Source organism: Vreelandella vilamensis (assembly GCF_031451755.1).
Taxonomy (GTDB): Bacteria; Pseudomonadota; Gammaproteobacteria; order Pseudomonadales; family Halomonadaceae; genus Vreelandella; species Vreelandella vilamensis.
In genome coordinates this window covers 57,672-170,746 of sequence record NZ_JARWAN010000006.1, presented here as the reverse complement: position 1 = coordinate 170,746, position 113,075 = coordinate 57,672, and the positions used below count along the sequence as shown (strand labels likewise).

The 113,075-nt window shown below is 55.8% G+C and carries 92 protein-coding genes and 1 pseudogene (1 of these 93 only partly in view); 44 read left to right on the top strand and 49 right to left on the bottom strand.

Translation table 11 applies throughout. From position 1 onward, the window contains the following. Together QC823_RS05880 and relB are read right to left on the bottom strand one after the other, a co-directional pair. Positions 1-1,267: sensor domain-containing diguanylate cyclase (locus QC823_RS05880; RefSeq protein ID WP_309655422.1), on the bottom strand; the 1,267-nt coding region annotated here is incomplete at its 3' end. A 277-nt stretch (positions 1,268-1,544) separates the two neighbouring features. Then, the gene (gene relB / locus QC823_RS05875) at positions 1,545-1,715 is read right to left on the bottom strand and encodes a type II toxin-antitoxin system RelB family antitoxin (RefSeq protein WP_309655421.1); all 171 of its coding nucleotides are present in this window, start codon (positions 1,713-1,715) and stop codon (positions 1,545-1,547) included. Between the two features lie 91 nt (positions 1,716-1,806). Here relB and QC823_RS05870 point away from each other — a divergent pair, with 91 nt between their 5' ends. Then, positions 1,807-2,424 (top strand): class I SAM-dependent methyltransferase, encoded by a 618-nt coding sequence (locus QC823_RS05870; RefSeq protein WP_309655420.1) that lies wholly within the window; start codon positions 1,807-1,809, stop codon positions 2,422-2,424. 78 nt (positions 2,425-2,502) lie between these two features. Here the strand turns inward: QC823_RS05870 and QC823_RS05865 are convergent, their stop codons facing one another. Beyond that, on the bottom strand, positions 2,503-3,816 hold the full coding sequence (locus QC823_RS05865) for a serine hydrolase (RefSeq protein ID WP_309655428.1): 1,314 nt from the start codon (positions 3,814-3,816) through the stop codon (positions 2,503-2,505). 782 nt (positions 3,817-4,598) lie between these two features. Between QC823_RS05865 and QC823_RS05860 the strand changes: the two genes are divergently transcribed. The 5 genes from QC823_RS05860 to QC823_RS05840 all read left to right on the top strand — a co-directional run bounded on the left by QC823_RS05860 (position 4,599) and on the right by QC823_RS05840 (position 8,198). Then, complete coding sequence (locus QC823_RS05860) at positions 4,599-5,093, top strand: arsenate reductase ArsC (RefSeq protein ID WP_309655419.1); 495 nt, start codon at positions 4,599-4,601, stop codon at positions 5,091-5,093. A gap of 20 nt (positions 5,094-5,113) precedes the next feature. After that, positions 5,114-5,815, top strand: a complete 702-nt coding sequence (gene arsH / locus QC823_RS05855; protein WP_309655427.1) for an arsenical resistance protein ArsH — start codon at positions 5,114-5,116, stop codon at positions 5,813-5,815. Positions 5,816-5,828: 13 nt separating this feature from the next. Continuing rightward, the gene (gene arsB / locus QC823_RS05850; RefSeq protein WP_309655418.1) at positions 5,829-6,929 is read left to right on the top strand and encodes an ACR3 family arsenite efflux transporter; all 1,101 of its coding nucleotides are present in this window, start codon (positions 5,829-5,831) and stop codon (positions 6,927-6,929) included. Between the two features lie 130 nt (positions 6,930-7,059). Continuing rightward, positions 7,060-7,866: a universal stress protein gene (locus QC823_RS05845; RefSeq protein WP_309655417.1), complete on the top strand. Its 807-nt coding sequence runs from the start codon at positions 7,060-7,062 to the stop codon at positions 7,864-7,866. Positions 7,867-7,940: 74 nt separating this feature from the next. Beyond that, positions 7,941-8,198: an SHOCT domain-containing protein gene (locus tag QC823_RS05840; protein ID WP_309655416.1), complete on the top strand. Its 258-nt coding sequence runs from the start codon at positions 7,941-7,943 to the stop codon at positions 8,196-8,198. A 225-nt stretch (positions 8,199-8,423) separates the two neighbouring features. Here the strand turns inward: QC823_RS05840 and QC823_RS05835 are convergent, their stop codons facing one another. From QC823_RS05835 to QC823_RS05825, 3 genes and pseudogenes are all read right to left on the bottom strand, one after another. Next, positions 8,424-8,894, bottom strand: a complete 471-nt coding sequence (locus tag QC823_RS05835) for a TspO/MBR family protein (protein WP_309655415.1) — start codon at positions 8,892-8,894, stop codon at positions 8,424-8,426. A gap of 252 nt (positions 8,895-9,146) precedes the next feature. Next, positions 9,147-11,093, bottom strand: coding sequence for a methyl-accepting chemotaxis protein (locus tag QC823_RS05830; protein WP_309655414.1), 1,947 nt, complete (start codon positions 11,091-11,093; stop codon positions 9,147-9,149). Positions 11,094-11,232: 139 nt separating this feature from the next. Further along, positions 11,233-11,349: pseudogene (locus tag QC823_RS05825) on the bottom strand (IS5/IS1182 family transposase); the annotation flags it as partial. A gap of 483 nt (positions 11,350-11,832) precedes the next feature. On the opposite strand from QC823_RS05825, the gene QC823_RS05820 reads away from it, so the two are divergent. Beyond that, positions 11,833-14,358 carry a sensor domain-containing protein gene (locus tag QC823_RS05820; protein WP_309655413.1) on the top strand — a complete coding sequence of 842 codons (2,526 nt, stop codon included), beginning with the start codon at positions 11,833-11,835 and terminating at the stop codon, positions 14,356-14,358. 591 nt (positions 14,359-14,949) lie between these two features. Here the strand turns inward: QC823_RS05820 and QC823_RS05815 are convergent. From QC823_RS05815 to QC823_RS05805, 3 genes are read right to left on the bottom strand one after another with little or no spacing between them, the layout of a single operon-like run. Next, complete coding sequence (locus QC823_RS05815; protein ID WP_309655412.1) at positions 14,950-17,310, bottom strand: putative inorganic carbon transporter subunit DabA; 2,361 nt, start codon at positions 17,308-17,310, stop codon at positions 14,950-14,952. After that, positions 17,307-17,618: a hypothetical protein gene (locus tag QC823_RS05810; RefSeq protein ID WP_309655411.1), complete on the bottom strand. Its 312-nt coding sequence runs from the start codon at positions 17,616-17,618 to the stop codon at positions 17,307-17,309. Before QC823_RS05810 ends, QC823_RS05815 begins: the two co-directional genes overlap by 4 nt. Beyond that, a complete protein-coding gene (locus QC823_RS05805) occupies positions 17,578-18,903 on the bottom strand; it encodes a proton-conducting transporter transmembrane domain-containing protein (protein WP_309655410.1) in 1,326 nt (441 codons plus the stop codon). Before QC823_RS05805 ends, QC823_RS05810 begins: the two co-directional genes overlap by 41 nt. Before the next feature lie 130 nt (positions 18,904-19,033). On the opposite strand from QC823_RS05805, the gene QC823_RS05800 reads away from it, so the two are divergent. Beyond that, entirely contained in the window at positions 19,034-19,921 is an 888-nt protein-coding gene (locus QC823_RS05800; protein WP_309655409.1) for a LysR family transcriptional regulator, read from the top strand. Positions 19,922-19,978: 57 nt separating this feature from the next. Here the strand turns inward: QC823_RS05800 and QC823_RS05795 are convergent, their stop codons facing one another. The 11 genes from QC823_RS05795 to iscB (QC823_RS05745) all read right to left on the bottom strand — a co-directional run bounded on the left by QC823_RS05795 (position 19,979) and on the right by iscB (QC823_RS05745) (position 35,434). Then, the gene (locus QC823_RS05795; RefSeq protein WP_309655408.1) at positions 19,979-23,026 is read right to left on the bottom strand and encodes an efflux RND transporter permease subunit; all 3,048 of its coding nucleotides are present in this window, start codon (positions 23,024-23,026) and stop codon (positions 19,979-19,981) included. Then, positions 23,023-24,081: an efflux RND transporter periplasmic adaptor subunit gene (locus tag QC823_RS05790; protein WP_309655407.1), complete on the bottom strand. Its 1,059-nt coding sequence runs from the start codon at positions 24,079-24,081 to the stop codon at positions 23,023-23,025. The genes QC823_RS05795 and QC823_RS05790 overlap by 4 nt, the downstream gene beginning before the upstream one ends. Positions 24,082-24,348: 267 nt before the next feature. Further along, positions 24,349-24,696: a hypothetical protein gene (locus QC823_RS05785; protein WP_309655406.1), complete on the bottom strand. Its 348-nt coding sequence runs from the start codon at positions 24,694-24,696 to the stop codon at positions 24,349-24,351. Then, complete coding sequence (locus QC823_RS05780; protein WP_309655405.1) at positions 24,693-25,208, bottom strand: chemotaxis protein CheW; 516 nt, start codon at positions 25,206-25,208, stop codon at positions 24,693-24,695. The genes QC823_RS05785 and QC823_RS05780 overlap by 4 nt, the downstream gene beginning before the upstream one ends. Then, positions 25,205-26,896 (bottom strand): diguanylate cyclase, encoded by a 1,692-nt coding sequence (locus QC823_RS05775; protein ID WP_309655404.1) that lies wholly within the window; start codon positions 26,894-26,896, stop codon positions 25,205-25,207. The genes QC823_RS05780 and QC823_RS05775 overlap by 4 nt, the downstream gene beginning before the upstream one ends. Positions 26,897-26,922: 26 nt before the next feature. Continuing rightward, positions 26,923-27,282 (bottom strand): response regulator, encoded by a 360-nt coding sequence (locus tag QC823_RS05770; protein WP_309655403.1) that lies wholly within the window; start codon positions 27,280-27,282, stop codon positions 26,923-26,925. Between the two features lie 33 nt (positions 27,283-27,315). Further along, a complete protein-coding gene (locus QC823_RS05765; protein ID WP_309655402.1) occupies positions 27,316-29,415 on the bottom strand; it encodes a hybrid sensor histidine kinase/response regulator in 2,100 nt (699 codons plus the stop codon). 30 nt (positions 29,416-29,445) lie between these two features. Then, positions 29,446-30,936, bottom strand: coding sequence for a CheR family methyltransferase (locus tag QC823_RS05760; RefSeq protein ID WP_309655401.1), 1,491 nt, complete (start codon positions 30,934-30,936; stop codon positions 29,446-29,448). After that, a complete protein-coding gene (cheB, locus tag QC823_RS05755) occupies positions 30,933-32,024 on the bottom strand; it encodes a chemotaxis-specific protein-glutamate methyltransferase CheB (protein ID WP_309655400.1) in 1,092 nt (363 codons plus the stop codon). Before cheB ends, QC823_RS05760 begins: the two co-directional genes overlap by 4 nt. Continuing rightward, positions 32,024-33,994 carry a methyl-accepting chemotaxis protein gene (locus QC823_RS05750; protein ID WP_309655399.1) on the bottom strand — a complete coding sequence of 657 codons (1,971 nt, stop codon included), beginning with the start codon at positions 33,992-33,994 and terminating at the stop codon, positions 32,024-32,026. The genes cheB and QC823_RS05750 overlap by 1 nt, the downstream gene beginning before the upstream one ends. 72 nt (positions 33,995-34,066) lie before the next feature. Continuing rightward, positions 34,067-35,434, bottom strand: coding sequence for an RNA-guided endonuclease IscB (iscB, locus tag QC823_RS05745; protein ID WP_309655398.1), 1,368 nt, complete (start codon positions 35,432-35,434; stop codon positions 34,067-34,069). A gap of 804 nt (positions 35,435-36,238) precedes the next feature. Here iscB (QC823_RS05745) and ovoA point away from each other — a divergent pair. Beyond that, positions 36,239-38,380, top strand: a complete 2,142-nt coding sequence (gene ovoA / locus QC823_RS05740; protein ID WP_309655397.1) for a 5-histidylcysteine sulfoxide synthase — start codon at positions 36,239-36,241, stop codon at positions 38,378-38,380. On the opposite strand, the gene QC823_RS05735 is transcribed toward ovoA, so the two are convergent. The 9 genes from QC823_RS05735 to QC823_RS05695 form a co-directional block, all read right to left on the bottom strand. After that, the gene (locus QC823_RS05735) at positions 38,355-39,455 is read right to left on the bottom strand and encodes an ADP-ribosylglycohydrolase family protein (protein WP_309655396.1); all 1,101 of its coding nucleotides are present in this window, start codon (positions 39,453-39,455) and stop codon (positions 38,355-38,357) included. The genes ovoA and QC823_RS05735 overlap by 26 nt on opposite strands. A 43-nt stretch (positions 39,456-39,498) precedes the next feature. Next, positions 39,499-41,526, bottom strand: a complete 2,028-nt coding sequence (locus tag QC823_RS05730; RefSeq protein ID WP_309655395.1) for a M1 family metallopeptidase — start codon at positions 41,524-41,526, stop codon at positions 39,499-39,501. A gap of 66 nt (positions 41,527-41,592) precedes the next feature. Then, positions 41,593-42,765, bottom strand: coding sequence for a glutathionylspermidine synthase family protein (locus QC823_RS05725; RefSeq protein WP_309655394.1), 1,173 nt, complete (start codon positions 42,763-42,765; stop codon positions 41,593-41,595). A gap of 95 nt (positions 42,766-42,860) precedes the next feature. Then, positions 42,861-43,499 carry a DUF1190 domain-containing protein gene (locus tag QC823_RS05720; protein WP_309655393.1) on the bottom strand — a complete coding sequence of 213 codons (639 nt, stop codon included), beginning with the start codon at positions 43,497-43,499 and terminating at the stop codon, positions 42,861-42,863. Between the two features lie 9 nt (positions 43,500-43,508). Beyond that, the gene (locus QC823_RS05715; RefSeq protein WP_309655392.1) at positions 43,509-43,931 is read right to left on the bottom strand and encodes a DUF350 domain-containing protein; all 423 of its coding nucleotides are present in this window, start codon (positions 43,929-43,931) and stop codon (positions 43,509-43,511) included. 34 nt (positions 43,932-43,965) lie between these two features. Next, on the bottom strand, positions 43,966-44,712 hold the full coding sequence (locus tag QC823_RS05710; RefSeq protein WP_309655391.1) for a DUF2491 family protein: 747 nt from the start codon (positions 44,710-44,712) through the stop codon (positions 43,966-43,968). Between the two features lie 10 nt (positions 44,713-44,722). Then, entirely contained in the window at positions 44,723-45,778 is a 1,056-nt protein-coding gene (locus tag QC823_RS05705) for an ion channel (RefSeq protein WP_309655390.1), read from the bottom strand. A gap of 56 nt (positions 45,779-45,834) precedes the next feature. Continuing rightward, positions 45,835-46,539 (bottom strand): PspA/IM30 family protein, encoded by a 705-nt coding sequence (locus tag QC823_RS05700; protein ID WP_309655389.1) that lies wholly within the window; start codon positions 46,537-46,539, stop codon positions 45,835-45,837. A 359-nt stretch (positions 46,540-46,898) separates the two neighbouring features. After that, positions 46,899-47,312 carry a DUF2170 family protein gene (locus QC823_RS05695; RefSeq protein ID WP_309655388.1) on the bottom strand — a complete coding sequence of 138 codons (414 nt, stop codon included), beginning with the start codon at positions 47,310-47,312 and terminating at the stop codon, positions 46,899-46,901. A 94-nt stretch (positions 47,313-47,406) separates the two neighbouring features. Between QC823_RS05695 and QC823_RS05690 the strand changes: the two genes are divergently transcribed. Together QC823_RS05690 and QC823_RS05685 are read left to right on the top strand one after the other, a co-directional pair. Next, a complete protein-coding gene (locus QC823_RS05690; RefSeq protein ID WP_309655387.1) occupies positions 47,407-49,083 on the top strand; it encodes a VRR-NUC domain-containing protein in 1,677 nt (558 codons plus the stop codon). Next, on the top strand, positions 49,080-51,494 hold the full coding sequence (locus QC823_RS05685; protein WP_309655386.1) for an ATP-dependent DNA helicase: 2,415 nt from the start codon (positions 49,080-49,082) through the stop codon (positions 51,492-51,494). Before QC823_RS05690 ends, QC823_RS05685 begins: the two co-directional genes overlap by 4 nt. A 125-nt stretch (positions 51,495-51,619) precedes the next feature. Here the strand turns inward: QC823_RS05685 and QC823_RS05680 are convergent, their stop codons facing one another. Then, on the bottom strand, positions 51,620-52,429 hold the full coding sequence (locus QC823_RS05680) for an alpha/beta fold hydrolase (RefSeq protein WP_309655385.1): 810 nt from the start codon (positions 52,427-52,429) through the stop codon (positions 51,620-51,622). A gap of 285 nt (positions 52,430-52,714) precedes the next feature. Here QC823_RS05680 and QC823_RS05675 point away from each other — a divergent pair, with 285 nt between their 5' ends. The 7 genes from QC823_RS05675 to QC823_RS05645 all read left to right on the top strand — a co-directional run bounded on the left by QC823_RS05675 (position 52,715) and on the right by QC823_RS05645 (position 59,700). Further along, on the top strand, positions 52,715-53,140 hold the full coding sequence (locus tag QC823_RS05675) for an OsmC family protein (protein ID WP_309655384.1): 426 nt from the start codon (positions 52,715-52,717) through the stop codon (positions 53,138-53,140). 336 nt (positions 53,141-53,476) lie between these two features. Continuing rightward, positions 53,477-54,142 carry an ABC transporter permease gene (locus tag QC823_RS05670; RefSeq protein WP_309655383.1) on the top strand — a complete coding sequence of 222 codons (666 nt, stop codon included), beginning with the start codon at positions 53,477-53,479 and terminating at the stop codon, positions 54,140-54,142. Between the two features lie 46 nt (positions 54,143-54,188). Continuing rightward, a complete protein-coding gene (locus QC823_RS05665) occupies positions 54,189-55,349 on the top strand; it encodes an ABC transporter ATP-binding protein (protein ID WP_309655382.1) in 1,161 nt (386 codons plus the stop codon). Positions 55,350-55,351: 2 nt separating this feature from the next. Continuing rightward, on the top strand, positions 55,352-56,083 hold the full coding sequence (locus QC823_RS05660; RefSeq protein ID WP_309655381.1) for an ABC transporter permease: 732 nt from the start codon (positions 55,352-55,354) through the stop codon (positions 56,081-56,083). Positions 56,084-56,423: 340 nt separating this feature from the next. Further along, on the top strand, positions 56,424-57,791 hold the full coding sequence (gene iscB, locus QC823_RS05655; RefSeq protein WP_309655380.1) for an RNA-guided endonuclease IscB: 1,368 nt from the start codon (positions 56,424-56,426) through the stop codon (positions 57,789-57,791). Positions 57,792-57,863: 72 nt separating this feature from the next. Then, positions 57,864-58,745, top strand: a complete 882-nt coding sequence (locus QC823_RS05650; protein ID WP_309655379.1) for a glycine betaine ABC transporter substrate-binding protein — start codon at positions 57,864-57,866, stop codon at positions 58,743-58,745. Positions 58,746-58,857: 112 nt separating this feature from the next. Next, positions 58,858-59,700, top strand: a complete 843-nt coding sequence (locus QC823_RS05645; protein ID WP_309655378.1) for a nitrilase-related carbon-nitrogen hydrolase — start codon at positions 58,858-58,860, stop codon at positions 59,698-59,700. A gap of 92 nt (positions 59,701-59,792) precedes the next feature. Here the strand turns inward: QC823_RS05645 and QC823_RS05640 are convergent, their stop codons facing one another. From QC823_RS05640 to QC823_RS05630, 3 genes are read right to left on the bottom strand one after another with little or no spacing between them, the layout of a single operon-like run. After that, the gene (locus tag QC823_RS05640; protein WP_309655426.1) at positions 59,793-61,283 is read right to left on the bottom strand and encodes a CoA-acylating methylmalonate-semialdehyde dehydrogenase; all 1,491 of its coding nucleotides are present in this window, start codon (positions 61,281-61,283) and stop codon (positions 59,793-59,795) included. Positions 61,284-61,302: 19 nt separating this feature from the next. Beyond that, positions 61,303-62,586, bottom strand: coding sequence for a M24 family metallopeptidase (locus QC823_RS05635; RefSeq protein WP_309655377.1), 1,284 nt, complete (start codon positions 62,584-62,586; stop codon positions 61,303-61,305). A 55-nt stretch (positions 62,587-62,641) separates the two neighbouring features. Beyond that, positions 62,642-63,523 carry a HalD/BesD family halogenase gene (locus QC823_RS05630; protein WP_309655376.1) on the bottom strand — a complete coding sequence of 294 codons (882 nt, stop codon included), beginning with the start codon at positions 63,521-63,523 and terminating at the stop codon, positions 62,642-62,644. Positions 63,524-63,672: 149 nt separating this feature from the next. On the opposite strand from QC823_RS05630, the gene QC823_RS05625 reads away from it, so the two are divergent. Further along, on the top strand, positions 63,673-64,572 hold the full coding sequence (locus QC823_RS05625; protein ID WP_309655375.1) for a LysR family transcriptional regulator: 900 nt from the start codon (positions 63,673-63,675) through the stop codon (positions 64,570-64,572). A 115-nt stretch (positions 64,573-64,687) separates the two neighbouring features. Continuing rightward, complete coding sequence (pcsA, locus tag QC823_RS05620) at positions 64,688-65,422, top strand: phosphatidylcholine synthase (RefSeq protein WP_309655374.1); 735 nt, start codon at positions 64,688-64,690, stop codon at positions 65,420-65,422. Between the two features lie 120 nt (positions 65,423-65,542). Here pcsA and QC823_RS05615 read toward each other — a convergent pair whose 3' ends face one another. The 3 genes from QC823_RS05615 to QC823_RS05605 all read right to left on the bottom strand — a co-directional run bounded on the left by QC823_RS05615 (position 65,543) and on the right by QC823_RS05605 (position 71,865). Then, positions 65,543-66,790 carry an ATP-grasp domain-containing protein gene (locus tag QC823_RS05615; protein ID WP_422823597.1) on the bottom strand — a complete coding sequence of 416 codons (1,248 nt, stop codon included), beginning with the start codon at positions 66,788-66,790 and terminating at the stop codon, positions 65,543-65,545. A gap of 702 nt (positions 66,791-67,492) precedes the next feature. Next, positions 67,493-70,630, bottom strand: coding sequence for an efflux RND transporter permease subunit (locus tag QC823_RS05610; RefSeq protein ID WP_309655372.1), 3,138 nt, complete (start codon positions 70,628-70,630; stop codon positions 67,493-67,495). After that, positions 70,627-71,865 (bottom strand): efflux RND transporter periplasmic adaptor subunit, encoded by a 1,239-nt coding sequence (locus QC823_RS05605; RefSeq protein WP_309655371.1) that lies wholly within the window; start codon positions 71,863-71,865, stop codon positions 70,627-70,629. Before QC823_RS05605 ends, QC823_RS05610 begins: the two co-directional genes overlap by 4 nt. A 167-nt stretch (positions 71,866-72,032) precedes the next feature. On the opposite strand from QC823_RS05605, the gene QC823_RS05600 reads away from it, so the two are divergent. Next, positions 72,033-73,808, top strand: coding sequence for an ABC transporter transmembrane domain-containing protein (locus QC823_RS05600; RefSeq protein ID WP_309655370.1), 1,776 nt, complete (start codon positions 72,033-72,035; stop codon positions 73,806-73,808). Here QC823_RS05600 and QC823_RS05595 read toward each other — a convergent pair. Continuing rightward, on the bottom strand, positions 73,805-74,617 hold the full coding sequence (locus QC823_RS05595; RefSeq protein WP_309655369.1) for an inositol monophosphatase family protein: 813 nt from the start codon (positions 74,615-74,617) through the stop codon (positions 73,805-73,807). The two genes, QC823_RS05600 and QC823_RS05595, sit on opposite strands and share 4 nt — an antisense overlap. 89 nt (positions 74,618-74,706) lie before the next feature. Between QC823_RS05595 and QC823_RS05590 the strand changes: the two genes are divergently transcribed. Continuing rightward, entirely contained in the window at positions 74,707-75,006 is a 300-nt protein-coding gene (locus tag QC823_RS05590; protein WP_309655368.1) for a nucleotidyltransferase domain-containing protein, read from the top strand. 456 nt (positions 75,007-75,462) lie between these two features. Here QC823_RS05590 and QC823_RS05585 read toward each other — a convergent pair whose 3' ends face one another. Then, positions 75,463-75,900, bottom strand: a complete 438-nt coding sequence (locus tag QC823_RS05585; protein ID WP_309655367.1) for a pilin — start codon at positions 75,898-75,900, stop codon at positions 75,463-75,465. 224 nt (positions 75,901-76,124) lie between these two features. Here QC823_RS05585 and pilB point away from each other — a divergent pair, with 224 nt between their 5' ends. From pilB to QC823_RS05555, 6 genes are read left to right on the top strand one after another with little or no spacing between them, the layout of a single operon-like run. Further along, the gene (pilB, locus tag QC823_RS05580; protein WP_309655366.1) at positions 76,125-77,870 is read left to right on the top strand and encodes a type IV-A pilus assembly ATPase PilB; all 1,746 of its coding nucleotides are present in this window, start codon (positions 76,125-76,127) and stop codon (positions 77,868-77,870) included. A 27-nt stretch (positions 77,871-77,897) separates the two neighbouring features. Next, positions 77,898-79,148, top strand: a complete 1,251-nt coding sequence (locus QC823_RS05575) for a type II secretion system F family protein (protein WP_309655425.1) — start codon at positions 77,898-77,900, stop codon at positions 79,146-79,148. Positions 79,149-79,156: 8 nt separating this feature from the next. Then, positions 79,157-80,005: a prepilin peptidase gene (locus QC823_RS05570; protein ID WP_309655365.1), complete on the top strand. Its 849-nt coding sequence runs from the start codon at positions 79,157-79,159 to the stop codon at positions 80,003-80,005. 8 nt (positions 80,006-80,013) lie between these two features. Then, complete coding sequence (gene coaE / locus QC823_RS05565; RefSeq protein ID WP_309655364.1) at positions 80,014-80,613, top strand: dephospho-CoA kinase; 600 nt, start codon at positions 80,014-80,016, stop codon at positions 80,611-80,613. Between the two features lie 48 nt (positions 80,614-80,661). Further along, the gene (gene yacG / locus QC823_RS05560) at positions 80,662-80,907 is read left to right on the top strand and encodes a DNA gyrase inhibitor YacG (RefSeq protein ID WP_309655363.1); all 246 of its coding nucleotides are present in this window, start codon (positions 80,662-80,664) and stop codon (positions 80,905-80,907) included. A 5-nt stretch (positions 80,908-80,912) separates the two neighbouring features. Beyond that, the gene (locus QC823_RS05555; RefSeq protein WP_309655362.1) at positions 80,913-81,797 is read left to right on the top strand and encodes a DNA replication terminus site-binding protein; all 885 of its coding nucleotides are present in this window, start codon (positions 80,913-80,915) and stop codon (positions 81,795-81,797) included. Here the strand turns inward: QC823_RS05555 and QC823_RS05550 are convergent. Continuing rightward, entirely contained in the window at positions 81,794-82,153 is a 360-nt protein-coding gene (locus QC823_RS05550; protein ID WP_309655361.1) for a hypothetical protein, read from the bottom strand. The genes QC823_RS05555 and QC823_RS05550 overlap by 4 nt on opposite strands. A gap of 72 nt (positions 82,154-82,225) precedes the next feature. Further along, positions 82,226-83,593 carry an RNA-guided endonuclease IscB gene (gene iscB / locus QC823_RS05545; RefSeq protein WP_309655360.1) on the bottom strand — a complete coding sequence of 456 codons (1,368 nt, stop codon included), beginning with the start codon at positions 83,591-83,593 and terminating at the stop codon, positions 82,226-82,228. Positions 83,594-84,187: 594 nt separating this feature from the next. Between iscB (QC823_RS05545) and QC823_RS05540 the strand changes: the two genes are divergently transcribed. Beyond that, positions 84,188-85,024: a helix-turn-helix transcriptional regulator gene (locus QC823_RS05540; protein ID WP_309655359.1), complete on the top strand. Its 837-nt coding sequence runs from the start codon at positions 84,188-84,190 to the stop codon at positions 85,022-85,024. 117 nt (positions 85,025-85,141) lie between these two features. Here QC823_RS05540 and QC823_RS05535 read toward each other — a convergent pair whose 3' ends face one another. From QC823_RS05535 to QC823_RS05500, 8 genes are all read right to left on the bottom strand, one after another. Then, complete coding sequence (locus QC823_RS05535; protein WP_309655358.1) at positions 85,142-85,516, bottom strand: histone-like nucleoid-structuring protein, MvaT/MvaU family; 375 nt, start codon at positions 85,514-85,516, stop codon at positions 85,142-85,144. 672 nt (positions 85,517-86,188) lie between these two features. Then, a complete protein-coding gene (rpsA, locus tag QC823_RS05530) occupies positions 86,189-87,865 on the bottom strand; it encodes a 30S ribosomal protein S1 (RefSeq protein ID WP_309655357.1) in 1,677 nt (558 codons plus the stop codon). Between the two features lie 184 nt (positions 87,866-88,049). Next, positions 88,050-88,739 carry a (d)CMP kinase gene (cmk, locus tag QC823_RS05525; protein ID WP_309655356.1) on the bottom strand — a complete coding sequence of 230 codons (690 nt, stop codon included), beginning with the start codon at positions 88,737-88,739 and terminating at the stop codon, positions 88,050-88,052. Beyond that, positions 88,732-91,029, bottom strand: coding sequence for a bifunctional prephenate dehydrogenase/3-phosphoshikimate 1-carboxyvinyltransferase (locus tag QC823_RS05520; RefSeq protein ID WP_422823596.1), 2,298 nt, complete (start codon positions 91,027-91,029; stop codon positions 88,732-88,734). Before QC823_RS05520 ends, cmk begins: the two co-directional genes overlap by 8 nt. Continuing rightward, positions 91,026-92,117, bottom strand: a complete 1,092-nt coding sequence (gene pheA, locus QC823_RS05515) for a prephenate dehydratase (protein WP_309655355.1) — start codon at positions 92,115-92,117, stop codon at positions 91,026-91,028. Before pheA ends, QC823_RS05520 begins: the two co-directional genes overlap by 4 nt. Before the next feature lie 6 nt (positions 92,118-92,123). After that, entirely contained in the window at positions 92,124-93,227 is a 1,104-nt protein-coding gene (gene serC, locus QC823_RS05510; RefSeq protein WP_309655354.1) for a 3-phosphoserine/phosphohydroxythreonine transaminase, read from the bottom strand. Continuing rightward, entirely contained in the window at positions 93,211-95,943 is a 2,733-nt protein-coding gene (gyrA, locus tag QC823_RS05505) for a DNA gyrase subunit A (RefSeq protein ID WP_309655353.1), read from the bottom strand. The genes serC and gyrA overlap by 17 nt, the downstream gene beginning before the upstream one ends. 163 nt (positions 95,944-96,106) lie before the next feature. Then, the gene (locus tag QC823_RS05500; protein ID WP_309655352.1) at positions 96,107-96,544 is read right to left on the bottom strand and encodes an acyl-CoA thioesterase; all 438 of its coding nucleotides are present in this window, start codon (positions 96,542-96,544) and stop codon (positions 96,107-96,109) included. Positions 96,545-96,713: 169 nt separating this feature from the next. Between QC823_RS05500 and QC823_RS05495 the strand changes: the two genes are divergently transcribed. The 12 genes from QC823_RS05495 to nth all read left to right on the top strand — a co-directional run bounded on the left by QC823_RS05495 (position 96,714) and on the right by nth (position 109,222). After that, a complete protein-coding gene (locus QC823_RS05495) occupies positions 96,714-97,664 on the top strand; it encodes a recombination-associated protein RdgC (RefSeq protein ID WP_309655351.1) in 951 nt (316 codons plus the stop codon). A 61-nt stretch (positions 97,665-97,725) separates the two neighbouring features. Next, the gene (locus QC823_RS05490) at positions 97,726-98,943 is read left to right on the top strand and encodes a 1-acyl-sn-glycerol-3-phosphate acyltransferase (protein WP_309655350.1); all 1,218 of its coding nucleotides are present in this window, start codon (positions 97,726-97,728) and stop codon (positions 98,941-98,943) included. Positions 98,944-99,065: 122 nt separating this feature from the next. Further along, positions 99,066-99,347 (top strand): hypothetical protein, encoded by a 282-nt coding sequence (locus tag QC823_RS05485; protein WP_309655349.1) that lies wholly within the window; start codon positions 99,066-99,068, stop codon positions 99,345-99,347. A 94-nt stretch (positions 99,348-99,441) separates the two neighbouring features. Beyond that, positions 99,442-101,478, top strand: coding sequence for a methionine--tRNA ligase (gene metG, locus QC823_RS05480; RefSeq protein WP_309655348.1), 2,037 nt, complete (start codon positions 99,442-99,444; stop codon positions 101,476-101,478). Between the two features lie 28 nt (positions 101,479-101,506). Next, a complete protein-coding gene (gene rsxA / locus QC823_RS05475; protein WP_309655347.1) occupies positions 101,507-102,088 on the top strand; it encodes an electron transport complex subunit RsxA in 582 nt (193 codons plus the stop codon). Positions 102,089-102,119: 31 nt separating this feature from the next. Further along, positions 102,120-102,728: an electron transport complex subunit RsxB gene (gene rsxB / locus QC823_RS05470; protein WP_309655346.1), complete on the top strand. Its 609-nt coding sequence runs from the start codon at positions 102,120-102,122 to the stop codon at positions 102,726-102,728. Continuing rightward, complete coding sequence (rsxC, locus tag QC823_RS05465; RefSeq protein ID WP_309655345.1) at positions 102,712-104,376, top strand: electron transport complex subunit RsxC; 1,665 nt, start codon at positions 102,712-102,714, stop codon at positions 104,374-104,376. The genes rsxB and rsxC overlap by 17 nt, the downstream gene beginning before the upstream one ends. A gap of 16 nt (positions 104,377-104,392) precedes the next feature. Next, a complete protein-coding gene (locus tag QC823_RS05460) occupies positions 104,393-105,442 on the top strand; it encodes an RnfABCDGE type electron transport complex subunit D (protein ID WP_309655344.1) in 1,050 nt (349 codons plus the stop codon). Beyond that, positions 105,439-106,104, top strand: a complete 666-nt coding sequence (rsxG, locus tag QC823_RS05455) for an electron transport complex subunit RsxG (RefSeq protein ID WP_309655343.1) — start codon at positions 105,439-105,441, stop codon at positions 106,102-106,104. Before QC823_RS05460 ends, rsxG begins: the two co-directional genes overlap by 4 nt. 270 nt (positions 106,105-106,374) lie before the next feature. Continuing rightward, complete coding sequence (iscB, locus tag QC823_RS05450) at positions 106,375-107,742, top strand: RNA-guided endonuclease IscB (protein ID WP_309655342.1); 1,368 nt, start codon at positions 106,375-106,377, stop codon at positions 107,740-107,742. 72 nt (positions 107,743-107,814) lie between these two features. Next, positions 107,815-108,516 carry an electron transport complex subunit E gene (locus tag QC823_RS05445; protein ID WP_309655341.1) on the top strand — a complete coding sequence of 234 codons (702 nt, stop codon included), beginning with the start codon at positions 107,815-107,817 and terminating at the stop codon, positions 108,514-108,516. A 67-nt stretch (positions 108,517-108,583) separates the two neighbouring features. Further along, entirely contained in the window at positions 108,584-109,222 is a 639-nt protein-coding gene (gene nth, locus QC823_RS05440; RefSeq protein ID WP_309655340.1) for an endonuclease III, read from the top strand. Here nth and QC823_RS05435 read toward each other — a convergent pair. Beyond that, positions 109,214-110,263, bottom strand: a complete 1,050-nt coding sequence (locus QC823_RS05435) for a tRNA-queuosine alpha-mannosyltransferase domain-containing protein (RefSeq protein WP_309655339.1) — start codon at positions 110,261-110,263, stop codon at positions 109,214-109,216. The two genes, nth and QC823_RS05435, sit on opposite strands and share 9 nt — an antisense overlap. A gap of 181 nt (positions 110,264-110,444) precedes the next feature. Between QC823_RS05435 and QC823_RS05430 the strand changes: the two genes are divergently transcribed. The 3 genes in view from QC823_RS05430 to QC823_RS05420 are tightly spaced (each overlapping or abutting the next) and all read left to right on the top strand, a layout consistent with a single transcriptional unit that may run on beyond the window. Next, positions 110,445-110,819 (top strand): response regulator transcription factor, encoded by a 375-nt coding sequence (locus tag QC823_RS05430; protein ID WP_309655338.1) that lies wholly within the window; start codon positions 110,445-110,447, stop codon positions 110,817-110,819. Continuing rightward, positions 110,816-112,873, top strand: a complete 2,058-nt coding sequence (locus tag QC823_RS05425; RefSeq protein WP_309655337.1) for a 3'-5' exonuclease — start codon at positions 110,816-110,818, stop codon at positions 112,871-112,873. The genes QC823_RS05430 and QC823_RS05425 overlap by 4 nt, the downstream gene beginning before the upstream one ends. Beyond that, positions 112,870-113,075, top strand: the 5' portion of a protein-coding gene (locus QC823_RS05420; protein WP_309655336.1) for a hypothetical protein. Its footprint extends 31 nt past the window's final position; only the first 206 of its 237 coding nucleotides appear in the window; the start codon lies at positions 112,870-112,872; its stop codon lies beyond the right edge, outside the window. The genes QC823_RS05425 and QC823_RS05420 overlap by 4 nt, the downstream gene beginning before the upstream one ends.

The following is a 113,075-nucleotide window of genomic DNA, read 5'->3' as shown; positions in this document are numbered from 1 at the left end:
TGGTCGCCATGCAGACGCGGTTCCGGCCCGACTCCTTAGCCTGATACAAGGCGGCGTCCGCCCGCCTGAAACCCGCCTTGGGGGTCTCGTTAACATCTATCTGCGCGCCGCCAATGCTGATGGTCAAGTTCGGCAGCCCTTCGCCGAACTGGGTAGCTTCCACACTGGCGCGCAACGTCTCGGCCAATTCTATCGCCCCCTCATTAGAGGTATCGGGCAACAATAGAGCAAATTCCTCACCGCCCCAACGGGCCACGATGTCGCTCTCGCGCACCCGTTGAGAGATATGCTTTACCAGTTCCTTGAGGACGTCATCTCCCACCAAGTGGCCGTGGTCATCATTGAATCGCTTAAAGTGATCAATATCCAGGATCAGCAGCGACAGTGGCTCGCCGCGGCGAGCGCTGCGAGCGAGCTCCTTTTCAACCAACCCGTCAAAGAAGTGTCGATTGAACGCGCCGGTCAGCCGATCGTGATTGGCCGTATGTTCGAGTTGTGCCTCCAGGGCAAGTTGTTCGGAAATATGCCTGAAGACGACGACCACGCCCTGCGTCTCGCCGAAGACATCGTAAAGTGGCGTGGCGTAAGTCTCGACGGATAACGGCTCGCCGTCGGCGCGGAAAAACGTGTCCCGCCAGGCCTCCAACGGCGCTTCGGTCTGCATCACATGCGTGATCGGGCACTCGGACGCCGGGTAGTGCTGACCATCCGGATAGCGTGGATGCATCAACTTATGCGCATTGAGGCCGAGCAACGCCTGCTCATCCGAGTATCCCAGCAGATCCATTGCGGTCTGATTGACCAGGGTCAGGCAGCCGTCACTGTCGAGAGCAAATACGCCCTCGCCGAGGCTGGCCATCAGTTGCTGGTTGAATCGCTCGAAATCCTCGCGTTCGGTGATATCGCTCTGCACCGAAACGTAGTGCGTGATCTGCTCGCGCTCGTCAAATATGGGACTGATGTTCCAGTGCACCAGATACGGCGTGCCATCCTTGCGGTAGTTGACCGTTTGCCCTTCGAAAAAACCGCCGTTCGCTATGGTCTCGCGCAGCCGTCGCAGCACTGCGGGATCAGTCCGGGGGCCTTGCAGGATTCGAGGCGTCTGGCCCAGCAGTTCATCCTCCGTGTACCCAGTCTGTGCGCAAAGGGCCGGGTTCACGTACACGATTTCCGGACCCGGCGGATCCAGTTCACCGGTCGTAACGAGAACGGCGTTATACGCCTGGTTGATGGCCTGGCGGAAGACCGCGTCTTGCAATGCTGGCATTAAAGGCTCCATAAGGAACTTAATTTTGTTTTGCGAAAGAATAGCCCATCATCATTCACGTGGGGTAAGTGACGAGAAACGCGGTGTTTTCGGGAGAACGTGGCGTCATCTAAACGCCTCTTAATGTAACCGTTTACGCTGAAATTCTTGGTGCCGCGAAGAGTAACCGAACTGCGTAAGAATTACATCGCCTGACGATTTAAGGTCGCTGGGCGTGCGGCGTCACAAGTGAGCTAAGTCTCCGCGAGCGGACTGACTTCGCCACACCACCGCAGCATCAAGCCCCCTTCCAGTTTTGGGCCTCAATGTCGTTGATTAGAGCATCCATTTCCGTCATGACGTCATCATGGGAGATACCAGGGTGAGGATCAGCAAGACTGGCTTGCACACGATCGCGAAACCAACGGTCGTAGCGGCCGGCCTGCCACTGGGTCTCAAATTCACTCACAATATGGCGGATAATCTTTTTTATATAATTTTATGATATATTATTATTCACAATATCTTAGCATTGAAATTGTTCTGTTATGAGGCGCGTCATGGTCAATCAAACCCACTGGGAGGCGGTATATCGAGAGAAAGCGGCCGACGACGTCAGTTGGTACCGTCCACATCTTGAAACCTCGATACAGCTTATCCAAACGTCCGCCTCGAATAGCAGTGCAGCGATTATCGATGTGGGTGGAGGAGAATCGACCCTCGTTGATGACCTGCTGACACTCGGCTATCGGGATATCAGTGTGCTCGATATTTCACGCGAGGCGATTCAAAAGAAACAGCAGCGTTTAGGAACGGCAAGTGATGATGTAAAATGGCTTGTGGCGGATATTACCCGCGCTGAATTGCCCCAACAGCATTATGACGTTTGGCATGATCGGGCTGTTTTTCATTTTTTACTCGAACCCGAACTGCAAGCGGCGTACGTCCAGCAGGTGTTGCACAGTGTGAAGGCGGGTGGGCATTTGGTAATAGCGGTTTTCGGGCCTGAGGGCCCCACCCAGTGCAGTGGACTGCCCACCGCCCGTTACGATATCGCGACGTTATGTGAGCGGTTGGGCCCGAATTTTCATCTTTTGCGTCATAGCCTGGAAGAGCACCACACTCCCGGAGGAAAGGCTCAACAGTTTCTATACGCACATTTTCAGTTGGATCGTTAACGCCCCATCACGCCATCAAGATTTTCAAAACTCACAATCGGTTTAAGCTGACTATGCCTCATCACAGCCACCATCAGATCACCGCCTTCGAGCGGTGATCGTCTGACCATCGGCTGTGGTTAGAATCAAAGTGCCCACCTCATTGGTTGAATAACGCTCCACTGCGGGCAGCAAGTTCAGCAAGTGACGTTCCTGGTTCATCAGCGCTTCGGGGCACGCCATCATTGTGGAACCTGCGCCCTCAATTGAAAGGGCATCGCCGTCCTGCGCGTAGCTTGCCATTAGACGGTTACAGCTCGTATTTCCGATCAGGCGACCATCCGGCATGAACCATAGACTTGCCGGGCTGTTATCGATCACACCTTTATCGGCGATATCCTCAATGTGCCATTCACGCCCAACCAGCGTCGGTGTTGCCTCTTGAGAGATAAGATAGTCAGCAACCGCCCGATAAGCTGGCAGGGACGTCGGATCGTTAGCAGCGTTTCCGGCAACGGGGTTCGAGGCGAACCGTGCGATCACCATCTCGGCGGCCGGATCGATCCAGATCGTTTGGCCGTGCACACCGCGCGCGGCGATGGATCCGTGATCGTCATGGCTGACCCACCACATTCCACGGTAGCTCCATCCCTCCAGAAGATCGTATCCTGCCTTGGCAAACGCCTCTCTGTCGCCGCCTTCACGGATACGGGCAATCGCCTGCGTGGGAATAATTTGTTCGCCACCCCATTTGCCTTCGTTCAACACAAGCTGACCGAAACGGGCCATATCACGCAAAATCGCGTTAAAGCCACCGCCCGCAAACGGTGTACCTATTGAATCGACGGTATAGAAGGCTTCACGCTCTGCTCCGATCTTTGACCAGATGCGGTTTGAAAGATACTCGGCGACATAAACACCCGTCGTCCGTGCTATCAACCAGCCGGCAGCGTCAGCATTGACCGTCTTGTAGCCAAGTGCCTCGCCGTGCTTACCCTCTTTGCGGACCGTTTGCAGGTAATCGTAATAGCTGCGCGGCCCGTCATACCCTTCCGTCTTGGGCCATGGACTGCCGGCTGCCGCGTATGTCCAGACTTCGGCCTCAGGATCGGAATAATCTTCCGAGTAGTCCAGCGCTGTGGTCATATCCAGAACCTGACGCACGGTCGCATCACCAAACGCACTTTGCTTCAGCTCCGGAATTATCCCACTGACAAGAACGGTTTCATCCAGTTTACCCTCGGCCACCAGCACTTCGGCCATCAGGCCGGTCAGGCTTTTAGTCACCGACATGGCGCCATGCAGTGTATTTTCGTCAAGGCATCCATCGTAACGCTCATAGACGACCCGGCCTTTATGCAAGACCAGGACACCGTCTGTGTAATTGGCGTCGAAGGCAGCCTTCCAGGTCATCGGATTGTCATCACCCAGCGGTATAAATTCGACCTCGTCAATACCGGCGTCGAGATCAAAGGGCAGTTCGCTCACGTCACCATTACCATTGCGGACAACAACGGACGGCATCAACTCGCGAAAATGACAGACCGTCCAGCGCAGTTTGGGAAATCCGAAGTAGTCAGGATCGCTGAAACGAATGGTCTTCTCCGCCGCCGGCGGAAACCCCTGCATCAAGCCGAGTGCATCGGGGGTGGACTGCTGCGCCGAAAGCGTCGTTTGGCCTTGTGCTACGGCGGCGTCTCCCAGAAACACGGATAGCGTGAGACATGCGCTCATAATGGGTTTCATCGTCTTGCCCTTGTCTACTGGGGGTACCCCACATTCTTTACCATGATATTCGGAAAGGAAAGACCAATAATAAATCTGTGAAATAAGACGCTTTATCTTGGTCGCTGTGAAATTGCGATTGCGGTTGTTAACGGCTTTGAACTTGCTGACATCGATGGCCACGATTGCTTGGGAGAAAAGCTCCACTCGCCTGCAAAGCACGATTACTTGCCAGCGACTTTCACCAGCCAGCATGTAAAGCGAAATTTTGAACTGTCTTAATAACACCACTCTCGCACTGAGCACTCAGAGTTCGACCCAGGCATCGCAAGTTTCCCCAGATTATTCCCTGTCAACGAAACGCGTCAGTATCCAAAGTATACTATTGTTTATATATGTTATTCCATATATATTGAAAGAGCAGCCGTTGGTCATCTCGAAACGCTGACTCACTCTTAGATGGAAACGTTATGAATGTCCTATTTCTATGCACTGGAAACTCCTGCCGTTCTCTCTATGCTGAAGCTGTGTTCAATCACCTGAGCGGAAGAGCGCATCATGCTTGGAGTGCAGGCAGTCAGCCAGCCGACAAAGTCGACTCGCTGACGCTCATCTGGCTGGAAAAGGAGGGCATTTCTACCCGAGGTCTCGCCAGCAAGCCATGGGATAACCTTGAGATAACGCCCGACGTCGTCATCACCGTTTGCGATGACGCCGCTGGCGAGGCCTGCCCGTTATTTTTGGGCACAGCCGTGCGTGCCCACTGGGGCGTCCCCGACCCTTCGAAGGCTCAGGGTAGCGATGCCGATATTGAGGACGCCTATGCCAGCACTTTCAGGGCTTTGCGACTGAGAATCAAAGCCATGCTCGACCTGCCACTGGATGAACTCAGCCCCGTGGCCCTACACGACGCTCTGGAAACAATTCATCAAACACTTTCCCCCAATGACGGAGAATCATCGTGACCCCCTCGCCTTTGCAGGATATGCCCAATATCGACCACGAACTATTCCAGGTGCCTGACGCTGCAAGTCTGGGCATCCCCGTGGAAGGCGAGCATGCGCCGCGCATACTGCTACTTTACGGCTCACTGCGCAGCCGCTCCTTCAGCCGCCTGTCGGTGGAGGAAGCGGCGCGGATGCTGCGTGCCATGGGTGCCGAGACACGTATCTTCGACCCGCGAGGCCTGCCGCTGCCGGACGCCGAGGAGGCGACCCACCCCAAAGTGGCAGAGCTGCGCGAACTGGCCGAGTGGTGCGAAGGCATGGTGTGGTGTTCGCCGGAGCGCCACGGCGCCATGACCGGTATCATGAAGACCCAGATCGACTGGATTCCTCTGGCACTGGGCGCAGTGCGCCCCACCCAGGGCAAGACCCTGGCGGTCATGCAAGTGAGCGGTGGCTCCCAGTCGTTCAATACCGTCAACCAGCTGCGCGTGCTGGGTCGCTGGATGCGCATGGTCACCATCCCCAACCAGTCATCGGTGCCCAAGGCCTTCATGGAGTTTGACGACAACAACCGCATGAAGCCATCGCCCTTCTATGACCGCATCGTCGATGTCATGGAAGAGCTGGTGAAATTCACGCTGCTGGTGCGCAGTCGCAGCGAGGCCCTCACCGACCGCTACTCCGAACGCAAGGAGTCGGCCGAGCAGCTCTCCGCCCGCGTCAACCAGCGCGCCATCTGACAGGAGTCATCACATGACCACTCAGCAAGATTCTCAGGCACCTAGCGTCTCCGAGGGCATGGGGCTGTTCGAGCGCTTCCTCTCGCTCTGGGTGGCGCTTGCCATTGTTGCCGGCATTCTGCTCGGCCAGTTCGCCCCAGCAGTGCCCGAGGCCCTGTCGCGCTTCGAATACGCCCAAGTCTCGATTCCGGTGGCGATCCTGATCTGGGCAATGATCTTTCCCATGATGCTGCAGATCGACTTCACCTCGATCCTCGGTGTACGCCGCCAGCCCAAGGGGCTAGTCATTACCACCACGGTGAACTGGCTGATCAAGCCCTTCACCATGTTCGCTATCGCCTGGTTCTTCCTGATGGTGGTTTTCGCCCCGCTGATCCCCGCGGAGCGCGCCAGTGAGTACCTGGCCGGCGCCATTCTACTGGGCGCCGCGCCCTGTACTGCCATGGTCTTCGTGTGGAGCTACCTGACCCGAGGTGACGCCGCCTATACCCTGGTACAGGTCGCGGTTAACGACCTGATCATGCTGTTCGCCTTCGCGCCTATCGTGATCCTGCTGCTCGGCGTTTCTAACATCCAGGTACCCTATGACACGGTGGCGCTGTCGGTGGTCCTCTACATTGTGATTCCGCTCGCCGCCGGCTATCTGACCCGCCGCACCCTGATCGCCCGCCACGGCATCGAATGGTTCGACAACGTCTTCATGAAAAAGGTGGCACCCGTCACGCCCATCGGGCTGATTCTCACCTTGATACTGCTGTTCGCCTTCCAGGGCGAAGTGATCCTCGAGGCGCCTCTGCATATCGTGTTGATCGCCATCCCGCTGATCATCCAGACTTTTTTGATCTTCTTCATCGCCTACGGCTGGGCCAAGGCGTGGAAAGTGCCGCACAATGTCGCCGCGCCTGGAGCGATGATCGGCGCCTCCAATTTTTTCGAGTTAGCAGTGGCCGCTGCCATCGCCCTGTTCGGCCTGCAGTCCGGCGCGGCCTTGGCCACGGTGGTAGGCGTGCTGGTGGAAGTGCCGCTGATGCTGGCGCTGGTGCGCATCGCCAACAAGACCCGCCACCACTTTCCAGCGGCCGTCGCGCCGGCCACCGCCGAGGCGAAGGGCTGACACATGGCCACCACTGCCTCTCGACCCGAGTGGGTCGACCAAGGCCCTCGGATCGACGTCGAGGGCTTCCTGGGCCTCCGGTATCTTATGGTGGAGGACATCTCCCCCACCCATTCCAAGGAGTAACGCTATGTTCAAGCATATTTTGGTTGCCGTGGACTTTTCCCCCGCCTGGCCGCTACTACAGGCGCGCCTGAAGGTGCTAACCGACTGGGGCACCGAGCGAGTGACACTGGTCTACGTGCTCAACTCACGTTATCCCGCGACTCCCGAAGAAACTCACCGGACACACTACGAGGCCAAGCTGAAGGAGCTGGCCGGGGACCTTGCCGCGCCGGGGCTCACCATCAATACCGAGGTGCGCAGCGGCGAACCTGGGGCTGTGCTGAACAAAGCCGCCCACGAACTGAGCGCCGACCTGCTGCTGATGGGCTGCAGTGGCCATAATCGACTGCACGAGTTCTTTCTCGGCAGTACTGCGCTAGATGCCGCCCGCCTGACGCAGCAACCACTGTGGTTGGAACCCGTAGCCGACGAACTGATCGGCGCCCATTCCAAGCTACTGATGCTAGCCACCGATGGCTCCGACGCGGCAGAGGGCGCCGAGACCCTAACCGAACAGCTAGCGCCTCACTATCAGCGCTGCCTCGCGGTAACCGCCACCTGCGCCTCCGAAGGGTGCGACCGTGAAATCGCCGATACCCAGCACCACCTGGACGCCATCGCCAAACGCATTAAAAACCTTGAAACCCGGATACTGGATGGCGACCCGCGTCGTGCCATCGTCGAGGAAGCCAAGAACGAGCGGAGCGACCTGATTGTAATCGGCAAGCGCGGACGCAATCGCATTCAAGAGTTACTACTGGGCAGCACCGCCGAGGCAATCGCCCGCGACGCCCATTGTCCTGTGCTAGTGGTGCCCGGCGAAGCCTCCTGAGGCCTGGCTTGTTCAGCTAGCGTCACATTAATCGCTGATCACTAACCTTTGCACATCTAGACAGGAGATCGCCAATGGGACCAGAAACCTATGCATGGGGCGGGTGGTGGTTGTTCCCCATTATGCCCCTTCTTATGATTGCGTGCTTTGCGGCCATGTTCTACTTCTGCATGGGAAGGCGTTCAGGGCATACGCGTCGACGTGATAACGATGGGCCATCGGGACATCTCGAGGGCACGGAAAGCGCCCTCGAAATCCTCAAGCAACGCTACGCGAAAGGCGACATCACTCGGGAAGAATTTGAGCAGATGAAAAGAGAGATTGAAAGCTGACGACATCAAGCTGGTTTGCTGCTTGGTTGATGCGGAGCTGGATCGCCAACCGCCTGCTATACCTGAGGTGTTCTAACGAGCAGCCGTTTAAGCCGTAAGAGCGCGGGCGATTTGCATTGAAGATTGAGCCTGCAATTTTCGCACTTTTACTCAGCCATTTTATCGACCCGTTTGTCTCTGGCTGGGTAACTGATGACGTCATGAGCCACTTGAATCAGCTCTATTTTAGTGACGATTATTTAAACGCAAAACAGCAGCATTAAGCGCTAGTGCCAGCGCCACCCAAAGCCAGTAAGGTACCATTAGCCAAGCAGCCAATGCGCTTACCTTAGCAAATAGCACAATAGCTACCGTAATTAACCCCAAAAGCAGCACGATATTTGCCAGTGCTGCTGTAATCTGTTTACGCCCAAAAAAAAGCCACGACCAGGCGGCATTGGCTAATAATTGAATGCCGTAAACGATTAAGCTCGCGGTGCGTAAGGGGGAATCTTCGGCCATATAAATGCGCCAGGCCGCTACAGCCATCAATAAATAAAGAATGCCCCACACAATGGGGAACGCGATATCAGGGGGAGTCCAGCTAGGTTTTTGCAGTTGACGATACCAGCCATCAGGGCGAAACCGTGCTCCCGTGGAAGCGACTATACCGACGAGTACGATTGATAATAGTAGAACGAATAGGGAATAGAGCATGATTCACCCTTTTACATTGAATGATCAATAGTTTAGCAGCTTTTGATGAATTCAGAATTGAGTAGGAGAAGGCATTGAGTCCGCGGCGGTAGGGAAAGCGCTTTCAGCGATGGGATGTCGCTTTGGACAGGGATTCCACACCCAACGACGAAGAGCCTGTACTAAGCTAAGCGCTACCCAGTGATAAAGCGGGCTTTATCACTGGGTAGCCATCATCGCACTCGCTTACGAATCGCTAACAAAGGAAAGCAATTAAAACGACTCCCAGTCATCAGCACTCTGGTTCGCACGAGGTGCTGGAGATGTTTTTTGTGGCTGAGGACGCAACAGCGTTGTCGTGGCTTGCTGTTTAGGTAGCGGTGTTTGGTTGTCACCGAGCGTGAAGCCATCGACCAAGTTCTGCAGGCTACTGGCGCGGTCATCCATGATTGAAGCAGCATGCGAAAAGTGCTGCACCGTAGAGGCGTTTTCTTGTGTCACGGTATCGAGCTCTGCTACAGCGGTGTTGACTTGGTTAATGCCGGCACTCTGCTCATGGCTGCTAGCGGTGATCTCCGCCACCACATCACTGACTTGGGTAATGCTGTTGAGCACTTCTTGAATGGTCTCGCTGGTTTTTTGAACCAGTTCGCTACCGGTCTGGGTACCTTTCACCGAGGTATCGATTAGTCCACGAATTTCGCTGGAGGCCTCGCTTGAGCGGCTGGCAAGCTTTCGCACTTCATCGGCCACCACGGCAAAACCACGGCCATGTTCTCCCGCACGAGCGGCTTCGACTGAGGCATTGAGGGCTAGAATATTGGTTTGGAAAGCAATGCTGTCGATCATGGTGATGATCTCGCGAATCTTGCTTGAAGAGGCGTTGAGATCACTCATGGTGGATTCGACTTGCTGCATTGATTGGCGCCCTTCTTGCGCGATACGCGCGGCTTCTTGCGCTAATTGATTGGCTTGCTCGGAAGACTCGGTAGAGTGTCTCACCGTTGAGGATATCTCTTCCATAGATGACGAGGTTTGCTGCAAATTAGCGGCGGCTTGTTCTACGCTGGAAGCGAGCTTTTCACTATCGCGGGAAATATTGCTAGATTCCTGTGTCACTAGGTGAGCGTTTTTACGCACGGCTAACAGCGTGTCCTGCATGCGGCTAACAAACTCATTGAAATGCTTGGAAAGTTCGCCCACTTCATCTTTGGCAGTGTCATCAAGGCGGCGAGTAAGATCCCCTTCACCGTGTGCAATGTCTTTCATTGCATCGCTGGTGCGTTTGATGGGTTGAGAAATGCTGCGACCAAGCCACATAGCCAGTGCCGCTCCCACTAGCAAAGCAATTAGCGATATAGCTAACGTGCTAATAATGGCAGAACGAGCCGTTGCTAAGTAGTCCATGCGATCCATGCTAATTTCCACTACACCTAGCGGTTCGCCCTCAAAATCTTCAATTGCTTGCCCTCTAATAGAAACGCTTTCTCCGTTAAGCGATGCATGGTGGAATACCTTGCTGCCCTCAAACGCTTGATCTAGGCTTTCTTGATCAAGTAGAGGGCCTTGATCATGCGTCGAGCCAAATGCTCGGTAGTTACCATCGCTTTCACGTAAGTAAACCGCCACATCCACCCCATAAGATGCCTTAAAACGAGTAAACATATCCTCGTCAAACGCCATGGCAAACTCAACCGACCCGGTATGCTCACCTTCATACTCCATAGGCAATAGGCCACGAATACCTACACCAAATTTGCCTCTTTCGAGCCCTCCCACAGGGCGCTGTTGCTGATTGGTTTCCACAATGGTGGGCCGAGCATCTGACAAGTCATCGCCAAAGCGCTCCGGGCGTTGCACGCGATAAAATGACGTGGCAGGTGGCGTATGGAAATGGAAACTACTAACGCCGTAATGGGAAAGCTGTTCGAAGGCAGGTAAAAACAACACCTCAAGCAGATCGCGATTGCGCCGCGCAAAGGCTTGCTGCACAAGCGGAATACCTGACACCAATGTACTTAGGGTTTGTGCTGTGCGACTTTCCGCTTCAAGCATGGCCTCAAAGTTGCCATGCAAAGCCCGGAGTTCGCGCTCCTCCGCTGCATCGATAATATTGTTCATGCGCACTATGAGGAAGGGGGCAATAAGAGAGATGGTCAATAAAAGGATGCCTATCACTCCAACTGTTAAGCGGGTGCCAATACTGATGTTACGAAACATGGTGTCGTTCCTTGAAAATAAGAAATATCCTAATGCATTTTTATGATGCTGATTAAAGCTTACCTTCATGATGTGAACAATAGGCATGCGGCATGGTGACGCTGATAGGTAATACTTTTGGTTAGGGCCTGTTGATCTTTCACATGGGTAGCCATAAAAAGCCGCAGACCAAGGCCTCCATGCTTTCGTAGTTTCGCTTAAGCTTGTCGTTACGTGTCGCGATGGCGCGATTCGGCTTCAATCGAGCAAAGGCATTTCTACCTGAAGCAAACGTGCCGTATCCAGTATGGACGGCATGAGACGGAAGCTAGCGGGATAGCGTTTCTCAAAAGGGCTCCGTTAGCGCAGACTAACCTTTTGCCATTAATAATGGTGCAATGGATAACTGTGCGGTGTTGGGTAAGATATACCCGGAAACCGATCACCAACGTTGCGGGATCCTGTAGGGTTATCTAGTTACCTCACTTTACTTTGTTACTAACACCACGCTAGATTTATGTGAGCTAGACCTTTAGATGTGAAATTGCCGGTAAAAGGAGTTCTGGTAATGGACGAGAAAGACTCGAGCCCGCCCCGCTCAGAGGCTGCACCGGAAGCAATCACCAGCCGCCCAAGGCAGAGGTTCACGGATGTTGCCGGCGAGAAGCTTTTAGACACTCGATCATTCGGGGTCGGCCTGGAGCGACACCAGAAAAAGTTGAGAGACCAAGATGACGCACTAAAACAAGCCCGGAAGCACTTGGAATCTGTCCGGTATCGTTACCGCCAACTTTTCGAGCAAGCCCCGCTGGGCTGCCTCCTGCTGGACGGTGATGGTCGGATTCGGGAAGCCAATAGGGCCGCCACCGACCTCCTCTCACCAGGAACTGACCTAACCGGTTATTACCTTCCTACTTTCATGGCAGCCGACCCCGGAGAAAGTGAAGCCGACAACGACAGCATCTTTTGGCAGGTTGCCCCTGCGCTGCAGCGCCCGCGCGTGCGCACCGAGTTGATGCGTGCTATGCAGCAGCAGGTGAGCACGAGTGTCGAGGAACGCCTCGAGTGGTCGGGAACCTGGCTTGAAATTCGTGCTTACCCGTCGCCAGAAGGCCTCATGTTGCTGATGCGCGACACCACCGAGCACCATCGGTTGCTCGATCAGTTGCTCGATCAGGAAGCCCACCTGACGGCTTCTCAGGAGGAGCTCAATCAAACACTCGTCATGCGCCAGTCGCTGGTTGACTCTCTCCCCGCCAACATCGCCCTCCTCGATACCCAAGGTAACATCCTCGAAGTCAATGAACAGTGGCGAGCGTTTGGCGCCGAAAACGATAATAGCGATCCCTGCTTCGGGGTCGGGCAGAATTACCTCAACATTTGCGAGAACGCCACCGGCGACTTCGCCGAGAAAGCGACTGCCGGCCTACGAGCTGTGCTGTGCGGTGAAAGCGATCACTTCGCCGTGGACTATGCTTGCCACTCGCCCACCCAGCGCCAATGGTTTCGGCTGAACATAAAGCGCCTGAATCAAAGCGCTCGCCAACCCAGTGATGCTCAGGCGGTGGTGATGCATATGGACATCACGGAGCGCCGCCGGGCGGAGGATCAGCTTCGGATTGCTGCCCGCCTGTTCGATGACGCCGATGAGGCCATTGTGGTGACGGAGCCCAGCGGCCGTATCCAGAGCATTAATAGGGCCTTCACACGTATCACGGGTTATACCGAGAGTGATGCCCTGGGCACAGCCCTGGGTGATCTGCTTCGCTCCGGGCGCCACAGCCAGCTTTTTTACGAAGAAATGTGGGAAGGCCTGAACACCCGGGGCTTGTGGCAAGGCGAGATCATGAATCGGCGCAAGAGTGGCGATATCTATACAGAATGGCTCACCATCAATCGCATCGATGACGACGAAGGCCAGGCCGAGTATTTCGTAGCGGTTTTCTCCGATATCACCGAGATCAAGAACTCCCATAGCAAGATCGAGTACCTGGCTCACCACGACGTGCTGACCGGGCTGCCCAACCGCCGGCTGTTTCAGGACCGTCTGATGCGGGCGATTGCCCGCGCCCGGCACGACAAGGGGGAAGCGGCCCTGCTGTTTCTGGATCTGGACTATTTCAAGACCACCAACGACACCCTCGGCCATGAGGTAGGGGACAAACTGCTCATAAGAGCAGCCGCGCGGTTGCGAGAATTGGTAAGGGATGCGGATACCGTTGCACGGATCGGTGGCGACGAGTTCACCGTAATCCTCCCTAACTGTGGTTTCGAGGAGGCCGGCGCTATTGCGAAACGCCTGGTGGCAGACTTTGCTGGCGTATTCTTGATCGATGACCGTTGCCTGCAGGTCACCCTGAGTGCTGGCTTGGCCTTATACCCCCAGGACGGCGACGATGTGGATACTCTATCCCGAGCGGCCGACATGGCCATGTACCGAGCAAAGGAAGATGGCCGCAATCGACTGCGTCTCTACGACTTGGCGTTACACCAGCGCTTCCTTGAGGAAACTGCCCTCGAAGAAGCCCTGCGCCGTGCTCTCGATAACAACGAGTTGCGTCTCGTCTATCAGCCCCAATTCGACGCAAAAGATCCAACACGGCTGGCCGGAGCCGAGGCGCTGCTGCGCTGGCAAGACCCGGAGAAAGGACCCATCAGTCCAGGGCAGTTCATTCCTCTTGCCGAAAAATCGGACCTAATCACAAAGCTTGGCCGACAGGTGGTCGCACTGGTGTGCGAGCAGGTAGGGACCTGGCGGGCGGCAGGTCTTAATCCACCGCCCATCTCCTTTAATGTCTCGCCCAAGGACTTTCGGGGAGGACAGCTCGCCTCGGATCTGTTGCGAACCATGGCGCAGCACGGTGTTACTGCAAGTCAGCTTCAGGTGGAGTTTACGGAAGGGACACTCACCGGGGGTGCCGACGTTGTCCTCAAGCAGGTACAGGAGCTTCACGAGGCGGGCATTGATCTGGCAATCGACGACTTCGGAACCGGCTATTCCTCCTTGATCAACCTAAAGCGCCTTCCCTTGGCGGAGCTCAAGATCGATAAGGCCTTCGTGGACGGGCTGGGGAAAAGCGAACACGATGAGGCCATTGCGCTGGCCAGCCTCTCTATGGCCCGGGCATTCGGGCTGAGAACCGTGGCCGAAGGGGTAGAAACCCCCTCGCAACTTGCTTGGCTACAGGCACACGGCAGTGACCGTATTCAGGGTTTCCTGCTCGCTCGTCCTCTGGAAGCCGAGGATTTTAGCGCCCTGCTCCTTGATTTTGACTCCACGACATAGGTTGAAGAGAATTCTCGCCCTAGACTGATGGAGTTTTCCGAGCAAGGGCCAGGGGGTCTGATGGCCAAATTTTAATGAAAGGTACCCCTTTAGAATGACAATGGTGAAGGGCGTTATCAGCCAGGTTTCCTACCACTGAAATCGGGATACACATTCACTACCTCAAACTCGTCTCCATACTCACACGACAAGGCATCTGCAATGCCACCCGCATTCACTTTGGCGCTTTCTGAATTATGAGCCTCAATGACTTTTACCACTGCCTGCTTGGTGCTGGACTGCTCAATAATTACGCGATATCGGTTCATTGGTTAACCTCGGTAATAGAATAGAAATGACGAGATTATATAGCCTATCGCCGCGATATCTTTTTGACAGCCCATAATCCGGCAATCATCGGTCAGACCGTTATCAGGAACTTTTAGAAGGCCACTTATTTAATACAGCAAGTGGCCGTTTTTTGTTGCTCACAATTTTATAGGCCACTGGCTGCACCGCTGAACAGGAAGCGCCACACCGACGCAAACAGCGCTCGGTGTGTACTACTTAAAGATCTCCCACGATTGATGACCAGCTACGAGTTGTCAACTTTCAAACCGCGGCAATAGGCTGCCAACCCTCTGGCGAATAACGCTCTAATCCTTTGTCGCCCATTCGGGTCAACCATAGCCAGCGGTGGTTGATTAAATCAGCCACCACCGGCTGGCGCGCGATAATGGTTTCGATGCGCTCTTTGGGTGCGTCGATCACGACCGTTAAGCGCAACGGCTCGTGATGCAGTTTGTCACCATCACGTAGCGACTGCTCAGGTAAGCCAATCCTCAGCTGTGGCGAGTTGCCTTCAATCACCCCCATATGGCCGCCTACCACTGAATGCAGCAGTTTATTGCCTGCGCCATACAGCTTCGGCACTACGGTGGAGGCGTAGTACTGCAGGTTGATCCAGCTAGCTACCAACATGGGCGCCATCATCAGACCTTCCAAAATCTTGCCGTCGGGGTCTTGTGCGGGATGGTAGTCATGCAAAAACGCGCGCCCTTCAAGCGATTTCCCCTGGGTAAGCGCTCGGGGCGCTAAAATCAGCGCGGCGTTGTTGACCAACCCCCACTCGGGCCGAGGCTGAGACCAGTCAGCCCCACGCATGGCTAGGGTTTTCAAGCGTTTGGTGTGGTCGCTCGCATTAACGCCTAGCGCCGGTGCCCGCTCTTGACGCGTAGTGTTTCCAGCATTTTGTGCGGCACTCTCAAAGCTAAGCAGCGCGGTCTCTAATGCCTTGGGCATTTTTTCATCCCGGTAAACATGCACTCGATCCGTTAGGGTGCAGTGGGTGGCCGCCAGCACATAAAACGGGCTGGGTAACGAAACGCCTGCTTTTATAACGGCTTGCTGAACATCCGAGTCGTTTAGCAATGCAGCGGCGACCCGTGCATTCATACCACCGCCCTGACCACCACAGGCACCGCAGGCTAGCCCCGCATGGTGCGGGTTATTGTCGCTTTGCGAGTCGTGACCCACGAGCACGAGAAGCGAGGCTGTTGGGGTTCCTAAGAGTGTTAGCAGGCTTTTAGCGAGCGCCACTTTTTCTTGACGAGCAATAGGCTCTCCACCGTAGGTATGAAAAAGCCCAGCAGGCGCATCGCAGCTCGCCATTGGCGCTTGCTTGCGCAGGCTATCTTTAATCAGCTTCCAACCCCAGGCGATGCCGGTAGTCTCCACCAGCGTAAACGTGGAGAGCGGCGCGTATTTTGCGTGACGCACGCTCTGGCGTAGGCTCTCTTTTTGATAACGCTGAACGCCCTGCTGCTGAGGCTGCGGGAAACCCACCCGGTAACGGGGTTTCAGTAGCCCTGGCACTCGCGGTTGAGCACGTTCAGGGCCGATGACCGCGTCGGCCACGGGCATCGCGAAAAAGCCTGCCACGCCTAGGGTGGTCACCGTGGGCGCTGCATGCTCTAAATGGCGACGAAACCGCTCTGAGCGCACATCAATACAGAATGCTGCCATCACCTCCGGGGCTGAAGGTGGCGACTGGCTGGGCGCTGCCAACACATCGGCCAACTCTCGCTGGTAACCCAGCTCAAATGCATGCTGCCAGCACCATAACGCCTTGTGTTGAGGGGGCACCGCGGCATCCACCGTTTGCCACTGGGCGCGCCACTCGCTCTGTTGTGTGCTGGTTAGTTGGGCAACGCCTAGCCACTCCCACGCGAGCACTATCGCGGCGAGCTGGGTAATACCCGCCTCTTCCTGTTGATGAGGCGTGTGCCAGCCAATCCCTTGACACCAGGCGGCCCAGCCGTTCACCCGTAGCAGCAACGTATGGGCCAGCACTTCGAATACGTCGGGCGCCAGCGCCCAATCCGCTGCTATCTGCTCGATAGCGGCGGTGGCGTTGTTTGGAAGCGCCTGTAAAGCTTTGCGCTGCGTTTTGGGCCAGCGCAAATCATGCTGCGCTGTGGTTTTCCAAAAGTGATACAACGAAGGCGCTGAGCGGTTTGCCCAGCGCTGTTGATGCTGATCGAAGTAACTAGCGCAGCTCTCCGCGAGAGGATCAAACCCAGTATGACCTTCCATCATTTCCCAAGCGCTGCGTAGCGGTGTGACGGGGCTAGGGGGCGATGCCAAGTAGCCGACCAAGCTCTGCTCGCTGTCGGCGTAACCTCCCTGGAAAAGCGCCTCTTGCAGGTCTTGTGGGGTAATCCGACCCGTTTCCCAAGCCTTGCGATAAAACTCAGCGGGCATGGTCATAGGCTGCCCGGCCATGCGGCTCAGCGCATGGCTTACCTGCTCGATGGGCTGATTTTTCAGCCCCCACCAGGGATTCACCGCAATCCACTGATCCAGCGGCCATACCGGGGCAATCGCATCAGTGGCCCGTTTCAGCGCATCATGGTACTCGTCGTGGTTTTGGCGAGGCGATACAGGAGTATCAAACACGCTTGGCTGACTCATGATAACTCTCCCTTAAGACTTGACGTGGGGGCTGCAGGACGACTCCAAGGACGAACGGGGGCCACTGAATCCACTGCACGCTGCAACGGCAGGGCCAAATAAAGCCCTTGGCTAAAGTGAACACGCCAGCGAGCCACCCACGCCGCTTGAGGAAAAAGCGTCACCGCGCCAGCGACCAGTACCAGACTTGCTAACACGAGCGCGCCCAGTAGACCCGCTGTAGGCGTTAAGGGGACATAAGCGCTGGGTAACGCTGGGGCCAGTACGCTATGCAGCAACGCATACAGCGGCACCAGAGCCAACGCCACGACAAAAAGCACCAAGCCGTTTAAATTTAGCAATGCCTACTGGCAAACCGAGTAGCGTGCTGCCTATCGCCAAGCTTAATAGTGCGCCCAATAGCAGGTTATAACTAACCAGCGCCGGCCAGATCACCAATGCCACCGCTGCCAATGCGGTAGCAGGTAGGGCAAGGGAAAGACGCTGACGCAGCGGCGCAAGCGGTAAGCGCTCGCAGCGTGATGCCTGCACGGTGCGCCCCGACGCCAAGAAGGAGTGGGCTTTATAGAGGGAGTGCGCCAGCAAGTGGGCCAACGCCAAGGTATACGCCCCCACGCCAATTTCAAACAGCATAAAGCCCATCTGTGCGCAGGTTGACCACGCCAGGGCATGCTTCACCGAGGTTTGGGTCAGCATGGTCATCACCGCCACTAAGGCGGTTAAACCACCCACGATAATAAGCAAGTAGTGCCCCAGCGTAAGGCCATCAAACACCGGAAAAAGTCGCAGCCACACAAAGCCACCCAGGTTAATCACCCCGGCGTGTAGCAGCGCGGAGACCGGTGTGGGCGCTTCCATCACTTTGATAAGCCAACCATGAAGCGGCACTTGAGCGCATTTACACAGCGCCGCAATAGCCAGTGCCACCGATGCCGCTTCCACCTGCCAGCCGCCTGATGTCGTGGCCGCGGCCGCAAACAGCTCGGACAATTCAAAGGTACCGAATCGGGCATAAAGAAGCATCACCGCGACGATTAGCGCGATGTCTCCCAGGCGGCTGACCACAAATTTCTGCCACGCCGCCCGCTGCGCCTCAAAACGCTCGGGGTAAAGGGTGAGCAGATGATGCAACGCCACGCTGACACCCACCCAGGCAATCAGCATTACAACCAAATGGTGGGTAAAGATCAGTAGCATCACGCTGGCTAATACCACCAAGCACCAGGGCAAAAACCGCCGCTCGCCACGATCGCCCTTCAGGTAGCCCTCTGCAAAGCGCAGCAGCACCGTGCCTAACAAGCTAATCAGCAGCGCCATCCACACGGCCAAGCCATCCGGATACAGCCCCAGTGGCTGGGCAGCTTCTGGCAGGCCCGTGGGTACGCCCAGCGCATCTAACACCAACAGCCCGCCCACCGCTAGGCTTGCCACAAAAGCGCTCGCCGTTAACCAACGGCTTATTTTCCAAGCGCGCTGGAGCGATGCGGGCGTGCTGGCCCGAGCGCTCACCCCCGCCATTACTAACAGCGAAACCGGGACCAATAACCACAGTGCCAATACTGAAAACACCATTATGTCGACGAAATTTGGCATAGCCTTTCCCCCTTAGACGTGTGCCACTGACTATGCCTAGCTCGTCACCATATAAAAAATAGTTTATTTTTGATAAATCGTTCTTTAAAAAAGAACGAATAGCCAAAACGCTGCCAGAGATCTTCCTGCCATGAAACTGAACTACCATCACCTTTACTATTTTTGGCAAGTGGCAAAGTCAGGCCACCTGACTCGCACCGCCGAAGCACTGCACGTATCGCAGTCATCACTTTCCCAGCAAATACGCCAGTTAGAAGAGCGCTTGGGCCAAGCGCTCTTTATTCGCGAGGGCCGACAGCTCCACCTTTCCGAAGCAGGCAGGCTTGCGTTTGATTACGCCGACGCCATTTTCACTCAAGGGGAGGAACTCAGCGCGTTGTTTGCCGAAGGTGGACACGCTCATCGAGAGGTAGTGCGGGTGGGAGCTGTCGCCACGCTGTCGCGTAACTTTCAAGAGGAGTTTGTGCGGCCACTGTTGGGCCGAGACGACTTAGATTTAATTCTACAAAGCGGCGGGATGGATGACCTTTTGCGACGGCTTTCCGCCCATAAGTTGGATGTAGTGCTCTCAAACCAGCCTGTGCGGGGCGATAGCGAACACCCTTGGCGCTCGCAGCGGTTGGCACGCCAGCCGGTCAGTTTGATTGCCTCGCCCGATCTTTCTCCGCTCCCAGAATTTCCGAAAGCGCTAAGCGGTCATGCCTTTATTCTGCCCGGCGCTGAAAATGCTAGCCGCCATGCGTTTGACCAGCTCTGCAGTCACTACCGGCTTTCACCAAAAATTGCCGCCGAGGTAGACGACATGGCCATGATGCGACTACTCGCCAGGGACACGCAACACATCGCCGTGATGCCCCCAGTAGTTGTGCGAGACGAGCTGCATAACGGCACACTAAAAGATTACGGCGCGCTTCCCGGCGTCTGGGAAGAGTTTTATGCCATTACCATTCAGCGACGGTTTGAATCACCAAGCCTAAAAGCACTGCTAAAACGCCCTGGAGAAGCACTGCTAGTTTAGCCTCTCGGCCAATGTGAAGCGTGGCGGTATCTCCGCCACGCCACACATGGCGCTTTGTTATTCAGAACCCGCGGCGATGCGGTACAACAGCGCATAAAGCGCTGGCACGAACAACAGGGTAATTAGCGTGCCGACAGCCACGCCGCCGATCAGCACATAGGCCAGTGGTCCCCAGAAGCTATCCAAGGTCAGCGGAATGAATGCCAGCATTGCCGCCAGAGCGGTCAGCACCACCGGGCGAGCACGCTGCACCGCAGCTTCCACCACGGCATCGCGCATCGACATCTCGGCCTTGGCGTTATCCGCCACCTGCTGAGTCAGGATTAGGGTGTTGCGCATCAGGATGCCAGCCAGGCCGATCAGCCCAAGGGTCGCAACAAAGCCAAACGGCTGGTTGAACAGCAGCAGCGCCGCCACCGCGCCGATCAGCCCCAAGGGGGCCGTCGCGACCACGATAAAGGTGCCGGCAAAAGAGCGCATCTGCAGCATGATGAAGATCAGCATCAGCACCACCATTAGCGGCTGAAGAGCCTGGATCGAGGCCTGAGCCTTGGTCGACTGTTCTACCGAGCCGCCAATCTGTAGCTGATAGCCAGCTGGCAGACGCTCACGCACCTCGCTCAGCGCCGCCCAGACTTCCTGGGTTACATCGTTGGGCTGAGCCCCCTCGATATCGGCATTCACGGCCACGAACGGCTGACGGTCAATGCGCTTGACCACCGGCTCCTCGAAAACGGTTTCCAGTTCGCCTAGCTGGGTAAGCGGCACCCGACGTCCCTCGCGGTTCACGACCTCCAGACTCTGCAGGTCGGCAATGTCTTTTGCGGCCCCGCGCCCCACCGCGGGCACTAGGCGAATGCCGTCACGCAGCTCGGTGATAGTCATGCCGTCCAGCTGAAATTGCAGCTGGCGCGCCACCTCATCCGGCGTTAGGCCGATCAGCTGCAGCCGTTGCGGGTCGATCGCCAGGTGCAGCCTAGGCGCCCGCTCATCCCATTCCAAGTGCGGGTCGCGCGTGGCAGCGTTCGCGGCGATCACCTCGCGCACTTCGTGGCCTATCTCGCGCAGACGATCGGGGTCGTCGCCCAGTACGCGGATGCTCACCGGCCAATCGACCGGCGGGCCATACAGCAATCTCTCCACGCGCACCCGGGCTTCGGGGAAGGCGCCGTCTGCAATACGCCCGTTGAGCCGTTCGATCAGCTGCTCGCGGGCCTCAACTCCCTCGGTCACGGCGATCAACTTGGCAAACGCTGGGTTGGGCTGTTCGGGGTTGGCGGAGATAAAGAAGCGCGGCGCGCCCGCCCCTACATAGGCGGACAGCGATTCTACGCCCTCGGCTTCGGCAATCAGCGCTTCGACCTTTCGTGTCGTCGCATCGGTTGCGCCGATGGCCGTGCCCTGTGGATGATAGACGCTAACCAGCACCTCGGGACGGTCCGAACTGGGAAAGAACTGTTTCTCCACCGGTCCAGCCATGCCCGCCACGGCAGCCACCAACAAGGTCACCGTCACCACCACCACGCTCTTGCGAAAGCGCACACAGGTACTGATGACCCCGCGCAGGCGCCGATAGCCACGTGTCTGATAGGCCTCGTGTTCACCATCATGGGCGACCTTTTGCTCGGGCAGCAGCTTGACCCCCAGATACGGCGTGAACACCACGGCCACAATCCACGACAACAACAGCGCGATGCCCAGCACCCAAAAGATGTTACCGGCATATTCGCCTACCGCCGACTGCGCAAAGCCGATGGGTACGAAGCCCGCCACGGTGACCAAAGTACCGAACAACATGGGCGCCGCAGTGACATTCCAGGCGTGGGAGGCGGCTTCAAGCCGATCCCAACCCTCCTCCATTTTTACGATCATCATCTCGATGGCGATGATGGCATCGTCGACCAAAAGCCCCAAGGCGATGATCAGCGCGCCAAGGGTAATGCGGTCCAGATTGATGCCCATCGCCAACATCACCACGAAGGTTAGCGCCAGGGTAACCGGAATGGCGATACCCACCACGATGCCAGCGCGCAACCCCACCGCTAGCATGGTGACTAACATCACGACGACTACCGCCACTAGGAACTTCACCTGGAAAAGGTTCACGGCCCCGGAAATGGCGTCGGCTTGGTTGGTCATCACCTCCAGTGACATGCCCAGTGGCAAGCGCTCGCGCTCCTGCTGCCAGAAAGCGTCCAGGCGCTCGCCGAAATCAAGACCATTGACGCCATTTTGCATTACCACCCCCAGCAGTAGCGCCTCTTCACCAAAGGCGCGGACCAGATAGCTGGGGGGGTCCTCATAGCCACGGGAAATATCGGCGATGTCACCAAGACGAATCAGCCGCTCGCCGATACGAATGGGTACCTCGGCCAGCGCGTCAGGGTCAGACAGGTCGTGATCAAGTCGCAGGTACATGCGCGGGCCAGCCGTATCGACACGCCCGGCGGGCAGCAGGCGGTTATGCGCCTCGATGGCGGCAAACACTGCCTGCGGTGAGATACCCAAGCTTTGCAGCTTGGCCAGATCGAAGTCGACGTGCATGCGCTCCTGACGCTCGCCTAGTACCTGGGCTTTATTCGCTCCCTCAACGCGCTGCAAGCGATCACGAATTTGCTCTGCCTCACGCACTAGCTCGCGCATCGGCATGTCCGGTGCACTCAAGGCCACCAGCGAGAAGTAGACGTCGCCGAAATCCTCGTTGATCAGTGGGCCGACCACACCATCGGGCAGTCTTGGGGCGGCGTCTTGCATCCGGCGGCGCACCTGATAAAAACGCTCTGCGATCTCGGCGCTGGAAGTATCATCCTCGAACTCCACCTTGAGATCAGCCCGCCCTGGGCGAACGGTCGTCTCAATACGGTAGAGATCGTCGACCTCTTGGATGCGCTTCTCCAGCGGGTCTACCACGCTTTCCTGAATCTCCGCCGGCGAGGCGCCGGGCCATACCGCCGACACCATCATCACCCGCACCGTAAAGTCCGGGTCTTCCGCGCGCCCCATGGAAGCAAAGGCATACAGCCCCGCCAACAGCGCGATCACCAGGAAAAACAGCGTGACAGCCCGCTCGCGCACCGCCAACGCAGAGAGGTTGGGAAAGCTCATGGCGTCCCCTCCTCACCCAGCGGTCGCACCGCCATGCCCGGCGTGAGCAGATGAGTTCCCAGGCTGATCACAGCTTGCCCTGCTTCGAGTCCCTCACCGCTGACCCAAGCGTGCTCGCGCGTCATTCGCCCCAAGGAAACCGTCAGCGGCTGCGCCTGGCCCTCCACGATCTGCCATAGCCGTGGCCCCTCACCGCGCTCGTCTAAAGCTGCCACGGGCACCTGAAAGCGTGCTTCAGACGAGGCTTCCTCTAAGGTGAACCGGGTCTGTACGACTTCGCCCAGGCGGCGCTCCTCGAGCGGCGCTTCAAGGCGGTAGCGAGCGCGCCAGGTACGACTGGCCGGGTCGGCCGCACCCGCCACTTCGCGACGGGTAAGCGGAATGCGCCGCTCCCCCATCCGCAGCTCGCCTGTCTGCGGCGGGCGTAAATGGGCCGGGAAACTGACCTCTACCTCACGCGGCCCTTCCTGCGCCAGCCTAGCCACCGCCTGACCGACACCAACCACCTGCCCCGGCTCACCGCTGACCTCGATCAACACGCCATCGGCCTCGGCGCGCAAAGTTGCGTAGTCTAGAGCATTGCGGGCTTGAGCTTCCCGGGCTTTGGCTGCGTCACGGCGGGTGATGGCCTCACGCACACTAAGTTCGGCCCGTTCGAACGCCTGTCGACTCAGGTAATCTTTCTCCAGCAGTTGCCGGTCGCGAGACAAGTCCGCTTCGGCCACAGCCAGCGACGCCTCAGCCGCGGCCAATTCCGCGCGCGCGGCGGCCAGCCCTTCTTCCAGATCACTCGGGTCGAGGGTAAACAGCACCTCCCCCTGGCGAACCGTCTGCCCGGCATCGACATGACGCGTAGCAACCTTACCACTGACTTGGAAGGCCTGGGGCGTCTCATAACGGGCGCGTAATACGCCGGTAAGCGAGAGGGTTGCGGCCGAGTTCGCCACAAGCGTGGCGGTTTTGACCCAACGAGGATCTGCGTCCGTGGACGTTTGTGGTGCCTGTTCTTGGCAGCCAACTAACAGCAGCAATAACAATATAGCAAGGCGTTGCATCTAGCTTCCTTAGCAGTAATGGCGTCTCTCAGGCCACGCAAAAGTGAAGGCACAACCATCACTCCGCGAGGAAGATAGTGCCTAAAAGATTTATGGATATACTAATATATTATATATAATAATGCACTTGAGTCTAATAGCCGCTTCACACTTGCATGTTCCGAAATACGCGATCACCATCACTCAGAACTGATCTCAACCAGCAACGATAGAGACTGGTTTAAGTAATTATTCGGGCCTCATTGCAATACAAGCTAACAGCAGGTATCAGATCACAAAGTTTCCGTTCAAATCTTCTTCTAAGAGCAAGGCATCCAGCAGCACGAAGAACTGACCCCGATATTCCACCAGGGCCTTTACAGCAGACCAAGTTTTACGGGCGAACATTAGGGCGGGTAAAGGATGGAGTTGAGGCGCAGGCAGCTCAATAAATTCGACGTCACCGCAAAAATGCAAATAGCGAATACCGGCAGCATTTTGCAGTGTCATTCGCTGTCCACCATTAAAGGCATGACAACCCAGCACCCAGCGAGATTCCAAAGCCAGGATGTGTTGGCTTTGATATATCAGTACCAATGGCAAACTCAACTGGTTCAGATCTGGCCGAGTAATCATCCTAGTCCTGCCTGATAATCGACAAACACTTTTTCAATATCCAGCAGGGCTATCGGTTTTCCGGAAAAATCTACCAGGGCCGCCACATAAGGCCGTAAGGCTTCAGGTAAGCTCTCCGGTGGATGCTGTAATTGACTGAGCGGTAAATCCGCAACGTCCAGAAGTTCATCCACTCGGATTCCACTGCGCATGCCGCTGGCTTTTGCCAGCAGAATAGAGCCAGAGACCACTTTTTCAGGCTCGTGGAGATGCAGCAGAGCGTTCAGCAAAATAACGGACTCTATATCGCCCCGAACATTGATCACACCCTGCACAGAGGAAGGCATTCCCGGCACGTAAAACAGTCGTTCATCACCAGGCAATACCTCTTTCACAAACTCGCCACGGAAGGCAAAAAACCTGTCGCTTAGTGCAAAAATCACAAGCTTTACAGTAGGTTCGTTAACATCCACTACAGCGTTGGCCGCCTCCTGCTTTAGCGCGAGGAGTTGATCAGCATTGGTCGTACTCATAAGCCGTCATCCAGCACGACTTGATTGCGACCTTTATCCTTGGCTCGATAAAGCGCTTTGTCTGCGGCTATACGAAGGTCTTCGGCACGGGTATGGTTTGGGAAACTACTGATGCCAGCGCTAAAAGAGCAAGTAAATTCTCGGTCATCAGAGCTGAAGCGTATGGTAGAAAAGTCTTCTCGTAACTGATTGATCAAGTTTATCGCCACCTCGGGAGTAATATCTTTGAGAAGGATGGCAAATTCTTCCCCGCCGTAACGACCCACAATATCGTTGAGGCGCAGGCGGTGGCGTAAAATTCTGGAAATAGCCAGAAGCACCTGATCCCCAACAACATGCCCGTAGGTGTCGTTGACCTGCTTAAAGCTATCCAGGTCCAGCATCACCATGCACAGGGTTTCCTGTTTGCGCTTGGCCTGTGACAAGGCGGCTTCGATCAGCTCCGTTGTAGTGGTGTGATTGTAAAGCCCAGTGAGGCTATCCCGGATCATCAGCGAGCGCAAAGCGCGCATTCTTTCAGCGCGAAGAGCCACCGCAGCGACCAGCTCGTCAGGGATAACCGGTTTGGTGATGAAGCCTTCAACACCCACTTGCATGGCCGAGAATTGCTTTTGACGATCGGTTTCGCTGGATAAGTACACAATCGGCAGGCTGAGATACTCCGGCAACTGCCGAATCAAGGTGGATAATTCCAAGCCGGTGCATTCAGGCATATAAACATCCAACAGCACCAGATCAGGCCGAAACTCCTGCAAAGCAGCCAACACATTGGCAGGCTCGGAGAGCTGATACACCCGCATGCCCGCATTTTCTAGTATCAGGCTGTGGTACTGGGCCACTTCCGGCTCATCATCGACAATCAGAATCCGGTACGGCTCAAAGGGATCGTCGTTCGTGATGTCGTCTAGAGCCGTAGCCAACGCCAAGGGTTTCGCAGGCTTAGTGAAATACGATTGACACCCCGCACGGACCGCACTTAAACGGGCTTCGAAATTATCAAAGCCCGAAAGTACAATGGCTGGCAAATGCTGGCCGGTTACCTTCTGGATTTGGGCCAAGGCATCAGTGCCAGCGGTTCTTCCCTGAGGGAAATGGACATCCATGATAACCGCATCCGGCCGTTTCAGAACGACAGCCTCGTCAAAGGCTTCCGTTTCGGTAAAAAACTCAACCTGGTAACCAAAACAACGTAGTTGGCAACTTAAATGGGACACCTGTTCCAATTCGTCATCACAGATATAAATCAGTTTCTGTTTTATTAGTGCATCCGGCTGAGCCTGTTGCTCCTCATTCATTTTAAATGAGGGTGTTAGCAAGGAGTGATCATCGAGTAAATCGGTACAAGCCAAGGTTTGCGCCTGAGACGACAGCTTTTGCAATAAGGCGATAACCTGATCGGCCCAATCCGCTGACACACTCTCATCCACGAGATTCAGCATCTTCTGTATGTAGCTTTCTGCCTCGCCCGCGATATCAGCGAGTTCGTTAAAGCCAAAAGAATAGCCCGTGCCTTTGAGGCTATGGAATGTTCGGTACAGCTCAACAACAGCCACCCTATTCATGCAGGGATCGGCCTGAAATAGAGCCAGTTGGTGCTGAGCTTCTTCCAAGCGCTTGGGTAGCTGGGCAATAAAGCTTGTTCGAAGTCTGGCAATTTTTTCCTGCAAAGTGGATGGCGTTGAACTCATTAATGACTCCGCTGAATTAACATTGATTACTGAGCGTCTAGGACATCACGAACTATGCTGGGCAGGCTTTCATCAAGACTGAAGTCTTTCATAATACAGGCACTTAGACCACTTTCCTGCTGGCGAGCCGTTACAGGGTCATCACCGCTCAGAAGAATAAAAGGCAGGGAACTTCCTTGGTCACGGAGCTCACGGAAAAACTCAATGCCATTGATTAACGGCATATTCATATCGCTAATGATCAATCGGATTTCGGGGTGGGCGTTTAACTGCGCCATGCCATCCACAGCACTGTCAGCAATAACCGGTTGATACCCCTGCGCCTCTAGCACAGCAGCTACCATTTCCCCAGACAGAGCATCATCATCCACTACCAACACTTGCATTTTTTTCTCCACCTTTTCTTTTTTAAAAAGCGTTTAGTCCAGCAAAAGTTTCAGGGTTTCTACCAGGCTGTTTTGATCAAAGCTGCCTTTAACGATATAGGCATCAGCTCCCACCTCCAGACCTCTGCGACGATCACTTTCCTTTTCACGTGAGGTAATGATGATGATGGGGCGATTCTTATAGTTTTCCTGGTCGCGTAAGTGAGCTGTCAGGGCAAACCCATCCATGACCGGCATTTCTACGTCAGTTAGCACGGCGTCAAAGTCTTCCAACAACGCTTTTTCTAAGCCATCCTGACCATTCTCAGCTAACGTGACCTGATAACCATAGGCTTCCAGCACATCCTTTTCGATTTCACGCGTATTCAGGGAATCATCAACTACGAGCACCCTGCTCGCCTGCCGCCCAGATTGGGTCTGAACCCCGCCCGTGATTTTTGCCTTACGTGAGCGTTCCAACAAGTGAGGAACATGCAAAAGGCTGACTAGCTCATTATGCCCCATGGTCACCATGCCTGAGATTAAAGGCTGCTGGCGCAGATGCCCAGGAAGCTGTTTGATGACTAGGTCTCGCTCTTCAATTAACTCATCCACCACCAGGGCCAGCTTTTCATGCTGTACTTGAACTACCAACAACAACAGCTCATCGGCTGTTTTTTTTATTTTTTCCGGCTTATCAGGCAAGTGTATCAATTCACTTAACGTCAGAACGGGAACAAACTCATTACGCAGGGTAATGGCATCACGTTCGGCCACTTTCATCATGGCACCGCGCTTGACTCTCACCAACTCACTGATGTGTTGGGCGGTGAAACCCAGCGTCTGGCCTTTTACCTTTACCAGCAAAACTCGCATAAGGGCCAGTGACAGCGGCAAGCGCAGGCTGAAACGGCTGCCCTGGCCGAGGCGGCTGTGGACGTTGAGGGAGCCTTGAAGATTATCTACCACAGAGCTTTTAACCACATCCATGCCTACTCCCCGACCGGAGATTTCGGTAATCATGGCACTCGTGGAAAAGCCGGGCAGAAAAATCAGATTCATGACGTCCTGATCACTCAAGGCGTTTAACTGCTCCTCGGTCATCAAGTTTTTTTGCTGGACTTTATCCCGAATGGCCTGCAGGGAAATGCCGCGTCCATCATCACGAACCTCAATCACGACCCAGCTACCGTCCTGCCATGCGCTCAGGGTAATGTGGCCTTGTGGTGATTTGCCCTGTGCCTCTCGCTCTTGGGGCGGTTCCAGGCCATGGTCCAGGGCATTACGCAACAGATGAATCACCGGATCGGCCAGTTGATCAATCATCTGACGATCGAGTTCTATTTCCGCCCCCACCACCCGGCACTCAACCTGCTTGCCCATTGAGCGAGCGATCTCTCGAACCAAACGGCCGGCAGAGTCAAAAATGGTGGATAGGGGTAGCATTCGCAACTGCATGGCCTTGTCATGCAATTCCTGTATTAGCGACTCTTGGATCTGCACGCCAGCACGCAGCTCGCGACTGAACATATCCAAGGCGTTCGTCAACTTGGGGGCTATCTGGCTGACTCCCCGCTTGAGCTGCCGAGAATCCTTGGCCAGTTCACGCATATGGGCATGGCTGGAGACCACCTCACCCATCAACTTAATTAAATCATCCAGACGGGAAAGCTTAATGCGCACGCTGTCATTGGTTTTAAGGCTGACTTCTTGAACCGGTCTTTCTCGATTTATCGGTTCGGGTGTGGAAGGCGACGCTTCGGGAAGAAAAGTAGCTTTTTGCCGACCTTCTGCTGCCCGCGTTAAAGCCTGGCATAGAGATGCATCTTTAGCTGACAGACGGGCCGGCTCCTGATGTTCAGCAAGCTGATCAACCTGATGGGTCAAGCTATCAATCGCCTGGTAAAGCAGGTCGGAATGCTGACCTGCATCAAACGACAACTTATCATCACGCAGGGCACTCAACAGGTCTTCCAGGGCATGGGCCGTGTCGGTGATTGGGGCCAGCTTGAGCATGCGGGATGAACCCTTGAGGGTATGCGCAGAGCGAAACAGACTGTTCACTTGTTCAATATCGGCCTGCCCTTGTTCTAGCAACGCAACGCCTTCATTAAGTTGAAGCAGGTGTTCTCTAGCTTCATCAATGAAGCGCACAACAAAACGCGTAATATCCAGTACCATGCTTTACTTCCTACCCTGTTCGCTGACAACCAGCTTTTGCTTGAGGCGGATCAACTGATGCTCAATCAAAAACAGTAAATCTGACCTAGGTAGATGCAAAGGCAAAAGCTCAAGGCCCGTAGAAGCAACTGCCTGTCCTTGCAGGCACCGCCAAGCGGATTTATAAGTTCGTAAAGCTAGGGCATCCTGCTCGGTCTGGCGATAAATCTCAGCCAGATAATAATGCGCAGGCCAGCAATTAGGCTTTATATACACCGCTTTTCTAAACGCTTTTTCCGCATCTTCAAGTTGCACCTGCCACTTGTACAACAATCCCTGAAGAACGAGCGCGTCCAGCCACCAGGGCTCTTCGTGCAGCTGTTCTTTAAGCAGGGTCAGAGCGGCGTCGAACTCCTTGCGATTGCCCAGCAACCAGGCCTTGAGCAGCCGGGCTTCACGCAGGTTTTTATCCGCAGCCAAAAGATACTCCAGCTGTTTGCTGGCCAGGCTATTTTCCTGGTTCAGCATAAGCTGAACAATATCTTTAATACAGAAGGATTGCGCGAGGACGGTCGTGCTTTTTACCTCGCGTAGTGGCTGCTTGAGGGGCACCACTGTAGGCCTAGCGGGCATTGGAGTAGATCGCGTGATGGCATCACGCTTCTCGGCTTTACCGGGCATGAGAGTGGAGTGAGAGACGGGCAAGAGGGCCTTGCCCTTCACAAAATAATAAAGCCCCTGCTCTTCAACCAGAGTAAAAACGCCTAAATCATTAGCCAGCGTTTCTGAGCTGCCTACGATGAGAAAACCGTCAGGTTTAAGAATTTCAGCCAGTTTCTTCTGGATTTTAAGGCGCGTTTCGATATCAAAATAAATGGACACATTGCGGAAAAAAACAACATCTAAGTCTTTGAGGGCTGGAGGATAGTAAGCATCCAGAAGATTAAGTTCATGAAAAGCCACGCGATGACGCCATTCGGGTTTTAGCTGAAAATATGAGCCTACCGTTTCAAAGTAGCGCAGGCGCAGCGCCTCAGGAACCCCACGAAAGGAAAAAGGAGAATAAGCCCCCTTTCGGGCCTTATGAAGTATTTGTCGATCCAAGTCGCCTCCTTCAACTTGGAAAAGTTTCGCTGCATTAGCACCCCAAGCCTCTTCAAGGGCAATCACTACGCTGTAGGGCTCCTCACCGGAAGAACAACCGGCACTCAGAATTTTCAGAGGCCGATTTTTACCCTGCAACTTGCGTAAACGCGGCAGTAGCTGATGGGTTAAAAGCTCTATCTGGGCATTTTCTCGAAAGAAATAGGTTTCATTGACTGTCAGCTGGTCGACCAGATCTTTAACCAGCTCCTTATTTTTTTGCAAAACCGGTAACAAAGCCTTCAGGCTTTTTCCCTCAACCCGTGCCGCCATCTGCAGTGTTTTGTGCAGACGGTCTTCAGCAATACCTTCCAAAAGTAGACCACAATGATTTTTGATCAGGTCCTTGAAAGGCCAAAGCTCATCACTCATGACTGCCTCCGTGCCCAGGCAGCCAGATAACCGACCGGGGTCAATTCCAGAATGCGCTCCATTTCCCCAGCCAGGACATCTAGTGGCAACTCACAATGCACCCCTCCCAGCTTCACCGCTTCCTGGTTCATGCCGTAGATAACCGAGCTGGCTTCATTCTGAGCTAGTCCTACTCCCCCCTTTTCACGTATTTTCAGCATGCCGGCGGCTCCATCCCGACCCATTCCTGTCAGAATCACACCGATCGCATCCTTGCCGTAAACGTCGGCCAGAGACGTCAACAGATGGTCACAACTGGGTCGGTAAATATCTCCCTGCGCTCTGGCCTGCAAAGCAATACGATGGTTAGGGGTTACGGTGAGATGGGTTTCCGAAGGCGAGACATAAACACAGCCTGGCTTGAGCAATTCCCCCTCTTGCGCCACCTTAACCTTGAGTTTACAAAGCCCTGATAGCCATTGGGCCATGCCCTCCACAAAACCGTCACACATATGTTGAGCCAGTAGAATCGGTGCTGGAAACGTGGCGTCCAGGCGCGGCAATAAGCGCGCAAGCGCCTGAGGGCCTCCGGTTGATGAGGCCAGGGCAAAAACCTGCTGGTAATTACGGACCTTGAACTGTGCGGAGGGCGGCCAATAAAAAGGAAGAGACTTAGCGGGTGCCTCTGGTGCAACGACTCTACGCCTGAGCCGGGTAATCACCGGGACCCCGGCTAGCAGGCGCACCTTGCGGACAAACTCGGTGGCTTGAGGCGCAGTATAGTCAGGCTTGGAAATTACCTCCAGTGCTCCAAGATCCAGCGCTTCGCAGGCCTTTTCGGCGTCGGACTCGCTGCTTACCACCAAAATAGGCACAGCTTTTTCGTGCATGATTTCTTCAATGGCCTGCATACCCCCCATCACAGGCATCTGCAGATCCATGGTAACCAAGTCAGGGCGGTGCTGACGGGTTAGTTCAACGGCTTCCTTGCCATTTCGCGCTTCCGCAATGACCTCCATGCCATCCTGCTCCAGCAGCTCCCGAAGTAAGGCTCGGGCCATGGCACTATCATCAGCAACCAATACCCGATAAGCCCTGTTTGTGTTCACTACTGCTGGTCTCCGCTTGTACGGAATTCCTGCACCAGATCCATCAAACTGCGGGACATGGTCAACATATCTTCACTAATTTCAGTAATGGCGCGTACTGACTGGGCATTGTGAGAACTGGCTGAAGCAATATCGCGTAGCGCCACCACCACCTGGCTGCTAGCTGTTTTCTGCTGCTTAGTGGACAGGGATATCTGCTCAGCGGCACGACTGGTCTGGCTAGCAGCGTCCAGCAGGTCATTGAGGTCTTCAGCAGTGCTGGAACTGACGTCCAATCCGGCTTGAATAGAGTTTGAGCCTTTCTCTGAGGTGATTACCAGGCGGCTGATGGAATCTTGGATTTCCTGGATGCGGTCTTCGATTTCCCGCGTGGAATCGGTCACGCTGTCGGCCAGGCGGCGAATTTCACTTGCCACCACGGAGAAGCGCTTACCCGATTCACCGGCACTGGAAGCTTCCAGAGCGGCATTGAAGGCAATCAATTTCGTCTGATCGGCAAGATTATTGATCAGATCCATAACCTTGCTGATCTGCTTGGATTTAGCACCCAATTCCATGATTTCTTCCAAGCTCTGCTGATTGTCCGTGTAGATATCACCCATGCGATTTTGCAACTGCTGCATGGCATCCACACCCTTTCGGCTGTTATCCAGGGTGAGGTTGGCCACTTCCACCACGGACTGGGAGTAATCGGCAATCTGTGTCGAAGAAGTGGAAAGCTCTTCCATGGTCGAAGTGATTTCTGCCACCGAAGAAGACATTTCTTCCACCGCTGCGGCCATGGATTGGCTGACTTCATCCTGTAAATCACTGTTGCGGTTTACTAGTCCAGCCGTGTAAGTCAGATTGCGAGCCGAAGCATTGAGCTGAGAGGAACTATGAACGACGCTTTTAACCACCGTTTCAATTCTTTCCAGCAAGCGATTGGTCTGGTTGGCTACGTGTTGCCATTCTTTTTGCTTGGGTACATCCAGTCGTTGTTCCAGATTCAAAGTCTGCGTAATACTCTCTAACTGCTGTTGGAAATGCTGCAAGGGGCGGGTCAGCGTCAAAGCCAGCCAGTAGACTAGCAAACCACTGCCTAGCGTCACCAGAAGGGCCAGGCCACCCAGCAGCGTTAAAAGTTCAAGGGAAACGGCGTTTACTTCCTGAGCATCGACCAGCAACAGAAACTGCCAGCCGGTCTCCGGCACGCTAACCGTAGAGGAGAGCCAGCGCTGCCCCTCAAAGGTAACCGACTGGATACCTTCCAGCCCCTGCTGAAAATCGGGCACCACTTCCTGCAACTCTTTCTGGAGAAGCTCGGGGTTAGCGTGCGCCAGTACGCGGCCTTCTGCGTCCAGCATTAATAACTGGCTATTCCAGCGCATTTCCTGCTGCAAAAGCTCATCAACCATCGCTGAAATGTGGAGATCCCCTCCCAGAATATGGTTAGGATTCTGTTTAAGGGGGATGGCCAGGGTCATGGTCAGATCCCCGGTCAATAGGTCCACATAAACGGGCGTAAGGATCAGATCATTTTTTTCCTCCGCCTCAATAAACCAGGGGCGGGTTCTCGGGTCAGCTCCCGGTGGCAATTCAATAGGGGGCTGCGATTGAATCACCTGGCCATCCGCCGTGCCGATATGCACCAGATCAAACCCCTGAGCTTCTTTGGCCATTGTCAGAAAGTCTTCCCACACTTCCCGACTCTCCGGTTCACCCGGCAAATGCCGCGCCAGCGCCTGTAACTGATCCTCTTTGCCAATAAGCCATTCATGGGACTGGGATTGGGCTATTTGCAGGGTGTTGTGCATTTCACTGGCTACCGCCTGATCCACTTCCTTGGTCAGCAGTTGACCCGCAAGAAGGCTCAGCAAAGCCAAAGCCACCAGCATCAGCGCCGAAACCGATACAAGAAATTTTCTTTGCAAAGACAATGTCTGCCAGCCACGGAATCGGACGGATGCTGCAGTTTTTGAAGGCTCCATCAGATTTTGCGCGGGGAACCCGGTGCTTTTAGCGCCGGGAGGGATAGCGCGTCGTGCGCAGCACGACCTGGATTACGCCACCGCCTGTCCCGCCTCTCCTTTTAGGTTGGTGGAAGGTAAGAGGTGATAGCCATAGCCATCGCCTCGCTGAATAATCGTGCAATATTTATACGAAACACCGTCTACGACACCGTTTTCGGTCTGGATGTTAAAGCTTCCGGTTTTACGCACCGCGACACGGCCCGTATGGGTACCGATTTTCTTGCCGGTGGGCACGATGGCGTTGACCATATCGCCGGTCTGGAAGCCGTGTACCTGCTTTTGCCGCATTAAAACGCCCCGGCGAAAGCCGAACTTATCGAGCCGTGTGCGCTGATAACTGCCTCGCCCGGTGGCTTTGATCGTTAATGTCGGCACCTGCCAGTCGTGCAGGGCATCGAGTGGGCCGACACAGGCCGCGTCCAGGGCATGGGTTTTGGGGATGCCGAGGCGTTGGCGGTTGTATTTGGTGCGCCCGCCCGTGCCCACGGCGACCGGCAAGCCGGTGGCTTTAAGGGCGTTAAACAATGCCCATCGTGTCGCATTGACCGCGCTGGCATCCCGCAACGGACGTTGTTGCTGGCACTGCACCCGCTCAAGCCGTGCCTCAGCAGTGTGGCCGCATTTTTTCAGGCGCTTCTTGAGTCCTTTGCTGGTCGCGAAAAAGTCGGCAAGCGGCTGGCGATCTTTCTCGGTGTTGCAGCCGTGGCAACTTAGGGTCAAGTTACTGACACGATTAGAACCGCCTCGACTGCGCGCTACGATATGCTCGACTTCCAGCGGGGTGTCGGTGGCGCCGCAGTAGGCACACTCGCGACCCCACTTTTCCAGCAGGTATTCACGCACCTCATAACCCAATAAGGTGCCTTGCTGGTACTCGATGCCGATTATCTCGGGGTTTGCCAGCTTTTGGGTATCAAAGCGCACCAACTCTTGATCGAGTGCGGTGATCGGCGCTAGCTTGCATAACCGATCCACCCACGCCATCACCGTATCAACGCGGTGCTGCAAGCTAGGCGCCAGCCAGCCCTTGGGCTTGGTGCGGTTATCGAAGCGTGGAGCACGGTGGCGCAGGTTTTGGCTACGGCGACGACGCCGAAAAGACGCGCGTTGTTGCAACGCTTTTTTAATCTGGAAGCCTCGATGCACCAACTCAAATAGGCACAACACATGCTGCCCATTATCGGCCTCACGTACCACGGCCAAGCCGGTGGTTTGGCTGCCCGGATCGAGTTTTAAGCGCAGCGGTTGCGTGTCGCCGCCCACGCGATCTTTGAGCCGAACGGTGAACGGATAGCGTTTATGCACCACGGCGCGACCGCGCTGAAGCAGTAACCGCGCGCGTTTTTCGCTACATGGCATCAACGGCCGCTTGTGTTTGCTTAGTACGAAAACCGCCATAGCGATTTTCTCCTATGTTAATGCCCTTACGGGCCTAGTGTCGCGGGGCTTACGCCCTGTCTCCCCTCGAGAATGTGCTACACCGGATTGGCTTTGCGCCGCCTTGCCACCTTCGATGCTTACTCCTACGCCAGCATGATGGTTCGTTCCAGAGTCCGAAGCTGAGTGAAGCACCTCGGAGTGGGTCTTTACCCTATGTAGCACGTAGCGGGCTGGGTACCGCTTTCCCTGGTCAACCGTGCGAACTTGTGATGTCACAAGCTCGGAGGCTTTAGCCCCGAGTAGTTGACCGGTTATTAGCAAAGGTTGTGCTTATTATCTTTGATACACTGATACTAATTAATTATACGAACAATATGAAATGGGCATTGGCTCATCCAGCAACAATCTACAGTATTTCAATACGCGGACCGAGTTCAGAATGAGAATTTGAGGACGAACAGAAAGCTACCTTATAGCGACCTAGATACTGGTTTGGCTATGTTTGAACGTATGTTTTAAAAAAGCGAAAACCACAACCCATGCTGTGATGACAGCCGAATTCCTAATAGACAAAGCCCTACCAGAAGGCCTTTTCCGGCCAATAAACGAGGCGGTTCCTTTAACGATCATGAAAATTTTGTACAACAATATATAGATTTTGTATGACTTTTTGGTTTTTATTGTTCTATTATAATTTTAGTGCGCATAAGGTTCAGTCACGGTAAAAAAGCAGCCCGCTAACGTCGATGCCTTTTCAAGCCACTACTTCAGTGAAAACTTAATAAAACATTCGGTTCTAAAGATAAAAAGGTGCTCTTAGAGATGACTTTCACTACTCCCCTCGCTGAACTGCAGGAATCGAGCGAACTTTTTCCCCGCACCGTGATGCTGACTGGGAACGATCCCGAAGCAACGCGTCGAGAGATTGAGGCGTATTTCATCGCTACCTTCGACCGCTACGAGTCGCTGTTTACCACGCTAGCGAATGAGGAAGCCTACCTTCGCAAGTCCATATCTCTTAGACACCCATTGATCTTCTATCTCGGTCATACCGCTACGTTCTTTGTTAACAAGCTGGTGCTGGCGAAGCTCTTGCCTACGCGTATCGACCCCAATATGGAGGCTATTTTTGCCGTGGGCGTCGATGAAATGAGCTGGGACGACCTTAACGACGACCATTATGAATGGCCGTCCGTCGATGAGGTCATGACGTATCGTGGCAAGGTACGTGACGCAGTGCTTGCGCTAATCCGCGACTTACCGATCTCGCTGCCTATTGGTTGGGATAGCCCGTTCTGGCCCATTGTCATGGGTATCGAGCATGAGCGTATCCACTTGGAAACGTCTTCCGTACTGATCCGCCAGCAACTACTTCACCTGGTGACACCACAACCCGCTTGGGCGCCTATTCGCGTGACCGGCGAACCTCCTGAGAATACGCTGATCACCGTTCCCAAAGGCGAAGTGGTGTTGGGTAAGCCGTTTGATGACCCATGGTACGGCTGGGACAACGAATATGGCCATCACCGCGCTGACGTTGACGAGTTTAAAGCCAGCCAGTTTTTGGTAAGTAATAGCGAGTTTCTGGAATTTGTTGAAGCCGGTGGCTACTTGAATGACACTTTCTGGTCGGAAGAAGGACTGGGGTGGCGGAATTTTGCCAACGCAACGCATCCCACGTTTTGGGTGTGGAAAAACTCATGGCACCTGCGTTTAATGACCGAAGAAGTGGAAATGCCTTGGGACTGGCCTGTTGAGGTGAACTTCCACGAAGCGAAAGCATTTTGCAACTGGAAGAGCGAGCAAATCGGCCAGCCGGTACGTATGCCGACCGAAGACGAATGGCACCGTTTGGCGGACGAAGCAGGTGTCACAGAACTTGAAAATAACGCCCCAGCCAACGCCAACTTGCAGCTTGACCACGGGGCTTCCCCTTGCCCGGTTACACGGTTCCAGCATGGCCAGTGGTTCGATGTGGTGGGCAATGTGTGGCAATGGATGGAAACGCCGACGTATCCGTTCCCAGGGTTTGATGTACACCCGCTATACGACGATTTCACCACGCCAACGTTTGATAATCAGCATAACCTGATTAAAGGCGGCTCTTGGATTTCTTGTGGTAACGAGACGCGCCTCAGTGCCCGCTACGCGTTTCGACGTCATTTTTTCCAACATGCTGGCTTTCGCTATGTGGTATCGGATACGGAGGTCAAGCCGCCCAGCGCCTACTATGAAAGCGATGCCCGTATGGCTGAATACGCCGAGTTTCATTACGGTGATAAGTGGTTCGACGTTGCCAACTTTCCGAAGACCCTGGCTAACAAGGCGCTGGCCTGCATGGCGGACAAACCGAAGAAACGCGCGTTGGATTTGGGCTGTGCCAGTGGTCGCGGCAGTTTTGAACTGGCCCGTGAGTTTGAGCACGTGGACGGGGTTGATTTCTCCGCCAACTTCATTCGCCAGGGCGTTGAAATGGCGGAGCAAAAAGTGCTGCGCTATACCCGCACCGAAGAAGGCGAGTTGGTCAGTTACCAAGAACGTACGTTGGCAAGTCTGGGACTGGAAGAGTGCGCAAGCCGTGTCAGCTTCCACCAGGGGGATGCGTGCAACCTTAAGCCCCAGTTCAATGACTATGACTTAGTGATGGCGGCCAACTTGATCGACCGGTTGTATAAGCCTTCACAGTTTTTACAAAACATTCATCAACGAATTAATGCCGGTGGCATTTTGATGATCGCGTCGCCTTATACGTGGTTGGAGGAATATACCCCGAAAGAAGAGTGGATTGGCGGGTTCAAGAAAAACGGTGAAAACGTGACCACATTGGAAGGTCTCAAAGAGTTGCTTGAGCCGCACTTCCGTATGATTAGCGAGCCTGAAAAAGTGCCGTTTGTCATCCGTGAGACGATGCATAAGTATCAGCATAGCCTCTCGGAAGTCACGCTGTGGGAGCGTCGCTCTTAACCAACTCGTCTATGGCCCGGTTAATCGTATGATGTGCGGTTAACCGGGCGAACAGACCTTCGTCGACCACTGCGTTGATTAATCCCAACAAGACACCTAACACAGCGCCGCGGTGCACATTATCACCGCCCACCCCTGCATTTATCTGCAAGGCCGTTAAAGGGTCTTGATGATGCTTACAGGCAAGGTACAGCACCGCTGGCCATGCATCAGAAATATAGCATGCCGGGGATAGCACCCTGCCGATGACGTCCCGCGCGGGCCGCTCACTTTCCACCAATTTGTTCAAATCGCGCTTTGATAGCCCCCTTGTTGCCTGAAGCAGCAGAGCCTGCACGTCGGTATTTTCATCACGAAACAACAATGCGTCGATCAGTTCAACGTAGGCATCGCAAACGTTGGCAAGCGATTCATCGGGGTGAGTAAGGGCTAAATGTTGTCGGCATACGCTGCGCGTCTCTGCCAATGAACGCCCTTTTAAGCGTTCACCAATGGCCAGTGGGCCAATGGTGACTAAACCGCCGATAGACGGCGTATCATGCGTGACCGCAGCGCACCGTTTGGGAGGCAGCCCTTTGTCCAGATTAGCGAAAAAGCCGCGATGGTAAGATTCTGCATAGGTGTCTGGGTGGGCCGGGATTTCTGCTGTCATCAACTGAATATAGGCATCTAAAAAGGCATCGGCATCATAATGCTGGTTGGTCTTTGCCATGGTCGCCATCAGCGTTAATGCACAATAGGCATTGAGCGTGTTGTCCCCAGGGGCCATGCCTTGGTGATAGTGCACGTTTGGGCGGTTCCAAAATGACTGTTTGCCTTTGAGTATGACATCACCCACAACTTCGCGATCTGCATGGCCATTACTGCGTTTACGGCCACCGCCTCGGGTGGAGTGCATCGACATAATTGATGTTGGATGGAACTCAGGCGGCGCTTCAAACGCGTTGATTCCGTCGGGAAACGCGCGATCAATATCATGCACGTTGTAGAACCAATGAACCGGCATGGCCAATGCATCGCCGATAAATAGGTTTTTTAGCGCCGCAAGCGCTCTGGATGTGACAGGGTCGGTCATGGCGCAGGCCTCTTAGCATCTTTAACGCGGTAATTTATAAAAGTTAATGGCTTATCGGTGACTCGACATCGCTTTTTGTGAAGGTAACGCGCAGCGGGGATTCTGCAGTTTGCCAACGCCCGGTCTGCACGGTGTCGCCGTTTTTTCCTTGCACTACATAACTTTGCTGGCCGTGGTGGCGAAGTGCCGCGGCAAGTTGCGTAATAGCGCGCGCATCATTGCCACTTAGCAGACCAATTTGCGTGCCTGGTGCCATCCAAAAACGTGCCGCCCCGGCGGTGGCTAGCGGCTGTGGCGGGGTATCTAAGTCGTTGCGCCTTTGCCATGCGTTCACTTTTTCCGTTGAGCCAATTACCAAAAGGGGCTGATGTCGGATATTTTCCCGGTTGACTGGCGCTGCGAGTGCCTCGGCGTCCCTGCCTAACACGTGTTGTGCCAATGGTTGCAGCGCTTCGTCTAGGGCCAACACGCGGGTATCTGGGTCCAGCATGAGCTGGCGGAGGATAGCCGGTGTTGGCCCTGGATGGCGCAACAGATCGGCCCCTGGGTCTATCGCAAGGGAGAGAGGGCGGGAGGCAACCACAAGCTCAAAGCGCAAGTGCTCTTCGTGCATGGGCTGGCGAATATTTACCTGCCCTTCCTCAGTGGTTACCACCAGCGGAACGTCCAGCGGCCAAGGGTCATGGACGCCGCGCTGGGTCAGCGTGCCGCTAAGCTGATAGCCTTCGTCATGGGTGGCGAGGTCGACAGAGTCCAAATGCAGCGATGGACGGCCTGGCTGGGTGATCCAAGGCATCATAAACGCGTCTTGCGGCTCGCCCGCCGCACCACTAAAAGCGTCAATAAGGGCCTGCCAATCGGCAGTACGGTACATCCATTCATCAGCAAAACGGCGTAGCCCCTGATCAAATGCCGCATCACCTATTCGTTGGCGCAGCATGTGGAAAAGCATGGCACCGTGCTGATAGCCAATCAGGCGGCCTGCGGCATCAGGCCCGCCGCGAAACGCCACCAATGCACTTTCTTGGCCAGTAGGCAGTGCGGCTAGGTCTGCCAACCAGCGGCGGCGCATGGCTTCCGCGTTATCTTGTTGCTCTGCCAAGGCGTAATCGGCTAAATACGTGGTAAGTGCCTCGGCCCAGTTGCCGCTTCTGTAGTCTACGTTGACACCTGCCCCCCACCACGCGTGCATTAACTCATGGGGTAATGAAGTAGTGGGAATGAAGGGCAGCGGAATAACCCGTTCTCCCAATAAGGTGAAGCCCGGAAACGCAACGCCAATAGGCGCGGGTGATGCTGCGATGGAAAAACTGTCATAGGGAAGTGGCCCCAGGCGAGCTTGGAAAAGGGCTAGCTGCCTAGCGGCGTGTTCACCATACCTCTCTCCAAATGCCTCGTTTAACGCCTTGGGGAAAAGTGTGCGTAATCGAACCCCGTCAATCTTTTGTTCGCGAAGGTGCCAGGGACCAGCGGCGATGTTTATTTCACGGGTGTGGGGATGATAAAAGTGCGCCACATAGGGCTGACCCGTTTGATGTTGTTCTTCGATTAGCGAGCCAGTGGCAACGGCGAGCTGCCCTGCTGGCACGCTAATCGTTACCCGCAGCGAGGCAGCAGAATCATCTAAGTGGGGATACCAGCCCGCCCGGCTAGGTAATAGGCTACCTTCCACGGCGACTTGATGTCGGCTGCCGTTATCCGATGCTGGCAATCTGCCTTCCCAATGCAGTGTGACGGGTATCTTGCTGTCTGCCCTATCAGCCTTATGAGGCAGGTACCAGCGCCCATCAGCCTGCTGAGTCACCGCAAGCGCTTCATCGCCACGCCGCGCTGACGTAATGCGAAGCCCCTCAAGCAAGCGAAAGCGGCTTTCTTGGCTAATGTGTTGCTGGAGTTCGCCTTTGAGTGCGCGAGTGGTTGGATCGAATTCGATACTCAACGTGCGCTGTGTAGATGTGTCCGGTTGCTCTCCCCAAGCAAGCCCTACTGTTACAAGCCCTACTGTTAACAGTAATAGCGTGCTCAGGCTTAATTGCATCAGCAAGCGGCGGTAGAGGTCAGCAGTCAACATGGGCATCCTTCTAGGAAAAAGGAGAACAGCTACATTATCGTGAGCGTTTTTATGCTTGCCGAGCAGTTAAATAATCGCATGGGGCACAAAGCAACTGGTGTCTTTAGTGATACGGCCGCTGTCTTCGCGAATACCCATGCCACACGCATGGTCGCCCACTACCCAGCTCCCGATCAGCGCGTGGCGGTCATTAAAACGCGGCATGGGGTGATACTGTTGCAGGATGCGCGGGCTATCTGTGTAAGCACCGCCAACCGATTCGGCCAAACCGTCAGGCGTAACCAGGGAGATATTGCTGCCTTCACGGGAGAAAAACGGCTTACGCACCCATCCTTTTGTGACCGGTTTCTCCGGTGCCAGGTCGAAATACGCTGGCAGTAGATTCGGGTGGTCTTCGTTCCACTCCCATAGCAGCGGCAAAATCGCTTTATTGCTGAGAATCGCCTTCCAGGGCGGCTCAAACCACAGGGTATCCATTGACGGGATGAACTCACCAAAAGGCTCGTCAGCCATGTTTTCCCAAGGGTAGAGTTTAAAAATCGCGTCAATCGGGCGGTTTTCGAGATCCACGAAACGCGGATGATCGGCGCCTGGCGGGTAGCCGATATCTTCCATAAAGACGAACGGGGCCTCTAACCCCGCCTGCACCGCGCAATCCTGTAAATATTCGACCGTGGCACGATCCTCAACGTGGTCTTTGATGGAGGCAAAATGCAGACGCCCTTCCGGTAATCCTTGTTTTACGTGCGAGAACGCCGCAACCAAACGTTCCTGAATCGCGTTGAACTGATCGGCATGGCGCGGAAGCGTGCCTTGGTTGATGCACTGCTCAAGCCACACCCAGGAAAAAACCCCGGCTTCGTACACCGACGTTGGGGTGTCCGCATTGTATTCCAAAAACTTGGCCGGATTTTTGCCGTCATAAGCCAGATCAATGCGGCCGTAAACGTGCGGTTGCCCGCTCGACCAGGAGTGGCGAATGGCGTCCCACATGAACTCGGGGATGGCGATTTTTCTTAATAGCGCATCGGAGGCGCAGATGCGATCCACCGCGTCCATGCAAAGCTCGTGAATCGCTTCGGTCGGGTCCTCGATGTCACGCTCCACCTGCTCCAAGGTGAACTGGTAGTAGGCGTCCTCGACCCAATAGCGCTCCCCTTCAAAGGTGTGAAAGTGAAACCCCAGGTCATGTGCCAAGGCTTTCCAGTGGGGACGCTCGGGAATGGCGACGCGCAGCATGACACATCCTTTTCAGGTAACAGTAAGAACCGAGGCAATCAGACAAAGCCAAACATGGAACCGGTGCTTACCCGAAGGCAAGCGCCAGACCATATTTAGGACCCAAAACCGCCCCGCGCGCTGGAACGTGAACCAAACCCGGAACGCTGGGTGGCGCGCATATTGGCTTTCGCCACATTGGAGCTAATCGCCGTGTTGCGCCGGGTTACCTCTTGGCGCGTTTGTGCGGTCGCGGCGCCCCACTGCCCACGGTTCTCACGGGTGCGGTAGATAGGCTCGTGATACACGCTGCGAACACGCGCACCATCGCGGTTACGATTGGCCATCATGTTGCCGACCATGTAGCCCATTAGCGCGGGTCCCACCCAGCTACCGCCGCCGCTATTGCTGGCGCTATTGTCAGTACCAGTACCGTTGTTGACGTTGCAATTTCCCTCGCCATATTCAGCTTCGCACTCTTCCACCGAGGCAAAGCGCGGAGTGTTTTCTTGCGCGGCGTTGTACGCGGCTTCACAAGCGTTGCGTGTGTAAACGTTATCCTTAACGCATTCCTCGACCGAGCGATACGCCTCAGGCTCCGTAAAGTTGACGTTGGAGAGCTCCGGCGCATCCAGCGTGGGGTCGGGATTACCACACCCCGAGAGAATGGATGCCGCCCCAGCGCCCATAAACGCCAGCGTTAAACGGACGCTACGCTTACGTCGTGGCCGGATAGTGTCGTGTTGTTTTGCCATAAAACCTCCTTACCAGACCATGGATGCGGCATTCAGTAGGCCAACCGCTAGCGCAATCGTACCGGCAAGCAGGCCGTAAGCCACATGCCCCTCGGTGATGTGCGACGACAAACTCTCCCCGCGCGATTTAAGCACCGCTTTGATCACAAAAAACGTCACGATTTGCACAAAGAACGCAATGATACCCCACGCGATAAAATCCACATACGACACGGAATTAGCCATCGCACTATAGAGGGGAATCGTAAAGCCGAGCGTAGCACCACTGTATGCCAAGGCGGCCGCCACGTTACCTTCGCGAATCAATGTCCATTCGTGGTGTGGGGTAATACGGCTATACGCCATCATAAAGACGACAAGCAACAGCGAGGCGGTCAGGAGGTAAGCGAAAAAGGCCGGTAAGCCCGACAGATATAAACCCAGATGTCCCATAGACGATTCCTTAAATGAAAAAGTGATACTGAAGTTAATGCGCGTCGATCATCAGGGCGCGGATATCGACCCCTAAACTGGTCACACGCTGGTAGGTGCCATCCACCGGATTGGCCTCGGCGCTAAGCAGGATGTACTCAAAGCGATCGGAATCCGCATCCTCGCGCTCGTACAGCATGCAATGATGGTGGGTGATAAAGCCGTTAGTGTTGGCATCTCCGCTGGACACAACTTGCTCTTCTAGCATGACCGGTGGCGACCACGACGCCTCGGGGTCGCCCCAAATACGCGCGTAGACAGTGGGTCTTGCCACCCCTGACGCCACCGGCAACTCGAACACGATATGGCCAAGGGTATTGGGCAGCGATTTTCCTTCAGGGGCGTTAATCTGGCGATCAAACTCGACATCGGCCAAATCCGTGGCTTCCCAGAAATCGAAAACTTTGTACTCAAAGACTTGCTGGTTGGCGACGGAGGCTTGAATCCACGTATCGTTCGCGAGATAAAAACGCACCAGCTGCTCGCCTTGCCCTAGCTCAACCACGCCCACGGCCGCAATGTGTTGCGGCTCGCCACTCCATGACGAATCAAAGCGCAAACCATCAAAGGCTTTCAGCGCCAGCATATCGAGGCTCACCATCCCGCCAAGGCGAAGGCCAGCAAAATCTTCTGGGGCCATCCCGACCGGTAGGCCTTTTGAGCGCGCTTGCAGGTGTGCTGCATGCCTATCTTGAGCACGCCCTGAGCGTGAACGAAGCAAGGTTTTGAATGATTCCAACATGATGGCGTCCTCAACCTGTCGTGGTTAGCAAATCACCCAGCTGGCGTTCCGTCAGCCGCGTATCTGCCATGTAGTAGACAATATCGCCATTTTTTAACGGACGGTCAGTCGACGGGTTGAGCATGCTGTCGCCGCCCTCCCCGTTAGCCAGCCCCAAGATAGTCACGTTGCAGGCGGTTTTGGCCTTCCAGAACAGATCGCCAAAAGTGGCATCAGCAGGGGGATGACTCAGCGTGGCCTGGTATTGCGTAGCGCCATGATCGACGGCCAACAGCTCGTTCACGACCCGCGAAATCCCCGCGTCCGTGGCCGAACGCACCAGCATTTCCAGCGCTAGCGCCTCGGTACACTCAATGCCCGGCAAAGTGCGGCGCAGCATCGCGGCGGTATCAGGGTTCTCGCAGTGCGCCACGATATGAGCGTTAGCTGCTTTAAGACTGTACGCACTCAAGGCGACCGTGGCGACCCGTTCGTCGCTGGTATCGTAAATAATAATGCGGCTGGCGCTTTCAATGCCCGCGCGCTTAAGCAACTCGGCGTTAGAGAAGCTCTCGCCTTTGACGAATTTCAAATCGGCCGGCCGTGGATTGCTCATTTCCTTCGTCACGCACAGCACCACATCATCGGGGAGCGCTTCATCTTCTTTTAGAATATCCAAGATCCGCTCGGTGGTTTCGCCGTGCCAGCCGATCACCAAGGTATGGCCGGACAGATGGCGGAAATCGCCTTTCCCCTGCATGTGCAATCTCCAATAGTCAGAAATCGTGACCGTGGCCTTACCAATCAGCGCGGCAAATAGCGCGATGCCGCCGGGTATCAAGTAAAGCGCCGTGATCCACTTGCCTAGCACCGTTTCGGGGCTAAAATCCCCGAATCCAACGGTGCTGGCTGTCACAATATAATAATAAAACCAGGCATTTAATGTCTCCGCGATGGGCTCCCCAGCGAGGGTATAAAGCACCCAAGTGGTACCCATGTGAGCCAGCACCACAAACAGCAAAAATGTCCACGAGACATTGAGCGTTGAGGCTTTAAGGGTGCGAAGTAACTGCTGAATAACGGGCATGGCGGTCTCTTTCAGTCACCCTGCGCCGACCAAACAGTCGGCGCGAGAAAGCATGGTTAGGCGTCAGTGCCACCCGATTGCTTGGCTTTTAGCCGAGCGAGCACATCGCTGCCCGAATGGCTGGCGCCGCTCCCGATCCCTGCTTTTGATAGACGGCTTTCCAGGTCAGCACCGGAATCTTGGTTCGCAAGCTCTTCACCGACTTTGAGTTTTTCGGCCTGCAGCTTTTGCTTTTCCTTAATGCGATCCAGTGAGGCAACCGCGGAGTTCATGCTGGCGTTATGCCCAGCGTGACGCGAGGCCACAGCGGCTTGGGCTTTGTGGGCGGCTTCGGTCGCTTTGACGTGCGACATCTGTTGCTCAACACGACGAATCTCGGTTTTGGATTTGCTAATACTCGACTTGAGCGTGGTGATCGTGCTGTCGTATTGCTCGACATTGGCCTGGGCGATATCGCGTTCCCCTTCCAGGCGGGCAATCTCCCCGGCGACTTCTTCGGCCAGCGCGTTCTCACCTTTATCCAGGGCGGCCATGGCGCTTTTTTCGTACTCGGTAATCTTGCTGGCAATTTCTTGGGTTTCGTTCACGCCCAAGTTACGTTTGGCCATGATCGCGGTGAGCTCGTCGTTGGCCGCGTCAAGGTCACGCTTGGCGTCGCGGAGCTCTTGTTCCATGATGCGAATGGCTTGGTTGTCCACGATAGCCTCGCCGGTTTCGGTGGCTCTGCCGCGGAGAGCGGTCATCATTTTGCGTAGTAGCATGGGTTTTTCCTGAAAAAAAGTTATCCAACAGCTCGTAAAACCGCTTCCTGAGTCGCGAAGCGCGAAGGGAGTGTATACAAGCGTGGCATCCATCGGATGCTCTTGCTGTCTGTTTGCACAGTGCTATACTCCTATTGTCAACACGACCTACCGAGGGGCACTCGGGAAGTATACGTCTGTGGAGACGATGTGAGACCTGGGGGATAGGCGTTGGTTATCGCCGCAAAATCCCCACTGGGATTTTGCGGCGATAACCAAGCCATTCCCTCGGGCAATCGTCTTGGAAGCAGAAACCAGGAAGGTAACGACCTGGGAATCCTCAACCTGAAGCGCGCCAGCGCTGAAGGGTGGGGAGGATGTCAATCGCTATCGATGAGATCGGCAACTTCCAGCGCAGCATCGGCACATGCTTCGATTTCAGCGCTCAACGCTTCGAGCTTACAGTCAGCAAAGAGCTGGCCGTACACGACGTATGACTCCCCCTCACCCAGCTGGGCAATACCCACGCTCACCAGCGGAAGTGCCATACCTAAGCGCAGGAGTGTGTGGTTAAAGGCAGCGACATCTTTCACCGCCGATACCGGCGCCACCTCAGTCATTACCAGCCATTCGTCTTCGCCACAAGTGACGGTCACGCTAAGTTCGCCATGATCCGTCATGGTGAACACCAGCGAATCATTTTCCGGCACTAACTCGACGATGTTAGTGGGCCATGCGATAGCGCCTGACGCAACGCTTTGCTGTACCTGATGGAGCTTATCTTGAAGGCTCACGCGTATTCCTCGATTCAGTGATAAAACAGGATTCAAATTCCCCAGCCCCCACGATACCAGATTCAAGCCCGTCTAGATGCGGTACAATCTCATCATGAATATTGCCGTTATCGCGACCGCCTCCCTGGATGATCCCCTTTATTACCTACGCAACGCGCGGCAGGTAATAACGCTGTGCCTAAATCAATACGCTGACTTGTTGCTCTCAGACGAAATCCAACAACTGGAGGATTTATTGGCGCTTGAGGAACCGACGCAAGCTTTATTGATCCGCATGGTGATGCGCAAAGGCAGCCTGTTCCGCCAAGATAACCTCAACTACAGCGAAGTCCCCGAGCGGGACGCGGCAATACGGCAATTAGTCGCCACGGGATTGGTTGATGATAAGCCAGCGCTATCCATACAAGCGCTCGGTGATGTTTGCCGGCGCGAGGAATGCCGATTGCTGGCTAACCAGCTCTTGCCTGAACACACCTTGGCGGCGTCTTGTCGTAAATCGGATGCGCTCGGGCGCTTGCTTGAACATTTTGCTGACGAAGCGCCCAAGCGATTACGGGACTGGTGGCCCGACGCCCCTTTTGATGTATTGGAAATCCGCTGCACTACGTTGTTTGACCGGCTGCGCCTGATGTTTTTTGGCAATCTCTACCAGAGCTGGTCGGAATTTGTGCTGACCGAGCTTGGCCTGCAACGTTTCGAGCCCGTCTCGCTTACACCCGCCTCACGTCCGTTCCAACGCCGCGCCGAGGTGGATCTGTACCTAGCTCTGCAACAGCTGCGAGACAGGGTGGCGTTAGGTGAATCAATCGAAGAGGTCTGTCAGGCCCTCCCCGCGCCCATCGAGTGCGACTGGATCAACTACCGTCGCCAGAAAGTGCTGTTTCAGATCGGGCGCGAAGCCGAGCGGCAACAACAAATTGAACAGGCGCTTAACTTATACCGGCAAAGTCAGCATCGTGAAGCGCAGTTACGCACCCTTCGACTGTTGGAAAAACGCGAACCGGCTGAGCACGTCTTCACGTTAGCAACGAAGGCCTATGAGCAGATTTCTCAACCCGAGATTCGTATCGGACTGCAACGCATTCTTAAGCGTTCCGCGCGCAAGGCGGGGCTGGATTATCTCGCGCCTAAACCGTTCGAGGTGCCCCTCGACACACTGACCTTGGTCAAGCCAGCCTTTCACCGGGTAGAAAGTGCCGTTATTGAAGCGTTGTCGGATACGGACACGCGGCTATTCCATGTTGAAAACCACCTTTTTACCGGCCTTTTTGCCTTACTTTTTTGGCCGGCCTTATATGCCCCCGTGCGCGGCGCATTTTTTAATCCTTTCCAGCCTGGCCCCGCCGATTTGTTCCGACCCGGTTTTGCCGATGCGCGAACAATGTGGATTGAAGCGGGCTTCGATCAGCTACGTACCGGGCGCTACCAAGCCACCATCCTTGAACGGCTCGAACAGAAACGGGGGATCAGTTGTTCGCTGATCTATTGGCCTAGCCTGACGTTTGAATTGGTTAAGAGCGCATTGGACATTATTCCCGCCGCCCACCTTGAAGCTGTATTTCGCCACCTGCTACTGGACCTTCGACACCACCGTCGAGGGCTGCCGGATCTGATCGCATTAAATCACAATGCCGCTCGCTATCGGCTAATTGAGGTAAAAGGGCCCGGTGACCGCCTACAAGACTCTCAACGGCTATGGATGCAAGCCATGCTGGCACACAGCATGCCCGTCAGTGTCCTGCACGTACGCTGGAGTGAGGCAAATTCGTGAAAGTCGCCGTTCAATCACTGTGCGAGTTTGCCGCCCGCGAAGGAGGCCTTGAGCACCGTTACACCCCCTCGCCTACCTCGGCTGAGGGGATCAAAGGCCACAAAACGCTGCAATCTCGGCGGCCTCAAGGCTACCAGCCGGAATACGTGTTGGAAGGCGAGTGTTTAGGGATTCAACTGCGCGGCCGCGCCGATGGCTACCTGCCCGGGCAATCACCCCCGTTACTGGAAGAAATCAAAACCCATCGCGGTGATCTTGCCCGCGTCGGCCCCGGACAACGGCGCCTGCATTGGGCGCAGCTAAAAGTGTACGGCGCCCTGCTCTGCCAGCGTGATGACTTGGCCAGCGTTACGCTTCGTTTGGTGTATTACGATATCGCCAAAGATCAGGAAAGCCCTTTCGAGGAAACCTGGGAACGCGGGCCGTTGCATGAATGTTTGATGGCATTGTGCCTTCGCTACCGCGACTGGCATCAACAGGAATCCGAGCATCGCCAGCAGCGTGATCAGGCGTTAATGATCCTGGCATTTCCTTTCTCAAGTTTCCGCCCCCATCAGCGCTCGCTGAGTGAAACCGTTTACAAGGGGATTAGCACCGAGCGTGCGCTGTTGCTTGAGGCCCCGACCGGAATCGGCAAAACCCTTGGCGTTACCTACCCGGCTCTGATGGCTATGCCGAGGCGCCAGCTCGACAAGCTGTTTCTCCTTACGGCGCGAACAACCGGGCGGCAACTGATACTCGATAGCCTGCAAAAGCTTCGGCCATCCGCGGGTGAGGATGAGACTTTCGCAGGTGAGGATGAGATTTTGCCGCTCAGAGTGCTGGAACTGACGGCTCGCGATAAGGCGTGTGAGCATCCAGATCGTGCCTGCCATGGCGATGATTGCCCCTTGGCTGCGGGGTTCTTTGACCGCTTACCCGCCGCTCGACAAGCCGCTGCCGACGCCCGCTGGCTAGATCGTACGCGCCTGCGGACATTGGCCTTGGAACATTCTATTTGCCCGTACTACCTTGCCCAAGAAATGGCACGTTGGTCTGACGTGGTGGTCGGTGACGTGAATCACTACTTCGATCAACACGCCATCCTATATGGCCTCACCCGACAAAACGACTGGCGCGTAGTGCCGCTGATAGATGAGGGGCACAATCTGATTGACCGAGCCCGTGGCATGTACTCAGGCGAATTACGTCAATGGCAGTTTCGTGTTGTCGCCCGCACGGCGCCCAAGGCCCTCAGCAATACTTTTCGCGCGGTCCAACGGGCATGGAGCAAGGTTATTGATCACCACGTGGAGACGACTGCCCTGCCCAATCAACAGCCTTTAAAGCAGCACCTTTCGGCAGTCCCCACCGAACTTAACGGGGCACTGCAACGTCTGGTTGGCGACCTGACCGATTACATGACAGAGCACCCCGTCATCCCAGAACTGCAGTCACTGCTGTTCGATACCCTTCGTTTCATGAAGCTTATGGAGTTATTCGGTGATCATTCGCTGTGCACCCTTGAAGTGAAGCCGGTGGAAGGCAAGCGAAAACACCGGTCATTCGCCGCAAGCCTGTCGATACAGAACCTGATACCGACGGATTTTCTAGCTGAGCGCTTTCTGGCAGCACAAGCCAGCGTCCTCTTCTCGGCAACGCTCAACCCTGCCCGTTACTATCAGGATTTGCTCGGTTTACCGACAACGACCTGCTGGGAGTCCATCCACAGCCCGTTTAGCGCCGACCAACTTGACCCTCGAATCATCGACATCAGCACCCGTTTTAAGGATCGCCAGCGTTCGCTTCAACCGATCAGCCAGCGGATAGCCAACCAATACCGCGCGGCACCGGGCAATTATCTGGTCTATCTCAGTAGCTTTGCTTATCTAGAGCAGTTGCTCGGTGAGCTAACCTTACACTGCCCGGATATGCCGGTCATGGCCCAATCGCCCAGCATGACCGAACAGGCCCGACTTGCATTCATTGAGCGCTTTCGGGCTGAACGCGGCGTCGTGGGATTTGCGGTGCTCGGTGGGGTTTTCTCAGAAGGGATAGATCTTCCCGGGGATGCATTGATCGGGGTGTTCATCGCCACCCTAGGGCTTCCGCCCTACGACGACCTCCACGAACAGCTAGCCAAACGGCTTCAAGCGCGGTTTGGTCAAGGGTACGCCTACACCTATCTCTACCCTGGCATTCGCAAGGTGATTCAGGCGGCAGGGCGTTTGATTCGCACGCCAGAGGATACCGGGGTAGTTGAGCTGATTGATGACCGTTTTGGCAGTCCGCAAGTTCAGCAGCTGCTACCCCAGTGGTGGTTCGACGCTCCTGAGACTATACAGCCTACACAGAACATACAGCCTATACAGAACATTGGGCAGGCGTCGTCGGGTAATCCACCGCCCAGCCATCACGACCAGCTTGCTTGACTTGATACAGCGCAGCATCGGCAGCGACATAGGCGTGCTCAAACGCCATGTCTGACGAGCAAAACCACACGCCAGCTTGTTCTCGCAGTTCATGGCTTTCAGCCACGCTGTGCAAATTTTGTAAATTAAGCCTCGATCATGAAGTCTTGGATTGCCGCGTAGACCTCCTGCGGGTGCGACATATGCAGACAGTGGCCGACAGCCTCAATAACGCGGAGCGTACTTTGCGGCATGGTTTCGTGCATGTACTCCCCCACATGCTCGGGAGCCAAGGCATCGAATCGACTCTGGATGATGAGGCTGGGATGTCTGTTCAGGGGCAGCAGATGGCGACAGTCAGCAAAAAAGGTCGCCTCAGCAAAGGCCTTGGCGGCCTTGGGGTCGATGGCGCAGAAGCTTGTCGAGAGTTCCTGGGACAGGCCGGAATTAATGTCCTCACCTGCCACCATGGGGGCTAGCTTGCTCGCAAACCCCATATAACTCATGTCCATGAGATCGATGAGATCCTGAATATCTTCTTGATCGAAGCCGCCAAAGTAGTCAGGCGGGCTATTCAAAAAGCGCGGTGTGGGGCAGATAAAAATCAAGCTGTCGAACAGCTTAGGTCTTGCCTGGCTTGCTATCAAGCTGATGTTGCTGCTCACCGAGTGCCCCACCATGTTGATATTCTTAAGCTCCAGGGCATCAATGATCTCAATAACATCCTGAGCATAGCCATCGACGCTAGAATAGCGCTCAGCATCAAAGGCCGTGATATCCGAACCACCCGAGCCGACATAATCAAAGAGCACCAAGCGGTAGTCTTTCTCAAGGCTAGGGGTAAGAAAGCGCCACATTTGCTGGTCACAACCAAAGCCATGGGCCAGCATTAACGTTTTCGTACCCTCGCCTACGATAGTCACGTTGTTGCGCTTGATGATCTCACTTGCGTTCATCTGGCTCTCCTTGTCATGCTTGCTATTTGATCTTCAGAACCTTCACTCAGCCATTTGCTCAGCCGTTTCGTTCTATTTCACTTGGAGACAAGCTTGACGTTAAAAGCATCGGGTGGAAAAAGCGAGACGAAGAAAAAAGCGCAATACTAGACTACGCTGCTAGTGACTTGCCATTGTAGTATCGACTTTACTTTGACGATGGCAACTCTGAATCAACATGATAAAAACATCAGCATTAACACATTAAATTTAGCAGTATAAAACCCCAATTGACTAGGAGCTTTTATGACGATAACAAATTCGGCAACGGCCCAATGGAAAGGCGGCCTGAAAGATGGCGTCGGCATCCTATCTACCAACAGTGGCGCCCTAAATGACGTCGCCTACGATTTTCGTAAACGTTTTGAAGGTGCTCAGGGCACCAATCCAGAGGAGCTAATTGGGGCCGCCCACGCCGGCTGCTTTTCCATGGCATTTTCATCGGAGTTAGAAAAAGCCGGCCATCCGGCGAGCAGCATCAACACCGAAGCTACCGTGACGTTGGACCCAGAAACACTCTCCGTGACGGCAGTGCATCTGACCACCCGCGGCAATGTGCCAGGTGCCGATCAAGCGGCATTTGAGAAAGCGGCTAATGATGCCAAGCAAAACTGCCCAATTTCAAAACTTTTAAATGCCGACATCACGATGGAAGCCGTTCTAGAAAACTGATCGCAACGGTAACGTGAACGTGACTTTAGGCCGCCTTCGGGCGGCCTTTTGCTGTTACCCCCATCCCACCCCCGCGCTGCGGACTGTAACAATATTGACCATCAAATCGCTTTCATAAAAATTATCTATTACGCCCCCTGATTGTGCCTATTACCCATCGTCATGCCCATTCCCCATAATTCAGCTACTCTTTTGATAAGCTGCGTTTCTTCTAGACACGCTGGCGCTGTGCCCTGACGAGCTCCGTTTTAAGCACCATCAGCGTGCATGAGCCTTTTTAAAACGGCGACCAGTACTCTTAATAACGAGCATCTCTACATAATAAGGAGGCAGCGTTTGGAGCTATTTCTCTACGCCTTAGATAATGCGGGTCTATTGCTAACGCGCACGATTGAGCATATTGCGCTTGTAGGTGTCGCCGTTGGCATTGCGACCTTGACCGGCGTGCCGATTGGTATTGCTATTACCAAAAATGAGCGGGTAGCTCAGGGGGTGCTTTATATGGCCTCCATTATTGTCACCATTCCCTCAATCGCGCTGTTTGGCATCATGATTCCCGTTTTATCGCTAATCGGGCATGGCATCGGTTATGTGCCGGCGGTTATTGCGGTACTGCTCTACTCTCAATTGCCCATCATTCGCAACACGTACACGGCGATCAATAACGTCAACCCCGCATTGCGAGAAGCCGCTAGAGGCATCGGCATGAGCCCCAACCAGCGCTTGCGCTTGGTCGAAATCCCGCTTGCGGTGCCGGTCATCATGGCAGGGGTTCGCACGGCGGTTGTGCTCAATATCGGCGTCATGGCCATTGCGGCTTATATCGGCGCTGGCGGCCTTGGCACCTTCATTAGTCGCGGTATTTCTCAGTCTGATCCGCGTCAGCTGATTGTGGGAGCCATCGCCGTCAGCTTGCTGGCGATTATTGTTGACTACTCGCTGCTGTATTTACAAAAGCGCCTAACCCCTAGAGGGATGAGCCGTGAAGCTGCAGCGAGCTAATGCCTTTTGCCAGATACCATTTCGACTATAAGAGACACACACCACTATGATTCGACTGGATAACCTGACGAAGGTGTTCGATACGCCAAAAGGCGCTGTGGTTGCTGCTGACCATATCAATATGGAAGTGCCGGAAGGGGAAATTTGTATCCTTATTGGCCCCTCAGGCTGCGGCAAGACCAGCACACTCAAAATGATCAACCGGATCATTAAGCCCACCGCCGGAAAAGTGTTTATTAATGGGGACGATACCACCGGTCTCGATACCCAAACATTGCGCCGTAATATTGGCTATGTGATCCAGCAAATCGGCCTGTTTCCTAACATGACGATTGAGGAAAACATCACCATTGTGCCGAAGCTATTAGGCTGGGATAAAGCCAAGTACAAAGCACGGGCGCGCGAGATGATGGCGATGATCGCATTAGAGCCAGATGCCTTTCTCAAACGCTTCCCTAGTGAATTATCCGGTGGCCAGCAGCAACGTATTGGTGTGGCCCGCGCGCTAGCCGCCGACCCGCCGGTCATGCTGATGGATGAGCCCTTTGGGGCCATCGACCCGATTAATCGCGCGGTCATTCAAGATGAGTTTTTGAAGATGCAGCAAGAACTCAACAAAACCATTATGTTCGTCAGCCATGACATTGATGAAGCCATCAAAATGGGCGACCGCATAGCGGTTTTTCGTGAGGGAAAGCTGGTTCAGTACTCCACGCCCGACGACTTGTTGGGGGCGCCCAAAAACGCCTTTGTCGAATCCTTCCTCGGTGAAGACCGCGCGCTTAAGCGCTTAAATCTGGTCAAAGTGCGCGAAATTGTCACTAACGAAATCGGCACGGTCATGCCAAGCGATACGCTGGAGACAGCGATGGCGAAAATTGATGACTACGGTTATCAAAATGCCATCCTGATGGTGAATGAGCGAAAGCAGCCCGCCGGTATCATTGACCGATCGGTCGCTCGCACCACCAAAGGCTACTGCCGCGATCATTTTCAAGCCGTCCCTGCCGTTATTGGCCTTGACGACGACCTTCGCAAAGCGGCCTCACTAATGTTTGCCCACGGCCAAACCTGGCTTCCCTGCGTTAATGAAGAAGGAACCGTGTGCGGCCAAATTACCCAGCGCGCCATGACCAGTCACCTAGGTGCACGCTATCGCGCACGCCAGGGGGATGACCGCAAACCATCGGCGGCCATTAAGGAGTAACCATGCCTATACGATCCATAAAAGGGGCGCTTAAGGTATTGGTGCTGGTGGCCATTTTTTTCACCGGCGTATGGAGCCAATCTAGCGGCGTCATTGACGACTTTATCTGGTATCTACCGGACGTTCAGTATTTGATGGTGCAGCATATATGGCTCACGTTAATGTCGGGAAGCCTGGCAATTGTCGTTGCCATTCCGCTGGGTATCGTGCTGTCGCGCCCCAAAATGTCGGGCGTAGCGGAATCGCTAATGCAAGTGCTCAACGTAGGGACCACCATCCCGACGCTTGCCGTGCTTGCGCTGTCGATGAGCTTTTTAGGCATTGGCACGGTACCGGCCGTTTTTGGGCTTTTTGTGGCCACACTATTGCCCATTACCCGTAACACGTACACGGGATTAAAAGGAGTTAATCCGGCACTCATGGAAGCGGCCGCTGGTATTGGCATGTCACCCATGCAACGGCTTTTCAAAGTCGAGTTACCTAATGCCCTCTATGTGATTTTTGCGGGGATGCGTACGGCGCTAACGATCAACGTGGGCACGGTGCCCCTCGCCTTTTTGATCGGCGCAGGCGGCCTCGGTGAGCTGATTTTTACCGGCATTGATCTTTACGACCCGGTCATGATGCTGTCAGGCGCCATTCCGACAGCACTTTTGGCCATCGTGGTCGATGCCCTTATCGCGTTGGTAGCGTTTCTCCTGGTTCCCCGTGGGGTTAACCCCGCCCGAGCCTAATCCTTAAACGCCATCAATATCTAAGCTTTACTAATAAAAGAAGGACCCGATGGTCAACTACTCGGGGCTAAAAACTCAGAGCTTGTGACTTAACAAGTTCGCACGGTTGACCAGGGAAAGCGGTAACCAGCCCGCTACGTGCTACATAGGGTAAAGACCCACTCCGAGGTGCTTCCTCAGCTTTGGACTCTGGAACGAACCATCATGCTGGCGTAGGAGTAAGCGCCGAAGGTGGCAAGGCGGCGAAAAGCCAATCCGGTGTAGCACATTCCCGAGGGGAGACGGGGCGAAAGCCCCGCGACACTAGGCCCGTAAGGGCATTAAAACAGGAGAAAATCGCATGGCGGTTTTCGTATGGGACAAACACAAGCGGCTGTTGATGCCGTGCAGCGAAAAGCGGGCGCGGTTACTGCTTCAGCGCGGTCGCGCAGCGGTGCATAAGCGCTATCCGTTTACGATCCGGCTCAAAGATCGCGTGGGTGGTGACACACAACCCTTGCGCCTCAAGCTCGATCCCGGCAGCAAGACGACCGGCTTGGCCGTGGTACGTGAGGCCGATAATGGGCAGAACGTCCTTTGCTTGTTTGAGTTGGTGCATCGCGGCTTTCAGATTAAAAAAGCGTTGCAACAACGCGCGGCCTTTCGGCGTCGTCGCCGTAGCAAAAACCTGCGCCACCGGGCGCCACGGTTTAATAACCGCACCAAGCCCAAGGGCTGGCTGGCGCCTAGCCTCCAGCACCGTATTGATACCACGATGGCCTGGGTGGATCGGTTGTGCAAACTAGCGCCCATCACGGCGCTAGATCAGGAATTGGTACGCTTTGATACGCAAAAGCTGGAAAACCCCGAGATCAGCGGCGTCGAGTACCAGCAAGGCACCTTGCTGGGATACGAGGTGCGTGAATACCTGCTGGAAAAGCGGGGCCGGGAATGTGCCTACTGCGGCGCCACCTACACCCCGCTGGAAGTCGAGCATATCGTGGCGCGCAGCCGAGGCGGCTCAAGCCGGATTAGCAATTTGACCTTAAGTTGCCACGACTGCAATCAGGAAAAGGATAGCCAGCCGCTTGCCGACTTTTTTGCTACCAGCAAAGGACTCAAGAAGCGCCTGAAAAAATACGGCCACACTGCTGAGGCACGGCTTGAGCGGGTGCAGTGCCAGCAACAACGCCCGTTGCGTGATGCCAGCGCGGTCAACGCCACCCGCTGGGCGCTGTTTAACGCCCTGGAAGCCACTGGCTTGCCGGTCGCCGTGGGCACGGGTGGTCGTACCAAGTACAACCGCCAGCATCTCGGCATCCCCAAAACCCATGGCCTGGACGCGGCCTGTGTCGGCCTACTCGATGCCTTGCACGACTGGCAGGTACCGACATTAACGATCAAAGCCACCGGGCGAGGCAGTTATCAACGCACACGGCTCGATAAGTTCGGCTTTCGCCGGGGCGTTTTAATGCGGCAAAAGCAGGTACACGGCTTCCAGACTGGCGATATGGTCAACGCCATCGTGCCCACCGGCAAGAAAATCGGTACCCATACGGGCCGTGTCGCGGTGCGTAAAACCGGCAGCTTTAACATCCAGACCGAACAGGGTGCGGTGCAAGGCATTTCGCATAAGCACTGCACCTTGATCCAGCGCGGTGATGGCTACGGCTATCACCTTTTACCAGCCATTAACCTGAAAGGAGAAGCGGGGCAGGCGGTGGCGTAATCCAGGTCGTGCTTCGCACGACGCGCTATCCCTCCCGGCGCTAAAAGCACCGGGTTTCCCGCGCAAAATCTGATGAAAACATTAACCACAACACTGACAAGTATTGCCCTGGCAAGCAGCGTTTCGCTTGCTAGCGCCAACGAAATTAGCGTGGGCGGTAAGAACTTTACCGAGCAACAGATCCTTTCCACCATGACAACACAGTACTTGGATGGCTTGGGTTACGACGTCGATAACCGCTCAGGCATGGGCTCCGCCATTCTGCGCCAAGCCCAAGAAAACGGCCAGATAGACCTTTATTGGGAATATACCGGCACGTCGTTGATCAACTACAACGACATTACCGAAAGCCTAAGCCCCGAAGAAACCTACCAACGGGTCAAGGAACTCGACGCTGAGAAAGGCCTAACCTGGCTTGAGCCGTCCGATGCCAACAATACTTATGCGCTCGCCATGCGCGAAGCGGCCGCCGAGGAACGTGGCATCAAAACCCTCTCCGATTTGGCCGACGCGGTTAACAATGATGAAGGCCTGACCTTTGCGTTGAACGCCGAATTCTATGCCCGTGAAGATGGCTGGCGTCCGCTGATGGAAGCCTACGATTTTCGTGTGGGCCGCAGTGAAGTGAGCCGCATGGACTCAGGCTTAGTCTATCAAGCGCTGCGTGATGAGGAAGTCGACGTCGGCTTGGTGTTTGCCACCGACGGTCGCATCCCCGCGTTTAACTTTTACGTGCTCGAAGACGATCAGGGCTTCTTCCCGGCTTATGCCCTCGCGCCGGTGGTACGCACAGAAACACTGGAAGCCAATCCTGAGCTTGCCGACCAGATGAATCGTCTTTCCGCCCTACTGAATGACACCACCATGGCCGAACTCAACGCCCGCGTCGATGTCGAGCGTGAGACGATTGAAGACGTAGGCGAAAGCTTCCTAAAAGAGAATGATCTTCTGTAACACCCGCTAGGCGCTCGTTCATGGCACTGGCATAATGCCTTGCCATTACACCGCAGCAAAAGCCGCCCAAAAGGGCGGCTTTTCTTGTGCAATCGTTTACCAGAGGCCCGTCATGCATTATCAAGACAAGCTTCGCGTCGGTGCCGCGCAAATCAACACAACACTGGGTGAGTTGAACGCCAATATCGACCGCCATTTGACGCTAATTGCCGAGGCACAGCACGAAGGCGTGGAATTACTGGTGTTCCCCGAGCTATCGCTAACGGGCTACCGCTTGGCCAGCCAAGTCATGCAGGTGGCAATGCCCTTGGAAGACCCGCGCCTTAGAACACTCGCCGACGCGTGCGGCACGATGCAGGTGGTGGTGGGTTTCGTGGAAGAGGCAAGCCCCGGTGAGTACTACAACGCACTGGCCATCTTTCAGCACGGCCAACTAATGGCCGTGCATCGCAAGCTTAACCTGCCCACCTATGGCGGGCTGGAAGAAGGCAAATGGTTTACCCATGGCAGCGAACTGACACACACTGATATCTGCCCTGGCTGGTCGGCCACGCAGCTCATTTGTGCGGATTTATGGAACCCGGCGCTCGTGCACGCCGCCCTGCTCGCCCGCCCGACGGTGCTGTGCGCGCCGATTAACTCAGCCAGTGGCATCGTCAGCGACGACTTTTCCAATGAAGAAAACTGGGCGTTGAATACGCGGTTTTACGCCATGACTTATGGCACACCGGTCATTATGGCGAACCGCTTTGGCGCAGAAGGCGAAAGCCATTTCTGGGGCGGCTCGCGCATTCTCGGCCCGGGGGGAGAAACACTTGCACAGGCCGAGGATGAAGAAGCGCTGATTGTCGCGGATCTTTCCCGCACCGCGATTGCCAAAGCCCGCTTCGAATTACCTACCCATCGTGATGCCGATACTCCCCTGGTGAGGGAACTGATGGCGGGTTATCGCTAGCAAACGGCTAGTTGCCCGCCAGAAGAAGTCACTGACGGGCAGGGCTTTCAATATTCAGCGAGAAAGAAAACGTTCAGTCAGAAGGAAAGCGTTCAATGGGAGGGAAAATTAAACTGTGCCGTCTCTTGCGCACTTTCCGCCGGCCAGCGTTGTGAAACCGCCTTACGCCGCGTGTAGAAGCGCACGGCATCGGGGCCGTAGGCATGCAAGTCACCAAACAGTGACTCTTTCCACCCACCAAAGCTATGAAAAGCTACCGGTACAGGGAGCGGCACATTGATACCCACCATGCCGACTTCAATTTCATCGGCAAAACGACGTGCAGCCTCGCCGGCGCGGGTAAATAAGCAGGTGCCATTGCCATACTGGTGGGCATTAATCAGCTCAACGGCTTGATCAAATGTCTCCACGCGAACAACGCACAATACCGGGCCAAAAATCTCGTCTTGGTAAATAGGCATGGTGGAAGTGACATGGTCAAATAGCGTCGCGCCAAGAAAATACCCTGGGGAGTTTTCCACCAGCGGATGTTGGCGACCATCGAGTTTTAATACCGCGCCAGCTGATTCGCCTTGAGCGATATAGCCTGCCACCCGATCACGATGGGCTTCGTTCACCAAGGCCCCCATATCCAGCCCCGGTTCCGTGCCGGGCCCAATATTGAGATGCTTGGCTTTTTCCGCAATCTTGTCTACCAGCTTATCAGCGGTTTGCTCGCCCACACACACCACCACCGAAATCGCCATGCAGCGCTCACCGGCGCTACCGTAAGCGGCGCCAATCAAGGTATTGGCCGCATTTTCAAGGTCCGCATCAGGCAGCACTACCGCATGGTTTTTCGCTCCACCCAATGCTTGTACGCGTTTCCCTAGCGCGGCACCCCGCTGATAAATCGCTTTGGCTACCGGCGTTGAACCAACAAACGACAGCGCTTTAACGTTGGGGTGTTCGACGAGTGCCTCGGCGGCTTCACGGTCGCTTTGTATGACGCTAAACACGCCGGCTGGCAGTCCCGCCTCTTCAAGGAGCTCTGCCATTTTGATGGCTACCGAAGGCACTTGCTCTGACGGTTTCAAAATAAAACAGTTGCCACACGCAATCGCCATGGGGAACATCCATAGCGGCACCATCGTGGGAAAGTTAAACGGTGTGATGCCAGCCACCACTCCCACCGGCTGATGGTTTGACCACGTATCAATGCCTGGACCAGCGTTATGGGAATACTCCCCTTTTAAGAGTTCGGGAATGCCACAAGCGTACTCGACGTTTTCGATACCCCGCTTGAGCTCCCCCATGGCATCTTCCAATACTTTGCCATGCTCTTCGCTAATCAGCTCACATAACGCCTCAGCATCACGCTCTAACAGCATTTTAAAGCGATACATGACCTGCGCACGTTTGCTAGGTGGCATATCACGCCAGGTAGGATACGCCGCCAATGCTTTTTCCACGGCGGTATTGACCAGTGGCGTATCCGCCATTGCCACTTGGCGAACCGGCTTAGCAAACGCCGGATCTATCACGGGTAAATAACGTGTTGCTTCTATCGGGTCCCCACCTATCCAGTGGGGAACAGTCGTCAGCGATGAATCGGACACGGGGTTACACTTCCTTTTTTAGCAGCTCGTCGTTGAAGGGGTAGCGTGAAAGTTTTTCGATACCGGTATCGGTAATCAACACTTCTTCTTCAAGTTTGACGCCATCGGCCGCGCCGACTTCACCAATGTAACTTTCGACCGACACCACCATGCCCGGCTCAAGGACACCGTCTTTGGAGAACCTATCAAAGTCCATATGGTGCGCCACCAGCGGCGTCTCACCATGCATCCCGACACCATGTATAATCGACGGATAACGGCGGTCGATAAAGCGCTCCGGGATTTTCCAGGCCTGCTCAGCAATTTCACGGTAGCTCATGCCCGGCTTGAGTAAGCCCATGTTGTGGTGTACCTGATCGTAAGCCATGCGATAAATTTCGCGCTGATAGGCCGAAGGTTTACCAGGCCCAACGTGGAACGTACGCGAAAAATCTGAATAGTAACCATGACAGCCGATCGTGTCGGTATCCAGCGCCACCAGCTCGCCAGGACGAATCTTGCGGTCGCTGGCTTCGTTAAACCAAGGGTTGGTGCGCGGGCCCGACGAGAGCAAGCGGGTTTCGATAAACTCACCACCCCCTTTGATCACTTCGCCGTACATGATGGCGAACAGTTCGTTTTCGGTGATGCCCGGTTTAATCGCGGCTTCGACTTCCGCCACGGCGGCTTCACTGGCGGCCATTGACTGCGCTAAGCAGGCGATTTCCTCAGGTGTTTTGATGCGGCGACAGTGCAGCGTGTCCTGCATGCAATCATAAACATCAAGCCCCTGCGCTTCTAAGGCACGCGCGAGATTAAGCGCACAACGGTCGAGCCCGACTTTCTTATTACCCTTGCCGTGCTCTTTGACCAGTTCGGCAATCTCGACACCAAAGGGGTCAGACGACATACCATCGCGCTGATTCACTGCCGACCACACCACCTTAGAGGTGCGTGCCTCATCAATGGTCTCAAGCCAAGTCGACACATGCGCACTGCCAGGGTATTCAAACAGAATAATCGGCCCTTCCAGCGGTACATAAACGTAACGCGTGGAGTTGCGCAGGAAGTAACCAAACATATTGCGCGAGCCTGTCGCGTAGCGCTGGTTATTCGGGTCAAACAGCACCAATGCCGCATAGCCTTCTTCCGCCATCATGGCGCGCAAACGCTCAAGGCGGCCGGCGCGCAGCTGTTTGGGGTCAAAGGCTGTGGGAATACTATCGCCGTTCGCCATCGGCGCCGACGGCACCACAGGAATCTGGTCCGGTTCGTTATCGGTAAGGTTTTCGCTTTCGACAATACTCATGGTATCTCTCGCGTCAGGGTTGGGTTTGCGTATTGGGGGAGCGTTGAAGAGCAGGTTAGTCTGCTAGGCTATCGCTACGCTGCATGCCATCTTTAAGGATTCGTTCATGAACCGGCGCCATGCGGCCAAAGATGCGCTCAGCACGCTCCGGTCGACCCACAAAGCCAGGCTCTTTGGCGTAAGCAAAAATCACGGTGTGGCGCTCTTTATCACCTTCAACCGGTGTCACGCGGTGAAGAGAATAGCGGCCAAAGAACACCTGCAGATCCCCTGGCTGAAGGTCCAACGCTTTCAGTCGCGAGCGATCGCCGTCGATCACTTTTTCAACCTCGTCAAAGTTTTCCCCTTCGGGGCTACGGATACCCGGCGCATACTCAAAACGTCCACCGCCATGAGATTGCCGTGTCATCAGAGTGACAATGAACTCGTTGGTGTCGTAGTGCCACGGATGCTGGCAGCCCTCACGCAACACGTTGACCACCAAGTCCGCCAGCGGATCGGCATACTGGTGAATCTCTTCCATGCCGACGACGGCCCCAATAAAGCGCTGAAATTCAGGGTTTTCATATACCTGGCGAATAATGGTGTCACTACCGATACGGTCTCCGGCCACAAAACCATTGGTGCGATCATCAAAGCGGTTTTTGGGGTGCGTAGCCGGCAGTGACGGGTCTCCTTCACTGTTATACGGATTCGTCTCGGTTTGATTGTAGTGGGCATCGGGCGATAGCCGCTCTGTTTCCCGCTCAAGGCGCGCTAACGCTTCCTCGGGAACAAAGTTTTTCAGCACAACGCATCCGTCTTCGTCTAGCTGACGGCGACACTGGTCGATTAATGCTCGCCCGGTGTCGGTGTCCAGCGCATCAAGGGGGTATGTTTTGAGATCAATAAGGCCATCTAGGGCGCTCGCTGAAGGCGCAACCGCATTCGCTTGCATGAAAAAATACTCCTGTCTCATTAACGTTTTGAATACGACATCGTGTTAAATAACGTCGCGTTTAATGGCGTTTTAGACAGAGTAGTGGTGGATGCCTCATAATAAAAATGAATAGTTAAGATACCACCCATTTAAAAGGCTCATGCACTATGGATACGGACTTACTTCGCGCCTTTGTCACCGTAGCGGAATGCCAAGGGTTTAGCGCCGCCGGCAAGGTCCTTCATCGAACTCAATCGGCGATGAGTTTGCAAATCAAGCGCCTTGAAGATCAGATGCGCCAGCCACTATTTGAACGCACTAGCCGTAGCGTATTGCTAACGGCAGCGGGAGAGCGATTGCTGCCCTACGCACGTCACATGCTTAAATTAGAAGATGAAGCGAAAGACCTTCTTAGGGGGGGGACACATGGTGAAATCATTCGGCTAGGCACCTCTGAAGAACAAGCGGCGACCTACTTGCCTGACCTGCTACCCCGCTTTTCGGCACAGTTCCCCCATATTCAGCTAGAGGTGCAATGCGATATTAGCGATGCGCTGGTGAAGCGTTTTCAAGAAGGACTGCTGGACGTAGTGCTATCGGTAAGACATAAGCCCACCCAATCGGGACAACTGCTTGGGTGGGAGCCAATGGTCTGGGTGGTCGCGGAGCACGCCCCTCTGGCGCAATGGCCCACACTGCCCCTGGCCCTAAACCCGGAGGGCTGCATTTTTCGCGCACATGCGTTGTCAGCACTCGGGCGTGAGGAGAAACGCTGGGAACTTCGTTACGTCAGCCAATCCCCGACCGGCATTAATGTCCCCGTGCAAAATGGGCTTGCGCTCACCGTTAAGACACCACGCAGTGTACCGTCAGGTTGCCGAATTGTAACAGAGGCCGATGGATTGCCTGACTTAGGGCACGTGGAAATAGAGCTTCACCAGCGCCCTGGGCATTCCAGTGAAGCTTTTCAAGCCTTTTGCCAAGCACTCGAAGCGGTTGTAACCCAACATGACAACATTGCATGCCTAGGTGACGGATCCCGGCTGATATCTGATCCTGCCCAATAACAATAGGCACCTGCATAGTCGCTGAGACCATTCTTGTGTACTGTAGTGGGTTGATCTATACACACTTATTGATAAAACAAACAGCTAAGGGACCCACGTTCCCGATGGAGTCAATGTGGCACAACCACTCTCTTCGCACATAGAATCAGGCACTTCACTTTATAAGGCCTGGGGCGTACACGCTTTTACGGCCAGTGGGGTACTGCTCGGCACCATGGCGATGCTCTCACTGATCGATAATAACCCCGTCGCTTGCCTTCTATGGCTAGGTGCTGCCATGTTGGTTGATGGTGTCGATGGCTCATTGGCGCGCAAGTATGAAGTGAAAACCACCTTGCCGCATTTCGATGGCGCCACGCTCGATATGGTCATTGATTACCTTACCTGGGCCTTTATCCCTGCCCTTTTCATTTATTTTTTCGTTGCATTGCCGCCCCACGTTGAACTGCTGGCCGTATTCATCATTTTGCTGTCCTCCATGTTCTGTTTCTGCAACGTCAATATGAAAAGCCAGGATAATTTCTTCGTTGGCTTTCCCGCCGCCTGGAATATCGCCGCAATATATTTTTATGTTCTCGATTTACCGCCTTTTATCACCTTTGCCACAATCGTCTTGCTGGCCATCCTCACCGTGACACGGATGAAGTTTCTGCACCCCTTTCGGGTGAGACTGTTCATGCCGCTTAATATCGCCATTACGTTGGTGTGGTTCGTCTCTGCCACGTCATTGGTGCTCTCAAGCCCCGAGCACGCCGCTTGGGCACTATGGGGATGGGGCGTTGCGTCCGTCTACGTTGTCGGCATGTGCCTATGGCGTACCGCCCAAGAATGGAATAGCGCCACGCGCTAGCCGCAAATGGCTAAAACGGTCGCAAATGGCTAAAAAAAACCGCCACCGGCAGCGTTAGACTGCCGGTGGCGGTATTTTGGACGTTTTTCTAAACGTGGATGTGTTTAAACGTAGGCGTGTTTAAACGTAGAAATCCAAATCTTCTTGGGCTTTCAGTAGATCGCGCATTTTGATGGGATCGTCACCAAAGAAGAAGATCAAGCCCCAATGCGTACCGAAGGCGGAACGATCAGGCACTGTTTCTTCTGCCGGCGCAACCAACTCATGTGATTCAAAATAGGGATGCTCCACGCATTCCTTGGGCATTTCCAGCTTGCTGACAACACGACGGCGCGGATACACACCAAAGCAGCCCGCATACCCTTTCGCATCGACAACTTCCTGTGGGAAGAAATCAGCCACTTCTTCTTTCGTGCTTTTAGGATCAAACACCAGCATGGAAGCTTGATAGGCGTTAAATCCATAAGCCCGTTCAATCAACTCGAACGCCTTAAACCCGGGCGGACGATAAGCGACTTCCCCAAAGTACATTTCGCCATCAGCCGTGACAAAGTACTCGGGGTGAATCAGACCAAACTTGATATCGAACGTTTTGATCAACAGCTCGATCTGCTTGGTAATCGCATTGCGCCAGCTCTCCAATTCCTTGGTAGCGGGCACGAATACTGAGTAACCCAGGGTGACGTATTCCGAAATGTTAAGGAACTGGATTTTACCATCGTGGATCCAGGCCTCGACGGCAAATTCCCAGCCATCCAAGTGGCTTTCCATCAACAGCGGATACTCTTCATCCGGAATATGCTCGATTTCTTCCATGGTGCGAATCATGCGATGGCCGAGACAACCGGCTTTATCGAAAGCCTTAACGTGGATCGGGTCGTCGGGGTCACCGTCAAGCTTAAGCAGCGTCTGGTTAACGCGCTTCATAAAGCGGACAACGTCTTCCTTCTCGTGGGCTTCCTCAAAAATCCCCACGCGGATACCGCCAAGCTGGGCGCGGCGCTTCATCAACGCTTTATCACGGAACAGAATGGACTGACCGTACATGCGCGGGCTATCGAGAAGAACGGAGTTGATCGCACCGGACCACTCGACGGTTTCCTCAAATAGCGGTATCGCGACATCGACGCCTTCTGCTTTCAGCTTTTCCGCGATTTCCATGGAACGGTCGTTCAATCGAACAAAATCCCAGGCAATGAAAGGAATATTATTGGCCGTACAGAAATCAGCCGCCCATTCCGGCGCCACCACAATATAGCGACGATCAAACTTCTGCGCTGCCTTGATGGCATTAACGCTCCAGCCAAGCAGAGCGATATAACCTTTGTTCGGGTCTTTAGGCGTCTCTGTCCCTTTAACAGAATCCATTTCCGGATCACGCCAAGCAGCCACTTCTTCAGGCATTTTCTTTTCAGATGATATCGTCATTCGCTATTCTCCTTGCGGGTGAACCCTGGCTGGTTTTACCGGCAATAAAATATGCTCAGTAACGGCGCTGCCGTCAGTGCTATTTATTACCAGTGCTATTTATTACCAGTACTATTCATTACCAGTTCTCTATAACCAGTATTCTATAACCAGTACTATTTAACACTACGAACGGCCTTGCCTGCGTACCACTGTCATTTACCAATACCGTCAATCAGCACCATTAATCAGCGCTGTCGATCAATACTGTTGCCAGGACTGTCAGGAGGCCGTTACGTAAACCAGCGCTAGGGATTTTAAGCACGCTGAACCTTTACGGTAGTGGGTTAATGGCGAAATGGCAATTCAACGGTAGAACTCTAGACAAGCCATTGTACAAGGTGGCTCGCTGCCAATATGGCGTAGGATGGACGGCACAACGCCTGAAATACCGCTTAATTCCGCCAAGGCTTACCATCGCAGGTTGCGTAGTTTTTGCAGTCAGCCGTACAGCCACGGCAAGGAAGTCGATACGGTGAAGGAGGTGTTACCGGTTTTTTAGATACCGTCATATCAAAGCTCTCTTTTATTGCCCAAAAGCAGGAATCTTTATGCCAGTTTCCTCGCTAGCGGCCCTTTACGCAAGCATCTCAAACAAGTACCTCACGCAATCACCTCTCGCGTCGCCCACCGCTCACGGCCATGTTCCAGCCATGAAAGCAGCGCAGGGGTGACCAGCAGCACCAACAGCATCGAGCCGCCAAGACCAAAGGCGATGGACGTCGCCATCGGGATCAAGAACTGCGCCTGCAACGACGTTTCAAACAGCAGTGGCAACAACCCGCCAATCGTGGTCAGAGAGGTCAGCAGCACCGCCCTGATGCGCTGAACGACCGCTTCATTGAGCGCGCTATCAATATCAAGCCCCTTAGCCCGCTGTTGGCGATAAAAGCTGACTAAAATAATAGCGTTATTGACCACAATGCCCGAAAGCCCAAACAAGCCGAATAGCGACAAAATTGTCAGGTCGATTCCCAGCGCCCAATGCCCCAGCAACGCGCCTACCAGGGAGAAAGGAATGATCGCCATGACGATCAATGGCAAAGTCCAGGAAGCGAACACCCACGTCAATACGCCATACATCAGACCAAGCCCAATCACCAGGCCAGTCCGCATATCCGCCATTGTCTCGCGCTGATCCGCGGCGCGCCCTTCGAAGCTGGCGTTGAGAAAATATTCCCGTTCAAGGCGAGGAATCAACTCGCTGGAAAGGCTTTCCAACACCTGTTCTGCCGAGGTGACTTGGTCGTTAATCTCCGCTGTCACCTCCACGGCCAATTGGCCATCGGCATGTCGCAATGTCTCAAACCCCTGACGGTGAGACAGCGTCATCACCTGCGATACCGGCACCTGACGACCATCTTCCAATGTGACGGCCAGCCGCGATAGCGTCGAAAGGCTTTCGCGCTGCTCCCTAGGTAGCTGCACACGAACTTCTATTTCATCGGCGCCGGACTGGTGAATCTGCACTACCTGGCCATCAAAGGCCGTCCGCAGCTGGCTACCCAGCGCTTCGGTGGTCAACCCGAGCGCTTCGCCATAGGCATTGACCCGGTAGATCAGCTGCTCGCGCCCCCAAGGCATATCGTCTTCGGTACTAAGCACTCCGGGCAACCCGGCCATTGCCTCGCTCAGCCTATCGGCGGCATCACGCAGCCCTTGTGCGTCTTCACCGGTCAGGCGCACGTTAACGTCTTTGCCCGGCGGGCCAGCGGCGCGTTCGTTAATGTTGAGGCTATCCAAACCGGCCGGGGTTTTGATGCGCTCGCGCCAGGCCTGAATAAACGCCGCATTGCGCACCTCACGGGCATCGGGAGAAATCATCTCGACCATTAAAGAGCCCACTTCATCCCCGGTGCGGGCAGGCGCCCCCCCTGCTTGCGTGGTGCCATAATGAGATACCGCCACCCGCACCAATTTGCCGCCCATAGCCTCGTCAGTGTCTTCTAGGGTTGCCTGCAGGTGATCGACAAAATCCGCCACTTTCGCTCGGTCGGTACCGGCAACAAAGCTGGCATTGGCGTACATGATGCTGGATTCCGGCGAGGGGAAGAAATTAAAGCCCATTCGCCCGCCGGCCAAGAGTCCCGCCGTCACCAGGGTGATGGCCAGCGCCGTTGCCAGGGTCGCCCCGCGGTAGCGCAGGGTCAGCTGCGAAAAGCGCCGGAAAGGCCCTTCACGGAAGTCATCAAAGCGGGTTTCAAAACGCTCACGCAAGTGGGCCATACCGCGCGCCGGGTTCCATTTTTTCCGCAACTTCGCCGCTTTTTTCGCGGGTATAAACGCATTGCGCAGGTGGGCGGGCAACACCACAAAGCACTCCAGCAAGGAGGCAATCAGCACACAAATCATGATGACCGGAATGTCACCAAGAATGTTGCCGATGACCCCACCCACCATTAACAGCGGCATAAAAGCTGCCACCGTGGTCAGCGATGACGCTACCACCGGCCATAACATACGCCGCGCGGCACCGGCCGAGGCCAGCCTGGGGTCTTCCCCCATGCGATAGTGGGCATCTGCGTCTTCACCCACCACAATGGCATCGTCAACGATAACGCCCAGCGCCATGATCAGTGCAAACAGCGACAGCATATTGATCGAGCCGCCAATGCCCCAGAACACCCCCAGCGAGGCGAGAAACGCCGTGGGAATGCCAATCGCTACCCATAAGGCCACCCGTGCCGGCAGGAAGAAATACAGCAGCACAATCACCAGCAACAAGCCAGTCGCGCCGTTCACCAACAAAAGCGAAATGCGCTCGTCGATCAACTGCCAAGACTCATCGAACACGTCAAGCTCAACACCGGGTGGCAAGGTCGGGCGTGTGTCTTTCAACCAGGTTTCCAGCCTTTTCGCGGCTTCCAGGGAGTCTCCGCTCTCGGCGCGCTGCAAAATCATTTCGGCGGCAGGCTGGCCGCGATACGCCAGCTCAACTTGCCCATCCCGCGCTTCTTGGCGAATCATGGCAATATCGCCCAAGCGCAGTTGCATGCGATCGCTGCTGCGCACCGTCAACTCTTCAAAAGCTAAGGCGTCACGGTTTTGCTCTAGGGAGCGCAATTCTCGGGTGCTGTCCTGCTGGCCCAAAAGCCCCGCCGGCAAATCCCGCGACATGCCCTGCACCCGCGTGGCAATCTCGCCAAGCGAGAGCCCCAGTGTCTGCAAGCGCTCCGCGGGCACTTCAATACTGATCTGCTGGGCGGGCAGGCCGTTGATCTGCACCCGATCAATGCCCGCCATCAATAGCGAGTCTTCAAAGCGCTGGGTAATTTGGCGCAGCTCCTGGGCGGCCAAGTCACCGTGGATCAGCAAGCGCGCCACCGGCTCGTAGCGGGCCTGGCGGGAAACTTCCGGCGTTTCCGCTGCCGCCGGCAAGTTGGTGAAGCTATCGACCTGTTGGCGAACATCATCGAGCACCAGCACCGGGTCGCTGCCTTCCTCGAACTCAAGGGTAATATTGGATATTCCCTGGGCTGAGGTCGAGGTCATGCGTTTCAGACTATCGAGGCTGCGCAGGCGCTGCTCAAGCGGGTTGGTAATGCCCTGCTCAATATCCTCGGCCGAGGCGCCGCTCCACACCACGCGCACATTGACGATATCCAGCGCAAAGGTGGGGAAAAACTGAATGTTCATCCGCGCAATGCCCAGCGCACCGCCCAGCAGCATCACCAACATCACCAGGTTCGCCGCCACCTTGTGATGGACGAAAAACCCCACAAAACCACGGCGCTTTGTCATGGATTTTGTCCTTCGCCATTGCTCACCTCAACGCGCAACCCCTGAACCGCATTGGGTAAATGCGTTGACATCACGCGCTCGCCACTTTCCAGGGCGTCAGCGCGAACGAGCAGCCAGCGCTCACCGTCTTGGCGGCGAGTTTCGCCTAAACGCTCCACGCGTTGACGTTCAAGGCGGTTGTCGTCGTTAATGCGGTAAATAAGGTCCGCGCCGTGCAAGGCGCCATAAGGCACCGCCAGCGCGTTCGCCACGGCGGGGCGTCTTAGCTGCACGGTCACCATCGCCCCAGGGCGCAACCCATGTTCCTGGCCTTGCACAGAAAAAATGGCTTCGATACCAATCGGATCACTTTCGCCCGCTAAGCGTTCCAGCACAAAGCGTTGCGCGTCGGTGTCGCCCACGGCGATTAACGGCGTGCCCGCTTCCAGGGCGCTTTCCAGTTCCGCTTGAAAACGCTGGGGAATGCGCGCGCGCACCTCCAGCCCGCCCACCGGGTAAAGCGACAATAAAGACACCTGCGCGGCCACCTCATCCCCTGGGGCCACTTGCACGCGGGTCACACGGCCATCGAAGGGCGCATGAATGCGGCCGCGTTCAAGATCACGCCGGGCGTTTTCCTCGATGACCTTAGCGCGGGCCAAGCGCGCCTCAAGGCTCGCCAAGCGTGAAGGAAACTCGGCAATCGTGCTTTCACGGGCAGACACATTCAGCTGAGCGCGGGCCACGGCATCTCGGGCGGCGTCGACATCGGCCTGCGAGGTCAGGTTACGCCCCGCCAGCGAGCGGCTACGCTCAAGCTGGCGGTTGGCACTGGCCAGTATCTCGCGCTCTTGCGTTAATACCCGGCGATTGTTTTCATGACGGATCTGCTCATTTTCCCGCTGGGCTTCAAGGTCGGCCACCTCCGCCTCGGCTTGGCGCAATGGCGATAACAGCTCATCCTCATCCAACGCCACCAGCAGCGCGCCTTGCGATACGCGTTGGCCGTCGCTGACCGGGCGCACAGCCACCCTTGCCGCAATCGGCGCCACCAGGTTGACCATTTCCGGCGCCACCACTTCACCAAACAGCGGCAATACGGGAACATGCTCACCCAGCGAGACGTTAAGCGCCTCGACGGGCCAGCTGCGCTCCTGCGCTTCCACGGGCGCGGGCTCCGGGCGTGTGAACCGCAAGGCCATGAAACCGGCAATGCCAATGGCAAGAATAATCAGAGGAATTAAGCGCTTAAGCATAAGGATATCTGCGTATAGAATAAAAGCTGCGCCATCATAACGCATTGCAGCGCCAGAGGTCTTTAGCCTCGCCCACGGTTTCACCAACCTGCCTGCGGCAATCCCGCGCAGCTAAAGAAATCTCGCACAGCAAAAGCCATCCCGCACCGCCAACCAATAGGTGATCCATGAATCCACGTCCAAACCACCGTGTACTGCTCAGGTTACTGGGGCTGCTGCGCCCATATCGCCTGCGCCTCGCCTTGGCGGGCTTGGCCTTACTGCTGGCATCCGGCAGCGTGTTGGCGCTGGGCAACGGGCTGCGCTTGGTGATCGACAACGGCTTTCTCGCCGAGGACTCGCAGGCGCTGGCGAAAACCCTGGGGTTGATGCTTGGCGTGGTGGCGGTATTGGCAATGGCCTCGGCGCTGCGTTATTACCAGGTCACCTGGATTGGCGAGCGCTTGGCGGCGGATTTACGCCAGCGGGTGTTCGATCACTTGTTAACCCTAGAACCCAGCTTTTTCGAAAGCGCCAGCGAAGGCCGCGCCGCCGGCGAGATCGCGTCACGGCTGACCGCCGACACCAGCGTGCTGCAAAGCCTGTTTGGCTCGTCGATCTCGCTGGCGCTGCGCAACCTGGTGATGCTGGTAGGGGCCGTGATCCTGATGCTGGTGACCCAGCCGTGGCTTTCGGCCATGGTGCTGGTTGGCATTCCCACCACCCTACTGCCGATTGTCTGGTACGGGCGCCGGGTGCGGCGGCTCTCGCGCACAAGCCAGGACCGCGTGGCTGAGCTGGGCCGCTATGCCGAAGAAGCGCTGCGCGGTATTCAAACGCTGCAGGCGTTTTCCCACGAAGCGGTGGATCAACGCCACTACGGCCAGCGCGTTGAGCAGGCGTTTGCCAGCGCCGTGGCGCGCACTCGTCAGCGCGCCTGGCTGACCGGCGTGGCGTTGTTGGTGGTGTTCACCGCCGTGGGGTTAATGCTCTGGCAAGGCGGGCAAGCGGTGCTTGCGGGCACCATGAGCGCGGGCGAGCTCTCGGCGTTTATCTTTTACGCCTTGCTCGCCGCCGGGGCCGTAGCCACCCTGGCGGAAGTCGCGGGTGATGTGCAGCGCGCCGCCGGTGCTGCCGAGCGGTTGCTGGAATTACTGGATACCCAGCCGAGCATTCAGCCCCCCGCCAAGCCAGCGGCACTGCCAGCGCCAACACAAGGCGCCATCACACTGGAAGGCATTCACTTCACTTACCCAGGCCGCGACACCCCCGCGCTCGCCGGGGTTGACCTGACAATTCAAGCGGGAGAGCGCGTTGCCGTTGTCGGGCCATCTGGCGCGGGCAAAAGCACGTTACTGGCCCTGCTGCTGCGCTTTCACGACCCGGACAGTGGCCGCCTCACCCTGGACGGCCAGGATATTCGCACGTTAAACCTCACTGCCTTGCGGGGCGCCATGGGCTTGGTAGCGCAGGAGCCCGTGCTGTTTAGCGGCTCGGTGGCTGACAACCTACGCTACGGCGACCCTGAAGCCAACATCGAGACACTACGCGCTGCCGCGGGGGATGCCAGCGCGCTTGAGTTTATCGAGGCGCTCCCCCAAGGGTTTGATACGCCCCTAGGCCCGGGTGGCGTACAGCTTTCCGGCGGGCAGCGCCAGCGGCTTGCCATTGCCCGTGCGCTGCTGAAAAACCCGGTAGTGTTGTTGCTTGATGAAGCCACCAGCGCCCTAGACGCCGAAAGCGAGCGGCTAGTGCAGCAGGCCCTTGACCGGCTAATGATTGGCCGCACCAGCATCGTCATTGCCCACCGCTTGGCCACGGTGGTCAACGCCGATCGTCTATTGGTACTGAAAGACGGGCAACTGGTGGCATCTGGCACTCACCGCGAGCTTATTGGCACCAGCGCCCTTTATCGCCACCTGGCCGCGTTGCAGTTCGGCGATGAAACGCCTGCAACCGCTTAGGTGCTGCTATCCGCCTTGTGTAGAAGCGCTTTCATCGCGTCAAACACCCCTGGCGCGGTCACCAGCAAATGGCGGCTGTAAAGATCGCGCGGGATGTCCTCGGGCACCGGGTAGCGATGCGCGAAAGAAGCCCCCGCCTCGCGGGCAATTAACCCGCCAGCGGCACAGTCCCAAGGCGAGACGCTTTCGTAGTAAGCCCCCAGCCGCCCGCACGCCACGTCACAAAAATCCAACGCCGCCGAGCCGTTGCGGCGAATATCTTGACACTGCGTAAGCACCGCTTCTAAACGTTTCAGCAGCGCCGCACGGTCAGCTTTTTGATACGGGAAGCCCGTCGCCACCAGCGTATGCGAAAGCTCAGTAACGTGACTCGCCTGAATCGGCTCGCCATTGCACGTCGCGCCCTGGCCTTTGGCCGCTACAAACGTCTCTTGTAAAAACGGCGCGTGGACCACGCCCACTTTGCCCACGCCCGCTCCCAGCCACGCGATGGACACCGCCACATGGCGCAGGCCGTTGGCGAAGTTCACCGTGCCGTCGATCGGGTCCACTACCCACAGCGCGGGGGCGTCTAATTGCTGCTGGTCGGGGGATAGCTCTTCGGAAAGCAACGCCTCACCGGGGAAGTGCTCTTCCAAGCGCTCGCGAATTAGCTTATCAACGGCCACATCGGCATCGGTCACCAACTCCTCGCCGCCTTTCAAGCGCTGACCAAAGGTCTGCTCTTCGCGCGCCTTAACAATCATCCGCCCCGCTTCTTCGGCGATAGAAATAGCGGTTTGCAAACGTTGGGTTAATGTTTGAGACATAAAAAAGCCGTGCCCTGAGATTTGCGTGGCCTATTATTGTGGCGTATTTTTCTAGCGCCAGCACCTAGGCGTTGAATGGGAGAGATGAAATGCGCTTGAACGAGACCGAGATCACGGCGATCAAAAAAGCCGCCGATAAGACCTTTGGCCCTGAGGCAACCGTTAAGCTGTTTGGTTCTAGAGTCGATGACACCGCCAAAGGGGGCGATATTGATCTCTTGGTGACAGTGCCCTATGTTGTGGATAACCCCGCGCTGAGCATGGCCAAAATGGAGACGGCAGTTATCATGGCGCTTGGTGATCGTAAAATTGACGTCGTGCTTAATGCGCCAAATCTCAAAAAAAGCGAGATTCACACCATCGCCGAAACACAAGGCGTGCTGCTGTAACGCTCTCACCCGACACGCAATCACGGTTAGAATTTCTGCTTCGCGTTATCGAAAAAGAGATCGCGCCTCCACCCCGATCGCCCTGAGCCTGTCGAAGGGCATACCGCGAATGGCACCGCTCTCCTTCGACAAGCTCAGGATGAACGGTTATTTCACGTTTAACCACGAAATCTCACAAGCGCTCGCGAATCCGCTTATCAACGGCTACATCGGCATTGGTCACCAACTCCTCGCTGCCTTTCAAGCGCTGATCAAATGACTGCTCTTCGCGCGCCTTAGCAATCATCCGCCCGCTTCCTCAGCGATAAAAATAGCGGTTTGCAAGCGTTGTGTTAAATCCATATTTAGGCTCCAGAAATAGAAAAGCCACTCCGAAGAGTGGCCTAAGTGTTATGTAGGTTTTATATAAATAATGTTATTAATCACTCGGGTGCTTTTACACCATCACGACACGCTTCAGGCACGACACGCTTCAGGCAATTGAGCATCATCGGCACTATCAGCCGCAGAACCAGTTACTGTGCCACATTCCCACACCCCATCAGTGCGTGTGTAGGTAAAGTTAGTTGAAGTTAGAACTGCTGCCGCAGTTGTAGTTCCAACGTTAGTAAGACCATATGTTGTTAGGTCAATACCATCTACCGTATCGATGCCTATTTCACCTTTTACAGTAGCAGCAGTTCCTCCATTACGTGACGCGAGTTCGGCATCTACTAAAGTACGGAACGCGTTAACTTCACTAAACTCAGCTGCAAATTCTGCTCGCTCAACGTAACGTTGATATTGCGGTACCGCAACTGCAGCTAGAATGCCAATGATGGCAACAACGATTAATAATTCAACTAGTGTAAAACCGCCTTGGCGGAGGTTGCGTTGGGTTTGCGCTTGTTGCATAGGATATCTCCTTGGGTGTTGTCGCTTTCGCTCATTATGACTACTTGCGGCACGAAAAGTTTAATACAGTTACAATAGATTACTCATCGAGCAATATCAATTGCCATGATGAATTTTATCGACCGTTTAGCGGAAAGCTTGACCCCCATCACACCAGGTGCGGGTGATAGGTCGGTTATGGTACAACAGGCGCTTATCGCGCCTACCCGTCCAATGGATACACCATGAGCCAACCTTCTTTTGAATCCACGCTGACCCACGCTGCCATGCACGGCGGGCTGAGAGGGATTGCCCAACGCTTGGTGAGTCACGGCCTGCTAACGGATGCCCAGGCTGCCGCCGCGGAAGCCCAAGATATTTCGATCCTGCGCCATGTGATCGAAAGCGGCATGGTCGAGCCTGACAAAGCCGCGGTGGCCGCCGGTTGGGAGTACGGCCTACCGGTGATTGACCTTGATGCCGTGCGTGTCTCCTCTCTCCCGTCGGCGGATAATTACCCCATTCGCCTTTTGCGCCAGCTTAACGTGCTGCCGCTGATTCGCCACGGTCACCGCCTCACCGTCGCCGTGCCCTACCCGGCCACCCTCACCCAACTCGATGAACTGCAGTTCGCCACTGGCCTTAGCGTTGAAGGGGTTCTGGCGCCGGTCGATCAGCTGAGCGTAACGCTAGAAAATTACCTCGCGCAGAACGAGCACAGCATGTTGGATGAGCTAGAAGGCGTGGATGACGCCGTTACAACGCTCAACGTCATGCAGAACGCGGACGGCGATGAAGTCCCACTGGAAGCGACATCACAAGACCCAGACGATGCGCCGATTGTTAAATTTGTCAACAAAATACTCCTCGATGCCATTCGCCGTGGCGCTTCGGATATTCACTTTGAGCCGTATGAGACGAGTTTTCGCGTGCGCTTTCGCATCGACGGCATGCTAATGGAGGTGGCCCGCCCGCCGTTTGCCATGCGCAACCGCATTGCAGCGCGCTTGAAAATCATGTCGCGAATGGATATCTCCGAGCGACGCCTGCCGCAAGACGGCGCCGTTAAACTGCAGCTTTCACGCTCGCGCTCGCTAGATTTTCGTGTCAATACGCTCCCCACGGTGTACGGCGAGAAAATCGTGATGCGCCTACTCGACCCCGCCGCTGCTCAGATGGGCATTGAGCAACTTGGCTTTACCGACATCCAGCGCGAGCACTACGAACATACGCTGGCCCAACCGCAAGGCATGATTCTCGTCACTGGCCCCACCGGTAGCGGTAAAACCGTGACGCTCTATACCGGCATCAATATTCTCAACCAGATTCAGCGCAATATTTGCACCGCGGAAGACCCAGTCGAAATTAAAGTGCCCGGCATTAACCAGGTCAACGTGCTGCCCAAAATCGGGCTCGATTTTGCCCAAGCATTGCGGGCGTTTTTGCGCCAAGACCCTGATGTGGTGATGGTGGGTGAGGTACGTGACCTTGAAACCGCTGACATTGCCGTCAAGGCCTCACAAACCGGTCACCTTGTCCTTTCAACGGTGCACACTAACTCAGCGGCTGAAACGCTCACGCGGCTTGCTAACATGGGGGTGACGGTGTTTAACATTGCCAGCTCCGTGAGTTTGATAATCGCTCAGCGCTTGGTGCGTAAACTCTGCGAGCAGTGCAAGGAGCCGGTCAGTATTCCTGAGCAAGCACTTCTGCACGAAGGGTTTGAACGGGAGCAAATTGATAAAGCGCGGTTTTACAAGGCGATGGGCTGCAAGCACTGCACTCATGGCTATAAAGGGCGTACCGGCATTTATGAAGTCGTTCCCATCAGTGATGACATGAGCGAGCTCATCATGCGAGATGCCAACGCCATTGATATTAGCCGCCAGATAGGCAAAGAAGGGCATTCGAGCCTACGCGCAAGCGGGCTGAGAAAAGCGATGGAAGGCATCACCAGCTTAGAAGAGATTAACCGCGTTACTCGGGAGTAAAGCATGGCCAAAAGCACAGCGGAAAAGATGGCAAAAAGCAGTGCGCGTAGGGCAAACAAACAGCAGAAAGAGCCCCCTGCCATTCAGCTCTATCGCTTTGCATGGAAAGGCGCGGATCAAAGCGGGCGTAAGCTCACTGGCGAAATGGTCACCCGCAGCCAGCAAGCGGTCAGTACTGAATTGCAAAAGCACAATATTATCGTCAAACGAGTGCGCAAAAAGGGCTCATTAACTGGCCGCGGTCGTGTTAACGCCAAGGACGTTATGGTGTTTTCCCGCCAAATGGCGACGATGATCCGGGCCGGTATCCCCATGCTGCAGGCGCTGGAAGTGGTATCAGAAAGCTTGAAAAAGCCCGCCATGGTGCTTTTGATACAAGAAATGGCCAACGATGTTTCTTCCGGCACCAATTTTTCCGATGCGCTGGCCCGACACCCCAAAATATTCGACCGTTTTTTCGTTAATCTTGTTGAAGCAGGTGAGCAAGCCGGTGCGCTTGACCAAATGCTCGACCGTGTCGCGACCTATAAAGAGAAAGTAGAATCGTTGAAGGCGCGAGTGAAAAAAGCGCTTTGGTACCCAGCTACCGTACTGCTCGTGGGTCTTGGGGTCACAGCGCTGCTGCTTATAAAGGTGGTGCCGGAATTTGAGAGCATGTTTGCCGGCTTTGGCGCTGAACTGCCGGCGATGACGCAAACAACGATAGAGCTCTCCGAGCTTGCTCAGGCGTATTGGCTACACGCTCTAGGCAGCATTGTTGCTGCTGTTGTGTTGTTAAGGAAAGGCATGCAGCGCTCGCCTGCACTTACTTATCGCGTCCATGGCTTTATGCTTCGTCTGCCGATACTGGGAGACATTTTGCATAAATCCTCTGTGTCACGCTTTACCCGCACCGTCGCGACCACGTTTGCCGCTGGCGTACCCCTGATTGAAGGCCTCGACACCGCCGCAGGGGCGACCGGTAACGCCGTTTACGAACGTGCCGTTGAGCAAGTCCGTGAAGACGTCACCGCAGGTCAACCGCTGCACTTCGCTATGCGTATGACCAATCAGTTCCCGGCACTGGCGGTACAAATGGTCAGTATCGGCGAAGAATCCGGTGCGCTGGATGCCATGCTCAGCCGGGTGGCGGACTACTACGAAGAAGAAGTCGATAACAAGGTTGACGCCCTTACGTCACTCATGGAGCCGTTAGTCATCGTCATCCTCGGTGTGCTAGTAGGTAGCGTGATAGTGTCCATGTACCTGCCGATCTTCCAGCTCGGTACGGCACTTTAAGGAGATTTATGCATTCCCCGCCGCTGATTTTTTGGCTTATCGCCCTGCTGTTGGGTCTTTGTGTCGGCAGTTTTTTGAACGTGGTGATCACCCGCTTGCCGGTCATGCTGATGCAGCAGTGGCGCGCTGAAGCCCGCGCCGCGTTGGAGCTGCCCGAAGAAACGCCCGAGCGCTTTAACATCGCCTTTCCCGCGTCGATGTGCCCGCGTTGTCGTACGCCGATTAAGTGGCACGACAACTTACCGCTGATTGGCTGGCTTAAACGTCGCGGGCGCTGCGCGGCCTGCCAAGCGCGCATTAGCCCACAATACCCGCAGGTCGAGCTCTTTGGCGCTGCGATTGCGCTAGCGAGCCTGGCGCTTTACGGCGTTACGCTACAAGCGCTGTTTATCGCCGGCGCCTGTTATGCCCTGCTGGCCATGGCGGTGATTGACCTGCGCACTCAGCTGTTGCCGGATCTGCTAACGCTCCCGCTGCTGTGGGCGGGTCTGATTTACCAACTGCTGTTTCAGCCACTGATGCTGCCATCGGCGGTGATAGGCGCTATCGCCGGCTACCTTATGCTGTGGAGCGTGTACTGGCTGTTTAAGCTCGTAACCGGCCGCGAAGGCATGGGATACGGCGATTTCAAACTGCTCGCGGCCCTCGGCGCGTGGCTGGGCTGGCAATTTTTGCCAATGGTGCTGATTATCGCCGCCGGTCTCGGGGCGATTGTGGGCATCGCGCTGCAACTCAGCGTGAAAGACAAGCGCGGCGTCCCCATGGCGTTTGGGCCGTTTTTGGCACTCGCGGGCTGGGTGTCGCTACTCGGCGGCGACGGGTTAATGGCGCTCTATCTGCAATTCAGTGGCTTATAGGAAAAACGATGATTGTAGGATTAACCGGCGGGATTGGCTCGGGCAAATCCACCGTGGCGCGGGCATTCGGTGAGCGCGGCATTCCGTGTATCGACGCCGATGATGTGGCCCGCGAAGTGGTCGCCCCCGGCGAGCCAGCGCTGGAAGAGATTCGCCAGCGCCACGGCGAAGAGGTGCTGCATGAAGACGGCACGCTTAACCGCGCGCGACTGCGCGAGCTTATCTTCGAGCGCCCCGAGGAGCGCACGTGGCTTGAAAGCGTGACGCACCCGCGTGTGCGCGAGCGCATTGTGACTCACCTTGAACAAATGCAGCGCCAGGGCCCTCCTTATGTGCTGCTGGTGTCACCGTTACTGTTTGAGTCCGGCCAGGATGCGTTGGTGGACTTTACCGTGGTGGTGGACATCCCCGAAGCGCTGCAGCTATCGCGCACCCTTGCCCGCGATGAGGTGAGCGAAACCCAGGTGCGTGCTATCCTCGCCGCCCAGATGCCGCACCATGAGCGCCGCGCGCGGGCCGATGCCCTGATTGATAACAGCCAAGACACCGCGCACATGCATGAGCAAGTGGCGAAGCTTGATTCGCGCCTGCGCACGGCAGCACACTGAATGGGCCTATCACCGATTTATCCGTTAGCTTGCAAAGGAGCTCACCCCATGGCCAACGCGAAACGTTCTGCCGCCAATAACACGCCGCTTGAAGTTGCCTGCCCGCAGTGCGGCAAAAAAGTGCCGTGGTCTTCAGAGAACACCTACCGCCCCTTCTGCAACAAGCGTTGCCAGCTGATTGATTTTGGCGCCTGGGCGGATGAATCACACCGCATCGCGGGGGAGTCCTCAATGGACGAAGCTGACATCGAGACGCTACTGCAGCAAGCCGACCGCGATGCCCCGCTGTCATAGCCGCCATGCCGACTTCCTCCTCCGACAACACGTTGCTGCCGTACCAACTTCAACACCAGCTTGATACACGCTTTGATGCGGTGCTCGATGCCCTGGAAGCCGTGGTAGCACGGTTTGATGAGCGCGCCCCGGCGGTGTGGGCGTTTGACGAGCCAACGCCGAATACCGACTGGCTGCGCCGTGCCCTTTTCGATATGTGGCATGAAGAAGGCCAGGACGGTCGCGAAACGCGTAATTACATTGGTTTAATCGCCGCGGATGACGCATTGATAGATGCCGTGATGGCAGCGAACCAAGCTAAAAACGACATTAGCGAGTGCCTGAAAGTCATTAAAGCGCACGCCCCCGCCGCCATGAGCAGTGCCAAGGCGCAGTTACCCAAGCGTCACCCCGACGTAGAGCGGATATTGGAGAAAACCGGATTGGCGCGGCTGCATCTTAAGCAGTGTTGGCGGCATTTACCCGTCGCACAAGCGCCTGTCTCAAGGGTGCGCTTTGCGTGGTACAGCAGCGGGCGCTCGATCAAGCGCTTAACGGTACAAGACGCCGAGAAAAAACTCTTAATGTTGGATAGCGACGCCGCGCATGTCCGCATTCAGCTGCGTAAGCTTGCGAGCATACCGAGCGGGGAAATATTGGCGCAGGTGCAAACGCAAGCGCCGCTAATGCGCGCCAACCTGTTTTTCACCGAGCCACTTGAGGATGGGCATACCCGTCGCGCACTGAATGTCGCGATGCCCATTTTTGTGCCGAGCCGCGATGGACGCCTGCCGCACACTAACCTACCCCCGCTGACTCCACCGGAAACACGCACTCGCGCCAAACGCCGCGATGAGAAACTCGAAAGCGAGGCGTTTCTGCCCAGTTTGCGCGTGTATCGCTACCGCTAGCGCGTCAAAGACGCACGGGGCTTCGGCACTTGGCCCTCTTTCCAGTGCCCGCTACGTAGCAGCGTTTCAATCAGTGCCAGAAGCTCCGCTTGCGCGATGGGGGATTCGGCCAACAACGCGTCGAAACGCTCACGAAATGACGCCGCACGCTCTTTCTCACGTTCTTGCTCACGGGCTTTTTGCTCTTCCTCTTCCAAGGCGGCTAGCGAGCGTACCGGTGGCCCGGTGGGAATATTCAGCGCGTTTTTTGGGTTTTCAAGCTCGCGCAAGGCGTTAGCAAAGGCATCATCTAACTCGCGAAACTGGCGCAGCTTATCCCTCTCATCGATTGGCTTATGGTCTTTTTGATATTTCATCAGATTTTGCGCGGGATACCTCGTATTTTTAGTGCGAGGAGGGATAGCGCGTCGCCCGAAGGGCGACCTGGATTACGCCACCGCTTGCCCCGCGCCTCCTTTATGGTTAATGGATGGTGTGAGGTGATAACCGTAGCCGTCACCACGCTGAATGACGGTGCAGTGCTTGTGCGAAATACCTTGGACAGCACCGTGCTCGGTCTGAATGTTAAAGCTACCGGTTTTACGCACCGCGACGCGGCCCGTATGGGTACCGGCTTTCTTGCCGGTGGGCACGATGGCCTTGACCATATCGCCGGTCTGAAAGCCGTGCACCTGTTTTGCCCGCATCAGGTAGCCCCGTGGGAAACCGTGTTGGGTCAGCCGGGTGCGCTGATAACTCCCGCGCCCGGTGGTTTTGATGGTCAGCATCGGCACCTGCCAGTCGTGCAGGGCATCCAGCGGGCCTACGCATGCCGCGTCTAGCGCGTGGGTTTTGGGGATCCCCAGACGTTGGCGGTTGTATTTGGTGCGTCCGCCGGTACCCACGGTGACCGGCAATCCAGTAATCTTGAGTCCGTTAAACAGCGCCCATCGGGTGGCGTTGACCGCACTGGCGTCACGCAGCGGACTTAGTTGCTGGCGCTGCACTCGTTCAAGCCGTGTTTCGGCGGTGTGACCGTGCTTTTTCAGGCGACGACGAAGGCCGGGCGCCGTGGCAAAGAAGTAGGCAAGCGGCAGCCGATCCTTCTCGGTATTGCAGTCGTGACATGCCAGGGTCAAATTGCTGATGCGGTTCGATCCACCTCGACTGCGCGGCGCGATGTGTTCGATTTCCAGCGGGGTGTCGGAGGCACCGCAGTACGCGCACTCGCGGCCCCATTTTTCCAGCAGGTATTCACGGACCTCGTAACCCAGTAAGGTGCCTTGCTGGTACTCGACACCGCTGATTTCGGGGTTTTCCAGCTTTTGGGTATCAAAGTGCACCAACTCCTGATCCAGTGCGGTAATCGGCGCGAACTTGCGGAGCCGTTCTACCCACGCCATCACCGTATCGACACGATGCTGAAGGCTGGGCGCCAGCCAGCCCTTGGGCTTGGTGCGGTTATCGAAGCGAGGCGCACGGTAACGCAGGTTCTTTGATCGACGACGGCGGCGAAAGCCACGGCGTTGCTCCAATGCCTTTTTGATCTGAAAGCCGCGATGCACCAACTCGAACAGGCACAGGATATGCTGGCCGTCATTCGCCTCCCGCACCACGGCCAAGCCGGTCGTCTTGCTGCCCGGATCGAGCTTAAGGCGCAGCGTTTGCGTGTCGCCGCCTACCCGATCTTTTAGCCGAATGGTGAACGGGTAGCGCTTATGCACCACGGCGCGACCGCGCGCCAACAACAGTCGAGCGCGTTTTTCGCGACACGGCATCAATGACCGCTTTTGTTTGTCCAATACGAAAACCGCCATGCGATTTTTTCCTATACCAATGCCCTTACGGGCCTAGTGTCGCGGGGCTTGCGCCCCGTCTCCCCTCGGGAATGTTGATAACCGGCTCCTGCCTGGCGGCAGCGGTCAGAACCTTCGGCGCTTTACCTTCCGCCAGCATGATCCTGATCTTTCAGAGCGCCAAACTGAGGAAGCATTTGACGGTGAGTCTTAACGACCTGTTATCAACGTAGCGGCGATACGGCCCGCTCTCCCTGGTCAACCTGGCTTGCTTTTACAAGCCTCTGCTTTTAGGCAGAGATGATTGACCGGCTCTCGTCTTCACCTGCTGAAAAGGCAGTCATATTGCTTAAGTAGGCGCTAATTTCTTAAAAACTGTGCGCAATCGCGCAGAAATGCATATCAAACTTGCCTTTGCCCCCCTAAAACCCGCATAAAGAGCGTACTACGTTTGTAATACACAACCTCAGCCGATTTCGTTATAACGCACAAGACGTAAACAGTCGGCTATAGCGCCAAAAGCGCTGCGGTAAACGCTTACGCAAGCACGCACCGGGAAGGTGCTTAGCAGGTAATACAACACACCTGCATGATTGATGCATGGGAGGCCAAATAATGTTTAAAGCGATGACACAGGCAGAGATATGGCTTCAAGATACCATTGGAAAGCCACTGGGTATTACGGACCTTGCCAACCATTTAGGCTATTCCGATTCGCAAGTCAGGCGTCAATTTCGTGAGTGTTTTCACATTTCACCCAGTGCCTATCGCGACCAGCGGCGCATTGAACGCGCGGCCGTGCTACTCGCGCTAACTCCGAAAAATATAGCGCAAGTCGCGCGTGAATGTGGCTATTATAACCACTCCTCTTTTTCCCGCGCTTTCCATAAGTACTTTGCCAAAAGCCCGCGTCATTTTCGGCAAGTGTTACGCCAGGCTCTTCACCAAGAACGTCCACCTAATGAGCTTATCACTCGCATTGTCAATAAACCGCAGCGGCAAATGATACTTCAGCGACACTATAACGCATCTGAGCAATTTAACGATTTAGGCACTTCAACACTGCACGCTAAACCATTGGGGTCGATAGCAACGAATTTCGAACATGCGATACCCAGCATTGCCTTACCGGATTTACTCACAGAAAAAATTGATGCGCATGTCATTCAGTCACCACCCGCGCAACGGCGAACAGACGTGGGGCTTTATCTGACGCCACAAAGTGACTTGTCATTAACGCCCTCTCTGCCTACGCCATATCGGCGTGTTACGTTGGCGCCGCAATACTACGCCGTCACCTGCTTTGATGAGTTGTCAGCGCTCTCGCGTGCGTTGGTGCACGCTCTGTGTCATTTAACTTGCACAGCCACCCCGTTTTATATCAGTGGTAGTGCGCCGTATGTTTTATGGCGTAAAACGACACTAGAGCTGCGTGTACCTTTAACGAGGTAGATATTTTCGTTTGTATTATTGTGGGAAAGCACTCAATGCGTAACCGGCATTGCAGAAAAATACCGGTTACCGTGACGTGCTCTTCACAACAGAAGCTTGCTTCACGTATTGCCGAGGTTAGTCTTCCATGCGCACAAGCCAGGATTCGACGGTATCATCACCGTATTCTGCTTTCCAGCCCCTTAGGCCTTTGTGGTTCCCGCCACGGGTCTCGATCACTTCCCCAGTGTGCGGGTTCTTGTAAATCTTGAGACGGCGTTTACGACGGCCATCGGTACTCTTCATTTGCTTTTGATCATTCGACCGAACGTTGGGGTCAAACAACGCAATAAGATCCGCCGGCATTTTGCCAAACTCTTCCATCAGTGCTTCAAGTCGCTCTTTGAATTCAAGCTCGCTCTTTAAGCGCTGATCACCTTCCATGCGCTGCAGATCTTCTTGCAGCTGCTTTAGTTGCTGTTCTTTCTGGATATATTCATTCAATAGGGACATTCGGGGCATCCTTTGTGTCATTTAAGCCGCAAAAATTCATTTACGCCGAAAAAAGTTCGTTGACTGGCTTTAATTTTCTCAACTTAAGCTTCATAGGCAAGTGTCGTATTTGATTTTGTCGTTAAGCAATCACTCAACCTTTTTAGAAAATCAGACTCAAGTGCTTTTGATTGCCTGCATATTATTGCGTTAAATAATACAACTGACAACAGTATCGTCGACTTTACACAAATAATCGCTATTTTTTCCAGGTCTAAACATCTTAAAGACAGACAAAGAGCACAACAGTAAGCAATTTATTTGCCCTATCAGGTTTTTACGCAATCAACTCAATCGACAAGTCGGCTACACGACACAAGAGAAGAACTTAAAAAAGAGGCTAGGATCACTAGCGTTAACAAACACAAATAAACAGTAATGCCAGCGCCATGGGGCACACTGAGCTCGGCACTTCCCTCTCACTCCTTCGACAAGCTCAGGATGAACGGGAGGAATCAGACTCGGGATGAGTGGGAACAGTCAGGAGCAGATTCAGCAGGGGCGCAGAGACCAGGCTAAGAAGGAGCGTTTTAGTGCGTGCATCTGACGAAAAAACGCCGCCCCGTGGGGCGGCGTTTTGAATGGGCCTAACGATATGAACAGAGCCTTAAAAAGACGCCTGATTCAACAGCGTTAGTCTTGACCCATTTGTTGCTTGATCAGGTCACCGATAGTCGTCGGAGCACCTGATTCCGGCTCTTGCTCACGAACCTTCTTCATGTTCTGACGTGTCTCGTCCTGCTCTTTCGCCTTCACTGACAGATTAATCTGACGGCTCTTGCGATCGACACTGACGATGCGCGCTTCAACGCTGTCGCCTTCGTTCAGTACGTTGCGTGCATCTTCCACACGATCAGCGCTGATTTCAGACGCTTTCAGCACGGCGACAACATCCGTCGCGAGCTCAACTTGCGCTTCTTTGGCATCCACTTCAACAACACGACCGGTGACGATAGAGCCCTTATCGTTAACGGACAGGAACTCAGCGACTGGGTCGGTATCCATCTGCTTGACACCCAGAGAAATGCGCTCGCGCTCCGGGTCGATAGAGAGGATAACCGCTTCGGCTTCGTCGCCCTTCTTGAAGTGGCGCACAGCTTCTTCGCCGGTCTCTGTCCAAGAGATATCGGACAGGTGAACCAGGCCGTCGATGCCGCCTTCCAAGCCAATGAAGATACCGAAATCGGTGATCGACTTGATGGTGCCAGAAACACGGTCGCCCTTGTTGTATTGGGCGTTAAAGGTTTCCCACGGATTCGGCGTGCACTGCTTGATACCCAAGGAGATACGACGACGTTCTTCGTCGATATCCAAGATCATCACATCAACATCGTCGCCTACTTGAACCACTTTAGACGGATGGATGTTCTTATTAGTCCAGTCCATTTCAGACACGTGAACCAGACCTTCAACACCCTCTTCCAACTCGGCGAAGCAGCCGTAATCGGTGAGGTTGGTTACCACGGCATGCACGATAGTGCCTTCCGGGTAACGCTGCTTGATGCTGACCCACGGATCTTCACCAAGTTGCTTAAGACCCAGCGATACGCGGTTGCGCTCACGGTCAAATTTCAGCACTTTCACGTTGATTTCGTCGCCTACCGCAACGATTTCAGACGGATGCTTGATGCGCTTCCACGCCATATCGGTAATGTGGAGCAGGCCGTCAACGCCGCCTAGATCAACGAAGGCACCGTAGTCGGTAAGGTTCTTAACGATACCTTTAATCTGCTGGCCTTCTTGCAGGGTGGCAAGCAGCGCTTCACGCTCGGCACTATTCTCAGCCTCGAGAACGGCACGGCGCGACACCACGACGTTGTTACGCTTCGGATCGAGCTTGATAACTTTAAAGTCGAGCTCTTTATTCTCAAGGTGCGCAGTATCGCGAACCGGGCGAACATCGACCAAAGAGCCCGGCAAGAAGGCACGGATGGAGTCTACCTCGACGGTGAAGCCGCCTTTGACTTTACCGTTGATCACGCCCTTGATGACTTCATCTTTCTCGAAGGCTGCTTCAAGAATCTTCCACGCTTCAGCGCGTTTGGCTTTTTCACGGGACAGACGCGTTTCACCGAAGCCATCTTCTACGGCTTCCAGGGCAACGTGTACATCGTCACCGATAGCGATGTTCAGTTCACCGTTTTCATCGCGGAATTGTGCCGCGGGAATCTGACCTTCAGACTTCAGGCCAGCGTTAACGGTAACCCAATCACCGTCAATGTCGACAACCTGGGCCACGACGATGGCGCCCGGCTCCATATCGATGTCGTTAAGAGACTGTTCAAACAGTTCAGCAAAGCTTTCGCTCATGGTTTTCCTACGTGATCAACGTTGTTGAGGCATAACTGCCTTCTCCGCACCACCAGCAAGTACGGGCCTAATGTCACTCTGCTTTCGAGGGCGTTAGCGCTGGTTCGACCTAGCCGGGCTCACCGCAAAGAGTTAAGTGCCCTGCCACGTCATGACGCCGATTCGAAAGCGCCGCAAGGGAGAATCAAATACCGTGCGCTATGCCTTTCTTGGCCAGCAGCTCGGTCATCCAATCTACCACTTCCGGTATACTCAGGCGCGTGGTATCAAGCGTAATGGCATCATCTGCCGGCTTGAGTGGAGCCACTTCGCGCTGCGTGTCGCGTGCATCGCGTGCCTGAATCTCCTCTAAAAGACTCGAAAGACTAGCATCCACTCCGGCTTCCTGCAACTGAAGATGCCGCCGCCGTGCCCGTTCTTCGGCACTAGCGGTTAAAAATACCTTAACCGGGGCGTCACGAAACACCACGGTGCCCATATCGCGCCCATCGGCCACCAGTCCTGGCGATTGGCGAAAGTCGCGCTGGCGTTGCAAAAGCGCCGAGCGAACCGCCGGTAACGCGGCCACTTGCGAGGCTCGCTCGCCTGCGGTTTCTGTACGAATCGCGCGACCAACGTCTTCGCCTTCCAACAATGTCACGGACACGCCGTTTTCAACCGGAAAGGCCACGTCAAGTTGTTCCGCGAGCCTAGCCAATGCAGGCTCGTCATCCAGCGCAACTTGGTGTTTCGCGGCCGCATGAGCGGTAAGGCGATAGAGCGCACCGCTATCGAGTAGGTGCCAACCTAACGTTTGTGCCATCAGGCTACTGATCGTGCCCTTTCCCGCGCCGCCGGGACCATCAATGGTAAGAACGGGTACCTGCTCAGCCATTTTCGCCCTCCACCTTCACGTCCATACCGATGCGTGTCGCAAGCTCAACGAAATTGGGAAACGACGTCCCCACATTGGCACAGTCCTCGATGACGATTTCATCACTGGCGCGCAGAGCGGCAACCGTGAACGCCATCGCGATACGGTGATCTCCCAGGCTATCAATGCGCCCGCCGCCATAGCTTGGCGTGTCCTCTCGGCCATTGCCGACGATGTCGATGCCGTCTTCTACCACCGTATGCTCAACGCCGAGTACCGCCAGGCCGTCAGCCATTGCTTGAATACGGTCGGATTCTTTCACCCGCAACTCTTCCGCGCCGCGCAAGCGCGTGGTGCCGTCGGCATTAGCGGCGGCGATAAACAGCGCCGGAAATTCGTCGATTGCCAGGGGCACCTGATCGGCGGGAATCTCAATGCCTTTGAGTGGCGCATAGCGAATACGGATATCCGCCACCGGCTCACCGCCGACTTCCGCTTGATTGGACAAGGCAAGATCCGCGCCCATCAGCGTTAAAATATTGATCACACCGATGCGCGTCGGGTTAATACCTACGTGCTCTAGGGTGATATCCGCGCCAGGGGTGATCGCCGCCGCGACCAAGAAAAACGTCGCCGATGAGATATCCGACGGCACATCAATCGGGCCTGCCGTGAGCTTGCCACCACCGGCTAGCCAGCAGGTATCGCCATCACGGGAAACCGAATAACCAAAACCGTTAAGCATGCGCTCAGTATGATCACGCGTTGGCGCAGGTTCGCGCACACGGATTTCTCCGTCAGCGTACATGCCGGCAAACAGCAAACAGGATTTCACTTGGGCACTGGCCATCGGTAACTCATAGTCGATGCCTTTCAGCACTGACCCGCCGTGAATCTTAAGCGGCGGCCGCCCTCCTTCGGCGGTGTCGATAACCGCCCCCATTAGACGCAGCGGATCAGCCACCCGCCCCATCGGACGTTTGTTGAGCGAGGCATCACCGGTTAATTCGCTATCGAACGCCTGCCCCGCCAAGAGGCCGGCAAACAAGCGCATCGCGGTGCCGGAATTCCCCACATAAAGCGGCCCGGAAGGCGCTTTTAAACCGTGCATTCCTAGGCCGTGAATCGTCACACGCCCCTGATGCGGGCCTTCTATCGCCACCCCCATTTCGCGAAAGGCCTGTAGCGTCGCGAGGCTATCTTCCCCTTCCAGAAAGCCCTTTACCTCGCTTACGCCTTCGGCAAGCGCGCCGAGCATGATCGAGCGGTGAGAAATCGATTTGTCGCCGGGTACCCGCAAGCGGCCCTGGGCTTGGCCGCCGGGGCGCACGCGGTAAGTCACTTGACCCTGTGATTGCATTAAGTATTCCGCCTGGTAACTGGTATCGTTCAAAAGCGATTCGAAGTACTGTCGCGCATGGCTTGCACGGTCAAACGTGGCCAGCATCGCGTCGCTGTTGCCGGCTTCAACGGCCGCGCGCAGCGTTGCAAGCCCCGCTTCAAAGTCATCGAGTGACGCCAGCACGGCGTCGCGGTTGGCAATAAAAATATCCCGCCACATCACCGGGTCACTGCCGGCAATACGGGTGAAGTCGCGAAACCCACCCGCAGCATAGCGAAAGATATCCATCCGCTGATCTTGGCGCGCCAGCGTATCGACCAGCGAAAACGCCAGCAAATGCGGCAGATGACTGGTACGCGCCAGCACATGATCGTGCTGTGCCACGTCCATCTCTAATACCTCCGCGCCCGTTGCTTGCCACAGCGCGCGCACCCGTGCGAGCGCGTCGGGGTCAACATCCGGCTCGGGGGTGAGAATCACTTTGTGGTTGTCATAAAGCGAAGGGTTAGCCGCTGCCACGCCGCTTTTTTCCGAGCCGGCAATCGGGTGCCCCAGCACCAGCGTCGACGGTACTCGGCCAAATACGCGCCGCGCACAGTCACGGATCGTTGCCTTGGTGCTGCCCACATCGGTGATCACCACGCGCGCGATATCCGGCAGCACGTCCGCTAGCTCACGCATTACACTTTCCATTGCCAGCACCGGTACGGCGAGCACGATCATACTCGCCCCCGGCGCTTGCTGGGAAAGCGATGTCCCGCCGGAATCAATCAAGCCCATTTCGATACCGCGCTCAATCTCACTCGTGTCAGGGTCGCAGGCGACGATCTCACCTTCGAAGCCCACCTGGCGCAGGGCCGCCGCGAGAGAGCCGCCAATCAACCCCAACCCGACAATCAAAAGCCGCGATTCGCTCACCGAGTGCGCCACAGCGGCCTTAGGCTTTGGGAGGCGGTTGGCTACGCTCACATCACGCCCTTGGGATAGGAGCCCAAGACTCTCAAATCGGCAGCGCGCAGACGGACTTCTTCCAACATAGCGGCCACATGCGGTTCGGCGTAATGGCCTTTAAAGTCGATAAAGAAAACGTAGTTCCACACACCGGTTCGCGAGGGCCGCGTTTCCAAGCGCGTCATGTCGATCTGATGACGATGGAAAGGCTCTAACAGGTCATGTAACGCGCCGGGTTGGTTGCGCATCGCGACCACCAGCGAGGTTTTGTCGTCGCCGGATATTGGCACGTCTTGGCTGCCGATAATCAAAAAGCGCGTAGAATTATCCGGGCGGTCTTCAATTTTTTCTGCCACCCGCTCTAAGCCATATAACTTCGCGGCCATATCACCGGCAATCGCCGCGCTGTGCCACTCGGTTTTCACCAATTTGGCGGCTTCAGCGTTGGACGATACCGGCACGCGTTCGGCGTGGGGGAAGTGGGCGTCGAGCCACTTGCGGCACTGGGCAAACGATTGCGGATGCGAGTAAACGCGCGAGACTTTGTCTCGCCGGGTATTCTCGCTCACCAGCAAATGATGATGAATCCGCAACACGACCTCGCCGCAGATATTGATAGAGGACTCCATGAAGGTGTCCAGCGTGTGATTCACCACGCCTTCGGTGGAGTTTTCCACCGGCACCACGCCGTAGTTCACTGCGCCCGCCTCTACCTCGCGGAACACTTCATCAATGGCGGCCATCGGCAGGCTGACCGCGCTCTCGCCAAAATGCTTAAGCGCCGCCTGCTGGGTGAACGTTCCTTCCGGGCCAAGATACGCAACCTTAACTGGCTGCTCCAACGCCAAACACGCAGACATAATTTCACGAAACAGCCGCGCCATTTCTTCGTCGTCTAACGGCCCGTCGTTTAACTCCATAATGCGGCGCAGTACTTGGGCTTCACGCTCCGGGCGATAAAAAACCGTTGACGCATCTTCGGCAAGCTTGGCCCGCGCCACTTCTTGTGCGCAGATCGCACGCTCACTAATGAGACGCAGAACGTCGCTGTCGAGCTGATCAATGCGCTGGCGAAGTGCTTCAAGCTTATCGGACGTATCGGACATCGTGGCTTAACCCCTTCTTTGTTCAAAATCTGCCATGAAGGCAATCAGCGCATCCACGGCATCTTCCGATACCGCATTGTAGAGACTGGCGCGCATGCCCCCGACGCTGCGATGCCCCTTGAGATTTAACAGCCCGGCGTTGTCGGCCTCGGCTAAAAAGGCGCTGTCCAACGCCGAATCCGCCAGCACAAACGGTACGTTCATACGTGACCGATTAGGCGTTGCGATGGGGTTGGCGTAAAAATCGCTGGCATCAATCGCGCCGTAAAGCTTATCGGCTTTACGCTGATTGATCGCCTCCATTTCGACAAGCCCGCCAATATCATCCTTCAGCCACTGAAACACCAGCCCCGCCAAGTACCACGCGTAAGTCGGCGGGGTGTTAACCATCGACTTTGCCTCGGCAATACCACGATAGTGAAATAGTGACGGTATCGGGCTCTGCGCCTGATCAAGCAGGTCATCGCGCACGATCACCAGCGTCAAGCCTGCTGGGCCAATATTCTTCTGCGCGCCAGCGTAAATAATGCCGTATTGCGACACATCAAGCGGCGCAGACAAAATACTCGATGACATATCGCACACCAGCGGCACGTCAGTGCCATCGCGGCGCTGCGCGTTAGGTGTGTAATCAAACGCCAGCCCGCCGATCGTCTCGTTGGCGGTGAAGTGCAGATAAGCAGCATCGTCGCTTAACACAATCGCCTCATGAGGCGGCACGGCGGTGTGTCCGTTTGATTCGCTGCTGGCCGCCAAATGGTGCGGCAGCCCAAGGTGGTTAATTTCGGCCAGTGCCTTTTTGCCCCAAATACCGGTATGGACAAAATTCGCACTGCCGCCGCGACCCAATAAGTTCATCGGCAGCATCGAAAATTGCAGGCTAGCGCCACCCTGCAAAAACAGCACCTTATAGTTATCCGGTATCCCCAGAAGTGCTCGGAAATCAGCTTCTGACTGCTCGGCGATGGCGATAAAATCATCGCTGCGGTGGCTCATCTCCATCACCGAGAGACCACGCCCTTGGTAATCGAGCATTTCCGCCTGGGCGCGCTTGAGCACCGACTCAGGCAAGGCCGCTGGCCCCGCGCAGAAATTATAGTGACGCGTCATCGTTTCCCGGGGCCTCCTCTTTATTTTCATCTACCGCATCGTTTTCATCTGGCACGTCGCTTCCATCTACCGCGTCGCTTTCTTCTAATACGTCGAACTCGGTATCTTCCGGCTCATCAACGCGCACCGTTTTTACCAGTTTTTCGTCTTTACCCAAGCGAATCAACATCACCCCTTGGGTGTTGCGCGAAGTGGTCGAAACCTCTTCCACGCGGGTGCGCACCAGCGTGCCACGGTCGGTGATCAGCATCATTTCATCGCTGTCGTAAATCTGCATGGCCGCGACAAGCGCGCCGTTACGTTCGCTAGTTTGCATCGCAATGACACCCTGGCCGCCACGGCCGCGCAGCGGGAACTCGCCCAGGCGCGTACGCTTACCAAAGCCATTTTCGCTCGCGGTAAGAATATAAATCGGCGCTTCTCCTGCCCCGGCTTCCGCCACTGGCAAGGATTCATTACCGTCTTCGTCCGTCTCGGCATCAATTTGCTGATGCTTGGGAATAATCAAGCTGATCACTTCCGCGTCGCCTGCCAGGCGCATACCACGCACCCCGCGCGCGGTGCGCCCCATCGCGCGAACGTTGCCTTCTTCAAAACGGATCGCCTTGCCATTAGACGAGAGCAACATGGCATGGTCATCGCCGGTGGTGATCGCCGCGCCGACCAAACGGTCGCTCTCATCGAGATCGATGGCGATCAAACCCACGCTACGCGGGCGCGAGAACTGCTCAAGGCTGACACGCTTGACCGTGCCTTTGGCGGTGGCGAAAAAGATGTAATGGCTAGGATCATAGTCGCGCACCGGCAGAATCGCGTTAATCGCCTCGCCTTCATCCAGCGGCAGCAGATTCACCAGCGGCTTACCCCGTGACCCGCGGCTGGCCACCGGCATTTCGTAGACTTTCAGCCAGTAGACTTTGCCGCGATTTGAGAACAGCAGCACGGTGTCGTGGGTCGAGGCCACGAGCAGGTGCTCAATGACGTCTTCGTCCTTCATCGCCGTGGCCGACTTACCGCGCCCGCCGCGTCGCTGCGCTTGATAATCCGAAAGCGGCTGCGTTTTGGCGTAACCCGAACGCGATACCGTAACCACCATATCCTCTTCAGCGATCAAATCTTCCATGGAAAGATCAAGATGGCTGGCCTGGATGACCGTTCGACGCTCATCGCCAAACTGCTCACGAATGGCGTGCAGCTCTTCGCGAATCACTTCCATCAGGCGATCCGCGGAGGCGAGGATCTCAGTGAGCTCGGCGATTTTTTCCAAAATCGAGAGGTATTCATTGAGTAGCTTTTCGGTTTCAAGCCCGGTTAAACGGTGTAACCGCAGCTCCAGAATCGCTTGCGCCTGGGCGGGCGATAGGCGGTATTCGGTCGCAGACGGGTTAAGGCCAAAGCCTTCCTCTAACTCTTCCGGCTTGCAAGAGGTCGCGCCAGCGCGCTCCAACATGCCGGTCACCTGCCCCGGCTCCCAATTACGGTCAAGCAGCTTCTGTTTGGCTTCTGCGGCGTTAGGAGAGGCTTTGATCAGCTCAATCACTTGGTCGATATTGGAGATCGCGACGGTCAAGCCTTCCAAAATGTGGCCGCGCTCACGGGCTTTTTTCAGCTCATATAGCGTACGACGCGTCACCACTTCACGGCGGTGGCGTATAAAGGCTTCTAACAGCTCTTTAAGGTTGAGCGTGCGCGGCTGGCCGTTTTCCAGCGCGACGATATTAATGCCGAACACGTTTTGCAGCTGGGTTTGGGCAAAGAGGTTGTTGACCACCACCTCACCGGACTCGCCGCGTTTGATTTCAATCACTACGCGCAAGCCGTCTTTATCCGACTCATCGCGCAGCTCGGCAATGCCTTCGATGCGCTTTTCTTTGACCAGCTCGGCGATTTTTTCAATCAGCCGCGCTTTATTCACCTGATACGGCAGTTCGGTGATAATAATGTGGTCGCGACCGGTTTTATCGTCGTGCTCGATGGTGTGACACGCACGCACGTAAATACGCCCACGGCCGGTGCGATAGGCTTCTAAGATGCCGGCACGACCGTTGATGATGCCGCCGGTGGGGAAATCCGGGCCTGGGACATAGTCCATCAGGTCATCCACCGAGAGCGTGTAGTCGTCGATCAGCGCCAAGCAGGCGTCGATCACTTCACGCATGTTGTGCGGCGGAATATTGGTCGCCATCCCCACGGCGATGCCCGAGGAGCCGTTAATTAACAGGTTCGGGACTTTGGTGGGCAGGACATCGGGGATGCGTTCGGTACCGTCGTAGTTATCGACCCAATCGACGGTCTCTTTTTCGAGATCGGCAAGCAACTCGTGGGCCAAACGCGCCATGCGCACTTCGGTGTAACGCATGGCGGCGGCGCTATCACCGTCAATCGAGCCAAAGTTACCTTGGCCATCCACCAACACGTGGCGCATGGAGAAGTGCTGCGCCATTCGCACGATGGTGTCGTAAACCGCGCTGTCCCCGTGGGGATGGTATTTACCGATGACATCGCCGACTACACGCGCCGATTTCTTATACGGTTTATTCCAGTCATTACCCAGCTCGTGCATGGCGAACAGAACGCGCCGATGCACGGGTTTTAAGCCATCGCGCACGTCTGGTAGCGCGCGACCGATGATAACGCTCATCGCATAGTCGAGGTACGACTGTTTGAGCTCGTCTTCAATATTGACGGGCAGAATTTCTCTGGCGATGTCACCCATGAAAGTCAGATCCTTTGCACTGCTTTGGCACTGCGAGAGTTGAAAGCGCTTAAAAATACCGCCTGGAGTCATACAACACGGCGGCGCGCAAATACCGCAACATCATACCATTGCAGACGCGGCAAGGGCAGTCAGGGGAAGTAGGATTCCCGCTGCCGTTGGCCTAAAGGCTGAATGCCTCTTTACTCAGGGTGAGCGTGTTTAGCGCGTCACGCACCTCGCCCTCAATCGGCGAGGCTTTATTGGCTTTCATATCCAGCAGCACGAAGGTGAGGTCCGCTTTTGCGACCAAGGCACCATCTTGACGGCGAATGATCTGATGATGGCAAACAGCGCTGCGATCACCGACGTCGACAATCCCGGTAAGCACCACCAAATCATCACCGGCAACGGCGGCAGCGCGGTAATCGATGTTTAAGTTCACCACCACAAACGCCTTGCCCGCTTGATGCAGCTCTTTTATTAACGCGGGATGCTCATCAAAGAACGCCCAGCGCCCTTCTTCTATAAACTCTAAGTAGCGCGCGTTATTGACATGGCCGTAGCCATCCAAGTGATAACCCCGAACCCGTAGTGCCGTGCGTGAGAGTGAATCGCTCATTATCAAGCCCTCTATTTTTATATGTGTGCAATATGCGAAAGGCCAAATCAAACACAAGTTTGAAACACATTCAACAGTTACGCGTATTAGCGATTGGATTCAGGAATCGTGCTGGCAGGCAGGCGCCGCTTTCGCCATAATGATTGCCCTTTTCTCTAGGACAGGCGATATGTGGTTTAAAAACCTGCTGTTATACCGCCTACATGGCGCACCGGGAGACGCGCAAGAAAGCGCGCAAACTCCCCCACTCGACGCATTAGGCGACGCTCTAGAAGCGCACGCGTCCCGACCGCTCGGCAGTGCCGATGCGCGCCGGCTAGGCTGGACAGCGCCCGCCGGTCGCTTGGGTAGCGGGCAATACGTGCACGAAATTCAAGGCCATCGGCTGCTCTCCGCCCTACGCCAAGAACGCCTACTCCCGGCTTCTGTGGTCAAAGAAGAGCTGGATGAGCAGGTGGCTGATATCGAAGCTAGCGAGGGGCGCAAGGTCACCCGCAAAGAAAAAACCACGCTTAAAGAGCAAATCACCGAAGGGTTGTTGCCCCGCGCCTTTGTCCGCAGTCAAAAAACCGATCTGTGGTGGGATACCCACCGTGGGCTTATCGGCATTAACGCTAGCTCCCGCAGCCGCGCCGAAGAAATTCTCGATCTGCTACGGGAAACGCTGGGTAGCCTGAAAGTCACGCCGCTGGCGGTGCAGACGTTGCCCATCCGCGCGATGACAACTTGGCTTAACGACCCGGCGACGCGCCCCACCGATATGCAACTGGGCGATCAAGTCGAGCTTAAAGCCAAGGGCGACGACGGCGTACTGCGGGCACGCCAAGTGGACCTTGACGGCGACGATATTCAGCAGCTTTTGGAAACCGGCCGTCAGGCAAGCAAGCTGGCGCTGGGGATCGAAGGACGACTAAGCTTTGTGTTACACGATGACCTAGCGCTGAAGTCGCTACGCTTTGGCGACGCGCTAATCGAGGAAGCTGACCACGCCGACGACGGTGACGATGCTCTTCTGCGGTTAGAAACCGATTTTATCTTGATGGCACAGGCGTTAACTGACGACATTGAGCGCCTCATCGGCTGGCTGGGTGGCGAAACTCAGTCCCAATCGCCATCCTAAAGACCTGCGTTATCACGCTTGGATGACACCTTCGCCTCGCTTTCTATTTTGACGGATTGGCATGACTGAGACTAACGCTACCGGCGCCGCTACGCGCGCTAACATACATACCGCAAACACATCCGACGCCAACACTGACGACCCTTGGGCCGAGATTCGCCCGTACTTGGATCATGAAGTGGCCGACGTGCTTGTGCGTCTTTCACGCGATAGCGAACTACTTGATGCCCTAACACGCTTTCGTCTGCCCCGGCTTGCCCGTTGGGCGCCGCCGCTGGCACGCATGCTGGCAAGCCACGCCGTGCGCCGCGAGGTGAAAGGCGTCAATACCGTGTACGATTTTCAAATGCGCATTGCAAGCTACATGGAGCGCATGATCCGCACCTCAACCGAGGCGTTCGAGGTCGCGGGACTGGATAAACTGGACGATAATAGCGCCTACCTTTTTATCGGCAACCACCGCGATATTTCGCTTGATCCGGCGTTTGTGAACTATGCGCTGTATCAGGCAAACCGCGATACCGTGCGTATTGCCATCGGCGATAATCTGCTAAAAAAGCCTTACGTCACCGACCTCATGCGGCTTAATAAAAGCTTTATCGTGCCACGTAGCGTTCGTGGCAAACGCGCCATGCTCGCCGCTTACCAGCAGCTATCAGCTTACATTCGTCATTCCATTACCCAGGACGAACACTCCATTTGGATGGCGCAGCGCGAAGGTCGGGCAAAAAACGGCATCGACAGCACCGACCCCGCGATTATTAAGATGCTCACCATGGCGCGCCGCCACGCCGAGCGCGAGGCCAATTTTGGCGATGCCATCGCCGAGCTCAAGCTGGTACCTGTCTCGATCAGTTACGAGTTTGACCCCTGCGATACACAGAAAGCCCAAGAGCTTTACGACGTCGATACTCAAGGCAGTTACGCCAAAAGTGAGTTCGAAGATATTATGTCCATTGTGGCCGGCATTACCGGCGATAAAGGGTGCGTTCAGCTGCGTTTCGGCACCCCAATCGGCACCGACATGGCAACCCCGGATGAAGTCGCTGCGGAAATTGATCGCCAAGTGATCGGCGGCTATCGACTTTACCCAAGCCATTATCTGGCGTTGGAAGCGCTTGGCGATGCCCCCGAGCTTGTCGCCCGCAAGGCCATTACCCATCAGGATCGCGAACGCTTCCAAGCCCGTCTGGCCACCGTGCCCGAGCACTTACGGCCTTATTGGCTCGCGCAGTACGCCAACCCGGTGAAACACAAAGCGGGACGACTGACGATGTAAGTATGACAATATAAGCATGCTATTTTTATGCGATGCACGCCGATCATGCCCTGAAAGGCAAAAAATGCTATGGTTCATGCATTTATTGGTGAGACCAAGCCGGGTCGTTAAGGAGAACCTTTATGTCCGCTTCAGAAATTCAAAAAACACGCATTATCAATGAGCTACAAAGCTTTATTCGTAAGCTTTTGCAAGACCCTAAAATTTTAGAGCAGTCGCTTGAAGTGGCACGCAAAGAGTTTGCCAACGGAAGCACGCCTGAAGTGATGGCCCGGGTGGCCAACGAGATCTCCGACACCACCAGCGTGCATATCCCTGAGGACCCGGCCGAGCATTCCGAAGCCGATAAACTCTTTCTAGCCCTGCTGCGTGAAGTAGTGCTTGAAGAGCAAGCACTCTACTAACAAGCGCGCCCTACTATTTTGTCATCGGCGAAGCATTGGCTGCTTCGCCGTCTTTGATTACAGTCTGCTGACGTCAACGGAAGTATCATTACCTATGTCCCATACCGCCACGCGCAACATTCTGGTTACCAGCGCCCTTCCTTACGCCAACGGCGACATTCACCTCGGTCACCTGCTGGAGTACATTCAGACCGATATCTGGGTGCGCTTCCAGAAAAGCCGTGGCCAGCAGTGCTACTACGTCTGCGCCGACGATGCGCATGGCACCGCGATCATGCTGCGTGCGGAACAAGAAGGCATTACGTCTGAAACATTGATCGAGCGTGTCTCCCACGCCCACCAAGCCGACTTCGCTCGCTTTGGCGTCAACTTTGACAACTACCATTCCACCCATTCGACAGAAAACCGTTATTTCAGCGAGCTGATCTATACGCGCCTGCGCGATAAAGGCCATATCGCCACGCGTGATATCGAGCAAATGTTCGACCCGCAAAAGGGCCTCTTCCTCGCTGACCGTTTTATCAAAGGTACCTGCCCGAAGTGCCACGCCGAAGACCAATACGGCGATAACTGCGAAAAATGCGGTGCGACGTACACGCCCGCGGAACTCATTGACCCGGTATCCGCTATTTCCGGGGCGACACCAGAAGTGCGCAGCTCCACCCACTACTTTTTTAAACTGCCAGATTTTGCCGAGTTTCTGCAAAAGTGGATCAATGACGGCCATGTGCAGCCGCAAATTCGCAACAAGCTGATGGAGTGGTTTGAGTCGGGCTTCAACGAGTGGGATATCTCCCGCGACGCACCCTACTTTGGCTTTGAAATCCCCGATGCGCCGGGCAAATATTTTTATGTCTGGCTCGACGCACCGATTGGCTATCTCGCCAGCTTTAAGAACCTGTGCGAGCGCGAAGGCATCGATTTCGACAGCTTCTGGCAGCCAGGTTCGGATGCCGAGGTGTATCACTTCATCGGCAAGGATATCGTCTACTTTCACGCGCTATTCTGGCCCGCCATGCTCCACGGTGCCGACTTTCGCACGCCCACGGCGGTCAACTGCCACGGCTTTGTCACCGTCGATGGCGCCAAGATGTCAAAATCCCGCGGCACTTTCATCAAAGCCGCCACCTATGCCGATTACCTCAATCCCGAGTACCTGCGCTATTACTTCGCCGCTAAGCTCACCTCCAAGGTGGACGATCTCGATCTAAACCTTGACGATTTTACCGCGCGGGTGAATAGCGATTTGGTTGGTAAAGTCATCAACATCGCCAGCCGCTGCGCGGGGTTTGTGAAAAAGTTTGGCGGCAGCACATTATCGTCAAACTGTGCTGACCCGCAGATGCTGGCGCGCTTTATTGCCGCTGGCGATGATATTGCCGCTGACTACGAGGTGCGCGAATTCAGCCGCGCGATGCGTCACATCATGGAGCTGGCCGACGAAGCCAACACCTACATTGCCGAGGCCGAGCCGTGGGTACTTGCCAAGCAAGATGGCCGCGAGCAAGAGGTGCTGGATATTTGCTCGATGGGCATTAATCTCTTCCGTCAGTTGATGGTTTATCTCGCGCCTGTTGTGCCGGCCATGGCGAAAGAGGCGCAAGCGTTCCTAAACCTGGATACGCTTGACTGGCATAGCCGTCACGACGTGTTGTCTAACCACGCGATCAATAAGTTTAAGCCGCTGATGACTCGCGTGGAGCGCGACAAGATCGACGCCATGATCGAGGCTTCAAAGGAGGATCTCGTGGAAGAACAAAAACTCAAAGACGCGCCCAAAGGGCCGCTGACAGATAACCCGATTGCCGATGAGATCAGCTTCGATGACTTCATGAGGGTTGACCTGCGCATTGCCCGTATCGCCAAGGCGCAGTACGTCGAAGGCGCCGACAAGCTGTTGCAGCTGACGCTGGATATCGGCGGCGAAACGCGTAATGTTTTCTCCGGCATTCGCACCTCCTACGCGCCGGAAGCGCTGGAAGGCCGATTGACGATCATGGTCGCCAACCTTGCGCCGCGTAAGATGCGCTTTGGCGTTTCCGAAGGCATGGTGCTCGCCTCCGCTAACGACGAAGGCATCTATCTGCTCTCGCCGGACGCAGGCGCCGAACCCGGTCAGCGTGTTACCTAACCAGATCAACTAATAACCTGAGTCACCGATGAGCGAGCTGTTCGTCATCCTGATCGGCACCGCGCTGGTCAACAATTTTGTCCTGGTCCAGTTTTTGGGGCTCTGCCCCTTTATGGGGGTCTCAAATAAGCTGGAATCCGCCGTGGGTATGTCGGCGGCCACGACCTTTGTGCTTACGCTCGCCTCGGCGGCAAGCTACGTGGTGTATCACGGCTTGCTAGTACCGTTAGAGGTAACCTACTTACGCACCATTAGCTTTATTGTGGTGATCGCGGCGGTGGTGCAGTTTACCGAGGTAATGGTGCGCTACATGAGCCCGCTTCTGCACCAAGTGCTGGGCATCTTTTTGCCGCTGATTACCACCAACTGCGCGGTGCTGGGGGTGGCGCTTTTATCGCTCAACCGCGAACTGAGCTTTTTCCACACCACGCTGTACGGCTTTGGTGCCGCTCTTGGGTTCTCGCTGATTCTGGTGTTATTTGCAGCCCTACGCGAACGCTTAAGCGGTGCGGACATTCCCAAACCCTTCCAAGGGGCGGCGATTGCGATGGTTACCGCCAGTCTCATGTCGCTTGCCTTTCTGGGTTTTTCTGGCCTCGTTCAGCTCTAACGTTGGTTATCACTTTTGCGAGGGGCACGCCATGCTCGAATCCAATGCGCTGATTTCGTTATTGAGCGCCATTGCCGTGCTGGCCGGTCTCGGTGTGAGCTTTGGCGCGCTATTAGGGTTTGTGGGGGAACGGTTTAAGGTGAAAGGCAACCCGTTGGTGGAGAAAATCGATGCCTTGCTGCCGCAAACGCAGTGCGGCCAGTGTGGCTATCCGGGGTGTCGCCCCTACGCTGAAGCGATCAACGAAGGGGATGCCATCAACAAATGCCCGCCCGGCGGCGAGACCACGATTGCCGAGCTAGCGGATTTGCTGGGGCGCGAACCCGCACCATTAGACGGCGAGGCCCAAGCCGAAGAACGCGTGGCCTTCATCCGCGAGGACGAGTGCATCGGCTGCACCAAGTGCATTCAGGCCTGCCCGGTAGATGCCATCATTGGCACTGCCAAACTCATGCACACGGTCATTGAGGATGAATGCACTGGCTGCGATCTGTGCGTCGCGCCTTGCCCGGTCGACTGCATTGATATGCTGCCCCGAAGCACGCCGTTGACCCAGTGGCAGCCGGTCGTTAACGCCGCCGCCGCCGACCTCATTGCCAGCGACCGCGTCGAGGAGCCACCCCATGTCGCACGGCTCTGAATTTCACGGCCGGAACTTCCCAGGCGGCGTATACCCACCCGAGCGCAAGGCCCGCTCGACCGAGCGCCCGTTAAGCGATGCGCCACTTCCTAATCGGGTCGTTTTACCGCTCAGTCAACACAGCGGGCGCCCCGCCGTGCCCTGCGTGGCTGTAGGCGAACGGGTTAACACCGGCACGTTGCTCGCCCAGCCTGACCGCCTGATTTCAAGCGCTGTACATGCCAGCATTAGCGGCACCGTAGAAGCGATAACCGACACGCATATCGACATCAATCGCGACGGCGAAGAGTCTCAGATATCCCTAGAGCCGCTGGATTGGCGCGCCGCAGAGCCTGACACACTGCTTGAGCGGCTTGATATCAGTGGTGTCATTGGACTCGGGGGCGCGGGCTTTCCCACGCAGGTAAAAGCCCGCGTGCGCGAGCGCCATTCGCTCGATACGCTGGTGGTGAACGCCGCCGAGTGCGAGCCTTATATCACCGCCGATGACGTGACGCTGCGGCACTTTGCGGCTGATGTGCTTGAAGGCGCGCAGTTAATGGCCAAGCTTGCCGGCGCTGAGCAGATTCTCGTCGGCATTGAGGACAATAAGCCCGAGGCCATTGCCGCACTAGAAGCGGCGGTGACTCAAAGTCTGCCGCTGCCGGTGGTGATCAACGTCATCGAGACCCGCTACCCCAGCGGCGGCGAGCGCCAATTGATTAAAAAGCTGCTGGACCGCGAAGTGCCCAGCGGCGGCTTGCCTGCCGACGTTGGCGTGCTGTGCCACAACCCCGGCACCCTATTAGCGGTGCTGCACGCCGTGCGCGATGGCGCCCCCTTGACCTCTCGAATTGTCACCCTGACCGGCAATGCCCTCACCCGCCCCGGCAATTACCGAGTACGCCTTGGCACGCCCGTGCGCGAAGTTTTGCAATACGCGGGCCTGAACGCCGCCGAACTCAATACGCTGATTCACGGCGGGCCGATGATGGGGGTCGCTTTAGACGATCTTGACACCCCGGTGGGAAAAACCACCAATTGCCTGATTGCCGCCACGGCTGATGAGCTGCCGGCCCCGCCAGCGGAGGCGCCCTGCATCCGCTGCGGCGCCTGTGAGGACGTGTGCCCGGCGTCATTACTGCCGCAGCAGCTGCATTGGTACGCCCGTGCAGGGGATGACGCTCGCTTGGAACGCTACCACCTCTTCGACTGTATCGAGTGCGGTGCCTGCAGTTACGTCTGCCCGAGCCATATCCCGCTGGTGGATGACTACCGCGAGGCCAAAGCACGCCTGCGTCTTAAGCGCATCGAAGCTACAAAAGCCGAACACGCCAAACACCGCTTCGAGTTTCGCCAAGCACGCTTGGCTCGCGAGGAAGCCGAGAAACAAGCCCGACGTGAGGCGCGTCTCGCGCAAGCTAAACGTCCAGCGCAAGCGGGAGCAAACGACGACGCCACCGCTCAAGCCGATATACGCAGCCTACGTATCGCCCAAACCGCGGCGAAAGCGGCCGTGCGCAAAGCGGAAAAAACGCTCGCCCGTGCAGCACAACAGGACCCGCAGCAAGACCTCTCGGACCTGGAAACCCAGCTCGCGACGGCGCAGGAGAACCTAAAAGCCGCTGACGCCAAACTATCTGCCGCCCGCCAGCAACCCCCTTTTTAAGGAGACAGACGCCACGATGAGCTTTCTGCACCACACCGCGGCGCCCGCAACCGCCCAGCGACCCAACAGCACACCGGTGCTGATGCGCTGGGTGCTGTTCGCCACGCTGCCCGGTGTGGCCGTCATGACGTATTACTTCGGTGCTGGCGTGCTGACCAATATCGTGATCGCCGCGGTCATGGGCTTAGCGCTGGAAGCGGCGGTGCTGACTCTGCGTAAACGCCTCATTCGTCCGGCGCTTAATGACTCCAGCGCGTTGGTCACCGCCGTGCTGCTGGGCGTCGCGCTGCCCCCTGCCAGCCCGTGGTGGCTGATTAGCGTGGGCATGGTCGCCGCCGTGGTGGTCGCGAAGCAGCTTTACGGCGGGCTAGGGCAAAACCCCTTCAACCCGGCCATGGTGGGTTATGCGCTACTTTTAGTCTCCTTCCCCACCTACATGACCCTTTGGTCACCACCGCAGCCGCTTCTACCCGACACGCTGTGGGCGCAAGTGCTGGGCCTTTTACCCGCAGCCGAGTGGGACGCGATCAGTGGCGCCACCCCGCTGGATGCGTTCAAACACAAAGGCGAAGCGGTGCTGGCCAGCGAATTCTGGGCAACGGATCCGCTACCACCGGGCACGCTTGATGCCTGGCAACACAGTGGTTGGGCATGGCTTTTAGGCGGTGGGCTTCTGCTCTACAAGCGGATTATCAGCTGGCATATTCCCGTGGCGATGCTGGGTAGCCTGACGCTGCTGGCGGCGCTTTTTTATGCCGGCGACCCCAGCCACTTTGCCTCGCCAAGTTTTCATCTTTTCACCGGAGCAGCGATTTTCGGGGCATTTTTTATCGCCACCGACCCAGTCTCAGCGGCCACTAGCCGCCGTGGCAAACTGATGTATGGCGTGGGTATTGGCGTGTTAGTGATGCTGATACGCACCTTCGGTGCCTACCCTGACGCGGTGGCATTTGCCGTGCTGTTGATGAACCTGTGTGTACCGCTGCTGGACCTTTATAGCGACCCGCGCGTGATGGGGCACGCGAAGACGACTCGCGGGCAGCGCCCACCGGGAGACGAGGCATGAAGGTGCAAGCGGCGATCAAGCAGGGCGCACTGGCGCTCGGGGCGTTTGCCTTGGTCACGGCTGGCAGCGTTGGGGTGATTCGCGCGCTCACCGCCGAACGCATTGCCACCAATGCCGAGGTGTATCAGCAGCAAAAGCTACGCGAGGTGTTGCCGCCAACCCTTGCCGATGTTGACGTCGAGCGCATCCTCGAAGGCGCTTTCCCCCTCCCCGAGCCGCAAGCGCTTGGCCACCGTGGCTCTACTCAGGGCTGGTCAATACAAGCACAAGACACAAGCGTCGTCATTCTCCCAGTCGTTACCCGCGAAGGTTATAGCGGAGACATACATCTGTTGGTGGGTGTTAATAGTGAGCGACGCATTAGCGGCGTGCGCGTCACTGAGCATCAAGAGACGCCGGGGCTTGGCGATAAGATCGAGCGGCAACGCAGCGATTGGGTCACCGAGTTTAACGGTTTGCGCTTGGACAGCCTGCCCGAGCGCGCCTGGGCGGTAACCAAAGACGGCGGTGAATTCGACACGTTCACCGGCGCGACCATTACGCCCCGCGCCGTGGTCGACGCCGTGTATCAAGCCCTGTTCTATGCCGAGCGCACGCCGCTGCCCGGCTTGGCAAAACCGGACGAAATACAGGAGCCGACGCCGTCAACTACTCGGGGCTAAAGCCTCCGAGCTTGTGACATCACAAGTTCGCACGGTTGACCAGGGAGAGCGGTACCCAACCCGCTACGTGCTACATAGGGTAAAGACCCACTCCGAGGTGCTTCACTCAGCTTCGGACTCTGGAACGAACCATCATGCTGGCGTAGGAGTAAGCGCCGAAGGTGGCAAGGCGGCGGAAAGCCAATCCGGTGTAGCACATTCCCGAGGGGAGACGGGGCACAAGCCCCGCGACACTAGGCCCGTAAGGGCGCCAATAGGGAGGAAGTCGCCATGGCGGTTTTCGTATTGGACAAACAAAAGCGGCCTTTGATGCCGTGTAGCGAAAAACGCGCGCGGTTGCTGCTTCAGCGCGGTCGCGCCGTGGTGCATAAGCGCTACCCGTTCACGATCCGGCTCAAAGATCGGGTGGGTGGTGACACACAACCTTTGCGCCTCAAGCTCGATCCCGGCAGCAAGACGACCGGCTTGGCCGTGGCGCGGGAAACGAATGATGGGCAGAACGTCCTTTGCTTGTTTGAGTTGGAGCATCGGGTTTTTCAGATTAAAAAAGCGTTGCAACAGCGCGCCGCCTTTCGGCGTCGTCGCCGCACAGCCAATTTGCGCCACCGTGCCCCACGGTTTCATAACCGCACCAAGCCCAAGGGCTGGCTGGCGCCTAGCCTCCAGCACCGTATTGATACCACGATGGCCTGGGTGGATCGGTTGTGCAAACTAGCGCCCATCACGGCGCTAGATCAGGAATTGGTACGCTTTGACACGCAAAAGCTGGCAAACCCCGAGATCAGCGGCGTCGAATACCAGCAAGGCACCTTGCTGGGGTACGAAGTCCGCGAATACCTGCTGGAAAAGTGGGGTCGCGAGTGTGCCTACTGCGGCACCACCGACACCCCGCTGGAAGTTGAGCATATCGTGGCGCGCAGCCGAGGCGGCTCCAACCGGATCAGCAATTTGACCCTGAGTTGCCACGACTGCAATCAGGAAAAGGCTCGGCTGCCGCTTGCCGACTTTTTCGCGACCAGCAAAGGGCTCAAAAAGCGTCTGAAAAAACATGGTCACACCGCCAAGGCGCGGCTTGAGCGAGTGCAGCGCCAGCAACAATGCCCGTTGCGGGATGCCAGCGCGGTCAACGCCACCCGCTGGGCGCTGTTTAACGCCCTCAAAGCCACCGGCTTGCCGGTCGCCGTGGGTACAGGCGGGCGCACGAAATACAACCGCCAGCGGCTCTGCATCCCTAAAACCCATGCCCTGGACGCGGCCTGTGTCGGTCCACTCGATGCCCTGCACGACTGGCAGGTGCCGACATTAACGATCAAAGCCACCGGGCGAGGCAGTTATCAACGCACACGGCTGGATAAATACGGTTTTCGCCGGGGCGTTTTAATGCGCCAAAAGCAGGTTAAAGGCTTTCAGACCGGCGATATGGTCAACGTCATCGTGCCCACCGGCAAGAAAATCGGTACCCATACGGGCCGTGTCGCGGTGCGTAAAACTGGCAGCTTTAACATCCAGACCGAACAAGGTGCCGTACAAGGCATTTCGCATAAGTACTGCACCGTGATTCAGCGCGGTGATGGCTACGGCTATCACCTTTTACCGGCCATTAACCTGAGAGGAGATGCGGGACAGGCGGTAGCGTAATCCAGGTCGTGCTTCGCACGACGCGCTATCCCTCCCGGCGCTAAAAGCACCGGGTTTCCCGCGCAAAATCTGATGAACCAGTTTTCTACTCTCGCCCGCGAAGGGCTGTGGCACCAAAACCCCGCGCTGGTACAGCTACTTGGCTTGTGCCCGTTATTGGCCGTGAGCAACAGCGTGGTGAACGCGCTCGGGCTTGCCATCGCCACACTGTTAGTGCTGGTGGGCTCAAGCAGTGTGGTGTCAATGCTTCGCCACCAAGTACCCGGCAGCGTGCGCTTGCCCGCGTTTGTGATGATCATCGCCGCTTTTGTCACCTGCGCCGAGCTTTTGATGGCCGCCTATGCGTATCCGCTCTACCAGGTGCTGGGCATTTTCATTCCACTGATTGTCACCAACTGCGCGATTTTAGGCCGCGCCGATGCCTTCGCTTCACGCCATCCGCCGCTTATCGCTGCCTTTGACGGCTTGATGATGGGGCTAGGTTTTGCCGCCGTGCTGGTGCTGCTGGGTGCGCTACGCGAGCTTTTTGGCCAGGGCACGCTTTTTAGCGATATGGCGCTACTTTTTGGTGCCGCCGCCAGCGGCTGGGAAATGGTGATTATCGCCGATTATCAGTTTCTGTTTTTCCTGCTGCCGCCGGGGGCGTTTTTTGTCGCGGGCTTGCTGATCGCGCTGAAAAATGCCATTGACCAGGCGAACGCCGCGCGCGCCACCCCCGTCGATGCCGCCGCGACAACAAAGCGGCGCGTACGCGTCACCGGCACGATTAAATAGCAAACAGCCCGTTGAAAAAGCTTTTAAAAACAGCCCGTTGAAAACAGCATATAGAACAGGACGCTGCATGAACGCACAAAAACGCTACGAGATTTTTTCCCGCCTCAAGGCAGAAAACCCGCAGCCGACCACTGAGCTCAATTGGTCCACGCCGTTTGAGCTGCTCGCCGCCGTTTTGCTTTCAGCGCAAGCCACCGATGTCGGCGTCAACAAGGCCACCGCCCGACTTTTTCCCATCGCCAATACCCCCCAAGGCATTATTGACCTAGGAATAGACGGGCTCAAAGAGCACATTAAGACCATCGGGCTTTACAATACCAAGGCCGAAAACCTGATGAAGACGTGCCAACTATTGGTGGATCAACACGGTGGTGAGGTGCCCAAAACCCGCAAGGCGCTGGAAGCGCTGCCCGGCGTGGGGCGCAAGACCGCCAACGTGATATTGAACACCGCCTTTGGCCTGCCCACCATTGCCGTGGATACGCATATTTTTCGTGTCTCCAACCGTACCGGCATCGCCAAAGGCAAAGACGTGGTGGAAGTCGAACAGAAGCTGTTGCGCCACGTGCCGCGCGAGTTCAAACAAGACGCCCACCACTGGCTGATTCTGCACGGCCGCTATACCTGTGTCGCCCGTAAACCCCGCTGCGGTAGCTGTATCATCGAAGATCTCTGTGAATACAAAGAGAAAACCGAGCTAGCTTAGCAGCGCTTGATATTCTCCCTCCCAAGCGGGCCATTCCCATTGCGCTGTTGCCACAGGAGTCGGGCGGGAACTGGGCGCCGTTAGCCACGCACGAAGTGTGTCGGTCAGCCCTTTACGTGTGCCATCAAAGCGATAAGCCTTCGGGTACAGCTCGGGAAAGCAAAGGCGATCTGGCACCAGCGGCAGCACTCCTCGCTGCGCCGCCTCCATAATCGCTAACCCTTGAAACTCGTGCCACGTGGTCGACACCACGATACCGGCACTTGCCAACAGCGCGTGATATTCAACCTCTGGCTGAGGGCCCCAGGCCACTATCTGCTCGGCTAAACGCTCGCGCGCTTGGTCAAATACCGGCGGCGTTTGCCGAAACTGCTGCCCCATCACGGCAAGTTCAAATGCCACGCCTTCTTCACTTAGGGTAAATAGCGCGTGAAAGAAGTCGTCCGGGTTTTTATCGTACTCCCAGCGATGGTTCCACACGATCCGTTGGGGCATGTTCTGCTGACGCGAATCTGAGACAAGCGGCAAAATTGGCACCGGCAACACCCGTGCGTTTTGGCGCAAGGTTTCGAGCAACTTAGCGGCGGGCAGGTTTTCCGGCATGCGCTTGAGAAAAGCCCTCGCCCCATCAATAAACGAATCGCGGTTATACGCGGAGTTAAATACCACCTCATCGGCGGCAAGCGCGGCATAAAGATTGACCATTTTCGCCTCACCTTGCGGTGCCTGCTCGGCGGACTCGGGGTAAGCAAATTGATTTTCGTGGAAATACACCACCTTCTTAGCACGCCCCAGGTGCGGATAAAGCCCTATCAGCGTGGCGACATCGACCATAGACGTGGCCAGCACGAGGTCATACGGTTGGCTCAGCGCATGGTGCTCTTTCAGCGCCCACGTCAGCGGATTACCGCGAATGCGCCAGCGAAAATGTCGTGGTGGTAGGGATAAACACGTCCATTCGGCGTTGGTATGCGCCATCACCTGCTCCGCCCAAAAACGATGACTCACCGCCGAGTAAGCAGATAACAAAAGGGCTCGCATAAGGTTTCCTTCGATCTTAAGGTGACTCCAGCACAGCGCAGCGACTTTAGCAGCATTCGGCCAAGGTCGTCTTGGCCGAATGCAACCGCCCTCATACACTGAAAGCGATAACAGCGATAACGCACGACTTAAGCGCTAACCACCGATTCAAAAAATAAACACAACATCCTGGGAGAGCGAGATGGCCAATGTATTGGTAGTCGATGACGAGCCCAATATCGTTCTGTCTTTAGAGTTTTTGATGGAACAAGCAGGCTTTCAGGTCACGACAGCCGAGGATGGCGAGCAAGCCTTAGAAAGCGTCAAAAATGCCCAGCCTGATCTGATTTTACTCGATATCAGCTTGCCGGGCATCAGCGGCTTCGACGTGCTAGAACAGCTACGAGGGCAGCCAGATACCGCGTCATTACCGATTATCATGCTGACCGCCCACGGCCGTGAGGTAGAACGTGAAAAAGGCATGGCGTTAGGAGCCGATGATTACATCACCAAGCCTTTTTCGACTCAAACGCTGGTCGAAAAAGTCAAAACGCTACTGAACGGAGCATCGTCATGAAACGCCGTGGACTCCCCAAACGTCAGCGGCTGATTGGCTTGTGGCTTTTACTCAGCGGTGTGAGCTTATTTGGCGGTGCGATTTTCGCGGGCTGGCTCGATGCCCACCTCAACCCTGACGGTTGGCAACGCATGGTGCTATGGCTGGGTAGCTTTTCGGGCGGCGGTACCATTTTTCTCGTGGGGCTTTTGCTTGAGCGGATGCTTTTTACCCCGCTGCGCCATTTGCAGGTGCAGCTTGCGCGGCTGGTATCAAATCCTGACGCCCGCGACGAGCATCCACCTGAAGGTTGGTTAAAAGGCTTAGGCCCCGATCTTCGCCGCGTGCATGAAAGTTGGCGCGATGACCGCGCGCGGCTTGCCACCGCGCATGCCGAAGGGGCCCGCAGCGCGACACGTATCCGCCAGGAGCTGGAAACCCTGCTGCAAGTGCTCGAAACGCCCCTGCTGCTGTGCGATCACCACCGTCGCGTCATGCTCTTCAACCAAGCGGCAGAAGACTTTTTTTCCGGCCATGATGGCCTAGGTCTTGGCAAGCGGCTGGAAACGTTACTTCCCAGCCCCAGTTTGCAGCACTCACTTTCGCAGCTCCCGCTCGATGGCACTCCCCGTGAGCTACTCGCCCCGTGCGATGAGCGTTGGCTGAAAATCATCCTACGCCGAGTACCGGGTAGCGACGGTGAAACCTTGTTAACGTTTACCGATGCGACCGCCTCTTGGTCGAGTGAAATGGGCGTGCGTGCGGAACTCGCCGCCATGTTAACGCCGCTGCGCCAACATACGGCGAGCCTGACCAGCGCCGCCGACGCCCTGATTCAGCTACGTCAACACGGTGAAGCGACCGACACGTTGCGCGAGCGCCTTGAACGCGTTATCGAAGAAGAAGGCGCCACCCTGGGCGACAGCGTTGCCCGCATCGGCACGCTGTTGGATGACATGCAGCATCAGGGCGAGCGCTTAACCCCGATGTGGTCCAATGACTTCTGGCAGGCCTTAGATGAGCGCCTTGACCCCGAACACCGTCTGATCACGCCCATTGGCATGCCGGCCTGGTTCAAAGGCGATGCCCCGGCACTGATTGCCCTGCTGGCGTCGCTGGTCCAACACCTCAACGCCTACTTGCCGGATAACGGCTTCGAGGGTGAAGTCTGCCTAGGCAACAAGCGGGTGTATCTTGACTTCATCTGGCGCGGCAAACCTCTGCCCGAGCGTGAACTGGCACAATGGCAGCAAAAAACGCTTGAGAGTTTACCCCTTTCGCCGACCGTCGCCGACGTCCTGCGCCAGCACGCCAGCGATATCTGGAGCATGGCGGACGAAACCAGTGGCTATGCCCGCATCCGATTGCCGCTACCTGCCACCGAACGCGTTGGCGCCCCTCGTGAAACGACTCCACCGCGCCCCGAGTTTCACGACTTTGGCATTGCCGATTTACCCCCACCAGACGAGGCGCTCGCAAATCGCTCTCTGCGAAGCCTTGAAGTTGTCGCCTTTGATACTGAAACCACCGGGCTAGAGCTTCGCCGAGGAGATACCGTGATTAGCGTAGGTGCCTGCCGCGTGGTCAACGCCCGCTTGTTGGCAAGCGAAGTGTTTGATCAAAAGGTCGACCCTAAACGCCCCATCCCACCGGCAAGCACGGCGATTCATGGGCTGACCGACGCCGACGTTGAGGGTGCGCCGCCGCTCGATATCGTACTGACACGCTTTCGCCAATACGTCAGTGAGGCAGTGCTGCTCGCGCACAACGCCTCGTTTGATATGTTGGCCATTAGTCATCACGGCGTCGATTTCGACCTCCCCGTGCTGGATACGCTGCTGATTTCCCGCGCGCTGGATGAAGCCATTGACGGTCACGATTTAGACAGCCTGGCTCAGCGCTACGACCTTTCCTTCCCTCCTGGCACGCGACATACCGCGCTAGGGGATGCCCGAGTAACAGCCGAGCTTTGGTTGGCGTTGCTTCCGCGGCTGGAGGCGCGAGGTATCGACACCTTGGAAAAACTATTAGCCCTGCAGCACAATGCCTTCGACAAGGAGGATGCCAGCGCATGAACACTAACCACAACTTGCCGCATGACTCCCGCCACAGCGCAGGCCAAGACAGCCATCACCATGCCCGTCTTATCGCCCTGATACTTCTTGCGGTACTGCTGTTTTGCCCGCCGCTTCTGGTGGTGGTTGACCGCTTGCCCGGCGTGGCAAGCCTGGTGCTTTATCTTTTCGGCGCCTGGGCACTCGTGATTGGGCTAGGTGC

Excerpts from the sequence above, each read along its gene's own strand:
- QC823_RS05585 (WP_309655367.1), bottom strand. The coding sequence starts at position 75,900 with ATGCAACAAGCGCAAACCCAACGCAACCTCCGCCAAGGCGGTTTTACA.
- QC823_RS05725 (WP_309655394.1), bottom strand. The coding sequence starts at position 42,765 with ATGCTGCGCGTCGCCATTCCCGAGCGTCCCCACTGGAAAGCCTTGGCA.
- QC823_RS05840 (WP_309655416.1), top strand. The coding sequence starts at position 7,941 with ATGGGACCAGAAACCTATGCATGGGGCGGGTGGTGGTTGTTCCCCATT.
- QC823_RS05500 (WP_309655352.1), bottom strand. The coding sequence starts at position 96,544 with ATGAGCGATTCACTCTCACGCACGGCACTACGGGTTCGGGGTTATCAC.
- QC823_RS05555 (WP_309655362.1), top strand. The coding sequence starts at position 80,913 with ATGCCGACTTCCTCCTCCGACAACACGTTGCTGCCGTACCAACTTCAA.
- QC823_RS05735 (WP_309655396.1), bottom strand. The coding sequence starts at position 39,455 with ATGACCGACCCTGTCACATCCAGAGCGCTTGCGGCGCTAAAAAACCTA.
- pheA (WP_309655355.1), bottom strand. The coding sequence starts at position 92,117 with ATGTCCGATACGTCCGATAAGCTTGAAGCACTTCGCCAGCGCATTGAT.
- QC823_RS05715 (WP_309655392.1), bottom strand. The coding sequence starts at position 43,931 with ATGGGACATCTGGGTTTATATCTGTCGGGCTTACCGGCCTTTTTCGCT.
- QC823_RS05760 (WP_309655401.1), bottom strand. The coding sequence starts at position 30,936 with ATGAGTGATGAGCTTTGGCCTTTCAAGGACCTGATCAAAAATCATTGT.
- QC823_RS05435 (WP_309655339.1), bottom strand. The coding sequence starts at position 110,263 with ATGCGAGCCCTTTTGTTATCTGCTTACTCGGCGGTGAGTCATCGTTTT.
- QC823_RS05605 (WP_309655371.1), bottom strand. The coding sequence starts at position 71,865 with ATGCTTAAGCGCTTAATTCCTCTGATTATTCTTGCCATTGGCATTGCC.
- rsxC (WP_309655345.1), top strand. The coding sequence starts at position 102,712 with ATGTCGCACGGCTCTGAATTTCACGGCCGGAACTTCCCAGGCGGCGTA.
- nth (WP_309655340.1), top strand. The coding sequence starts at position 108,584 with ATGAACGCACAAAAACGCTACGAGATTTTTTCCCGCCTCAAGGCAGAA.
- QC823_RS05680 (WP_309655385.1), bottom strand. The coding sequence starts at position 52,429 with ATGAACGCAAGTGAGATCATCAAGCGCAACAACGTGACTATCGTAGGC.
- QC823_RS05730 (WP_309655395.1), bottom strand. The coding sequence starts at position 41,526 with ATGTTGACTGCTGACCTCTACCGCCGCTTGCTGATGCAATTAAGCCTG.
- gyrA (WP_309655353.1), bottom strand. The coding sequence starts at position 95,943 with ATGGGTGACATCGCCAGAGAAATTCTGCCCGTCAATATTGAAGACGAG.
- QC823_RS05425 (WP_309655337.1), top strand. The coding sequence starts at position 110,816 with ATGAAACGCCGTGGACTCCCCAAACGTCAGCGGCTGATTGGCTTGTGG.
- rsxA (WP_309655347.1), top strand. The coding sequence starts at position 101,507 with ATGAGCGAGCTGTTCGTCATCCTGATCGGCACCGCGCTGGTCAACAAT.
- rsxG (WP_309655343.1), top strand. The coding sequence starts at position 105,439 with ATGAAGGTGCAAGCGGCGATCAAGCAGGGCGCACTGGCGCTCGGGGCG.
- QC823_RS05785 (WP_309655406.1), bottom strand. The coding sequence starts at position 24,696 with ATGATTACTCGGCCAGATCTGAACCAGTTGAGTTTGCCATTGGTACTG.
- QC823_RS05865 (WP_309655428.1), bottom strand. The coding sequence starts at position 3,816 with ATGACCTGGAAGGCTGCCTTCGACGCCAATTACACAGACGGTGTCCTG.
- QC823_RS05805 (WP_309655410.1), bottom strand. The coding sequence starts at position 18,903 with ATGCCAAATTTCGTCGACATAATGGTGTTTTCAGTATTGGCACTGTGG.
- QC823_RS05845 (WP_309655417.1), top strand. The coding sequence starts at position 7,060 with ATGTTCAAGCATATTTTGGTTGCCGTGGACTTTTCCCCCGCCTGGCCG.
- QC823_RS05495 (WP_309655351.1), top strand. The coding sequence starts at position 96,714 with ATGTGGTTTAAAAACCTGCTGTTATACCGCCTACATGGCGCACCGGGA.
- QC823_RS05650 (WP_309655379.1), top strand. The coding sequence starts at position 57,864 with ATGAAAACATTAACCACAACACTGACAAGTATTGCCCTGGCAAGCAGC.
- serC (WP_309655354.1), bottom strand. The coding sequence starts at position 93,227 with ATGACGCGTCACTATAATTTCTGCGCGGGGCCAGCGGCCTTGCCTGAG.
- pilB (WP_309655366.1), top strand. The coding sequence starts at position 76,125 with ATGAGCCAACCTTCTTTTGAATCCACGCTGACCCACGCTGCCATGCAC.
- QC823_RS05430 (WP_309655338.1), top strand. The coding sequence starts at position 110,445 with ATGGCCAATGTATTGGTAGTCGATGACGAGCCCAATATCGTTCTGTCT.
- QC823_RS05665 (WP_309655382.1), top strand. The coding sequence starts at position 54,189 with ATGATTCGACTGGATAACCTGACGAAGGTGTTCGATACGCCAAAAGGC.
- QC823_RS05645 (WP_309655378.1), top strand. The coding sequence starts at position 58,858 with ATGCATTATCAAGACAAGCTTCGCGTCGGTGCCGCGCAAATCAACACA.
- metG (WP_309655348.1), top strand. The coding sequence starts at position 99,442 with ATGTCCCATACCGCCACGCGCAACATTCTGGTTACCAGCGCCCTTCCT.
- arsH (WP_309655427.1), top strand. The coding sequence starts at position 5,114 with ATGCCCAATATCGACCACGAACTATTCCAGGTGCCTGACGCTGCAAGT.
- QC823_RS05705 (WP_309655390.1), bottom strand. The coding sequence starts at position 45,778 with ATGCCCGTTATTCAGCAGTTACTTCGCACCCTTAAAGCCTCAACGCTC.
- iscB (WP_309655380.1), top strand. The coding sequence starts at position 56,424 with ATGGCGGTTTTCGTATGGGACAAACACAAGCGGCTGTTGATGCCGTGC.
- QC823_RS05700 (WP_309655389.1), bottom strand. The coding sequence starts at position 46,539 with ATGCTACTACGCAAAATGATGACCGCTCTCCGCGGCAGAGCCACCGAA.
- QC823_RS05460 (WP_309655344.1), top strand. The coding sequence starts at position 104,393 with ATGAGCTTTCTGCACCACACCGCGGCGCCCGCAACCGCCCAGCGACCC.
- QC823_RS05800 (WP_309655409.1), top strand. The coding sequence starts at position 19,034 with ATGAAACTGAACTACCATCACCTTTACTATTTTTGGCAAGTGGCAAAG.
- QC823_RS05630 (WP_309655376.1), bottom strand. The coding sequence starts at position 63,523 with ATGCAAGCGAATGCGGTTGCGCCTTCAGCGAGCGCCCTAGATGGCCTT.
- rpsA (WP_309655357.1), bottom strand. The coding sequence starts at position 87,865 with ATGAGCGAAAGCTTTGCTGAACTGTTTGAACAGTCTCTTAACGACATC.
- QC823_RS05540 (WP_309655359.1), top strand. The coding sequence starts at position 84,188 with ATGTTTAAAGCGATGACACAGGCAGAGATATGGCTTCAAGATACCATT.
- QC823_RS05615 (WP_422823597.1), bottom strand. The coding sequence starts at position 66,790 with ATGGATTCTGTTAAAGGGACAGAGACGCCTAAAGACCCGAACAAAGGT.
- yacG (WP_309655363.1), top strand. The coding sequence starts at position 80,662 with ATGGCCAACGCGAAACGTTCTGCCGCCAATAACACGCCGCTTGAAGTT.
- QC823_RS05635 (WP_309655377.1), bottom strand. The coding sequence starts at position 62,586 with ATGAGTATTGTCGAAAGCGAAAACCTTACCGATAACGAACCGGACCAG.
- QC823_RS05795 (WP_309655408.1), bottom strand. The coding sequence starts at position 23,026 with ATGAGCTTTCCCAACCTCTCTGCGTTGGCGGTGCGCGAGCGGGCTGTC.
- iscB (WP_309655398.1), bottom strand. The coding sequence starts at position 35,434 with ATGGCGGTTTTCGTACTAAGCAAACACAAGCGGCCGTTGATGCCATGT.
- QC823_RS05600 (WP_309655370.1), top strand. The coding sequence starts at position 72,033 with ATGAATCCACGTCCAAACCACCGTGTACTGCTCAGGTTACTGGGGCTG.
- ovoA (WP_309655397.1), top strand. The coding sequence starts at position 36,239 with ATGACTTTCACTACTCCCCTCGCTGAACTGCAGGAATCGAGCGAACTT.
- QC823_RS05570 (WP_309655365.1), top strand. The coding sequence starts at position 79,157 with ATGCATTCCCCGCCGCTGATTTTTTGGCTTATCGCCCTGCTGTTGGGT.
- QC823_RS05625 (WP_309655375.1), top strand. The coding sequence starts at position 63,673 with ATGGATACGGACTTACTTCGCGCCTTTGTCACCGTAGCGGAATGCCAA.
- QC823_RS05595 (WP_309655369.1), bottom strand. The coding sequence starts at position 74,617 with ATGTCTCAAACATTAACCCAACGTTTGCAAACCGCTATTTCTATCGCC.
- QC823_RS05815 (WP_309655412.1), bottom strand. The coding sequence starts at position 17,310 with ATGAGTCAGCCAAGCGTGTTTGATACTCCTGTATCGCCTCGCCAAAAC.
- coaE (WP_309655364.1), top strand. The coding sequence starts at position 80,014 with ATGATTGTAGGATTAACCGGCGGGATTGGCTCGGGCAAATCCACCGTG.
- iscB (WP_309655342.1), top strand. The coding sequence starts at position 106,375 with ATGGCGGTTTTCGTATTGGACAAACAAAAGCGGCCTTTGATGCCGTGT.
- QC823_RS05490 (WP_309655350.1), top strand. The coding sequence starts at position 97,726 with ATGACTGAGACTAACGCTACCGGCGCCGCTACGCGCGCTAACATACAT.
- QC823_RS05445 (WP_309655341.1), top strand. The coding sequence starts at position 107,815 with ATGAACCAGTTTTCTACTCTCGCCCGCGAAGGGCTGTGGCACCAAAAC.
- QC823_RS05750 (WP_309655399.1), bottom strand. The coding sequence starts at position 33,994 with ATGGAGCCTTCAAAAACTGCAGCATCCGTCCGATTCCGTGGCTGGCAG.
- QC823_RS05770 (WP_309655403.1), bottom strand. The coding sequence starts at position 27,282 with ATGCAAGTGTTGGTAGTGGATGATGATGCTCTGTCTGGGGAAATGGTA.
- QC823_RS05550 (WP_309655361.1), bottom strand. The coding sequence starts at position 82,153 with ATGAAATATCAAAAAGACCATAAGCCAATCGATGAGAGGGATAAGCTG.
- QC823_RS05485 (WP_309655349.1), top strand. The coding sequence starts at position 99,066 with ATGTCCGCTTCAGAAATTCAAAAAACACGCATTATCAATGAGCTACAA.
- cmk (WP_309655356.1), bottom strand. The coding sequence starts at position 88,739 with ATGGCTGAGCAGGTACCCGTTCTTACCATTGATGGTCCCGGCGGCGCG.
- QC823_RS05660 (WP_309655381.1), top strand. The coding sequence starts at position 55,352 with ATGCCTATACGATCCATAAAAGGGGCGCTTAAGGTATTGGTGCTGGTG.
- QC823_RS05590 (WP_309655368.1), top strand. The coding sequence starts at position 74,707 with ATGCGCTTGAACGAGACCGAGATCACGGCGATCAAAAAAGCCGCCGAT.
- QC823_RS05690 (WP_309655387.1), top strand. The coding sequence starts at position 47,407 with ATGAATATTGCCGTTATCGCGACCGCCTCCCTGGATGATCCCCTTTAT.
- QC823_RS05780 (WP_309655405.1), bottom strand. The coding sequence starts at position 25,208 with ATGAGTACGACCAATGCTGATCAACTCCTCGCGCTAAAGCAGGAGGCG.
- iscB (WP_309655360.1), bottom strand. The coding sequence starts at position 83,593 with ATGGCGGTTTTCGTATTGGACAAACAAAAGCGGTCATTGATGCCGTGT.
- QC823_RS05675 (WP_309655384.1), top strand. The coding sequence starts at position 52,715 with ATGACGATAACAAATTCGGCAACGGCCCAATGGAAAGGCGGCCTGAAA.
- QC823_RS05870 (WP_309655420.1), top strand. The coding sequence starts at position 1,807 with ATGGTCAATCAAACCCACTGGGAGGCGGTATATCGAGAGAAAGCGGCC.
- arsB (WP_309655418.1), top strand. The coding sequence starts at position 5,829 with ATGACCACTCAGCAAGATTCTCAGGCACCTAGCGTCTCCGAGGGCATG.
- QC823_RS05830 (WP_309655414.1), bottom strand. The coding sequence starts at position 11,093 with ATGTTTCGTAACATCAGTATTGGCACCCGCTTAACAGTTGGAGTGATA.
- QC823_RS05720 (WP_309655393.1), bottom strand. The coding sequence starts at position 43,499 with ATGGCAAAACAACACGACACTATCCGGCCACGACGTAAGCGTAGCGTC.
- QC823_RS05710 (WP_309655391.1), bottom strand. The coding sequence starts at position 44,712 with ATGTTGGAATCATTCAAAACCTTGCTTCGTTCACGCTCAGGGCGTGCT.
- QC823_RS05860 (WP_309655419.1), top strand. The coding sequence starts at position 4,599 with ATGAATGTCCTATTTCTATGCACTGGAAACTCCTGCCGTTCTCTCTAT.
- QC823_RS05775 (WP_309655404.1), bottom strand. The coding sequence starts at position 26,896 with ATGAGTTCAACGCCATCCACTTTGCAGGAAAAAATTGCCAGACTTCGA.
- QC823_RS05790 (WP_309655407.1), bottom strand. The coding sequence starts at position 24,081 with ATGCAACGCCTTGCTATATTGTTATTGCTGCTGTTAGTTGGCTGCCAA.
- rsxB (WP_309655346.1), top strand. The coding sequence starts at position 102,120 with ATGCTCGAATCCAATGCGCTGATTTCGTTATTGAGCGCCATTGCCGTG.
- QC823_RS05535 (WP_309655358.1), bottom strand. The coding sequence starts at position 85,516 with ATGTCCCTATTGAATGAATATATCCAGAAAGAACAGCAACTAAAGCAG.
- QC823_RS05835 (WP_309655415.1), bottom strand. The coding sequence starts at position 8,894 with ATGCTCTATTCCCTATTCGTTCTACTATTATCAATCGTACTCGTCGGT.
- QC823_RS05610 (WP_309655372.1), bottom strand. The coding sequence starts at position 70,630 with ATGACAAAGCGCCGTGGTTTTGTGGGGTTTTTCGTCCATCACAAGGTG.
- QC823_RS05575 (WP_309655425.1), top strand. The coding sequence starts at position 77,898 with ATGGCAAAAAGCAGTGCGCGTAGGGCAAACAAACAGCAGAAAGAGCCC.